Origin of the sequence: Micromonospora sp. C41, assembly GCF_018070485.1 — a bacterium.
Classification (GTDB): Bacteria; Actinomycetota; Actinomycetes; order Mycobacteriales; family Micromonosporaceae; genus Micromonospora; species Micromonospora chalcea.
On sequence record NZ_JAGPXP010000001.1, the window covers coordinates 574,439 to 689,384 of the forward strand.

The following is a 114,946-nucleotide window of genomic DNA, read 5'->3' on the forward strand; positions in this document are numbered from 1 at the left end:
GAGGACTCGCTCGCATACAGCAACGGCACGCTCAGCAACGGCACCCAGAACGGCAACGGCGACCGCAACGGCTTCAAGCTCGGCGGTGAGGACATCGCCGTCAACCACACCGTGCGGCGCACCATCGCGTACCGCAACGGCAAGCACGGCTTCACGTACAACCGGAACCCGGGCACCATGACGATCTCGAACAATCTGAGCATCGACAGCACCGAACGGAACTTCTCGTTCGACGCCGGCACCTCGGTCTACCGGAACAACACCTCCTGCCGCTTCGTCGGCAGCGGATCGAACGACAGGACCGTCGGGAACGTGGACGGCTCGAACCAGTTCTGGTCCGGCTCCAACGGTTCCCGCTGCGCCACGTACTCCGGTGCCCTGGCCTGGTCCTTCGCCGGCGACGGCCGCCTCACGGTGACCCTAGGCGGCCGCCAGGTCTCGCTCTGACCCCGGCGCCCCACCGGGTTGATCATGAGGTTGGCGGCCGGATCGGAGATCGACAACGCCGTCAACCTCATGATCGACCGGGTGAAGGGATGGTGGGAGAGGAGATCGGGCCGAAGGACCGGCTTGACAGGATGATCGAGTCTTAGGTTAGCCTAACCTGCGTGACGAGCGAAGCAGTGCGGGCCGACGGCCTGACGGGCAGTGAGCTGCGGCTGGGCTACCACGGCAAGACGGTGGTGCACGACGCCGCCATCACGCTGCGCCCCGCGGCGGTGACCGCGCTGGTCGGCCCGAACGGCAGCGGCAAGTCGACGCTGCTGCGCGGGCTGGCCCGCCTGCACCCGCTGGAACACGGCGAGGTCGTGCTCGCCGACGGCACCCCGGCCCGGGCGCTGTCCCCCCGGGACTTCGCCCGCCGGGTCACGCTGCTGGCGCAGAGCCGCCCCACCCCGAGCGGGGTCACGGTGCGGGACGTGGTCGGCTACGGCCGGCACCCCTACCGGCAGCGGTGGCGCGCCGGCGACCCCGACGGGCCCGCCGCGATCGACCGGGCCATGACCGTGACAGGTGTCGACGGCATGGCCGGCCGGCCGGTCGACGAGCTGTCCGGCGGCGAGCTGCAACGCGTCTGGCTGGCCACCTGCCTGGCCCAGGACACCGCGATCCTGCTGCTGGACGAGCCCACCACGTTCCTGGACCTGCGCTACCAGGTGGAGATCCTCGACCTGATGCGCGACCTCGCCGACACCGCCGGCGTCGCCGTCGGCGTGGTGCTGCACGACCTCAACCAGGCCGCCGCCGTCGCCGACCAGGTCGTGCTCCTGCACGAGGGCCGGGTCCGCGGCACCGGCACGCCGCACGAGGTGTTCACCGAGGCGGCGCTCACCGAGGCGTACGGCATCCGCGTCGAGGTGATCGTCGACCCGGTCACCAACCTGCTCTCCACACGTCCCGTCGGCCGGCACACGACCCGTATCCCCGCCTGACCGATCCCTGCACACAGAAGAGAAACCGATGCTGCGTACCCGCCTGACCCTGCTCGCCGCCGCCGCGGCGAGCGCGCTGCTGATCGCCGGCTGCGGCACCACCGAGGAGCCCGCCGCCGCACCGTCCTCCTCCGACGCCGCGCCCACCGGCCCGGTCACCGTCACCGACAGCCGGGGCAAGACCATCACGCTCAAGAGCCCCGCCACCAAGGTCGTCGGCCTGGAGTGGGGCGAGGTCGAGATGCTCGTCGGCCTCGGCGTGATGCCGGTCGGCGTGGCCGACCCCAAGGGGTACGCCACCTGGGTGACCGCCGCCCCGCTCGACCCGAGCGTCAAGGACGTCGGCACCCGGGGTGAGCCGAGCGTCGACTCCATCGTCGCCCTCCAGCCGGACCTCGTGGTGATGGAGGCCGAGCGCGGCTCCGCCGTCGTCACCCAGCTGGAGAAGTACGTCCCGGTGCTGGTCACCAAGGGCAGCGACGCCTCCGACAACATCGGCCGGATGCGCTCGGACCTGAAGATGATCGCCACCGCGACCGGGCGCACCGCGCAGGCGGACAAGCTGCTCGCCGACTTCGACGCCGCGCTCGCCGACGGCAAGAAGAAGATCGCCGACGCCGGTGCGGCCGGCAAGCAGTTCGCGATCGCCGACGGCTGGAAGGAAGGCAGCACCGTCTCGATCCGGATGTTCGGCGAGGGCGCGCTCGTCTCCCAGCTAGGCATCCAGCTCGGCCTCAAGAACGCCTGGACCGGCAAGACCGACGAGATGTGGGGCCTGGGCCAGACCGACGTCGAGGGCATGACCGTCCTCAAGAGCCAGGACCTGCACTTCTTCTACAACGCCTCGGACGGCACCGACGTGTTCGCCGACGGCCTCGCCGGCAACGCGATCTGGCGTTCCCTGCCGTTCGTCCAGCAGAACAAGCTGCACAAGATGCCCAACGGCATCTGGACCTTCGGCGGCACGCTCTCCGCCAAGCAGTACATCGACGAGCTGGTCAAGGTCTACACGGCTTGAGCGCGATGACCGCCCCCGCCCCACCGGGGCCGGCCACCCGGCCGGCCCCGGCCGGGCCGCCGCCCGCCCGGCGCAGCCGGGTCGCCGGCGCGTTCGCCCTCGCCGCCGCGCTGCTCGTCGCGATCACCGCGGTGCACCTCACCCAGGGCACCTCCTCGGTCGGGGCGCTGGACCTGCTCCGGCTGCTCACCGGCGGCGACGACGAGACCGCCCGGGTGCTCGTCGCCTCCCGCCTGCCCCGGCTGCTCACCGGCCTGGCCGTCGGCGTCGCGCTCGGCTTCGCCGGCGCGGCGTTGCAGTCGACCACCCGCAACCCGCTCGCCTCGCCGGACACGCTCGCCGTCAACGCGGGCGCGCACCTGGCGATCGTCTCCACCGCCGCGTTCGGGATCGCGCTGCCCGCGCTGCCCGCGGGCGGGCTGGCGTTCTGCGGCGGACTCGCCGCCGCCTCCCTGGTCATGCTGCTCTCGGCCGGCGGCCAGGCCGCCACCACCCGGCTCATCCTCGCCGGCTCGGCCACCGCGATGGCGCTGTCCTCGCTGACCATGCTGCTCATGCTGCTGTTCGAGCAGGCCACCATCGGCCTGTTCGCCTGGGGCAACGGCTCGCTCGTGCAGGGCGACCTGGTCGCGTTCACCCAGCTCGCCCCCGTGATCGCTGTCGCCGCACTGGTGCTCGTGGCACTCGGGCACCGGCTGGACCTGCTCGCCCTCGGCGACGACACCGCCACCGTGCTCGGGCTCAACGTGCGTCGTACCCGGCTCACGGTCGTGCTGCTGGCGGTGCTGCTCTCCGCCGCGGCGGTCACCCTGGCCGGCCCGATCGGCTTCGTCGGTCTCGGCGCGCCGGTGATCGTCCGGCTGCTCGGCAAGTGGGTGCCCGAGGTGCACCGGCACCGCGTCCTGATGCCGCTGTCCGGCATCGTCGGCGTGGTCATCGTGCTCGGCTCCGACGTGCTGCTGCGCGCCGTGCTCGGCGGCCAGGCCGGTGTCGACGTGCCGACCGGCGTGGTGACCACGCTCTTCGGCGCGGTGCTGCTGGTCTGGCTGGCCCGCCGCCACCGCGACGCCGGACCGACCCGGCAGGCGCCGGGCGGCCACGCCGCCGTGCGCTCCCGCGGCTTCGTCGCCGCCGTCGTCGCGGTCTGCGCGGTCGTCGTCACCGCCGCGCTGGTGCTCGGCATGCTCGCCGGTGACACCTGGGTGCTGCTGGGCGACATCGTCAACTGGGTGCAGGGCCGCACCGGACCGGCGTACACCTTCGTGCTGGACGCCCGCTGGCCGCGCGTCGCCGCGGCGCTGCTGGCCGGCGCCGCGCTGGCCCTGGCCGGCACCACAGTGCAGGCGGTCTGCCGCAACCCGCTGGCCGAGCCGGGCATCCTCGGCATCACCGGCGGTGCCGGCATCGGCGCGGTGTCGCTGCTGACGTTCGCGCCGATGGCCGGCGTGCTCGCCCTGTCCGGCGCCGCCGGTCTCGGCGCGGTCGTCGCGTTCGCGCTGGTCTACGGCCTGGCCCGGCGGCGGGGACTCAACTCCGACCGGCTGGTGCTGATCGGGTTCGCGGTCTGGCAGGGCGGCACGGCGATCATTACGTTCATCGTGGTGTCCTCCGACCCGTGGAACACCGGCAAGGCGCTGACCTGGCTGTCCGGCTCCACCTACGGGCGCACCGCCCCGCAGGTGCTGCCGGTGGCGATCGCGCTGCTGGTCGCGCTGCCGGTGGTCGCCGCCGTGCGCCGCGAGCTGGACCTGCTCGCGCTCGACGACGACACGCCCCGGGTGCTCGGCGTCCGGCTGGAACGCGCCCGGCTGGTCGCGCTCGGCCTGGCGGCGCTGCTCACCGCCACCGCCGTGTCGGCGGTCGGCGTGATCGGCTTCGTCGGCCTGGTCGCGCCGCACGCGGCCCGGGCGCTCGTCGGCGGGCGGCACACCCGCGTCCTGCCGGTCGCGGTGCTGCTCGGCGCCACCCTGGTCAGCCTCGCCGACACGCTCGGCCGCAGCGTCATCGCCCCCGCCCAGGTCCCCGCCGGTCTGGTCACCGCCATGATCGGCACCCCGTACTTCGTCTGGCTGCTGTGGCGTTCCCGCGCCGCCGCGGCCGCCCGTTGACCCGTTCGCCGACGAACCACCCCCCGCACGTGAGAGGAATGACGCATGACCAGCACCCTGGCCGTCGCGCCCTGGCGAGTCTTCACCGTCGAGGTCCGCGCGCTACGCCGGCTCGGCCCGTCGTTCCTGCGCGTGACGCTCACCGGCCCGGACCTGGACCGGTTCGCCGACAACGGGTACGACCAGCGGATCAAGCTGGCCCTGCCACCGGTCGACGGCGCGTCGGGGGAGCTGCCCGACGGGCCGGACTGGTTCCCGCGGTGGCGTGAGCTGCCGGACGCGCTGCGCAGCCCGATCCGCACCTACACGGTCCGCGCGGTCCGGCCGGAGGCGTACGAGGTGGACGTGGACATGGCGCTGCACGGCGACGGCGGCCCGGCCACCCGCTGGGCCCGGCGGGCCCGCCTCGGCGACCGGATCGCCGTGGTCGGCCCGGACGCCGGCTGGGACGGCCCGCACGGCGGTGTCGAGTTCCAGCCGCCCGCCGGGGCGACGCTGCTGCTGGCCGGCGACGAGACCGCAGCGCCGGCGATCTGCGCGATCCTGGAGCGGCTGCCCGCCGACGCGCGCGGGCACGCGCTGGTGGAGGTGCCGGAGACCGGCGACGAGCTGCCCTGCCGGCCCCCGGCCGGCGTCACGGTGACCTGGCTGCCCCGCGACGGCGCCCCGCACGGCAGCCGGCTCACCCCGGCCGTGACGAGCCTGGCCGGCCGGCTGGTGCCGGTACCTGTCGCGGCGGGCGCCGCACCGCTGGCCGAGGTGGACGTGGACCGGGACATCCTCTGGGAGGTGCCGGAGCGGCCCGACGGCGCGGCGCTCTACGCCTGGCTGGCCGGGGAGGCGGCGGTGATCCGCGGCCTGCGGCGGCACCTGGTCACCGAGCGGGGCATGGACCGGCGCGCGGTGGCGTTCATGGGCTACTGGCGGGCCGGTCGCGCGGAGAACTGATCGTCTCGCGGGAGCGGGCCGGCGCACGACGCGCCGGCCCGCTTCGTCATCCGCGCGGCGCGTACGGGGCGAGCGGGTTGACCAGCGTGCCGGCGAACTGCAACGCGGCCGACGGGTCGGACAGGTCCACCATCTGCTGGTTGTTACGCAACTGGAGCCGGTTGAGGCAGGACAGCGTGAACTCCGGCGCGAACAGGTCGTGCCGGCGCATCCGGTCGGCCAGGTGCGGCACCGTGGCGGCGTAGTCGGCGGCACACGCGGCGACGGTGCGCCAGAACTCGGCCTGGTCGAGCACGCCCCGGGTGTGCAGGGTGGCGCTGAGGTGCCGCAGGAAGCAGTCGAAGACGTCGGTGAAGATGGACAGGATCTTCTCGTCCTCGGGTACGGCGGCCCGGATCCGCCGGACCCGCTCCGGCAGGTCCGCGTCCGGGTCCATCACCACGATCTCCTCGGCGATGTCCTTGAACACGACCCGCTCGACGACGCCGTCGCGCAGCACCAGGATGACGTTCTCGCCGTGCGGCATGAACGCCAGGTCGTGGGCGTACAGGCTGTGCAGCAGCGGCACCAGGTAGGCGTCCAGGTAGCGGCGCAGCCAGTCGGCCGGGGCCAGCCCGGACTCGTCGATCAGCGCCGCGGCCAGCGACCGGCCGTCGCGGTCCAGGTGCAGCAGCGAGGCCATGGTGGCCAGCCGCCGCCCGGGTTCCAGCCCGGGCACCGGGCTCTCCCGCCACAGCGCCGCCAGCATCTTCCGGTACGGCGAATAGCGATCGGTGGCCGCCTCGTACTGCCGGTGCCGGTAACCGATCGCGGCGCGCTCCCGGATGATCGACAGGCCGGTGCGCTTGAGCACCGGGTCGCCCTCGATCAGCCCGGCCAGCCAGTCGTTGATCGCCGGCGTCGCCTCCATGTACGCGGCGGACAGCCCGCGCATGAAGCCCATGTTCAGCACCGACAGCGCGGTCTTCACGTAGTGCTTCGCCGGGTCGCTGACGTTGAAGAAGGTGCGGATGGACTGCTGCGCCAGGTATTCGTCCGGCCCTTCGCCGAGGCAGACCAGCCGGCGCGCGGCCACCTCACCGGCGAACGTGACGGCGAGCTTGTTCCACCACTGCCACGGGTGCACGGGGACGAACAGGTAGTCGGCCGGGTCCAGGCCCAGCCCGGTGAGCGTGCCGGTGAACCCGGCCAGCGTCGCCTCGCCCAGCTCGGCCCGCATCAGCGTGTCGTAGTCCAGGTCGTCGGCGCAGGTGAACGTGGTGTGGTCGCGGTGCGCGGCGAGCCAGAGCAGCCGTACCGGCGCGGCGGCCTCCGGGGCGTACGCGCGGTACTCGTGCACGCCGAAGCCGAGGCGGCCGTTGTTGGCCACGAAGCAGGGGTGGCCCTCGGTCATGCCGGTCTCGATCGCCTGGAACCCGGCGGCGGCCAGCTCGGCGGCGCTCACCGCGGGCTTGGCCAGCTTGTACGCGGTTCCGGCCAGCGTGGAGGTGATCTCCTCCAGGTAGACCGGCAGGATCGCGTCGGTGAGGCCGAGCGCGCCGCGCAGCTCCACGCACAGATCCACGGCGTCCGGCGGCAGGTCCGCGCCGTCGCGGCGGCGCACGATGCTGTCCGCGTCGACCTCCCAGTGGTCCAGCGCCAGCCGCCGCGCGGCGAACCGGTACTCGACGGCGGCGTCGTCGCTGCGGACCAGCCACTGCCCGGGGCCGGTGGGCTCGGGGGTGATCAGGCGCTCGTGGGCGAACTCGGCGAGCGCCTTGCGCACCAGCAGCCGGTTGGCGGTCGCCCACGCCTCGGGGGTCAGGTGGTCCACTGCTGCGCTGGCGTTCACGCCGGTGCCCCTTCCTCGCCTGCGGGCGCGCCGGTGGCGGCCCGGAACTGGTCCCGGGTGCAGACGCTGAGCAGCGCCTCCTTCTCGGGCTTGCGGATCGGGCCGACGACGGTGAAGCCGACGGCCGCGTTGAGCGCGTGCACCGCCGTGTTGCGCACGTCGGGTTCCACCACCACGCGGCGGGTCGCCGGGTCGGCGAACAGCCAGGCCATCACCGTGGTGATGACGGCGCGGGTGAAGCCGTGCACCGGCGTGTCGGCGGGTGCGCAGAGGAAGTGCATGCCCACGTCGCCGGGCTCCGGGTCGTACAGGCCGACCAGCTCGACGTGCGCCGGGTCGTACCGTTCGGCCAGGAACGCCGGGGTGCCGCGCCACGACCCGAGGTACGCGTCGTGGTGCGGGTGGTCGGCGATGCGCCGGTACTCGGCGGCGACGGCGGCCACGTCGGCGTCCTGCATCAGCCAGAACGCGGACTTGGGATGGGTGACCCAGCGGTGCAGCAGCGCGGCGTCGGCGTCCGGGTCCAGCGGGCGCAGCGTGAACTCGCCCAGCGCGTCGTCGACGCGGGTGAACGCGCTCACGCCGGCGCTCCGAACTCCTGGAACGCGATGCTCTTCTCCACCGGGTAGTGCTCGCGGCCGGTCATCTCCCGGATCAGCCACGAGTTGCGGTACGGACCCATGCCCAGGTCCGGCGAGGTGATGCTGTGCGTGTGCGTGCCCCCGTTCTGCAGGAACACCCGGCGGCCGGTGTGGTCGACGCTGTAGTTGCGGGCCACGTCGAAGCGGCCGTGCGCGTCGAAGCGCAGCCGGTCGCGTACCGGCGCGAGGAACTCCGGCACCCGGTAGTGGTAGCCGGTGGCCAGCACCAGTCCTGCGGTGTCCAGCGTGAACGCGCGGTCCTGCTCGGTGTGGCGCAGCCCGAGCCGGTAGCGGCCGTCGGCGTACGCCGCCTCGACCAGTTCGGTGTTCGTCAGCAGGCGGGTGGGCGCCGGTCCGTGCAGGCTCTTGGCGTACAGCAGGTCGTAGATGTCGTTGATCAGGTCGGCGTTGATGCCCTTGAACAGCGGCTTCTGCGCGGCCTCCAGCGCGTAGCGGGTCGGCTCGGGCAGCGCGTGGAAGTAGTCCACGTAGTCCGGCGAGGTCATCTCCAGCGTGAGCTTGGTGTACTCCAGCGGGAAGAACCGGGGCGAGCGGGTCACCCAGGTGAGCTGGTAGCCGTACGTGTCGATGTCGCCGAGCAGGTCGTGGTAGATCTCGGCGGCGCTCTGGCCGCTGCCGACGATGGTGATGCTGTCCTTGGCCCGCAGCGCCTCCCGGTGTTCCAGGTAGCGCGAGTTGTGGATCAGGTCACCGCCCAGCCCGGCGCAGGCCGGCGGCAGGTACGGCGGGGTGCCGGTGCCGAGCACGAGGTGCCGGGCCCGGTGGGTGACCGGCCCGTCCGGCGTGTCGGCGCGCACCACGTACCGGTCGTCGGTCGCGTCGTACTCGACGGCGGTGACGGCGTGCCGGAAGCGCAGGTTCGGCAGCTTGGCGGCGGCCCAGCGGCAGTAGTCGTTGTACTCGGCGCGCAGCGGGAAGAAGCTCTCCCGGATGTAGAACGGGTAGAGCCGCCCGGTCTCCTTCAGGTAGCTCAGGAACGAGTACGGCGAGGTGGGGTCCGCGAGCGTGACCAGGTCGGCGATGAACGGCGTCTGGAGCCGGGTCGATTCGAGCAGCATGCCGGGATGCCAGTCGAAGCTGTCGCGGGCCTCCAGGAACAGCCCGTCGAGGTCGTCGATCGGCGCGGTGAGGCAGGCCAGGCCGAGGTTGTAGGGGCCCAGCCCGACGGCGATGAAGTCGTGGGTCGACATGGGGTTCTCGTTCTCCTCGACGGGGGTCAGCCGACCGGGCAGGACAGCTCGGCGGCAGCGGTCCGGGCGTACCAGGCGGCGTGGTCGGCGATGAGGTCCAGCACGTGGGCGATGTCGTCCACTGTGGTCTCGGGGTTGAGCAGCGTGAGCTTCAGGTGGTGCGCGCCGTCGACCTTGGTGCCGGCGACCAGGGCGGCGCCGGAGGCGGCCAGCGCGTCGCGGGCGTGCAGGTTGGCCTCGTCGGCCAGGTCGGGGGCGAGGCCGGACGGCCGGTAGCGGAAGACCACTGTGCTCAGCTGCGACGGTGCGGCCACCTCGAAGCGCGGGTCGGCGTCGAGCCGCTGCCACGCCTGCGCCGCGAGGTCGACGACCTGGTCGAACAGCTCGCCGACCGCGTCCGGCCCCATGATCCGCAGGGTCAGCCAGAGCTTGCAGGCGTCGAACCGCCGCGTCGTCTGGATGCTCTTGTCGACCTGGTTCGGGATGCCCTGCTCGACGGCGCGGGCCGGGTTGAGGTAGTCGGCGTGCCAGGTGGCGTGGCGCAGCGCCCGGCCGTCGCGCACCAGCAGCGCGCTGGAGCTGACCGGCTGGAAGAACGACTTGTGGTAGTCGACTGTCACCGAGGTGGCCCGCTCGATGCCGTCGAGCAGGTGGCGGCGGGTGGGGGAGACGAGCAGCCCGCAGCCGTACGCGGCGTCGACGTGCATCCAGACGCCCGCGTCGGCGCAGATGTCGGCGATCTCGGGCAGCGGGTCGATGCTGCCGAAGTCGGTGGTGCCGGCGGTGGCGACCACTGCCATCACCACCTGACCGTCGCGGTGGCAGTTGTCGATAGTGCGGGCCAGCTCGTCGGCGCGCATCCGGCGGGCCGCGTCGGTGGGTACGGTGAGCACCGCGTCGGCGGCGAGGCCGAGCAGCTTGGCGGCCTTCTGCACGCTGAAGTGCCCGGCCGCGGAGGTGATGACGCGCAGCCGGGACAGCACCTGCGGCCGGTCCGGCCGGGTGGCCGCGCCACCCACCGCCCGGCGGTACGCCTCCTCCCGGGCCAGCAGCATGGCCTGGAGGTTCGACTGGGTGCCGCCGCTGGTGAACACCCCGTCGGCGGTCGGACCCAGCCCGATCCGCCCGGCCGTCCACTCGATCAGGCGCCGCTCCATCAGGGTGGCTCCGGTGCTCTGGTCCCAGGTGTCCAGTGAGGAGTTCACCGCGCTGAGCACCGCCTCGCCGAGCAGCGCCGGGATGACCACCGGGCAGTTGAGGTGGGCGAGGTAGCGCGGGTGGTGGAACCACACCGCGTCGCGTAGCCACACGTCGTGCAGCTCGTCCAGGGCGGCGTCGGTGTCGCCGAGCGGCCGGTCGAGGTCGATGCCGCCGATGAGCGGCGCCAGCTGGTCGGGCGTGACGCCGGTGAACGGCGTGTCCACCTCGCCGACCCGCCGGGCGACCCGGTCGACGCCGCGCGCCAGCACGTCCCGGTACCGCGCGAGCGAGCCGGCGTTGAACAGGTGGTCGCGGGCCGTGGCGGCGGCGCGGCCGGTGTCGGTGGGCGCGGCGCCGGTCGGGCTCCCGATCGAACTCATGCGACTTCCCAGCGGTCGTACGGACAGGACGTGCGGCCACAGCCGCGGCGATCAGGTTAGGTTAGGCTCGCCTAACTAGCAAGCGCGACTCGGTGCGCTTTGTCCTGGAACTACCGCCGGTTGGCGCCTGCCGCGTGTCGCGGTAAGGTCGCCCTCGGTTAGGGGAGGTTATCCTAAGTTGACTGTGGAACGGAACCGCCGCCCGGCGCGCCGAGGCGGGCCGAGACGGTGACGCGCGTCGATCGCGATCAGTGGGGCGTGCCGCAACTGTGGGCCGGTGACGCCGACGCGCTGGCCCGTCTGCAGGGGCGTGTCGCCGCGACCGACCGGGCGTGGCAGATCAGCGTCGAACGATGGCGTGCCGAGGGCCGCCTGGCCGCCCACGTCGGACCGTCCGAGCTGGCGTGGGACCGGTTCGCCCGCCGCGTACGGCTGGACGACACCGCCCGGCGCTGCTACGAACGGCTGGACCCGGACACCCGGCGATGGGTCGAGGCGTACGTGGACGGGGTCAACGCCGGACTCGCCGAGGGCGCCGCCGCCGCGCCCGAGTTCACCGCCACCGGCGCCGCGCCCGAACCCTGGCGCCCCTGGTCGCCGCTCGGCGTGTTCCTCGTCCAGCACGTGCTGTTCTCCACCTTCCCGAACAAGCTCTGGCACGCGCACGTGGCCCGCACGCTCGGCCCCGATGCGGCCGGACTGTTCGCCGTGGAAGGACCCGCGTCGTCGGGCAGCAACGCCTGGGCGCTGCCCGCCGACCCGGCCACCGGGCGCGGCCCGCTGATCGCCGGCGACCCGCACCGGCTGCTCGAACTGCCCGGCGTCTACCAGCAGGTCCGGCTGGCCTGCCCGGAGTTCGACGTGGTCGGCCTCGCCTTCCCCGGCGTGCCGGGCCTGCCGCACTTCGGCCACACCGGCCACGTGGCCTGGGCCGTCACCAACGCGATGGCCGACTACCAGGACCTCTACCGCGAGCGGCTGCGCCGCGACGGCGACCGGGTGCTGGCGCGCGACGCCGACGGCTGGACCCCGGTCGCGCGTCACGTCGAGGAGATCGAGGTCCGCGGCGGCGACCCGGAGACGGTCGAGGTGATCGAGACGCCCCGCGGCCCGGTGATCGACCACGACCGGGTCACCGGCGAGGCCATCGCGCTGCGCGCCCCGAGCCGGGTGGAGGCCCGGCTCGGCTTCGAGGCGCTGCTGCCGCTGCTGCGCGCCCGGCGCGCCGCCGACGTCGCCGACGCGCTGCGCCACTGGGTCGAGCCGGTCAACAGCGTGCTCACCGCCGACACCGAGGGCGGCGTCCGCCGTCTGGTCGCCGGCCTGGTCCCGGTACGCGACGAACGGTGCCGCCGGGAGCCGGTGCCGGCCTGGGAGCCGGCCTACCGGTGGCGGGGCGACTACGTGCCGCCGGTGGACGAGCCGGTCGACGGCGTGGCGGTGTGCGCCAACGACCGCCGCGACGACGTCGCAGCGCACGGTGTCGACTTCGCCCCGCCGCACCGGGCGCGCCGGATCCGCGCGCTGCTCGCCGACGGCGCCGAGGCGTCCACAGTGCACACCGACGACCGGCTCCCGGCCGGCCCGCTGTACCGGCTGCTCGACCGGCTCGACCCGGGCCGGCTCGACGAACCCGCCCGCGCGCTGCTGCGGCGGCTGCGCCGATGGGACCGGGCGATGGCGGGCGGGTCGGCCGAGGCGGGCGCGTACGCGGCCTGGCGGGCGGCGCTGGCCCGGCGGCTGCGCGTACACCCGGGGTTGCGTGCGCTCGACGAGCCGTGCGGGTTCGACGAGCTGTTCGCCCCCTGGACCGACCCGGCGGCGCGGATCGGCCTGGCGCTGGACCACCTCGCGGCCGGGTTCGACCTCGCGGAACCGGCGGCCGAGGCGCTGGCCGAGGTGGCCGCCGGCCCGCCGCCCGGTGAGTGGGGCAGCCGGCACCTGCTGCACCCGGTGCACCTGGGCGTCGCCCCTGCGGTCACCGACGCGGTGACCGCGATGCGGGAGCGGGTGGCGCTGGCCGGTGACACCGACTGCGTGCTGGCCACCTCCAGCGTGCCGGGCGTCTCCGACGCCTGCTGGCGCGGCCCGGTGGCCCGCTACGTGTGGGACCTGACCGACCGGGCGGCCAGCCGCTGGATCGTCCCGTTCGGCGCGTCCGGGCGCCCCGGCGATCCGCACTTCGCCGACCAGCTGACCCACTGGGCCGCCGGGACGCTGATCCCGGTGCCCGCCGGCCCACTGACGGGAGACGAGACGACGTGATCCACCTGGAGTCGATTTCCGGCCTCGGCGCGCTGGCGCTGGAGCCGCTCCGCCCCGAGCGGGACGCCGGCCTGCTGCACGGCTGGGTGATCCGGCCCCGCAACCGGTTCTGGGGCATGGGCTCGCACACCGTCGACCAGGTACGCGACATCTACGCGTTCGTCGACGGGCTGGAGACCCACCACGCGTACCTGATCCGGCTCGACGGCGAGCCGATCGGGCTGTTCCAGACGTACCAGCCGGAGGCGGACCCGGTCGGCGAGCGTTACCCGGTGCAGCCCGGCGACGTGGGGATGCACCTGCTGCTCGACCCGCCCCGGCGGTACCCGCGCGGCGTGACCGGCGCGGTCTTCCCGGCCCTGATGCGGTTCCTGCTGCGTGACCCGGCCGCGCGTCGCGTGGTGGCCGAGCCGGACGTGCGCAACGACGCCATGCTGCGCCGCCTGCGCATCGAGGGCTTCACGTTCGGCCCCGACATCGACATGCCGGACAAGCGGGCGAGGCTGGCGTTCCTCACCCGGGAGCGGTTCGAGGCGGAGCACCCGCCCGCGTGAAGCCATGCCCGCGTCACGGCTCGGCGGCGCGCAGCCGCCCGGCCAGGTCCCGCACCGTCTCGGCGTACGCCGGGTCGTCCTCCGACGGGAGGTGACCCTTGATCGGCGGGGGGACGCTGTCCCAGGGCGGGGCGACCAGGCTCTCCGGATCCCGGAGGCGACGGTCCACAGTTGCCTCCGGGCCGGTGACGCGGGCCGGCTCGTCCGGGCGGTGCGGGGAGAAGATCCATCCGCCCAGCGCGTCGGTGTCCCGCCACAGGTTGCGCCAGCGCCAGCCGATCCGGCCGCCGATCCCGCGCAGCATCTCGCCGCCGACGTAGGCGGGGAACAGGCGGGCGTAGAGCCGGCGCAGCGGCGAGCTGTAGGTGAGCAGGGCGACCCGCGCGCTGACCTCCGCCGGTAGCTGCAGGACGGTCGCGGCGACGAGCACCGAGCCGTGGCTGTAGCCGGACAGCAGCACCCCGTTGCCGCTGTGCACCAGGTACGTGATGCGCCGGGCCAGCTCCGGCACGGCCCGCTCGGCGTAGCAGGGCGGTGCGAACGGGTGTGCCGCCCGGGGCCAGAACGTGGCCAGGTCGAAGAGCACGCCGACGTGGTGCCGGAACCCGGGACTGCGGTAGGCGAAGATCCCGGCGAGGATGAGGGCCAGCACCGCCGCCGAGATCGCCACCCCGCCCACCTCGATGCCGAACATGACCAGCTCCGCCGGGACGTGCGTGCGGTGCTCCAGCGTCTCGCCCGGATCGGGACGGACCAGCGCCATCGCGGTGGTCGCCGCGCCCAGTCCGGCCATGACGGCGAACAGCACCGCCAGCGGCACCAGCAGGTCGGTGAACCGGGCCCGCACGATCATCGTCCGGACCTGCCGCAGCCGGGGCGCCGCCTCGGCCGGCGGCGACGGGAAGTCCCGCTCGACGATCGCCCCGGCGGCCCGCATCCGGCCGCGCCGGGACACCAGCGCCACCACTGCCGCGACCACCAGGGTGACCAGCAGCGCGCGGAAGAAGCCGTAGATCGCCCAGGTGTACGCGTGCGCCGGGCCCGGTATGTCGTCCGCCGGGGACACGCCCCGGTCCAGCAGGTCGGCGGTGCGCTGGACCAGCTCGGCGGAGTACGCCACCGCGAGCCCGCCCGCCGCCGCGGCTACCACGAGCGCCCCGAGCCCGTTCGGCGGCTGGTGGCCGCGGACTCGTAGGCGGTGCCAGATCAGCACCGCGGCCAGGCCGCCGAGCAGTACCGCGTGCGTGACCAGCAGCCAGGTCAGGATCGAGCCGTAGCCGGGCAGCCCGCCGCCGGCACGCCAGCGGGCCGGGGCGAACAGCAGATACCCGGCCACCACGACGGTGAGCCCGATCGCGGTGCCGCGCAGCACCCGGGCGACCCGGTCACGTCGCGGGTCGGTGGGCGCCCGGTCGACGAGCGGCGGCACGCAGACCAGGACCAGGCAGGCGAGCAGCACCGCGCCGGTGACCGCCAGCAGCACCGCCACCGTGGGCGGGACGCCCTGCGCGGCCCGGGCGGCGAGGAGACAGCCGTCGAGGGTGGCGAAGGCCGCCGCGATGTGGATCGAACGCAGCCGGCCCATCAGCGGCTCGGTGTCCCACTGGCCGATCGTGCTCAGCGGAGGCCCGGCCGTCGCCCGCTCCGGCGCCCGGAACGCGGTGAACGAGCGTCCCGGCCGCCGGGAGACCCACCAGACCAGGCTCACCGCGGCCGCCGGGACCAGCGCCAGCACCACCAGCCGCAGCCCGACCGGCCGCCCGCCCATCCAGGACAGCCACTCCCGGTCGGCGACGCACGCCGGGACGGACAGGCACTGCCAGGCCACCAGGTCCAGCGCGACCCCGGCCCCGGCGAGCACGTACAACGCGGTCAGGCTCAACCCCAGCACCCGGCACAGCGCCCGCACCACCGCGCCGCCGACGGCGTCCCCCGGCCGCATCCACACGGCCACGTTGAGCAGCATGAAGGGCATCAGGAACAGCAGCGAGAGGGTACGCAGCGCGGTGCCGGACGGCAGGTCGTTCCACTGGTACGCCTCCAGCGTCACTCCGCTCGCGCCGCGCCCGTCGGCCAGGTCCGGACGGGGACGGTAAAAGCCGGCGCTGCGGTCGCCCGCGACCTGCCGGACCAGCGGCCGGCCCAGCACCTCGGCGGCCCCGCCCGCGGAGACCCCGTGCACCCGCAGCTCCACCACCTCGCCCGGGGGGGCCTGCGCCCGCCCTGGTCCAGCCGTCATCGACCCTCCGCGACGTCCCGGCCGCCCACGCCGCCTGGCACGGCCCGCCCTCGGGTGGCGCAGCGTCCTACCCCGCCGGGCGGCGGGCAAACGCCCGCGCACCTGCCTCGGGCGGCCGTTCGAAGCCGTGCCGTCCGGGTAACCGCCGAAGGTCCGCCGAGGAAGGGGTCCCGCATGACCGGTGCTTCGCGTGACGACCTTGCCGTGGCGACCCGGCTGCCGCCGATCGACGTCCGCCGGTGGGTGAACTCCGCGCCGCTGACGCCGGAGGAGCTGCGCGGGCGCGTGGTTCTGGTCGACGTCTGGGAGTACACCTGCGTGAACTGGATCCGCACCGCCCGTACGTGCGGGCGTGGCACCGCGACTACCGGGATCTGGGGCTCACGGTGATCGGCGCGCACGCTGGCCGACCGCTGGGTCGGCGTCTCCGCGCGTACGTCTTCACGTTCGGTCCCTGACCCGACCCGAGGAGGACAACCCGTGGCCGTCAAGACCCTGACGCCGACGCGTACCGGCGCCGACATCCGCGAGTTCCGCGTCGACGTGCCGGAGGCGGACCTGCAGGACCTGCGGAAACGGCTCGCGGCCACCCGGTGGCCAGAGCGCCAGACGGTGGACGACCAGTCCCAGGGTGTGCCGCTGGAGACCAGCCAGGCGCTGGCCCGGTACTGGGCGACCGAGTACGACTGGCGCAAGGTCGAGGCGCGGCTCAACGACCTGCCGAACTTCGTCACCGAGATCGACGGCCTGGACATCCACTTCATCCACGTCCGGTCCCGGCACGACGACGCGCTGCCGCTGATCGTCACTCACGGGTGGCCGGGATCGGTGATCGAGCAGCTGAAGATCATCGGCCCGCTCACCGACCCGACCGCGCACGGCGGCCGCGCCTCGGACGCGTTCCACCTGGTGATCCCGTCGATGCCCGGCTACGGCTTCTCCGGCAAGCCGGACGGGCCCGGCTGGGACCCGCAGCACATCGCCCGCGCCTGGACCGAGCTGATGCGGCGGCTGGGCTACACCCGGTTCGTGGCCCAGGGCGGCGACTGGGGCGCGCTGATCACCGACATGCTCGGCGTGCAGGCGCCGCCGGAGCTGGCCGGCATCCACACGAACATGCCGTGCGTGGTGCCGCCGGACATCGACGCGCTGCTGCAACGCGGCATCACCGGCGTGAACAACCCCCTCGCGGAGCTGCCGGCCGGGCTCTCGGACGAGGAGCGGGCCGCCTGCGAGCGGATCGACTTCTTCTGGAAGCACTCCGCGTACGCGCTGATCATGACGACCCGCCCGGAGACGCTGACGGCGCTCGCCGACTCGCCGGCCGGGCTGGCGACGTTCATGCTCGACCACGACGCAGCCAGCCTGGATCTGATCTGCGCCGCCTTCGCCGGCTGGCCCGGCGGCCTGAGCCGCGACGACATCCTGGACAACGTCACGCTCTACTGGCTGACCAACACCGGCGTGTCCTCGGCCCGGCTGTACGCGCAGAACGCGCTGTCGTTCTTCGCCGCGAAGGGCGTCCGGGTGCCGGCCGCGGTGAGCCAGTTCCCGGACGAGATCCTGCTCGCGCCGCGCAGCTGGGCGGAGCGGGCGTACCCGAACCTGATCCACTACAACCAGCTGGACCGGGGTGGGCACTTCGCCGCCTGGGAGCAGCCGGAGTTGTTCGCGCAGGAGATGCGGGCGGCCTTCCGCTCGCTGCGCTGACTGCCGGGACGGATGCGGCCGGGTGGGATGTCCACCCGGCCGCGTCCGCGGATTCAGACCTCGGTCAGCCGGACCGCGTCGGCGATGACCAGGCCGGCGGCGGAGCTCCACCGGCTGACCGCCACCCGGTTGGCGTCCCCGGCCGGCAGCGTGAACGTGCCGAGTGAGCGCCACTGCCCGCCGGTCGCCCGCTGGTCGACGGTGACCGTCCGGTTGCCGGTGGTGGTGGCGACGATGTACGGCGTGGCCGCGTTGTAGCCCGCGTTCGCCGGCCACCACGCGTCGACCCGGTAGTTGCCGGTACGGGGGACGTTGAACTTGTACCAGGCGGCGTCGCTCGCGGCGACCGGGTCCGCGTACCGGTAGTCGGCGCCGTAGCGCTGCCCGGAGTAGGTCGAGGTGCCCCAGTTGGCGCTGGCGGTGAACCGGCCCGCGGTGGCGTTGTCCACCGTCGACGTCCAGCCGGTGCCGCCGCCGGCCATCTTGGCGGCCACGTCGGCGCGCATCGTGTTCAGGTCGATGAAGGACGGGTCGATCTTGCCGGTGGTGCTGGTCTCCCGGTGCCCCCGGGCGTAGCTGGAGTCCCGGCCGAGCCGCTTGAGCACGGCGGCGGTGGCCGCGATGCTCGCGTTGTACTGGGCGGTGGTCATCCGCTGGTCGACGCCGTTGTAGTCGATCTCCCAGCCGATCATCAGGGTGTTGCCGTCGCCGGCCGGGATCGGGCCGCTGCCGCCGCTGGTGCCGGCGTGGTTGCACCGGCCGGCCGAGATCACGTGGAACACGCCGTGGTAGTCCACGAGCGCCTGGCAGAGCGGGCCGGGCAGGTCGGAGCGGCCGTTGATGCAGATGTTCAGCGCCGGGTGCGGGTTGGTGGCGCTGGACGTGGCGGCGGTGTGGTGCCAGAGCACGCCGATCGGGTCGAACGAGCCGGAGCGCATCCGGTTGAGCCAGTCGCCCTCGACCACCACCTGCACGCCGGCGGCCCGCAGCACGTCAACGAGCCAGGGAATGGTGGCCATCACTGCTCCCGGAGCAGGTCGGCGAGGCACTCGGCCTTCGGCGCGGCGTGCGCCGTACCGGGACGGACGGCCACCACGAGGGCGGCGGCCGCCAGGGCGGGTACGCCGAGCAGACCTCGGCGTCGCAGACGGGGGGATCGTGACGTGGGCATGGCGCTCCTCGGGTGACGGCGCAGTATCGATCGACGCTCGTGAGTGTGGGAACGCTATCCCGGCGTCGGGCGCTCTGTCGATACCCTTCAATGATCGTTTCCATTGTGAAAACTTTCGCCACCGCCATCTGTCGTCGTTCGTCGATGCGTGGTAGAAATCCTGCCCAAGTCTCGCCGTCGAGCGAGGAATCCTTCACAGGAGGGGCGCCGATGAGAGCGTTCGTCACGGCCCTGACACTTCTCGCTGTGGCCGCGGCCGCGGCCCCGGCCACCGCGGCCGCCCCGGCCGAGGCCGCCGCCACTGTCGCCGCGGTCGGCCCGCAGCCCGGCACGTTCACCGGCAAGGGCTTCGACACGTGCACCGCGCCGTCGCAGGCCGCGATGGACGCCTGGCTGACCGCCTCGCCGTACCGCGCGGTCGGCGTCTACATCAGCGGCGCCAGCCGCACGTGCGCCCAGCCCAACCTGACCGCGACCTGGGTCGCCGACCAGACCCGCAAGGGCTGGCGGCTGATCCCGATCGAGCTGGGCTACCAGGCGCCGTGCGGCACCCGTACGCCGAAGATGTCCGCCGACCCGGCCACCGCCCGCGGGCAGGGCCGGACCGCGGCGGACAGCGCGGCCGCCGCCGCGACGGCGCTCGGCATCGGCGCGGGCAGCACGCTCTACAACGACATCGAGCAGTACCCGTCGAACGCGAGCTGCCGGGCCGCCGTGCTCTCCTTCCTCTCCGGCTGGGTCGAGCGGCTGCACACGCGCGGCTACCTCGCCGGCATGTACTCCAGCGGATCCTCCGGCATCACCGACGTCTGCAACGCCTACGACGACACCCGGTACCTGCGCCTGGACCAGATCTGGATCGCCTGGTGGAACGGCGTCGCGGACACCGACGGGGGCACGTACTGCGCCGACGACCGCTACGCCGACCAGCAGCGCCTGCACCAGTACGCCGGGGACGTCACCGAGACGTGGGGCGGCGTGACCATGAAGATCGACCGCAACTACCTGGACGTACGGGCCGGCACCCCGCCCGCGTCGTGGAGCGTCACGGTCGACAACGCCACGTCGGGCGGGTTCAGCGCGGGCGCGGCCTGGGGCGCCTCCGCGTACTCCGGGCAGCGCCACGGCGCCGACTACCGCTTCGCCACGCCGGTGGCGGCCAGCGACGTGGCCTGGTTCCGGGCGAGCCTGCCGGCGACCGGCGCCTACGAGGTGTCGGTGTGGTACCCGGCCGACCCCGGCTACAACGACCGCACCCCGTACCTGGTCGCCACCACGACCGGCAACCGGTCGGTGGCGGTCGACCAGCGCACCGGCGGCGGACGCTGGGTCTCGCTCGGCGTGTTCACGCTCGCCGCCGGCGCCGGGGACAAGGTCGGGGTGAGCCGCTGGAGCGCCGGGACCGGGTACGTGGTCGCCGACGCGGTCCGTATCACCCGGCTGTGAACCCGCGGGCCGTGAGCCGGTTCCGCCTCGGCGGGGCCGGCTCACGGCGTCCGGGTCAGCTCAGGTGCGCCAGCAGGGCGGTGGCCATGCCCTGCTCACCGCGGGCGTTCGGGTGGAACGGCGCGGCCGAGTTCTGCGGCACCAGCCCCTCCACCCAGCGGGTGCCGCTGCTCTTGCACGCGTCCCGGCCGATCGACGGGGTGTAGACGTCGGCGTAGCTGGCCCCGCCCGCCGCCGCGGTGTCGGCGAGCATCGTGTTGAGCGCCTTCTGGACGCCGCGCAGGTACGGCACGTCCTGGTAGGCGATCGGCACCACCGGCCAGCAGCCGTACCCGCTGTCGGGCAGGATCGCCGGATAGCCGAGCACCACCACGCGCGCGTTCGGCGCGGCCTGGCGGACCGCCCGCAGCACGGCCGTCACCTTCGGCGCGGCGGCGGCGATCCGGGCCCGCAACTGGTCGGTGCCGCCCGCGGTGAACCGGTCCTTGCAGGGCGACCCGAGCGGGCTGCTCACGCTCGCCTCGGCGCAGTCGCCGATGATGCCGGAGAAGCCGATGTCGTTGCCGCCGATCTGGACCGTGACCAGCGCCGTGCTGGCGGTGACCGCGTTGACCTGCGGTGGCAGCGCGATGCCCAGCGCGCCGTCGCCGCCGTACAGGATGTCCTCGGTGGTGGCCCCGGAGCAGCTCACGTCGGTGAACGACGACGAACCGGCGGACGCCGCGACCAGGGACGGGTAGTTGCGGTTGGAGCGCAGGCAGTTCAGGTCGACCTGGGTGGGCACGAGCGGGGCGGAGGTGTAGGAGTCGCCGAGCGCCACGTACCGCCCGGTGGGCGCGGCGGCGACGGCGGGCGCGGTGGCCGCGAGCAGCACGCCGGCGGTGGCGGCGGCGACCGCGGCGAGTCTGGTGGCGGTCCGCATCAGCGGCAGGCGGGGACGGTTCATGGGGCCCTCCCGGAGGGGTCCTGGTGGTGGTGCTGGGATTCTGTCCACGCCTGTGGCGCACGTCAATATAGACAGGGCTCACTAAAGCGTGTCCCGGGATGTGGTCCGGCACTGCCTGGTGGAGGGTTGCCGACGCGGCCTCAGGTGTTGTGTGCGTCACACTTTTCGGCGTCCCCGGAGTCGGGTGCCGGGAGCCCGTAGACGGGTCGATTCGTTGCGGCGCAACGCTCCCCGGCACTGTCACTCCTGGTGGGTGGACCGGGGCCGGATTCGCGGAGGCACGCACCGGAGCCACCCCGGCACGGCTGGTGAGCGACCGATCGAACGTCGGCGATCCCGGATTTGCGGCCGTCATTACGCTGCGAAGTGGTTGATCGCCGGAACCACGGACGACAGGTGGAAGAACCTCAGATGAGTGACAATCACCCTCCCTACGGAGGCTATCCGGACCCGAACGCCGGAGCGTGGGGCAACCAGCCCGACCCGAACGCCCCGTACGGCGCGCAGCCGGCCTCCGGCGCGCCCTACGGCTCGCCGCCGGCGTCAGGTGCCCCCTACGGTTCGCAGCCGGCGTCGGGCGCGCCCTACGGCGCCCAGCCGGCCTCCGGCGCACCGTACGGCGCCCAGCCCGCTTCCGGCGCGCCCTACGGATCGCAGCCGGCCTCCGGCGCGCCGTACGGGGCGCCGCAGCCCGCGGTGTCGTACCCGGGGCAGGCCGGCTTCCCGCCGCCGGCCGCGCCCTACGCGCCCGGCACGCCCCAGGGCGGCGGCGGCAAGAGCAAGGGGCTGATCGTCGGCCTCGCCGCCGGTGCGGTGACGCTGACGCTGCTCTGCTGCGGCGGCGGGCTCGCCTACGTCGCCTTCAACGGCGACGAGGAGGACCCGAAGCCGGTCGCCTCCGGCAGCGCCACCCCCGGGCCGGACGGCAGTCCGTCCGCGACCCCCAGCGCTGACGGGCCGGAGTCGCCCGGGCCGGACGGTCCCACCAACAACGACGCGATCACCGCGCGGTACGCCAGCGAGATGTCGGCGGTCTGCGACGGGGGGCCGATCCTCAACGCCGCCCCGTACACCGCGCCGGCGGGCTCGAAGGCGTACGTCTTCTCCAACTCCCCGGACCGGCCGACGTTCTGGTCGCAGAAGACGATCAGCTCGGCCAAGCCGTACTACGCCAAGTCGGCGGACTTCGCCACCGTGTCCGTCATCGGCTGCCTCAAGATGGTCGAGGGCAGCGAGGGCACGCCGAAGAAGTGCCAGTACAAGAACAGCGAGGACAAGGTCGTCACCGTCGACTACATCTCCTCGCGGTACACGCTGACGTTCCACGCCGCCAAGACCGCCGAGAAGGTCGGTGACGGCGGCACGGTGAACGCTCCGGCCGCCCGCTGCCCGAGCTTCATCTCCTACAACAAGGTGACGATGAAGTCGTACGCGACGCCGGACAGCGGCACCATCGAGGCCGCGCTGGACCGCTTCCTCAAGTGAGGAGACCCGGATCGGGGTGTGCGCGTCGGCTGACCCGCACACCCCGATCCGGCTGCCGGCGGGTCAGGTGGCCGGCAACGGGCGGCCGTGCGCGTCCACACACTCGCGGGCGAAGAGCCGCAGCAGCTCCGGCAGGTGGAAGTGCTGGCCCGGATCGTCCGAGTCGACGGGCAGCAGCAGATTGTGCTGGACCAGGTGCTCCACCATCCGGTTGGCCTGCTGCCGGGGCAGGCGCAGGATCTCCACCGCGCTGGCCGGGGTGATGAACGAGCCGGCGCGGGCCAGCGCGCGCAGCGCCCGGCGGGCGTCGACGTCCAGCGCCTGGTAGCTGACCGAGAGGCTGTCGCGCACCGAGATGTCCCCGACGGCCAGCTCGGACAGCCGGTTCTCCTCGTCCTCCAGGTGCGCGGCGAAGCCGGGCAGGGCGACGTCGGGCTGGGTGACGAGCCGGCTGCCGACGATCCGCAGCGCCAGTGGCAACAGGTCGCAGGCCGCGGCGATCCGGCCGAACACCTCCGGTTGCTCACGTACCCGGCGCTCACCGGCGATCGTGGCCAGCAGTTCCACCGCGTCGGCGCGGTCGAGCGCGCCGAGCGTCAACCGCCAGCCGACGTCCAGGTCCAGCAGGCGCTGCCGGCTGTTGATCAGCACCAGGCTGCGGCCCGCGCCGGGCAGCAGCGGGCGCACCTGCTGCGCGCAGTGGACGTCGTCGATGATGAGCAGCAGCCGTCGGCCGGCGAGCGCGCACCGCAGCGCGGCGGAACGCTCCCGGATGTCCTCGGACACGTCGGCCAGCGGTACACCCAGCTCGACGAGCAGCTCCCTGATCAGTTCGCCGCTGCCGCGGGGTGTCTCGTCGCTGCTGTCGAAGCTGACGAAGAGCTGACCGTCGGGAAAGAGGTCGGCCAGGTCGTACCCGCTGGACACCGAGAACGACGACTTGCCGACGCCCGGCGCGCCGGACACGAGCACGACCCCGGCGTGCTCGTCGGCGCCGGCCGGGTCGGCGATCCCCTCGGCGATGGTGCGGAGCTGGCTGGCCGTGGTGTCCCGGCCGACCAGGGACGGCGGCTTCATCGGCAGGGCCTGCGGGCTCGGCGGCGGGCCGGGCGGCGCCGCGGGCCCGGCGCCGAGGGCCGCCGGCCAGCCGGACGGTGGTCGGACCTCGGCGGAGTCCCCGTCCAGCGCGGCCTGGAGGGCGCCCTGGAGGGTGGGACCGGGGTCGACGCCGAGCTCGTCGACGATGCCGCGCCGGGCCTGCTGGTACACGGCCAGCGCCTCGGCCACACGCCCCTCCAGCGTCAGCGCGGTCACCAGCTGCGCCTGCCGGCGTTCGTCGAGCGGCTCCTCGGCCACCATCCGGCGCAGCGACGGGATGACCCGGGCCGGTTGCCGCAGTCGCAGGCGCAGGTCGAACAGCTCGGTCGTGATCTCCCGGTGCTGCTCCCGCAGCGCCGTGACGGTCGCGCCCAGGTCGGTGCCCGGATCCGCCAGGTCCTCCAGCGGGGGCCCGCCCCACAGCTCGACCGCCTGGTCGAACAGCTCGGCGGCGACCTCCGGCCGGTCCCCCCGCGCGGCCCGGCGGGCGTCGTCGGTGAGACGCCGGAACCGCAGCAGGTCCAGCTCGTCCTCGTCGACCCGCAGGTGGTAGCCGGCGCCGTCGTGGACCAGCCGGTCGGCCGAGTCGCCGCCGCGGTCCAGCGCCTGCCGCAGCCGGTGTACGTACGTCCGCAGGTTGCGTACCGCCGACGCGGGCGGCGCGTCCGGCCACAGGCCGTCGACCAGCCGGGAGGTGGCGACCGTGCGCCCCGGGCTCAGCAGCAGCACGGCGAGCAGAAGGCGGGGCTTGGTGCCGGTGAGCGTGATCGGGTGATCGTCCACGTGAAGGGCCAGCGGGCCGAGGACACTGAACCGCATCGATGTATTCCCCCGCTCCGCAGGACCGTCCACAGTGTGGTGCACGGCTGGAATTCCCACCTTCGGCTGGGGAATACCTCGATCCCAGATGGTGCAAGTTGTCACCGATCGGTGTGTATCTCGTGACCCCGGGTGAGTTGCGCCGTCGCCCGGTGCGCCGCGTCGAGCACCGCCACCGCGTCCGCCACCCCGGCGCCCGCCGACCGGCCCGCGCGGACCAGCTCGGCGAAGTCCTCCGCCTGGCAGGCCAGGGCCGCGTACATGGTGGCGTCCCCGTCGGCCGGGTCGAGGAAGGCCAGCCGCTCGTGGTCCCGGGTGCCGAACACCTCCACCGTCGCCATGTCGCCGCCCCGGTGGTGCCGGCCGAGCGAGACCAGCGCGGTACCGCCGCCGGACAGGCCGAGCAGCGCCTGCGCGCTGTCCACGTCCCGGCCGCGTACCGCCGGGTCGGTGACCGGACCGGCGGGCTGCGCGGCGACCCGGTCGATCTCCTGCCCGGTCAGCCACCGGATCTGGTCGAACTCGTGCACGCCCATGTCCACGAAGATCCCGCCGCTGCCGGTGCGGAACGCCGCCGCCGGCGGCTCGCCGTCCCACTGCGACGCGGCCACGAACAGGACCTCGCCGAGCGCGCCGCCGGCGATCCGCTCGCGCAGCCGGCGCAGCTGCGGGACGAACCGCCGCCAGTAGGCGACCTGGAACGGGATCCCGGCGGCGGCGGCCACCCGCCCCGCCTGCGCGGCCCCGGCCGGGTCGAGCCCGGCCGGCTTCTCGCACAGCACCGGCAGCCCGGCCTCGGCGGCGGCCGCGACCAGCTCGCCGTGCCGGCCGGTGGGCGCGGTCACCAGGAGACCGTCCGGCGTGGCGTCCGCGAGCAGGTCCGCCACGCTCGGGTACGCGGGCAGCCCGGCCGCGGCGACCTCCGCCCGTGCCGCCGGAACCGGGTCGACCACGTGCCGGATCCGGACCGTCCGGTGGGCGGCCAGGGCCCGCAGGTGGTGGCGGCCCATCCGGCCCGCCCCCACAAGTGCCAGCCGGAACTCATCGCTGCCGGTCATCGTCGGTTCCCTTCTTCTCGTCGGCGTCGTCCGTACGGTCGGGGCTCAGCCAGCCGGCCAGCGCGGCCACGACGGCCGGCGCGCCGGTGGCCAGGACCACCATCCCGTCGTGGCGCCACCGCCGGGTCACCCCACCGGCGGCCTCGACCAGCGCGGTGCCGGCCGCGACGTCCCACGGCGCGGGGTCGAAGCTGACGAACGCGTCCAGTTCCCCCCGGGCCACCGCCGCCAGGTCGCAGACCGTGGAGCCGGAGTTGCGCAGGTCCGCGACGAGGGGCGCGACGCCGACGAGCGACTGGTACGCCCGCCGCCGCGGGCCGGGCGCGTTCGGCACCGCGAACGCCACCAGGGCGTGCCCCGGCGCGGCCTCCCGGTCGACGGTGACCGGGACGTCGCCGTCGAGCGCGCCGTCGCCGTCGAGCACCAGGCAGGCGCCGGTTGCCGGTTGCAGGATGGTGGCGGCGACCACCTGGCCGTCGCCGTCGTCACAGCCGATCGCCACCGCGATGCTCACCGCGTAGCGGCTCGCCCCGTGGCTGAAGTTCAGCGTGCCGTCGAGCGGGTCGACGATCCAGCGCAGGCCGGAGCAGCCGGCGCTGAGCCCGGACTCCTCGGCCAGGACGGCGTCCTGCGGCCGGTCGCGGGCGAGCAGGTCGAGGATGGCCCGTTCGCTGGCGTGGTCGGCGGTGGTCACCGGGTCCTGTGCCGCCCCGCCCTTGTGCATGGTCCGGAAACCCTGGCTCCGTGCCTCGCGGATCGCGTCCGCCCCGGCCCGCGCGGCGCGCAGGCTCAGGTGGCGCAGGTCGCCGGGAGCGGCGCCGATGCTCATCGCGCCACCTGCGCTTCCGCCGGTGCGGCGACCCGCGCGTAGTGGCCGTCCACGAACAGCAGCGGTGGGGTCGGCCGGAGCAGGCCGGCGGAGCGGACCGCGCCGATCAGCACGGCGTGGTCACCGGCCGGGTCGGCGGAGACGGCCTCGCAGCCGAAGTACGCCACCCCGTCGGTCAGGCGCGGGCAGCCGGTCGCCCGCTCCGCGTCGTAGGTGACACCGGTGAAGCCGTCGGCGCCGCTGGGCCGTCCCCGGCTGGCGAACCAGGCCGCCTCCGCGCGCTGGTCGTCGGCGAGCACCGTCACCGCGAAACGCCCGGTACGCCGGACCGCGCCGAGCAGCCGGCAGTCCCGCCGCAGGCAGACCAGCAGCATCCGGGGCGACAGCGACACGGTGGTGAAGGAGTTGACCGTCATGCCCACCGGGCCGTCGGGTCCGACGGCCGTCGCCACCGCCACTCCGGTGGCGAACCGCCCGGCCACCGAACGGAACGCCCCTTCCTGCTCGTGTCCGTCTCCTGTCCCGGTCATCGTCGTTCTCCTCTCGTCGCGCTGCCGACCAGGTCGGCGGTCCGGCGCCGGTCGGTCTTGCCGTTGGCGTTCGTGGGAAGCGCGGCCACGTGGTGGATCCGGGCCGGCACCATGTAGCCGGGCAGCCGGTCCGCGCACCGGCGGGTCAACTCGGCGGTGATCCCGGCGGCGCCGGTGTAGACGGCGCGCAGGGCGACGTCGGCGCCCGCGCCGAACGCCAGCACCACCGCGTCCTGCACCCCCGGGTGGCCGCGCAGAACCATTTCGATCTCGCCGAGTTCGATCCGGTAGCCGCGCAGCTTCACCTGGTCGTCCAGGCGGCCGTGGTGCACGAGCGTGCCGTGCTCGCGGCGGACCCGGTCCCCGGTGCGGTAGTACCGGCGACCGGCGTACGTGACGAACCGGTCCTCGTCGTCGGCCGGGTCGAGGTAGCCGTCGAACCGCTGCGGCCCGTGCACGCACAGCTCGCCGTCGTCACCGCCGACGGTGCCGTCCTCGCCGCGCAGGATCGCGTCGAGCCCGGGGTGCGCGTCGCCGATCGGCACGGTGCCGTTCGAGGTGGCCGGCCAGTCCGCCGGATCCGCCGGCAGCCGGTGACCGGTGCAGGTCACGGTCAGCTCGGTGGGACCGTAGAGGTTCTCCACCACGCTGCCCGGCGCCGCCGCCGCCCACGCCCGCGCCTGCTCCAGCGTCAGCGCCTCGCCGGCGAAGAGGCTGTGCCGCAGGCCCGGCATGGCGCCGGGGGAGAGCATCCGCATCCGGCGGGCCAGCGAGACCACCGAGGGCACCGAGAACCAGTGCGTGATCCGTCGTTCGTTGACGAACCGCACCGGCGTCAGCACCTCGTCGGGCTGCGGCACCACGAGCGTGGCGCCGCCGCCCCAGGCGACGAACATGTCGAAGACGGACGGGTCGAAGGTCAGGTCGAAGGTCTGCGACAGCCGGTCGCCCGGGCCGACCGGGTAGCGGTCCCGGCAGCACGTGAGGAACGCGTCGACGTTGCGGTGCCGGATCGGCACGCCCTTGGGCCGCCCGGTCGAGCCGGAGGTGAACAGCAGGTACGCCACCTCGTCCGGCGCCACCGGGGCGGCCGGCGGCGGGACGCCCGGCGCGCCGTCGAGGCGTACCGTCACGGCGTCGCCCGCGACCTGCGCCGCCGTCGCGGCGCCGGCGTCGTCGACCACCAGCGCGTCCACCCCCGCGTCCCGGCACAGCCGGGCGGTGCGGGCCGGTGGGAAGGCCGGGTTGAGCGGCACCACCACCGCTCCGGCGCGCAGCGCGGCCAGATAACCGGCGTACGCGGGCAGGCTGCGGGCGGCCAGCAGGCCGACCGCGCGCGGGCGTCGGCCCACCTCGGTGTGGATCCGGCCGGCGAGGCCGTCGGCGAGGTCGCGCAGCCGGCGGTAGGTCACCGGCTCCCCGCCGACCTCCAGCGCGACCGCCTCCGGCACCCGTGCCGCGGTTCGCTCGAACCACTGGTAGAGACTCACGGCGTTGCTCCCTTCGCTGTGCTGTCGTCGATCGGCGTCCCGCCGCCACCGGGCGCGGGACGCCCTCAGGTCACCGCGCCGGCCAGCTCGTCGGCGTGGTCGGCGATGCCGGCGAGCATCGCTCCGGTTGCTCCACCGGCGATGCCGAACATGGCCGCCTCGGTGCGCAGCTGCGCCTCCCCGCCGTCGCGGAACGCGTCCGCGCCGCGCAGGCGCACCGCCTCGGCGGCGACCCGGTCCACGGTCTCGGCGGCGCTGACCTTGAGCAGCATCCCGGTGACCGCGGACGGGACGGCCGCCGGCGCGTCCAGCAGCGGCGCGCACAGCGCGTCGAGCTGGTGCGTGGCGACCAGGCACCGGGCGTACCGCTCGCGGACGGCCGGGCGGTCCCACAGCGTGCCCGCCCCGGCCGGCCGGCGCCGCAGCCAGTCGCGCAGGCCCGCCAGCATCCGGTGGCACATGGCCCGGGCCCACAGCGCCCCGGCGACCCGTTCGACGCCGACCTGCCGAGCGAACCCGGCCAGCGCCCGGCCGGGGCGGCCCAGCACGGCGTCCGGGGCCAGCGCCACGCCGGCGAAGCGCAGGTGGCCCACGCCGGACCCGGCGAACGCCCGGCCGGCGGATCCGACTGTCACGCCGGGCGCGTCGGCCGGCGCCAGCACCCAGCAGAAGCTGGTGAAGTGCCGCGCCTCGCGGTGTCGGGCCAGCACCAGCGCCGCGTCGCAGCTCGTCGCGTTGGTGATCCAGTCCTTGCCACCGTCCAGGACGGCGCCGTCGTCGCCCAGCTTCACCCGGGTCGTGGCGTCGAGCAGGTCCGATCCGGACCCGGCGGCGTCGGTGACGGCCAGCGCCACCACCGTCTCGCCGCGCAGCATCCCGCGTCGCGCGCGCTCGGCCGGGCCGGTCGCGCCGGCCAGCAGCGGCAGCACCGTGGCGACCTGGACGCAGACCGACAGCGTCACGCCGAGCGGGCACCGGGCGTCCAGCTCGGTGAGCAGGGCCGACAGCCGTCGGGGGTCGGGCTGGACGCCGTCGGCGTAGAGCGCCTCGATGGTCCCGGCGGCGCCCAGCGCGCGCCACACCGCACCCGGGTCGGTGGGGTCCACGCCGGACAGCGCGGCGCCCACCGGGGCGGCGTGGTCCCCGGTCGGCGTCGGTGTCGGTGTCGGCTCAGGCAAGACGCACCCCCGGGTCACGCAGTGACAGCGCCCCGTTCGCCAGGCGCAGCCGGTCGTTCGCGTAGTTCAGCGAGGCCGAGCGCAGATCCCGGAACGTGCGCTCCAGCGCCAGCGGCGAGTCGGTCAGGTAGCCGTGGCGCAGCCCCGCCAGCTCGACCAGTTCGTGCGCGGCGGCGAAGGACTCCTCGGCCGCGCGGATCTTCAGCGTGTTGAGCAGCAGTTGCACCGGCGCCGCCGACATGTCCGGCGCGTCGGTGACCACCGAGACGGTGTGCCGCAGCAGCGCGTGCGCCGCGTCCAGCCGGGCCCGGATCCCGGCCAGCCGCAGCAGCACCAGCTCGGAGGAGGGGGCGAACTGCCGCCGTCCCGCCTCGCTGCGGGCGTGCCGCAGCACCCGGGCGTACGCGCCGGCCGCCGCCCCGATCCAGGCCGCCGCCCAGCCGACGTGCGCCAGCGGCGCGAAGACAGTGGTGGCGATCTCCCGGAACCCGCCGTGTTCGCCGATCACCTGCCACTGCGGCACCGCGCCGCGCAGCCGCATCGGGACGCTGTGCGTGGCCCGCATGCCCAGCGGGCGCCACCCGCCGGTGACCTCGACCTCCACCTGGTCCCGGTCGGCGTAGACCAGGTCCACCTGGGCCGCCGAGCCGGCGCCCGGGGCGCGGGTGGTGATCAGGAAGGCGTCCGCGTACGGGCCGCCGGTGACGATCGGGGCCTGCCGGTCGACGCGCAGCATCTCGCCGTCGTGCTCCAGCGCCGACTCGGCGGTCAGCAGGTGACCGCCCTTGCCGGCCTCGGTGGTGACCGAGCCGAGATACCGCTCGCCCCGGGCCACCGACGGCAGCACCTCGGCGCGCAGCTTCTCCCCGCCGTACGCGGTGATCGCGGCGACCTGCTGGCAGTGCATGGCGAAGACCATCGCCACCGACATGTCCACCCGGCCCAGTGCCAGCGTGACGTCGACCAGATCCGGCAGGGTCCCGCCGGCGCCGCCCTCGGCGACCGGGACCAGCAGCCCCAGCAGCCCGGTACGGCGCATGGCGGCCAGCGCCTCGGTGGGGAAGGCTGCGGTCTCGTCGGCCTCCCGGGCGTGCTCCGCCGCGATCTCGGCGACGGTCTCGACGGCCGGGGCGTACCCGGCGACGGCCGTCATCGGGAACCACCACCGACCGGTGTGCGCAGCTCCTCGACCACGCCCCACAGCCCGCCAGCGGTGGCGAACGTGGAGTCGACCAGCTTGTCGTCGGGCACGGCGACCCCGAACGTCTCCTCGATGGCGAACAGCAGCTCGATCTCGCGCATGGAGTCCAGGCCCAGGTCGCGCAGCCGGGCGTCCTCGGTGATCTCCTCCTTGCCGGCGAACTTGAGGAACGGCCGGAGCAGCTCGGTGAATTCGGTGTTCATGACGTCACCTTTCTTCTCGTGGTTCGTCAGTGGCTCCCGGCGCGTCGACCGGGTGCCGTGTCAGGGTCAGCCGGGACGTCTCGACGACGCGGTCGCCGTCGCAGACGACCTCGACCGGCGCCGGGTGGCCGAGGAAGGCCAGCAGGCTCGCCGAGAGCCCGTACGCCCCGACGTTCGGCACGGCGAGCACGTCGCCGGGCCGTACGTCGGGCAGGCTCGCGGCTCGGGCCCAGGTGTCCAGCGGCGTGCACAGCGGCCCGGCGACGATCGCGGCCTCCAGTGGCGCGCCGTCGCGGTCGTCAGCGGCGTGCAGGGCGGGCACGAGCGGCGGCAGCCGGCGCAGGCCGGACATCCCGCCGAGGTGGTTGATGCCGGACTCCAGCACCACCACCGGCGTGCCCTGCGACCGCTTGACGTCCAGCACCCGGGTCAGCAGCGTGCCGGCGGTGGCGGTGAGGAACCGTCCCGACTCGAAGGCCACCGCGGGCGCGCCGTCGCGCCAGCCGGGGAAGAGCCCGTCCAGGGCCGGGCCGACCCGGTCGGCGAGGCCGGTCAGGTCCGCGTTGTGGCCGGGCCGGGCGAACGGCGCGCCGAAGCCGCCGCCGAGGTCGAGCAGGGTCAGGTCGATGCCGAGCAGGTCCCGCAACCGCCGGGCGGTACGCGCCGCGGCGGTGAACTGGGACACCAGCGCGTCCACCGAGTCGACGTTGCTGCCGGTGTAGAGGTGGAACCCGCGTACCGGGGCCGACGGGCGGGAGCGGAACCGGTGCGGTTCCCGCTCGATCCAGTCGGCGTCGGCGCCGAACTGGGACGCGACGCCGGTCATGGTGAGCCCCTGACCCGGGTTGGGCACCCGGTCGTTGACCCGCAGCAGGCAGCGCAGTTCGACGCCGTGCGCGGCGGCGATCCGGTCGGCCTGGTCCAGGCCCTCGGGAGAGTCGACGGAGAACCAGCGGACCCCGGCACGCACCGCCTCGGTCACCTCGGCGTCGCGCTTGCCCGGTCCGGTGTAGAGCATGCGGTCACCCGGCACGCCGGCCCGCAGCGCCGCGGCCAGCTCGCCCGGCGAGCAGATCTCCGCGTCGCAGCCGGCGGTGTGCAGCGCCGCGACCAGTGCCGGGTGCGGGTTGGCCTTGAGCGAGTAGAACAGCCGGCTCGGCGCGGGCAGCGCTGCGACCAGGGCGGCGTGGCTGGCGCGTACCCGGGCCAGGTCGTAGCGGTAGGCCGGGGTGTCGAAGGGCAGGTCAGCCATTGTGCTCACCCGCCAGCCGGGCCAGCGCCCGCCGGTCCACCTTGCCGTTGCCGGTGAGCGGCAGGTCGGGCAGCACGACGCAGCGCGCCGGCACCTTCATCTCCTCCAGCTGCTCCCGTAGCCGGCGCAGCACGTCGGCGGGGGTGAGCGCGGCCACCACGAACAGCGTCGCGCCGTCGTGGCCGTCGGCCGGCGGCAGCACCCCGGCCGCGGCCACGCCGTCGACCCGGTACGCCGCGGCCTCCACCTCGGTGGCGCTGACCCGGGTGCCCTTCTCCTTGTAGACGTCGTCGCGCCGGCCGGCGAAGTGGACGTACCCGTCGTCGTCCACGTGGCCGTGGTCGCCGGTGTGCAGCTGCGGGAAGAGCCCGTGTACGCGGCGGAACCGCTGGGCGGTCAGCTCGGGCCGCCGCCAGTAGCCGGCCATCACGTGCGGGCCGCGTACCACCAGCTCGCCGGGAACGCCCGGTGGTTGACGCCGCCCCTCGGCGTCCACTGTGAAGATCTCGGTGCCGGGCAGCGCCCGCCCGCAGGCGCCGGGCCGGCGCAGGTCGGCGTCCGGCGGCATGATCGCCGCGCGTTTGCACTCGGTGAGGCCGAACATGAGCTGGACGCTCAGGCCGGGCAGCAGCCGGCGCAGGCCGGCCAGCACCTCCGGGGGCATGGCGGCGCCGGTGTTGGTGAGCAGGCGCAGCGGCGGGCGCGGCGCGCCCGCCCGGCCGAGCAGCCGCAGCAGGTTGATCGCCAGCGACGGCACGCAGGGCAGCACCGTGGCGCCGGACTCGACCAGGTTCACCAGCAGGCGGCCACCGGTCTCCGCGCTGTCGCCCAGGCGCAGCCGGGCGCCGGCGACGGTGCTGAGGAAGATCTGGTAGAGGCCGTAGTCGAACGACGGCGGCAGCAGGACGTGCACCACGTCGTCGGGCCGGTAGCGCAGCTCCGACTGGATCGCCCGGACGGCGAACGTGACCTGGGCGTGCGTGGAGACCACGGCCTTCGGCATGCCGGTGCTGCCGGAGGTGTAGATCAGGCAGACCGGGTCGACGGCGAGCGGGGCCGGGCCGGTGGGCGCGTCGCCGATCGCCGTGGCGGACGCGGCGTGCCGCGCCTCGGCCGCGCCTCGCACCGGGACGCCGCGGGCGCGGGACAGGCCGGTCAGGACCGGGTCGTCGGTGAGGACCAGGACCGGTTCGGCGTCGTCCAGCACGTGGGCGAGGGCGACCTCGGGGGCCGGCGTCCGGAGAACGACGAAGACCGCGCCGGTACGGGCGACCGCGTACAGCAGCGCCGGCAGCGTCGCGTCGGCGGGCAGCGCCACCAGCACCCGGTCGCCGCGCCGGACGCCCTGCCCGCGCAGCCAGCCGGCCAGGCGCAGACTGTCGGCCCGCACCTGACGGTACGTGCGCTCGACGGTCCCGTCCCCGGCGGCGGGCGCGTCGGGGCGCGCGCCGGCGGTGCGGTCCAGCAGGTCGTGCAGCAGTTCGGCACTCATCGGGCACCTCCGGTGGCGGCGCCGAACATGGCGCACAGGGAGCCGACGTCGCGCAGGTCGGCCGCGGAGAGCGCGGTGGCCGGAACCTCGACGCCGAGCCGCCGCTCGACCCGGTCGATGACGTCCACCAGCCGGAACGAGTCGAAGCCGGGAAGCTCCCGGAGCACGTCGGTGGTGCGCAGCGTCGAGCCGTCCAGGTCCAGGGTTTCGCCGAGCGCGCCGAGCACCGCGGCGCGTACGCCCTCCCCACCTGCCGCCTCCGGCGCGGGCGGCACGGCGTCGTAGCCGGGCGTGGCGGCCGGTTCGGCGATCGACTCCAGCGCGGCGAGATGGTCGGAGATCAGCGCGCCGAGCGCGTCCACCAGCTCCGGCGCGGCCGGCCGGCCCGCCTGGGCCCGCCGCAGCGCCACGTAGCTGCGCGTGGCGAGCTGCTGCCAGCGGGCTGCCTGCCCGGCCAGCGCGGCGACGGCCTCGGGCCGGACCTCGGCCAGCCAGCGCTCGTGCAGGTCGCGTGCGCGCGCCAGCAGCCAGACGTCGAGCACGAAGCGGTGCAGCCCGGCCACGGTGTCCAGGGCGGCGCCGGTGCGGTCCAGGTAGCGGGCGATCTCCGGGCGGGCCCGGCGAGCCCGGGCGGCGTTGCCGGCGAGCATGGCGGGCACGTCGATCTCCGGCGCCGGGTGTGCCGTCACCGCCAGCGTGTGCGCGCCCCCGGCCAGCGCCGCGTCGAACGCGGCGGTGGGCAGCCGCCACACGCCGGGCCGCGCGGGGCCCCAGGCGGTGTCGTTGTGGTACGCGTCGACCACTGTTACCTGATCCGGTCCGGCCTCGGTGACGAGGAAGCTGTGCCGCATGTGCTCGTGCCCGTGGTAGGGACACCACGGCAGGTCGTACGCGTCGGCGGTGACGTAGAGCGGCTGGCCGGGCGCGCACAGCCGGCGGACCTGCGGGCCGTCGAGCTGCATCCACCGGCCCTCGACGCGCAGGCCCAGCAGGTCGACCGCTTCGGCGGCCCGGTCGTCCGAGGTCGCCTCGACGGAGATCAGAGCGTCCTGATCCCGGGTGCGGAACCCGTACCGGGCGCCGAGGGCGAGATGGCTGCCGGACCCGTTCGCGTAGTCGGCGAGCAGAGCGAAGCTCGTCTGGAGACAGTCCAGCGCGGTCGCGTGCAGACCGGTCAGGATCGGCGTCCACACCGGATCCGTGCTCGGCCGGTCCGGCGCGTTCGGGACGTGTGGGGACATGGGAGGCTCCTCGATGCGGATACGTGGGGCGGGGCCGCCGGCGCGGGAGTCGCCGCGCCGGCGGCCGGTACGAAGGTCAGCTGTCGCCGCGGCCGTCCAGCCCGTTGGCCCAGCTGGCGAGCGCCTGCGCCTGCTCGGCCAGCGCGTGCTCGTCGGTGCCGATCGGGTCCTTGAAGAAGAACCCCAGCTCCTCGATCGGGCCGACGTGCCCGGCGCGGTGCGCCGCGGCGGTCAGCCGGGCCAGGTCGAGCACCAGCGGGGCGGCCAGCGTGGAGTCCACCCCGCTCCAGGTGAGCTGCATGGACATCCGGACGCCGAGGAAGCCCTCGAACGAGACGTGGTCCCAGGCGGTCTTGTGGTCGCCGAGGTCCGGCACGTTGTCGATGTGCAGCGGGGCGGTGACGTCCTCACCGAGCAGCGCGGGCAGCACGCCCGACTTCGAGCTGAGCTTGCTGCGGGCGTTGCGCGGGTCCTCCAGCGTCGCGCCGTCACCGCCGCCGAGCAGGTTTACCCCGGCCCAGGAGAGCACGTGCAGGGCGCGGCTGGTGAACATCGGCGCCAGGGCGGTACGCAGCAGCGTCTCCCCGGTCTTGCCGTCGGAGCCGGCGAACGGCACCCGCTCCCGCTGCGCCAGCATCTCCAGCGCGGGAAGCCGGGCGCCGGTGGACGGGGTGAAGTCGACGAAGCCGCAGCCGGCCCGGAACGCCGCGTACGCGACCACCGAGCTGGCCGGCAGCGCCTTGTCGTCCGGGTCGGCCAGGGCGCGGGTCAGCGCGTCCAGGTCGTCGTGCTCGGGCCGGTGGTCGGCCGGCGGCTCGGTGGAGGACACGTTGATGACGACGACCCGGGACAGCCCGTGGCGGGCGCGGAACTCCTCGATGTCGCCGGCCAGCCGGTCGACCACCTCGGCCAGCGGTCCGGTCTCGGTACGCGCGTCGTAGCCGGTGCGCAGGTTCTGCTCGACCTCGGGCAGGCTGCCCCGCACGGCGGCCAGCACCGGCGCCGGGATGACACCGGAGTCGACGAGCGACTCGGCCTTCTTCTCCAGCGGCGTGTCGACGATGTCGTGCCCGCCGACCACCAGGTCGGTCCAGCTCACCAGCGGCGCGTCGCGCAGCATGCCGGTGTCGGTGACGCAGCCGGTCGAGTCGGCCATGCCGGCGCGCAGCGCCAGCAGACCGGTGATCGCCGTGGTGGCGACCGAACCGCGGGCGCCGTTGAGCCACACGCCGACGGGTGCGTCCGTTTCGGGGGACGGGGCGTGCGAGGTCTCGCGTTGGGTGACGGTCACGGGAAGACTCCTTCTCTGGGTGCGCCGGGACGGCGCGGTTCAGCGGGTGAGCACCTTGGTGACGGCGGCGGCGATGTCCTCCATGTCCTGTTCGGTGCCGAGGAAGGTGCTGTGGTGTGTCTGGACGGTGTGTGCGGCGAGCCACTCGGTGTTGGGGTACGTGCGCTCCCGGTGGATCGCCGCGAAGCGTTCGGCCAGCGGCGCGAGCAGCGGCTTCGTCCACGGCTGCAGCAGCCGGCTGCGGTGCAGCGGCTCGTCGGTGCAGTAGAACCGCCGGCCCAGCTCGGCGGTGAGCGCGGCGGCCACGGCGGCGTTGTCCAGGCCGGCCGGCAGCTCGTCGAAGACGATCGTGCCCTCGTAGATCGAGATGCGGGTCTGCCCGGGCGCCGGTTGCAGCAGCCGTACGCCGTCGACACCGTCCAGCAGGTCGCCGAGCAGCCGGTAGTTGTGGTTGCGCACGTCGTGCTGGCCGTCCAGGACGGCCAGTTGCGCGCAGGCCACGGCGGCGGAGAACTCGCTCAGGCAGAAGTTGGCGCCCTGCACACCGGCGCTCTCCTCCAGGTCCAGTTCGCCGGCCGGCGTCCGGTCGCCCCGGTAGCGGCGCGAATCGGCCCGCAGCTCCTCGAGCACCGGCGCGAGCGTGTCGTCGTCGGTGACCACGGCCCCGCCCTCACCGCAGGTGAGGACCTTGCCGTGCTGGAAGCTGAAGCAGCCGAGCCGGCCGAGCGAGCCGGCCTGGCGGCCCTGCCAGGTGGCGCCGTGGGCCTGCGCGCAGTCCTCCACGACGGAGATGCCGCGCGGCCGGGTGACCGCGTCGAGCGCCGGCACGTCGGCCATGTTGGAGGCCCAGTGCACGGCGACCACGGCCCGCGGGTCCACGGACAGGTCGAGGTCGTCCGGCCCGACGCAGCCGGTGTCCCGGTCGACGTCGACGAGCACTGGGACCAGGCCGGCGCGCAGCGCGGCGGTCGCGGAGGCGGTCCAGGTCAGCGCCGGTACGAGCACCGTCTCGCCGTAGCCGAGGCCGAGTGACTCCAGGGCCACCACCAGGGCACTGGACCCGTGGTCGACCGGCACGCAGTGGCGGGTGCCGACGTAGCGGGCGAAATCGGCGGCGAAACGTCGCTCGAACAGGACGGTGTCGCCGACGGACGGGCTGCTGATCGCCCACCGGCCGCCGGTCAGCACCGCGGACAGGTTGGCGGCGGCATCCGGCGCGGGGGTCGGCCAGCGTGGCCATGGGCGGTCCGGCGGGCGGACCGGCCGGCCGCCGTCCACGGCGAGCCGCCGGTCGATGGGGATGGAGGTCGTCATGCCTTCGACCTTGATGGCCATCGATACATCAGCGGTACATGTGCGATGGCCGCAACGGCCGGCGCTGTGTATCGGCGCTGTACCCCGGTGGTCGAACCTCGGGGCATGAGCCGATCCGCATCGCCCGTGGGCGAACCGACCGAACCCCGCGCCGTCACGCGCGGCGTCTCCGTGGTCATCCCGGTCAAGGACCGGGTGGCGGAGATGCGCCGCCAGCTCCGCAGTCTGCGCGACGCCGCCCCGAACTGCCCCGAGCCGGTGGAGGTGGTGGTCGTCGACGACTCGGCGCCCGCCGCGGCCGCCGCCCACCGGGCGGCCTGCGCCGAGTACGGCGCCCGCTACGTGCGCGGGCCCCGGCACGTCGGGGCCAAACGGAACCTGGGCGTCCGGCACGCCCGCCACGACCTGGTGCTGTTCACCGACTCCGACTGCCGGGTGCCGGCCGACCTGATCACCCGGTACGCGGTCCGGCTGCGCGCCTCCGGCGAGGAGGTCGCCGGCGTCACCGGCCCGGTGATCGTCGAGCCCGGCGACAGCGCGTTCTTCCGCGTGATGCGCCGCTCCTACCTGCTGCTCGGCGACCTGACCCGGCCGCTGCACTACGAGCGCGTGTCCTGGGGCGCCGGCGCGAACATGGCCGTCAAGCGCGCCGTCTTCGAGGCGGTCGGCGGGTTCCCGGAGGACTCCCCGATGCCGCTGGGCGGGGAGGACCTGCACCTCGGGCTGCTCCTCACCGACGCCGGCTACGTGCTGCTCACCGACCCGGACGGCGTGGTCACCCACGACACCGGCGTCGCCGACACCTTCCGCGCGGTCGCCTACCGGTTCACCACGTACGGGCGCTCCGAGCAGTGGCTCTGCCTGGCCCACCCGCACCGGCGCCGGTTCGTGCTCAACACCGCCAGCACGCTCGCCGTGACCGCGCTGGCCGGGCTGCTGACCGCCCGGCGCAGCGGGGGACGCAGCCTGCTCGCGGTGCCGGCCGTCGCGGCCGCCGTGATCGCCGCGAAGACGCCCGGCCGGCTCGGCGGCGACCGGGGACCACGCGCGGTGGCCGAGTCGGCGGCCTGCGCGGCGATCGAGACGCTCTTCGACGGGGCCGCGTTCGTCACCTCGCTGCGGCTCGGCCGTCCCGACCTGCTCTTCACCGGCTTCCGCGCGCCGGACGAGGCGGACTACCAGCCGGACGAGACGGACCACCGGCCGGTCGCGCCGGTGCTGGCGGCCTGACGGGGGGAGTGGCAGTGCCGACGACGTACCCGCTGGCCCCCGGCCAGCAGATGATGTGGGAGTTCATGACCGCGCTCGACCCGGCCCGTCCCGGCGCCTCACGGCTCGTGGTGGTGGAGTTCCGCCGGTTGCGCGGCACGCTGCGGGTCGACGTGCTGCGGCAGGCGATGCAGGATGTGGTGGACCGGCACGACGCGCTGCGGATGCGGTTCGACCGCATCGGCGTGCAGCCCGAGGTGCGGATCCTGCCGCACGTGGAGTCGCCGCTGGAGTACGTCGACCTGTCCGGACTGCCGCCGGCCGAGCAGCAGGCCCGCGTCGAGCAGATCGCGTACGCGCACCGCAACGACGCGTTCGACCCCGGCCGGGCGCCGCTGTGGCGGGCCGCGCTGGTCCGGCTCTCCGCGACCGAGCACGTGCTCGCGCTCTGCTTCTTCCACATGGTCTCCGACGGCTGGTCGTGCCGCGTCGTGGTGGAGGACCTGTGCCACGCGTACACGGCCCGGCTCGGCGCGGCCGACCCGCAGCCGCCGCTGGGCGTGGACCCGGCCGCGCTCGCCGCGCTCCAGGAGGCGGAGCAGTCCGGCAACGGTGTCGACGCCGCCGCCCGGGCCGCGTACTGGCGGGACCGGCTGCGGCCGGTGGAGCCGTACCAGCTGTTCCCGGCGGCGCCGCCGGCGCCGGACGTCGCGCTCAGCGCCGAGGTGGCCACCCGCTTCGCGTTCCCGCCCGAGATCACCGCGCGGCTGCGCCCGGCCGCACGGCGGGCCCGCACCAGCCCGTACGTGCTGCTGCTCGCCGCGTACCTGGTGCTGCTGTCGCGGCGGGCCGGCCGGTCCCGGGTGGTGCTGGGCACCACCACGCTGGGCCGGGAGAGCCCGCTGTCCCGGCAGCTCGTCGGGCAGTTCACCAACAACGTCTACCTGCCGGTCGACGTCGCGCCGGACGCGCCGATGAGCGCTGTGGTCGGCGCCGCGCACGCCTCGCTGGCCGGGGCCGTCGCGCACGCCACCGCGTACCACCGGCTGGCCCGGGCGGTCCGTCCCGGCTTCGCGGCGATCCGCCCCTGGCCGGACAACCACCTGTTCGACGCCTGGTTCCAGTCCGCCGCGTCGGCGTCGCCGGTGCTGCACTGCCCGGACCTGCGGGTGGAGCCGGTCGACATCACCGCCCGGGCCGCGCCCGGCACGCCGCCGCCCGTGGTCGCCGCGGACGTGCCGCCCGAATGTCTGCCCGTCTGGGTCAAGCGGGGTTCACCGATCGTCGTGGTGGACGACGACCGGGCCGGCGGCGTGGTGATCCGCAACCGGGGTGTCTTCGGCGACGACCTGGTACGCGGGCTGATCGACGACTACGTCGCGGTGGTCTCGGCGCTCGTCACCGACCCCGGCACCACACCGGAACGGGTACGCCTTCCTGACGGTGCGTGCTTCCTCGACCACGCGATCGGGTAGGAGTTCCGACGGACCGATCCCAGAGAGGTACGACGACCATGACGGACACCTCGACGAACCAGCACACGACGGAGCAGCCCGCGCCGCCGGTGCCCCGCTCGGCCGTACGGGCCCGCTGGTCGGTGGCGCTGCTCTTCGTCATCATGGGCCTGGCCATCGGCGGGTGGTCGGCCCGCGTGCCGGAGGTGCGGGACGCGGTAGGGGTCGGCAACACCGGCTGGGGCCTGGCGAACATCGCCACGAACGCGGGGGAGCTGGTCTCCCTGGTCGTGGTGGCGGTGCTGATCAGCCGGATCAACACCCGCCGGCTGGCGCTGGCCGGGGCCGCGCTGATCCTGCTCAACGCGCCGCTGCTGGCCGCGTCCACCACTGTGGTGGCGCTGGTCGGCGGCCTCGCGGTCTGGGGCTTCGCGGCGAACCTGCTGGCCACGCCGATGAACGCCCAGTCGGTCGAGGTGCAGAAGCGGTACGGGCGGCCCATCCTGTCCACGTTCCACGCGGGCTTCAGCATCGGCATGCTGGTCGGCGGCCTCTGCGGCACCGGGGCCGCGGCGATCGGGATGTCGCCGTCGGCGCAGATGGCCGTCACCAGTGTCCTGCTGGGCGCGCTGCTGATCGGCACGCACCGCTGGCTGCCCGACACGCCCCGCCAGGAGACCAAGGACGGCGAGGCGCGGCGCCGGCTGCGTGACCGGTTCACCCCGCAACTGCTGCTGCTCGCGGTGATCGCCTTCCTCGCCTCGTTCATCGAGATGGCCGGCGCCCAGTGGAGCGCGCTGTACGCGACCGAGGTGGCCGGCGCCACGGCGGTGCTCGCCGCGGCCACGTACACCTGTCTCTCGCTGGCCGCGACCGTCGCCCGGCTGTTCGGCGACCGGCTGGCCGGCCGGGTCGGGCGGATCCGCTTCGTCCGGCTGTCCGCGCTGGTCGCGACAGCCGGCGTGGCGCTGCCGGTGGCGTACCCCCATCCGGCGGCGGTGATGGCCGGGTTCGGACTGCTCGGGTTCGGCCTGGCGTGCGTGACCCCGACGGTGCTCGGCTTCGCCGGTGAGCAGCCGGGCCTCACGTCCGGCGAGGGCGTCTCCGTGGTGGCGATGGGCCAGTGGCCGGGCGCGCTGCTCGCGGCGCCGGTGATCGGCCTGCTCGCCGGCGCGCTGGACCTGCGTACCGCGTTCGTGGTGGTGGCCGTGCTGGCGCTCGCCGTGGTGGCGTTGATCGGGCGGGTCCGGGCGGCGGCGCTGCCCGGCGAGAGCCCGGCCCCGCCCCGGCCGTGACGGCCGGGGCGGGGGCGGCGGTCAGAAGTCGTCGTCGAACGTGACGCTGCCGGTCACCCCGACCTGGTACGCCGACACCCGCCGCTCGAAGAAGTTCGACAGCTCCTGCACGTCCTGCAACTCCATGAACGCGAACGGGTTGGCGCTGCCGTACATCGGGGCGATGCCGAGCACTGCCAGGCGCCGGTCGGCCACGTGCTGGAGGTACTCGCGCATGTCGGCCAGCGACATCCCCGGCACGCCCTGGCCCAGCAGGTCCGCGGCGAAGCTCACCTCGCACTCCACCGCCTCGGCCAGCATCTCCTTCACCTGCTTCTCCATCTCGGCGTCGAACAGGTCCGGTTCCTCGGCGCGTACGGTCTCCACCACGTCGAACGCGAACGCCATGTGCATGGACTCGTCCCGGAACACCCAGTTGGTGCCGGAGGCCAGCCCGTTGAGCAGGCCCCGGGACCGCAGGAAGTAGACGTAGGCGAACGCGCCGTAGAAGAACAGGCCCTCGATGCACGCGGCGAAGCAGATCAGGTTGAGCAGGAACGCCCGCCGGTCGTCGCGGGTCCGCAGTTCCCGCAGCTCGAAGATCGAGTCGATCCACCGGAAGCAGAACTCGGCCTTGCGGGCGATCGACGGGATGTTCTCCACCGCGGCGAACGCGGCGAACCGTTCCTTCTCGTCCGGCACGTACGTGTCGAGCAGGTTCAGGTAGAACTGGACGTGCACCGCCTCCTCGAACAGCTGCCGGGACAGGTAGAGCCGGCCCTCGGGCGAGTTGACGTGCTGGTAGAGGTTGAGCACCAGGTTGTTGGCGACGATCGTGTCGCCGGTGGCGAAGAACGCCACCAGCCGCGACACCAGGTGCCGTTCGGCGGGGGACAGCTTCGCCAGGTCGGCGAGGTCCGAGTGCAGGTCCACCTCCTCGACCGTCCAGGTGTTCCTGATCGCGTCCTTGAACCGGTCGAAGAAGCGCGGGTAGCGCATCGGCCGCAGGGTCAGGTCCATGCCGGGGTCGAGCAGCATGTGCCGGGTCGGTGCGGTGGTGGTCACTGGCATGCCTCGCAGCTCTCGGGGTTCTCCAGGGAACAGGCCAGCGCCTCGTCGTCGCTCACGGCGGAGACCACGCCGGGCACCGGGGCGGGCACCGGGGCGACGGTGGCCTGCTGGATGCGGGTGGCGGGACGGGAACGCAGGTAGTAGGTGGTCTTCAGCCCGGCCTTCCAGGCGTACAGGTACATCGAGGACAGCTTGCCGATGGTCGGCGCGCTCAGGAACAGGTTCAGCGACTGGGACTGGTCGACGAACGGCGCCCGCGCGGCGGCCAGGTCGATCAGCGCCCGCTGCGGCAGCTCCCAGGCGGTGCGGAACAGCTCCCGCACCGGCGCGGGCAGCTCGGTGATGTCCTGCACCGAGCCCTCGGCCCGCTTGATCCGGTCGCGGACCTGCGGCGTCCACAGCCCGCGCGCCTTCAGCTCCCGCACCAGGTACGTGTTGACCTGGAGGAACTCCCCGGACATCGTCTCGCGCTTGAACAGGTTGGACACCTGCGGCTCGACGCACTCGTAGCAGCCGGCGATGGAGGCGATGGTGGCGGTCGGTGCGATCGCCACCAGCAGCGAGTTGCGCAGCCCGCCTGCGGCGATCCGCTCACGCAGCGCCGCCCACCGTCCGGCCTGCGCCGGCTCCGCGCCCCACAGGTCCGGGTGCAGGTCACCCTTCGCGGCCCGGGTCTGCGGGTACGCCGGATGCGGCCCGAACCGCTCGGCCAGCCCGGCGGAGGTCTCCAGCGCGGTCAGCAAAATCTCCTCCTGCACGCGGGTGGACAGCTCCTTCGCCTCGGGGGAGTCGAACGGCAGGCGCAGCGTGAAGAACGCGTCCTGCAACCCCATCAGGCCGAGCCCGACCGGCCGCCAGCGCGGGTTCGACGCAGCCGCCTGCTCGGCCGGGTAGTAGTTGATGTCGATCACCCGGTCGAGGAACACCACAGCGGTGCGGACCGTGGCGCGCAGCCGCTCCCAGTCCACCCCGTCGGCGGTGACGTGGGCACCGAGGTTCACCGAGCCGAGGTTGCACACCGCCGTCTCGGCGTCGTCGTTCACCTCCAGGATCTCGGTGCACAGGTTGGACAGGTGGATCACGTTGCCCGGCTCACCGGTCTGGTTGGACAGCCGGTTCGCGGCGTCCTTGAACGTCATCCAGCCGTTGCCGGTCTGCGCGAGCGTGCGCATCATCCGCCCGTACAGGTCCCGGGCCCGTACCGTGCGGACCGCGTTCTTCTCCGCCGCCCGGTACGCGGCGTCGAACGCCTCCCCGTACAGGTCGGGCAGCTCCGGGGCGTCCGACGGATCGACGAGCGACCACTCGCCGTCGGCCTCGACCCGGCGCATGAACTCGTCCGGGATCCAGTTGGCCAGGTTGAGGTTGTGCGTACGCCGGGACTCCTCGCCGGTGTTGTCCCGCAGCTCCAGGAACTCCTCCACGTCCGGGTGCCACGGCTCCAGGTAGACGCAGGCCGCGCCCTTGCGCCGGCCACCCTGGTTGACCGCGGCCACCCCGGCGTCGAGCGTCTTGAGGAACGGCACGATGCCGTTGGACCGGCCGTTCGTGCCCCGGATCAGCGCGCCCCGGCCGCGCACCCGCGACCAGGCGATGCCGATGCCGCCGGAGAACTTCGACAGCTTCGCCACCTGGTGGTAGCGCTCGTAGATCGAGTCCAGCTCGTCGCGCGGCGAGTCGACCAGGAAGCACGACGACATCTGGGTGTGCCGGGTGCCGGAGTTGAACAGCGTGGGGGAGCTGGGCAGATAGGCCAGGCTGGACATCAGCCGGTAGAAGCCGACCGCCTCGCCCGGGGTGCGGGACAGCCCGCAGGCCACCCGTAGCAGCCAGTACTGCGGCGTCTCCACCACCAGCCGCGACTGCGGGTGCCGCAGCAGGTAGCGGTCGGCCACGGTACGCAGTCCGAAGTACTCGAACCGCCTGTCGCCGTCCGGGTCCACGGCGTCGTCGAGCTTGCGGGCGTGCCGGGCGACGAATGCGGCCGTCTCGTCGCCGATCAGCCCCAGCCCGTGCGCGTACGCGATCGACTGGCTGAAGCTCGCCACGCCCTGACCGCGGACCTCCTTGTCCACGTACGCGGCCAGCAGCCTTGCCGCCAGCTTCGAGTACTGCGGCTCCTCGCCGATCAGCTCCGCCGCGGTCTGGATCGACAGCCGGTCCAGCTCGGCGGTGGTCGCCCCGTCGTAGAGCCCGCTGATCGTCTTGGTGGCCACCCGCAGCGGGTCCACCTCGTCCAGGTCGGCGACCCAGCGTTCGACCGCCCGGACGATCTTGCCGACGTCCACCGGCTCGGTGTCGCCGTCCCGTTTGCGTACCCGCATCGCCGGCCGGCGGGCCTCGGACCCGCCGCCGGTGGCCGGCGGGCTTTCCTGCACGACAGTCATGACCTCTCCTCGCTGTCACCGTCTGGAGACGGCGGGAGACGCCAACGGGCACGGCGCGGCCGGCCCGGCTGCTGGCGTCGGTCGTCCCGCGCGACCTCCGGCCGCCGTACGCGGAGGCGCACGGCGCGCTGGCAGGTCTTCGGACTCGCGGGCCCGACCGGGGTCGCCGGTCGCCTACCGGCCGTCGCTTCCCAGGCCGGTGGCCCAGTGCTGTTGACGGCTGTCGTTCCCACTCACCGCTGCGGGGCAGTCCCGGATTTCCACCGGGTTCCCTCTTGCCTCGGCCCCGCCCCGGAGGGCTCGGCCGAACCAGCTGCGGCACCACCATATATGGCGGTGGGGGCGGTTGGGCAACACCAGATGTCGTGTCGGGCGTGTCGCATGGATCTCACTGTCCACAGTGCCTACCCCCGATGCCGGCGCTCGCCGCCGGGCGCGATACTCGGCGTATGGGGAATACCGGACGCCGCTGGGCGTGGGTGGCGGTCCTGCTCGTCGGCGTCGGGCTTCACCTGCTGGTGCTGGAGACACTGTCCGGCACCGGCACCGTCACGTTCGTGCCGGCGCTGATCGTGCTCGGCGCGTGCGTCGCGCCCGCCACGTTCCTGGCCTTCGCCCAGGGGCGGCCGGCCCGCCGCCCGGTCCCCGGCTCCGTCGTCGGCGTCGCCGCGCTTCTCGGCGGCGTGGTCGGCGTGGTCGCCGCCGGCTGGCTGGAGTACGGCACGCTGCACCGCCTCGGCGTCCTGCCGATGGCGCTCGTCGGCCTGGCCGAGGAGACCGCGAAGCTGATCGTGCCGGCCGGCATCCTGCTGCTGTGGCGGCGGCACCGGTCACCGGCGCAGGGCCTGGTGATCGGCGTGGCCTCCGGCGCCGGGTTCGCCGCGCTGGAGACCATGGGGTACGCGTTCGCCGCGTTCGTCGGGTCGGAGGGCAACCTCGGCGCCGTCGAGCGGACGCTGCTGGTTCGCGGTCTCACCGCGCCCGCCGCGCACCTGGCCTGGACCGGGCTGACCGCCGCCGCGTTGTTCACGTTCGCCGCCGCGCCCGGTGGCCGGAGACTGGCGGCGTTCCTGCTCACCTTCGCCGCCGCCGTCACGCTGCACACCTGCTGGGACACGTTCGGCACGCAGCCCGCGTACGTGTTCATCGGCGGTGTGTCGCTGGGCTGGGTGCTGCTGCGCCTGCACCTGGACCGCGAGCGGCCCGCCGCCCCGCCCCGGGCGCCGGAGCGTGATCCTCACCAGCTCGCCGAGGTGGCGGGGTCGGAGCCCTCCTGATGCCGCCATCTCGGCGAGCTGGAGTCGAGCAAGCGTCAGCCGGCGGCCAGCCGGACACCGAGCGCGACGAAGGCGACAGCGCAGAGCCGGTCGACCCGCCGCGACCAGCGGCTGTCGCCCCAGCGGCGGGCGAACCGCCCGGCGCCCACGCCGAGAGCCAGGTCCACGGTGAGCTGCACCGCGACGAACAGCGCGCCGAGCAGCACCAGCTGTGCCGCCACCGGGCCCGCGTCGGGCCGGACGAACTGCGGCAGGAACGCCACGCTGAACAGGATCATCTTCGGGTTGAGCAGGTTCGTGAGCAGCCCGCGCCGGAACGCCCGCCCGGCGCCGCCGCCGTCCGCCCCGTCCGCCGCGACGCCGGGCCGGCCCGTGCCGCGCAGCGCCCGCAGGCCCAGCACGATCAGGTACGCCGCACCGGCCCACCGGATCGCGGTGAACAGCACCGGGGACGCGGCGATCACGGTGGCGAGTCCGGCCACCACGGCGGCGACGTGCACCGCCTCTCCGGCCGCGACCCCGAGCGCCGCCACCGCCCCGGCCCGCGCGCCGTACCGGGTGGCGTTGGCGAGCACGAACATCATGTCCGGCCCGGGGGTGAGCATGAGCACCACGATCGCGGCCAGGTATCCCGCGAGCGTGGCCGCCGACAGTCCGAGCACGCCTCAGCCCTCCTCGGCGCCGTCGAGCAGCGCCCGGCGCAGCGCCAGCCGGTGTTCGCGCCGGATCTGCGCCTCCCGGTAGCGCCGCCGGTCACCGTCGGTGCCGGGCAGCAGCGGCGGCACCGGCCGGGGCTGGCCCTCGTCGTCCACGGCCACCATCACCAGGTGCGCGGTTGCCACGTCCACCGGCGGCACTGCGCGGTCCCAGCGGTCCGCGCTGACCTTCACGGCCACCTCCATCGAGCTGCGGCCGGCCCAGGTGATCCGGGCGTCCACGTGCACCACGTCACCGACGCGGACAGCGCGCAGGAAGGCTGTCTCGTCGATGGCGGCGGTGACGGCCGGTCCGTCGGAGTGGCGGGCGGCGACCACCCCGGCGACCGAGTCGATCAGGTTGAGGATCCGGCCGCCGTGCACCGTGCCCATCAGGTTGGTGTGGTGCTGGTCCATGATCTGCGACAGGGTCAGGTGCGACGCCGACGGTGGTCGGCCGGTGAGGGTGATGGCATCGGTCACGGTGCGGTTCCGTCCTCGCAGAAGCGGACCGCCGACCGGACGGGGGAGTTGCACGTCGAGGCACGCCGACGGCTCCCGCCCGGCGTGTCACCCGCCCGACCCACCCGCGAGGTCGACGGCAGCGCGCACCGGTGGTACGCGCGACGCGGGCAGGTCTTCGGACTCGCGGGCCCGACCGGGGTCGCCGGTCGCCTACCGGCCGTCGCTTCCCAGGCCGGTGGCCCAGTGCTGTTGACGGCTGTCGTTCCCACTCACCGCTGCGGGGCAGTCCCGGACTTCCACCGGGTTCCCTCTTACGACACCCGGCCGTCGCCGACCGGGTGAACCAGCGCTCCCGGCAGCCTAACCCAGCCCCGACCCGCCCTCGCCGCGACCCGCGTTCCGCCCTTCGGCGCCCTGCCCCCGGCCGTCCCACAGGCACGCAGGCTCCGGCACACCCGGTGCCGCCCCGCATGCGCAGTCCGCATGGCGGGATGTCTCTCCCGCTCATCAGGAAGCCGGGCGGACCCGCGTCAGCGGGCGACGGGTCAGGAGGCGCGGCGGCGTCGAAGCAGTAGCGTGGTCACGCCGGCTGCCGCCACCGCGGCCACCGCTCCGCCGGCCAGCAGGCCCACCGGCAGACCGTCGTCGGCGTCGGCCGAAGCGTCGGCGCTCGCCGGAGAGGCGTCCGCGCCTGCCGCAGCGCCCGCCGAGACGTCCGCGGAGGCGGCCGGCGAGGGAGTGGCCGGGGACGGGGCGGCCGCCGGGGGAGCGGCCGGGTCGGCGACGGTGAAGCGGTACGAGCCCTGGACCGGGTGGCCGTCGCGGGAGACCACGCGGTAGGCGACGGTGTAGGTGCCGTTGGCCAGCGGCTCCTCGATCGTCACCGTGCCCGTCGCGCCGTCCACGGCGGGCGCGCTCGCGGGCACCTGACGGTCGGTGGCGTCGCGCAGCGTGATGGTGGTGAAGGCCGGGTTGAGCCGCTGCAGGAACCGCAGCGTCACTTGCGTCGGCGCGGTGGTGAGCCGGGCGTCGCGGGCCGGCGTGGCCTCCTGCAGCGAGTTGTGCGCCGCCGCGGGCGTGGCCGGGACCAGCAGCAGCGCCGCGGTGAACAGCGCGGCGAGGAGTGCGGAGACGGTACGGGTACGCATGACGCGCCTTCCTGGTCGTGGTCAGCGTCGTGGTCAGCCGAGCAGTTGCTGGCCGATCCAGCCGCCCTCGGGGCAGCCGGGCGGTACGGCGAACACGGCGGAGCCGATCGGGGTGGTCCACTCGTTGAGCAGGTCCCGTTCGGCCAGCCGCCGCTGGATGGGCAGGAACTGCCGGGCGATGTCGGCCTGGTACGCGGCGAAGACGAGCCCGCTGTCCGCGTGTCCCTCGGCGGTCGGCGCGCCGTCGTAGTTGTAGGGCCGGCGCAGGATCTTCTGCCGGTCGTCGGTGACGCGGGCCCGGGTCAGGTGCGAGAAGTCCGGGATCACGGTGAGCCCGTCCGGTCCGAGCGCGGCGAAGTCGGGCTCGTCGTGCTCCGCCTCGCCGGTCAGCGGCGCGCCGGTGTCGAGGCGCCGGCCCACCGCGAGTTCCCGGTCGGCGCGGCCGAGCAGGTCCCACGTCTCCAGGTTCATGCTGATCCGGCGCACCACCAGGGTGGTGGAGTCGCGGAGCCAGTCCGGCCCGTCGGTCACCCAGACGGCGGTGTCCGCCGACACGCCGGGCTTCGGGTTGGCGGTGCCGTCGAGCTGGCCGAACAGGTTGCGCTGGGTGCGTCCGGGCTCGGCGCCGGCGGCCCGGCGGAAGCCCTGCTGCACCCAGCGGACGGTGGCGAACGGGCGGCTGTCCTTGGTCAGGACCCGTTGGGCGTGCGCGACGGTGAGCGGGTCGTCGGCGCAGATCTGCAGCAGCAGGTCGCCGCCGGACCAGCGGGGCTGCAACCGGTCGATCCGGAACGCCGGCAGGTCGGCCACCGACGTGGGGCGGCGGTCGTCGAGCCCGGCGGCGGCGTAGAGCCCGGGGCCGAAGCCGAACGTGACTGTCAGCCGGGCCGGCAGCAGGCCCAGTTCCGGCTCGGTGTCGGCCAGCGCCGGGCGACCCTGGGTGAGCCGGGCGGCGTCGTCGGAGAGCAGTCGCAGCATCCGCCCGAGCGCGGCCCGGTCTGTGTCCGGGCGCAGCGTGAACGCGACGAACGCGGCGTGCGCCTGGGGCTCGGTGGTGACACCGGACTGGCGCGCGCCGTGGAACGGCTCGACAGCGCTGCCGACCTGGGCCACCGGGACGGCGTCGTCGGGGCGTACCCCGTGGGAACGGAGGGCGGCGAGGGCACCCGCGCCGGCCAGCGCGCCCCCGGCGGCCGCCGCGCCGCCGGTGAGCAGGCCGCGCCGGCTGACCCGGCGCGCGGGCGCGCCGGTTCCGGTCATGACGCGGGGCTCGCGCCGTGTCCGGGCGCGTACGTCTCCTGGGCGCCGGTGAACGGCTTGGCCACCGCGGTGAACGTCTGGGTGCGCCCGTCGGCGAAGGTGAGCGTGACGTCGAGCTGGTCGCCGGGGCGCACCGGGCGGGTCAGGTCCATCAGCATGAGATGGTCGCCGCCGGGCTCCAGCGCGGCCTGGGCTCCGGCGGCGACCACGACGCCGCCCTGCTTCTGCCGCATCGCCATCTTCCCGTCGGTCATGGCCATCTCGTGGATCTCGGCCCGGGACACGTCGGTGGTCACCCCGGTGATCGTGACGTCGGCGTCGCCGTCGTTGACGAGCGTGGCGAACGCGGCGGTCATGCCCTTGTCGGCGGCCTTCACCCACGGGTCGCGGATCGTCAGCACACCCGCCGTTGCGCTCGCCGGGGCCGAGGCGGGCGCCGACGCCGACGGCGCGGTTGTGGGCGTGGCGTCGGCGGAGCCGCAGGCGGCGACGGACGCGGCCAGGACGGCGGCGCCGATCAGGGCCGCCGTGCGTGGGAAGCGTCGGCTGGTGGTGCTGGGCATGCGGTCGTCCCCTCGAAGATCCGGTGTTCGTACCGTTGGTCGGGGCGGCGCCGCGGATAGTTCCGGCCCGGGGAGTCGGTCGCGTCACATGCCGGCCGGGCTCACCGCGACCGGGGACCGGGGAGCGCCCGGAAGGCATAATGGTTCCGGGTGTCACGTGGCGCGCCGGGCGCGGCCGTGGCCGGAGAGGGCGCCCGGACGAGGGAGGCGGACGGTGACGGCGACGACCGGGGCGACCCGCAACACCCGGCAGCGCGCCGAGGTGCTGGCGCTGCTGCGGGAGCTGGACGGCTTCCACAGCGCGCAGCAGTTGCACCAGATGCTCGTGCAGCGGCAGGCGAAGGTGGGTCTGACCACCGTCTACCGGACGTTGCAGCTGCTCGTCGACAACGGCGAGATCGACTCGGCGCGGCTGCCCGGCGGCGAGCACCTCTACCGGCGGTGCAGCCAGAGCCGCCATCACCACCACCTGGTCTGCCGCCGCTGCGGCCGTGCGGTGGAGGTGGCCGGCCCGGCCGTGGAGCGGTGGGCCGACCAGGTCGCCGCGCAGCACGGTTTCACCGACGTCGGGCACACCCTGGAGATCTTCGGCACCTGCGACCGCTGCGCCGCCTGAGCCACCGCCGCGGGCGGGCGGTGACCCGCCCGCGCCGGACCGCCGGTCAGCAGTTGCGCAGCGCCGGTGACTGGTTCAGCAACTGGCCGCGGCTGGAGGTGAACCGGCGGTACGCCTCGGAGCCGGCCGCGCCGGGGCGGAAGGCGGCCACCCGGTGGCAGTTCTGGAACGCCAGCGTGATCCCGAAGTGCCGCTCCAGGCCGGCGCGGATCGCGTCGCTGGCCATCGCGCGCAGCAGTTGCCCGCGCTCGGCGTCGCCGGGCGGCGGTACGACGTTGTCGGCGAACTCGGCGTCGGTCGCGGCCAGGTCGGCGGCGACCCGGCTGACCGTCTCCCAGGCGTACGGCAGGGAGTCGCGGACACAGGCGACGAACGCCTCCTCGTCGACGGGACCGGTCTCGGCGGCGTGCAGCAGGGCGGGCGGAACGGTGAGCGACATGGGTCCTCCGGCAGCTCTAACGAACACGGTTTCCATTACCATCTGAGCACACCACGTCACCAGACGACCGTCAAGGACCGGCGCACGCGAAACGGCGGACGGACCCGAAGGCCCGTCCGCCGTGTGACGTCGCGGAACGTGTCAGCGCAGGTGCGCCTCGATCGCCTCGATGACCCGGGGCCGCAGCTCGGCGGCGCGGATCACCGCGTCGACCGAGCCGACCTCGACCGCCCGCTGGATGCTGTGCACCCGGTCGAACTCGGCGGCCACCTCGCCCAGCTTCTCCGCCCGCACCGACCCGCGCAGCTCGTCCAGCTCCGCGCTGAGCGTGGCCCGCTCGGTACCGGTGGCGGACGCCACCCGGCCCTCCAGCTCGCGTACCCGGGAATCGGCCGCGGTGCGGGCGGCGACCTCACCGGCGAACACCACGGCGGCGGCCGGCGCGCCACCGAGCACCGAGGCGAACGACCCCTCGATCGCCAGCACCGTCATGTCCGGGTTGAGCGCCTTGGAGAAGACCACGAACGCGCCGCCGTGATAGCGCGAGATCACGCAGAACACGATCGGGCCGCGGAAGTTGACGATCGCCCGGCCGATCTCCGCGCCGTACTCCAGCTGGAGCTTGCGCATCGACTCGGGTGAGCCGTCGAAGCCGGACAGGTTCGCCAGCACGACCAGCGGCCGGTTGCCGCTGGCCGCGTTGATCGCCCGCGCGGCCTTCTTCGAGGAGCGCGGGAACAGCGTGCCCGCGGTGTAGGTGTCCGGGCCGTCGGTGGGCGGGAAGCCGTGCCGGGGCACCGACCGCGACTCGATGCCGAGCAGGCACACCGGGATGCCGCCCAGGTGCACGTCCTGCACCACAGCGGTCTCCGCGTCGGCCATGCCCGCCCACCGCTCCAGCACCGGATGGTCCTGGTCGGCGAGGGCCCGCATGACGGTACGGATGTCGAACGGCTTCTTGCGGTCCGGGTTCGCGGTGGCGGAGAAGATCTCGCCCACCGTGGCGAAGTCGCTGCCGGCCACCGCGTGCGGGTAGCCGCAGATGTCCCGGTCCACCGGGTCCATGGTGACGGCCCGGCGCGGCGCGTGCTCGCCCGGCACGACGTACGTGTGGTCGTAGTGCGCCATCAGCACGTCCCGCGCGCCCGGCAGGTCCGGCGCCCAGTACTGCGCCTGCCCGTTCGGGCCCATCACCCGGTCGTAGCCGCCGATGCCGAAGTTGTCCTCGGCGGACACGCCGCCGGAGAAGTCCAGCGACTGCTTGCCGGTGAGCACCATCGCTGAGTCGGGCGTCATGACCAGCACGCCCTTGGTGTGCATGAGCATCGTCGCCTCGGCGTTCCAGTACGGCTGGGCGCCGACGTTGATGCCCGCGACCACGATGTTGATCTCGCCGCCGTCCTGGGTGAACTCGACGATCCGCTTCAGCGCCGCGGCCACCCAGTCCATGTTCTCGGTGCCGGAGGTCATCGAGATCCGGGCGCCGGCGCTCAGCGCGTACCACTCCAGCGGCACGCCCATCCGCTGCGCCAGGTCCAGCGCGGCGATCACCCGCCGGCACTCCGGCTCGGACAGCGCGCCCAGCGACTTGGTCGGATCGCCGAGCAGCACCACCCGGGTCACGCCCTGCGGGTGGCGGGGCGTCGGCGTGGTGACCACGCCGGCCACGATCGCCGCGCTGTTGCGGCCCTTGGGCCGGTCCACCGGCACCAACTGGTGGTCCGCGTCCAGGTCGTGCTCGACGAAGTCGCCCAGCAGCCCGGTCAGCTCGTACGGGTAGACGGTGTTGCGGCTGGCCGCCCGCAGCACCTTCAGCCGGTACTCGTCCAGCGGCTCGACCGGCTCGCTCGGCGGCTCACCCACGTCGAGCCGGGCGTGCCCGGTGACGTCGAAGGTGATCCGCACGCCGACCTTGGTCAGCTCGCCGGTACGGCGGTCGCGCTGGCGCGCGATGAACAGGATCTCCTCCAGCTCCGCGCCCACGGTGGTGGGGCGTACCCGGCCGGCGATCAGCTCCATCTCCTCGCGGGTCAGCTCGCTGGGCGGCCACACGTAGATGACGATCCGGTTGGTCGGGAACCGCGACTTCGACGGCCGCCGCGACTGCGCCCGGCGGATCGAGTCGATGCAGGCCGCCACCGTGTCCTCGGTGGTGGGCAGCGACACCAGGCGGCCGTCCTGCTCCCGCAGCCCGGTCAGGTCGCGTACCTGCGCGAACGCGACCAGCCGCTGGTCGGACGGGTTCTGCCGGGCCACCGCCTGGAACAGGTAGACCTCCTCGTCCAGCGACGGCAGGCGGGTCAGGTCGAACTCGCGCAGCCGCTCCAGCTGCATCCGCTGCGCGATGTGCGGGTGCAGGCCGCGGATCAGGCGCTCCTCGGCCATCCCGTCCTCGCCGGGCCGGAACGTGAAGTGGTGGTGCATCACCGCTCCGCCGCGCCCGGCGACGGTGGTGGTGATCCGGCGTACCGCCGCCGGCAGCGGGTGCGCGTTCAGCACGTCGAGCAGCGCGGCGGCGGTGGCGTCGAAGTCCTCGGGCTGGTTCTCCCAGGACAGGTAGACGTCCGCGTCGACGGCGTCGCGCTCGCCGGCCACCTCGGCCAGTCCGCGCAGCGCGTCGCCGAGCGCGTCGAACCGCACCGCCGCCGACACGACGCTCGAACCGTCCCGCCCGGCCACCACGAACGTGCAGCCACCGGTGGCCCGGGTGGTGACCTCGGTGAGCGCCTTGTTGCCGTAGTAGCGGCGGGTCAGCACCTCCAGCATCGTCGCGTTGTCCAGGTCGTCGCGGACCAGGCGCTGGCCGAGCAGCCGGACCAGCGGCTCGGTGCTGCGTACCATCTCGGCGACCCGGTCGGCGCGGTCCGGCGCGTCCGGGTGCGTGTCGAGGTGCCGCAGGTGCGCGCGGACCCGCGCGTAGACCCGGGCCCGGTTGCGGCGCAGCAGCGGCTGGGCGAACCAGGCGAACACCACGCCCCGCGCCAGGTCGGCGACGACCGGGAAGCGGACCTGGGTGGCCGCGACGAGACGCTCCAGGGTGAGGCCGGCGGGCTCGCGCAGCGCCTCGTCCGGCGGCGGCTCGCGCAGCCACGAGCGCAGCAGCGCGGCGATCACCGTGGCGTCCGCGGCGGCCCGCTGCAGGGCCAGGAAGATCCGGAAGACCGCGGCCTCCAGCTCGGGGGAGCGGTCCAGCTCGGTGACGCCGTAGTGGGCGAGCGCCTTGGCGAGGCGGGCCCGGAACGAGTCCGGGGAACCGGCCCGCTCGACGTCGAGACTCTGCAGGTAGGTGTGGAAGTACTCGCGGGCGCTGTGCACGTGCCCGGCCGGCCCGTCGTCGCCGGGACGGTTGCGGCTCAGCTCGGCCAGGTCGGCGAAGACGCCGACCAGTTCCAGCTCCTCGGCCAGCGGCCGGTGCCCGGCCTCGGTGGCCGCCCGGCGCGCGTCCAGGTAGTCGTCGAGCACCCGGCGCTCGTCGTGCGGGTCGACGTCGTAGCCGAGCAGCAGCGCGCACAGGTCCTCCTGGCCGCGCTCGGCCCGGGACCGCGCCGGCACGTCCGCCGCAGGCGCCGGCAGGTCCAGCTCGACAGCGGGACCGGCCGGGCCGTCGGCGGCCTCGGCGCCTTCCTCCGCGAGCGGCTCCAGACGCAGCAGCGGCGCACCCGCCTCCACCTGGGTGCCGACCTGAACCGACGACTCCTTGAGGCGGGCCCGGAACGGCGCGCGCAGCACCGTCTCCATCTTCATCGCCTCCAGCACCAGCACCGGCGCGCCGGCCTCGACCTCCGCGCCGACCGCAAGTGGCGTGGCGACCACCAGCGCCGGCATGGGGGAGCGCACCACGCCGCCCTCGTCGCGGCTGATCCGGTGCGTCACGCCGTCGACCTCGACCAGGTGCACCGGGCCGTGGGTGTCGGTGAGCAGGCGGAACCGGGCGCCGTTGACGGCGATCTGGCCGGTGTGCCGGTCGAAGCGGTCCAGCTCGACGTCGGCAGTGCGCACGTCGCCACCGGCCTCGACACCGACCCGGAACCGGTGCGCGCCGACCCGGGCCACCCGCATCCGGTAGGTCACGCCGCGCAGCTTCAGGTCCAGCGGCCGGCCGCTGCGGTGCTGCACCTGCGGGCGTCCACCCGCCGCTGTGGACAGCAACCGCTGCCGCTCGGCGGTCTCGTCCTCCTCGTACGCCTCGATCGCGGCGGCGGCGAGCGCGACGGCGGAGTGCCGGTGCGCGACCAGGCGGCCCTCGCCGCGTACCCGGTCGATCCAGCCGGTGTCCGCGCTGGCGTCGATCACCTCGGGCTGGTCGAGCAGGTCGAGCACGAAGCTCTTGTTCGTCGCGCCGCCGGCGATGACCACTGTGGTGTTCGCCATCGCCCGGCGCAGGCGGCCCAGCGCCTCGTCCCGGTCCCGGCCGTACGCAATGATCTTGGCGATCATGGAGTCGAAGTCGGCCGGGATGGTGTCGCCCTCGCTGACGCCGGTGTCGACCCGGATGCCCGGCCCGGCGGGCAGGTCCAGCCGGGTGATCCGGCCGGGGGAGGGCGCGAAGTCGCGGTCCGGGTCCTCGGCGTTGAGCCGCGCCTCGATCGCGTGCCCGCGCTCGACCGGCGGCTCGCCGGTGAGCCGGCCGCCACCGGCCACGTGCAACTGCGCCTTGACCAGGTCGAACCCGGTGGTCGCCTCGGTGATCGGGTGCTCGACCTGAAGGCGCGTGTTGACCTCCAGGAAGGCGAACAGCCGGTCGCCCGGGTGGTAGAGGAACTCGACAGTGGCCGCGCCCCGGTAGCCGACCGCCACCGCCAGGCGCTCCGCCGACGCCTTCAGCTCCGCCGCCTGCTCCGGGGCGAGCACCGGCGACGCGGACTCCTCGATCACCTTCTGGTTGCGCCGCTGCACCGAGCAGTCCCGTACCCCGAGCGCCCACGCGGTGCCCTGGCCGTCGGCGATCACCTGCACCTCGACGTGCCGGGCGCCGGTGACCAGGCGCTCCAGGAACACCACGCCGCTGCCGAACGCCCGCGCCGCCTCCTGGCTGGTGCGCTCGTAGGCGTCGGCCAGCTCGGCGTCGCTGCGGATCACCCGGATGCCGCGCCCGCCGCCACCCGCCGTGGCCTTCAGCATCAGCGGGTAGCCGATGTCGGCCGCCGCGCGCAGCGCGTCCTCCAGGCTCTCCACCGCGCCGCGGCTCCACGGCGCGACCGGCACGCCGACCTCCTCGGCGATCAGCTTCGCGCCGATCTTGTCGCCGAGCTTGCGCATGGCGTCCGGGCTCGGCCCGACGAACGTCACGCCGATCTTCTCGCACAGCTCGGCGAACGCCGGGTCCTCGGCCACGAAACCCCAGCCGACCCAGGCGGCGTCCGCGCCGGTCTCCACCAGCGCGCGTTCCAGCGCCTTCAGGTCCAGGTACGGGCGGGCGGACGCGGGGCCCAGGTCGTAGGCGACGTCCGCCTCGCGGACGAAGGTGGCGGTACGGTCGACGTCGGTGTACAGCGCGACGGTCTCGATCCGGCTGCCGGTCTCCGCGGCCAGTTCCCGGACCGCGTGGATGAGCCGCATCGCGGACTCACCACGGTTGACGATGGCGACACGGGTGAACACGTGACCGTCCCCTTCGATAGAACCACGGTGGCGCGCCGGGTGGCGACGATGCCCCCGGCTTGCCTCACCCTTCCGCCTGCGCGCGTACGGCGCCATGTCGTAACGGCCGAAGCCTGAGCGGGAGCCGTTGTAGGAACCGAACAAAACTTTTTAGCCAGCCACTCACTACCCGCCGGTACGCGCTACGGCGCCGGACCCGTGCGGGTCCGGCGCCGTGACGTGCGTGCGGGGCTCAGCCCGGAATGTCCCGGGGGTCGCGCTCGCGGGGGTACGTGTTCTTCTCGCCGATGGTGCCGTCCTGCTTCTTGATCACGTGCTCGGCGCCGCGCTCGACCGCCATCTCCCGGCCGGCCGCCTCCGCCTCCGCCTTGGTGTCGTGGCGGCTGCTCGCGCGCTCGTTGCCCTCCGGGCGGTTCTTCCACTGCCCGTCCTGCTGGTAGGTGTCGATGTCGCCCTTCGCCATGCCGTCAGCTCCCTCGATCGCGTGTCCGATGACAAATGTCTGCCCATGCGAGGGGAGTGCTAATCCTGGCGGCCCGGATCCGTGCCTCACGCCGTGGCGTGCAGGCCCTGCCAGGCGCCGTAGCCGCCGAGCAGATCGGACACGTCGGCGTGACCGGCGTTGCGCAGCAGGCTGGCGGCGACCGAGGAGCGGTAGCCGCCGGCGCAGTGCACGACGATCGGGCGCCCCACGGGCACCTCGCCGAGGCGGTGGGTCAGCTCGGCCAGCGGAATGTGCCGGGAACCGTCCACCGCGCCCTGCTCCCGCTCGCCGGCGTTGCGGACGTCCAGCACCACCGGCGCGTCCGGGCCGTCGAGGGCGTCGCGCAGTTCGGTGGCGGTGATCCGGCTGGCCCGGGTCATCTCGGTGACCATCTCCAGGAAGGCGTTGTCGGGTTCGCGGAGGTAGCCGATCACGTGGTCGAAGCCGATCCGGGCCAGGCGGACGACGATCTCCTCCTCCCGGTCCTGCGGGGTCACCACGAGCACCGGCCGGTCGGGTGCGACGACGCTGCCGGCGGTCTCGGCGAACCTGCCGTCGGCCGGGACGTTGAGCGCGCCGCGCAGGTGCCCGGCGGCGTACTCCTGCGGGTCGCGGGCGTCGACCACGACGGCGCCGTCGGCCCGGGCGGCCAGGAACTCGGCCGGGGGGAGCGGGCGGGCCGGCCGGGCGTGGTCGAACAGCTCCCGCGCCTTGCGGTTGAGCACCGCGTCGAAGGCGAAGTAGCCGGGCGCGGCGGGCTGACCGCCGGTGACCAGGGCGAGGAAGCGCTCCTGGCTCATCGGGGCGCAGGCGTAGTTGGTGCGGCGTTGCTCGCCGATGGTGGACTGCCGTTCGGTGGACAGGTTCTTGCCGCAGGCCGAGCCGGCGCCGTGGGCGGGAAAGACGCGTACCTCGTCGGGCAGGCCCATCAGCTTGCGCTGCACGCTGTCGTAGAGCATCCGGCCGAGTTCCTCGGCGGTCACGCCGAACGAGGCGAGCAGGTCGGGGCGGCCGACGTCGCCGATGAACAGCGCGTCGCCGGTCAGCGCGCCGTACGGGACCGCGTCGTCGGCGCGCTCGTAGACCAGGATGCTGATCGACTCGGGTGTGTGTCCCGGGGTCTCCATGATCTCCAGGGTCACGTCGCCGAGGCTGATCCGTTCGCCGTCGGTGAGCTTGCGGCTCGGGTACTCGGTCTCGGCCCGGTGCCCGTAGCCGATCCACGCGCCGGTCGCGGCGGCCACCTCGAGGTGCCCGGCGAGGAAGTCGGCGTGGAAGTGGGTGTTGATGACGCCCTCGATCGTCAGGCCGTGCGCCTTGGCGTCGGTGAGGTACTCGTCGATGTCCCGGCGGGGGTCGACGAGCACGGCCCGGCCGGTGCGGTCGTCGGCGATCAGGTACGAGGCCTGGGACAGGCAGTCGAGGTAGTACTGGGTGAACAACATGAGCCGCACTCCTTCGCGCAGTGATGTCGGGCGATACGACAACTGTAGCGCATACCCCGGGGGGTATATTCCGAGGCGGCTGCCGCCCGGAAGTATTTGCCGGAACGGCAAGGTTCCTTGCTGCCCGATGGCCCCCGGCGCACGATGGTGGGGCCCGGGCGGCCCGACGCCCGGCGGCGAGGAGGCGGACATGACGGGGCACCACCACGAGCACCCGGCGGCGGACACCGACCCGGCCCGGTTCTGGGACGAGCGATACGGCCAGCGGGACCGGATCTGGAGCGGCCGGGTCAACCCGGTGCTGGCTGAGGTGGCCGGCGCGCTGCCCCCGGGCACCGTGCTCGACCTGGGCTCCGGTGAGGGCGGCGACGCGGTGTGGCTGGCGTCGCGGGGCTGGCGGGTCACCGCCGTGGACATCTCGTCGGTCGCGCTGGACCGCCTCGCGGTGGAGGCCGAACGGGCCGGCGTGGCAGACCGGATCACCACCGTCCGGCACGACCTCACCCAGGGCTTCCCGCCCGGCCGGTACGACCTGGTGTCCGCGCAGTTCTTCCAGTCGCCGCTGGTCCTGCCCCGGGAGAAGGTGCTGCCCCCGGCGGCCGAGGCGGTCGCTCCCGGCGGCCGGCTGCTCGTCGTCGAGCACGGCGCGCCGCCGCCCTGGGCCGGGCCCGACACCGGCCACCACCGGTTCGCCGAACCGGAGGAGATCCTGGCCGCGATGAGCCTCGACCCGGACGGCTGGGACACCGAGCGGCTGGGCGCGGCGCGCCGTACCGCCACCGGCCCGGACGGGCAGACCGGCGAGCTGATCGACCACGTGGTGCTGGTGCGGCGCCACTGACCCCGGTCAGGCCCGCGCGGGCGGCCGGGTCAGCACCAGCACCAGCAGCCCGGCCGCGCACAGCGCGGTGCTCATGCCGTACGCCCACCGGTAGCCGACCTGCGCGGAGAGCCCGAGCAGCGGCCCGGCGAGCATCGCGCCGATCGGAAACGTGTTGGTGAACAGCGTGGTGGCCCGGCCCGGCTCGCCCGGCAGCAGATCCTGCACGTAGGCGATCCCGACACCGGACACCGCGGCGATGAACAGCGCGTTCGCCGGCTGCGCGAACAGCAGGAACGGCACGCTCGGCGCCAGCGCGGCGGCCGCGTAGTAGGCGACCCCGCAGCCGCCGCCGACCAGGATCAGCGGCCGCAGCCGGACCCGCGCGGTCAGCGCGCCCAGCCCGAGGATCAGCGGGATCTCCAGCGCCGCGCACAGGCCCAGCACCAGCCCGGCGCGGGAGGGGTCGTCGTGCAGTTCGGTGTCGATGAACAGCGGCATCGCCTGCACACCGACCGTCAGCGGGCACTGGAGCAGCACGAACGTGAGCGCCGTCAGCGCCAGCCGCAGCCGGGACGCGCCGCGCGGGCCGGGCGTGGCGCCGTCCGGATCGGCCGCGACCGGCCGCGCCGGCAGCGGCAGCTCCTCCAGCCGGAACGCGGCCACCAGCGCGGCCAGCGCGTACATGACGGCGGCCATGCCGTAGACCAGGCGGAAGCCGCCGACGTCGAGCAGCACCGCGGCCAGCGCCGGCCCGGCCACCCAGGCGACCGAGAACACGGTACGCATGAGGCTGACGCCGAACGCCGCCCGCGCCGGATCGTCCCTGTCGAACAGCGCCCGGGTGTACGCGAACGACTGCGGGAACAGCGAGTTCGCCAGCGCGGTGGCGGTCGCGGTCAACCCCAGCAGGATCCAGTAGTCCCGGACGTACGCGGTCAGGCCCGCGCCCAGCACGCCGGCCAGCGCGGCGCCGACCAGCAGCGCGCGCCGGATCGGCAGGCGGTCCGACAGCCGGCCGATCAGCGCGGAGGCGACCACCCCGGACAGCGGCGCGACGACCAGGAACACGGTCACCCGTAACGGACTGGCGTGGACCTCCCGGTCGAGGAACAGCGACAGGAACGGCAGCACCACGGCGGTGGACAGACCGACGGTCAGGAAGACCACACCCAGCGGGAGCAGCCGGAATCGGCCGGCGCGCACCGCCGGCCTCGTGTCCACAGCCATGCGGCGGACTGTACGCCGCGGCGGCGCGGCGGCCGACCGGGTTTCCGCGGCCCGGACGGTCCCGGCGCTCAGCCGGCCGGGCGGGGCGGTACGCCGGCCCGGTCGCAGGCCTCCCGGTACATGCGCACCACCTCCCGGCGGATCTGCGCCCGTTCGGTGAGCCGGTGGGCGAACGGGACGCGCACCGGAACCTCCGTGCCGCCGACGGTGACGGCGAAGTCGATGCCGTCGGCGTCCAGGCCGGTGGTGCGGGCCGCGGTGGCGTCCGGCCGGCCGCCGAGCGTACGGCAGATCAGCAGCGCGTCCCCGGCGTGGTCGTCGTTCATGTGCCGGCTGACGGCGGCGACCACCTCCGGCGGGAAACCGGCGCTCACGCGGCGCCCTCCCGGCTGCCCGCCGCCACCAGGCGACCCAGGTCGGTGAAGACCGCGATGTTGTGCTCGTACGCCACCAGCACCTCGTCGCGCAGCGCCGCCCGGCCGGTCTCGTCCAGCGCGAGCGCGTCCAGCCTCGCCCGGTAGGCGTCCTTGTACGACTTCGGATCGGTGATCCGCGGGAAGCGGTAGAACGACGCCCCGGCCTCGCCGGTCACCCCGTAGTACCGGGCCACGCAGCGCCCGATGTGCCGCCCGCCGGACAGGTCGCCGAGATAGCGGATGTAGTGGTGCGCGATGAACCGCTCGGGCGATCCGGCGCAGGCCGAGGTGATCCGCGCGGCGTACGCGACAGCGGCCGGGATCGGCTCCATCACCTCGCGCCAGCGCGGGCCGAGCAGGAACCGCAGGTCGGCGGCGAGCGCGGGCAGCCGGGTCAGCGCGTCGTCGACGAACGGGCCGGCCAGCGGGTCCTCGCGCATCGTCTCCGCGACGCCCTCCAGCGCCGCGTAGATGCCGTGGTGCGCGACGACGAGCGCGGTGTAGCCGGCCACGTCGAGCTCACCGGCGGTGAGCGCGGAGACGTACCGCTGGGACTCGGCGCTCTGGTGCGCGTCGCGGGTCTCGGCGCGCAGCCGGGCCGCGAACGTCTGTGTATCCATCTGCTATCTCTCCTCGTCGGCTGACGGTCTTGCGGGCCGGCCGCGTCGGGGCACGATCAGCGGCAGCCCGTCACGCGGGTGGGGGACGACGTCGATGTCGTACCGGTAGACCCCGCTGAGCAGCGGGGCGGTGAGCACGTCGCGCGGCGCCCCGGCGGCGCGGACGCGTCCGTCGCCGAGCAGGGTCACGGTGTCCGCGTACGCCCCGGTCAGCGTCAGGTCGTGCAGCACCACGACCACGGCGTCCCCGGCGCGGGCCCGCTCCCGGGCGATGTGCATGACCAGTTCCTGGTGCCGCAGGTCGAGCGCGGCGGTCGGCTCGTCGAGCAGCAGCGTGGTGGCCCGCTGCGCCAGGACCCGAGCCAGCGCGGCGCGGGCCTGCTCGCCGCCGGACAGCGCGGGGTACGGCCGGGCCGCGAAGCGGGCGACGTCGCAGCGTTCGAGCACGTCGGCGACGACGGCGTCGTCCTGGTCCCGCTCCGGCCGCCCGGCCCACGGCGCCCGGCCCATCCGCACCACCTCCCCGACCGTGAACGGGAAGCTGAGCGTGTTGCGCTGGGCGAGGACGGCCCGGCGCCAGGCCAGCTCCACCGGGCTCCACGACTCGCGGGGCAGCCCGTCGACCTCGATCCGGCCGGCGGCGGCCGGCACGTCACCGCTGATCGCGCCGAGCAGCGTCGACTTCCCGGCGCCGTTCGGCCCGACCAGGGCGTGCACCTCGCCGGCGCGTACCCGAAGGTCGATCCCGTCGAGCACGGTCCGGCCGGCGCGTTCGACGCGCAGCCCGGCCACCCGGATCCGGACGTGCCCGGCGGGCGCCGGGCGCGGCGGACGGGCGGCGGCGAACCGGCGCGGTGTACGCGGAAGGCTCATCCCCAGCCTCCGGCCCGGTCGCGGGTGCGGCGCAGCAGCCAGAAGAACGCCGGGCCGCCGATGACCGCGGTGAGCACGCCGAGGGGCAGCTCCTGGTGTTCGACGAGGGTACGCGCCGCGAGGTCGGCGCCGATCACCACGACGGCCCCGCCGAGCGCGCTGGCGACCAGCAGCACCCGGTGGCCCGGTCCGGCGACCATCCGGATCAGGTGCGGCACGACCAGTCCGACGAAGCTGATGATGCCGGTGAACGCGACAGCGGCGGCGCCGAGCAGCGCGGTGACGACGATCAGCCGCAGCCGCAGGCGTTCGGTGTTCACGCCGAGGTGCCGGGCGGCGGGTTCGCCGAGCGCGAGCAGGTCGAGCCGGCGCGCGTCGGCGCAGGCGACGGCGAGGCCGACGAGCAGGCACGGCGCGGCGAGACCGACGGCCGTCCAACTGGCCTGGGCGAGGCTGCCGAGGTTCCAGAACGCGATGGCCTGCACGCCGGACTGGTCGGTGACGAACATGAGCAGCCCGATCACCGAGCCGGCGACCGCGTTGACCGCGACGCCGGTCAGCACCAGCGTCACCACCTCGGTCCGGCCGCCGGAGCGGGCCAGCGCGTACACCAGGTAGGTGGTGGCGAGGCCGCCGGCGAAGGCGGCGAGCGGCACGGTCCATCCGCCCAGGACGGTGACGCCGGTGACGATGGCCAGGGCGGCGCCGACGGCGGCGCCGGCCGACACCCCGATGACGCCGGGCTCGGCGAGCGGGTTGCCGAAGACGCCCTGCATGACCGCGCCGGCGCAGCCGAGGGCGGCGCCGACGACGGCCGCCAGCAGCACCCGGGGGAAGCGGACGATCCAGAGCGCGTTTTCGCCCTGCGCCGCCGACGGCAGCGGACCGAGGTCCAGCCCGAGGCGGTGCAGCACGGAGCCGAGCACCTCGGCGGGGGAGATCGCCACCTGGCCGCGCCCGGCGGCCAGCAGGGCGACGAGCACGAGGGCGGCGCCGAGCCCGGCCACCAGGACGGCGCCCCGCCGGCCGGGCGACCGGGGCGCGCCGGTGACTGGCGCCGGGGCGACGGGTGCGGGCCGCTTCCTTAGCGTGGTCACGACGGGTCCTCGCACGAGTAGACGGCGCGGGCCAGGGCCTGGACGACCCGGCCGGAGCGGACGCCGAAGGTGAGCAGCGTGCCGTCGGCCATGTCGACGACGCGCCGGTTCGCCCCGGCCGGCGTCTGCGCCACGCCGGGCAGCTTCACCAGACCGTCGACGCCGCCGACGGAGGCGAGCCCGGCGCTCATCACCAGGATCACGTCGGGCGCGGCGTTGATGAGGCCCTCGCTGGTCAGCGGACGGAACTTGGACAGCCCGGCGGCGCTGCCGGCGTCGACGCCGCCGATCGCCTCGATCATCGCGTCGGACCCGGCGCCCCGGCCGCCGATCAGGTAGACCCCGGCGGTGCCGCGCAGGTAGAGGAACGCGATCCGTGGCGCGCGGCCCGCCGGGGCGGTACGCCGGGCCTCGGCGATCTCGCTCCGCACGCGGGTCACCAGCCGTTCTCCGGCCTCGGGCACGCCGAGCGCCGCCGCGATCGCGCGGATGTGCGCCGGTACGCCGTCGAGCGTCGGCTCGGCAGGTACCCGCACGACCGGGATGCCGGCGGCGCGGAGCTGGCGCAGCACCTCGGGCGGCCCGACGCCGTCGTCGACGAGCACGACGCTGGGGTCGAGGTCGAGCACCGCCTCGGCGGAGAGGTCGTGCCCGCCCGGGGTGACCACCGGCAGGTGCGCGGCGGCGGGGAACGTGGTCGAGGTGTCCCGCCCGATGACGTTGCCGCCCAGGCCGAGGCCGAAGACGATCTCGGCGATCGAGCCGTGCAGGTTCACCGGGAGGATGCGGCTGACGTCGTCGACGGTCACCGTCGTGCCGTCGCCGGAGCGTACGGTGGCCGGCAGCGCGGGCGTGGGCGTCGGGCGGACCGGCTCGACGTCGGCGTCGTCCACTGTCGCGGTGACCGGGCCGCAGCCGGCGGCGGACGGCGTGCCCGATCGGCCCGGCGCGGCGCAGCCGGTCGCCGCCAGGGTCACCGCGAGCAGCGCGACGAGTGGTCCCCGGCCCGGTCGCCGGTGCGGGCGGCTCACCGGCCGGCACCGCGACGGCGCCGCCAACGGCCGAGGCCGAGCAGGACGACCAGGGCCAGCGCGGCGGCCACCACCCCGACGGTCCATCCGCGTCCGGCCCCGGAGGTGTCGCTGACCCGCGTGACGTGGAGGTCGGAGGCCGCGGCCTGCGACGGCGCCCCGGCCCCGGGCGCGGCGCCCGTCACCCCTGCCGCCCCCGCTGCGGCCGGCGGGTTGCCGGAGGCGGCCGGGGCCGGCGCGTCCTGTCCGGTGGTGGTCCGGGGCGTGGCGGCGGGCGTGGTCGCCTTCGGCGCCGGGCCGGCCTTCGGCGGGGCGCTCGTGGCGCCGGCGGCGAACGTGACCGGCACCCGTACGTCCTGGGACCGGTCGGAGGCCCGGGTGTGGTCGGCGCGGGTGACGACCGCGCACCGCCGGACGGTGCAGTCGACGTCGCCGATGGTGGGGGTCACCTTGACCGTCACGGAGAAGGAGCCGCCGGGGCCGTACGGCTCGGGCAGGCCCTCGGCGTAGGCGGGCGGGTTCGACGAGATCCACTGCGAGGCGCCGAGGCTGCCGGTGGTGTCGGCGCCGCCGCCGCACGGGGTCGCCGCCACGCCCGGTCCGTTGTCGACGCAGTACGCGACGTAGATGCCCTTGTCGACGTCGTAGCCGCGCCCGGAGACGGACACGGTGGCGCCGGAGCGGCTCAGGCCGGTGCTCGGGGTGACGGTGAGCTTCTGGCCGCCGCTGCCGGTGGCGGTGCCGGCGTGGGCCGGCGCGGGCGTGGCGACGACGGCGGCGGTGAGCAGAACGGTGGTCCAGATGGTGCGGCGCCGTGCTCGCATCGGGCTCCTCACACGACAGGTCCGGCCGGACGTGCCGGCCGAGCGGTTACTTAGGTTTGGCTAACCTAAGTGGCGAACGCGCAGGTGGCAAGGGGTCCGTTCGGCTGAAGATCTTGGGACGCTTCGTGGATCACCCGATCATCTTAGGTTTGCCTAACCTAATGCCTTCGCTTCCCCTCCCGAGAGGAACAGCATGTTCAGATCCAGAGCCGGAGCCCTCCGGTCGATGCGCTGGGCGGCGGTGCTCGCCGTCGGCGTGTCGAGTGCGCTCGTGGGCACCGGACCCGCCTCGGCGGCCGAGGCCGAGATCGCCAGCGGCAGCCTGACCTGGGGTTTCAAGGCCAGCTTCCGCAACTACGTCAAGGCCGGCAACGGGGACCCGCCGATCGCTGTCAGCAACGGCGCCACCGTCAACGCCGACGGCACGTTCACGTTCCCGTCGACCGGCGGCACGCACGACGCCGCCACCGGTACGACGAACGCCACGTACGGCGGCACCGTGGTGTTCTCGTACCCGGCGCACCTGCTGACCATCACGCTGGCCAACCCGACTGTCGCCGTCTCCGGCGGCACCGCCTCGCTGAAGGCGGACGTCGACCTGGCCACCACGATGACCGAGCCGGTCTCGGTGAAGCAGGCCACCATCGCCACCCTCACCGGCGCTCCCGCCACCAGCGGGAACACGGTGACCGGCAGCAACCTCGCCGCGGCGCTCACCAGCGTGGGAGCCGGCGCGTTCAACGGCTTCTACGCCGCCGGTGAGGCGCTGGACCCGGTGTCGTTCACGTTCACCACGGCAGGCGGCACCGCGCCCGCGACCCCGGCGGTGACCGTCGACCCGGCCCAGGGCCTCGACCCCGCCGGCGCGACTGTCACCGTACGCGGCACCGGCTTCGACCCGGACTTCAACAACGGGGCCGGCATCTACGTCTCGTTCGGACCGAAGGTCGACGAGCACTGGGCCAACGCCAGCGTCCTCCAGGTCACCAAGTGGGTCAACAAGACCAACGAGCCGACCGACGCCCGGGACCGGATGGCCGCCGACGGCAGCTTCACCACGACGCTGCCGATCAGCGCCGTCTACACCGACCGCAACGGCGACGAGGTGGACTGCACCGAGGTGCAGTGCTACGTCATCACCTTCGCCGCCCGCGGCTCGGCCGACCGCCGCCAGGACACGTTCACGCCGATCACCTTCACCCGTACCGGCGCGGGTGGGAACTCGGCCCAGCAGCGGATCACCAGCACGGTGACCGGCGGCCCGCTCAGCCTGAGCGTGGCCGGCGCGAACGTCGCCCTGCCGCCGGTCGGCAAGGGCGAGTACGCCCGGGCGCCGCTGAACACCGCCACGGTGGCCGACCTGCGCGGTGCCGGCACCGGCTGGAGCCTGGTCGGACAGGTCTCCGACTTCACCTCCGCCGCCGGTGGCGTCATCGCCGGGAACTACCTCGGCTGGGCGCCGACCGCGAACGTGGTGGACGACCCGCTGGGCGGAACCACCGGCGCCGTCACCCCGGGTGCGGTGGCCGCTCCCGGCGCCGGTCTCGGCGAGGCCCGAGCGTTGTGCACGGCCGGCGCCGGGACAAGCAACGGCGTCTTCGCCTGCGGCGCCGAGCTCAACCTCGGTGTGCCGGCGTCCGCCGCGGCGGGCGACTACGTCGCCACGCTCACCCTGACCCTCTCCTGATTCACCGACCGGGTCGGCCCTGGTGGGGCGCGGGCACGTCGCCCGTGCCCCACCAGCGGCGTCTGCCCGGCGACCACCTCGCAGCGGAGCACGGCATGCCCCTCCTCACGCCCACCACCCGCATCCCGGCCGCCCGGATCGGCGCCGCGCTCGCCGCCGTGCTGCTCGCGGTGCTGCTCGGGTCACCGTCGCGCGGCGAGGCGGCCCCCCGGCCGGCGCCGCCCGCCGACCCCGGCGCCGCCCGCTGGGCGGTCCAGCCGTCCGGGCCCGGCGGGCCGACCGGGCGCAACTACTTCACCTACGACCTGGCGCCGGGCGCCACGATCACCGACCACGTCGGGGTGACCAACCTCGGTGACCGGCCGCTCACCTTCGCGGTGTACGGCACCGACGCGTACACCACCACCGACGGCGCCTTCGCGCTGCTGCCCTCCGACCGGGCCGCCACCGACGTCGGCGCCTGGATCGGCGTCGAGCGGCGGAACTGGACCGTCCAGCCCGGCCGGCGCGCGGACATCCCGTTCCGCCTCACCGTGCCGCGCGACGCCACGCCGGGCGACCACACCGGTGGCGTGATCGCCGCGGTCGCCCAGGACGGCGTCACCGCCGACGGGCAGCGGGTCCGCCTCGACCAGCGGATCGCCGCCCGGGTCTACCTCCGCGTGGCCGGCGAGGTCCGCCCCGCCGTGACCGTCGAAACGGTACGCGTCGACTACGACACCCCGCTCAACCCGATCGGACGCGCCGACCTCACGGTCACCTACCGGATCCGCAACAGCGGCAACGTCCGCGTCGGCGGCACCGGCGCGGTGGTCGTCGACGGCCCGGGTGGCTGGACGCTGTCCCGGACCAGCCCGGTCGACCTGCCGGAGCTGCTGCCCGGCGCCGAGTTCACCGTCACCGAGCGGGTCACCGGGGTGCCGCCCGCGCTGCGGCTGACCGCGACAGTGGACCTCGCACCCACCACCGTCGACACCGCGCTGCCCCCGGTGCGGCGCACCGCGAGCGTGTGGGCGCCGCCCTGGCTGCTGATCGCCGCTCCGGCGGCCGCGGGAGCCTGGCTCCTCCACCTGCGCCGTCGTCGACGCCGCCCCACCTCGGCCGCGCCCTCCACCACGCCCGGGCCGGCGCCGGTGTCCGAGCCTCCGGCGACGGTTGCACCCGCCGGGCCGGCGTCGGTGTCCGAGCCCTCGGCCGCTCCCGGCGGGCCGGCGGATGCGTCCCGGGCCCCCGTCGCGGGACCGGCCGAACCCCCGGCGGGCGGCACGGCGGCCGGTGCCCGGTGACCCCGGTCCTGCCGGCCGCCGCCGCGATCCTCGCGCTGGCCGTGCCGGTCCCGGCACCGCCGTCCACGCCGGACGGCGCCGCCGTCTCCGCCCCGCCCGCGCCGTCGTCCACTGCGGCCTCCGCGCCGCCGCGGCCCGCTGTCGTCGTGCCGTCCGGCCCGCTGACTGTCGGGCAGCGGGTCACCGTCACGCTGCGCGGCTGGCCGGCCGGCCCGGTCCACCTCACGGTCTGCGGTAACGACGCCCGCCGGGGCGCGCTCGACTGCGCCAACGAGCAGGCCACCACCGTCCAGGTGCCGGCGGGCACGACGGCGGCGCCGATCGCGCTGGCGGCGCCGCCGGTCGCCTGTCCCTGTGTGCTGCGGGCCGCCGACCTGAGCGGCGCCGCGCAGGTCACCGCCGCCCTGCCGCTGAGCGGCGTGACCGCCGCCCCGGCGCCCGCGCCGGCCGCCACGCCGCGACTGCACCTCGACGAGCTGCGCGTCGCCGGCCGCCGCCCGCTACGGGAATGGTTCGGGCTGCCCGAGACGCTCACCGTACGCGTCGCGCTGCGCAACCCCGGCCCGGCCGACGTGGTCGACCCGCCGTTCACGCTGCTGCTCGGCCGGCCCGGACGGGCGCACACCATCGTCGCCGCCCCGCCCCTGGGCACCATCGGCGCCGGGCAGGTCCGGACGTACGAGATCCCGGTGCCGGTGGACGTCGCCGTGCTCGGGGCACACGAACTCCACGGCCGCGTCGACCTGCCGGAACGGCCGGTCGCCTTCGTGGTCGAGACCAGCCGCCACCCCTGGGGACTGCTCGGCGCGGCGGCGGTCCTGGTGGTGGCGCCGATCGTGCTCCGCCCGCGCCCGCCGCGCCGCCGGGGGCGGCACCGCACCGGCGAGGGAACCGGCTAGCCGACGGCGGTGGGGGAGGGCGGCGCGCTGCCGCCCTGCGGCGCCTCGGCGGTCATCAGCCGCACGATCTCCGCCCGGTCCGCTGCCGACGGCATCCCCCACTCCGGCCGGTAGCCGAACGCCCGGTCCAGCGGGATCGACGAGGTGCGGCCGTCGAGGATCTCCACCGCGTCGGTGCCGATCAGCCCGGGATGCTCGACGCCGCACGCCTCGGCCACCTTGACCAGGTCGCGGCGCAGCGTACGGATGTAGTTCGCGGCCCGCACCGACTTGCGGGCCGGGTCCAGACCCCGGGCCAGCCACGCGTTCTGCGTGGCGACGCCGGTCGGGCAGGTGTCGGTGTGGCACTTCTGCGCCTGGATGCAGCCGATCGCCAGCATCGCCTCCCGCCCGACGTTGACCATGTCGGCGCCGAGCGCGAACGCCACCACGGCGTTGTCGGGCAGGCCGAGCTTGCCGGCGCCGACGAACACCACCTTCTCGTGCAGGTCGCGTTCGGCGAACGTGCGGTAGACCCGGGAGAAGCCCTGCTGGAACGGCAGCGAGACCGAGTCGCTGAAGATCAGCGGCGCGGCCCCGGTGCCGCCCTCGCCCCCGTCGACGGTCACGAAGTCCACGCCGCGCCCGGTGTCGCGCATCAGCGTGGCCAGATCCTCCCAGAACCCGAGGTCGCCGACGGCGGACTTGATGCCGACCGGCAGACCGGTCTCGGCGGCGAGCAGCTCCACCCAGTCGAGCAGGCTGTCGCAGTCGGAGAACTCGGCGTGCCGGGACGGGCTGACGCAGTCCTGACCGGCCGGGACGCCCCGGGTGGCGGCGATCTCGGCGGAGACCTTCGCCGCCGGCAGCAGGCCGCCGAGGCTCGGCTTGGCGCCCTGGCTGAGCTTGATCTCCAGCGCGCGTACCGGCGCCGACGCCACCAGGTCCTTGAGCCGCGGCAGGCTGAACCGGCCCTGCTCGTCGCGGCAGCCGAAGTACGCGGTGCCGAGCTGGAAGACCAGCTCACCGCCCATGCGGTGGTACGGCGACAGCCCGCCCTCGCCGGTGTTCTGCAGACAGCCGGCCAGCGCCGCGCCCCGGTTGAGCGCCTCCACCGCGTTGGCGGACAGCGAGCCGAAGCTCATGCCGGAGACGTTCACCACCGACTCGGGGCGGAACGCCCGCGCCCGGCCGCGCGCCGCGCCGAGCACCTTGGCGCAGGGCAGCGTCACGTCGTGCCCGGCGGTCGGGGCCGACGGCGGCACCGCCCGGCCGAACGTGCGGTGCTTGATGATCGGATAGCCGGAGGTGTGCTCGATGTCGTTGTCGGTGCCGAACCCGAAGTAGTTGTTCTCCTGCTTGGCCGAGGCGTACACCCAGCGTCGCTGGTCGCGGGTGAAGGGCCGCTCCTCGTCGTTGCCGGCCACGATGTACTGCCGCAGCTCCGGTCCGATCGACTCGATCAGGTACCGGGCCCGGCCCAGCACCGGGAAGTTGCGGCGCAGCGCGTGGTCGCGTTGCAGCAGGTCCCGCGCCGCCAGCGCGGCGACGGCGGCGACGGCTGCGGGTACGGCTCTTCTCGCCCAGCTCATCCCGCCACTCTTTCCGGCACGGTCACCGGTCAAACGCCTGATGGAACCCGGCCGCCCCGGGCGGTGTCATGGAAGCGGACCGACGGCGGAGGCTGCCCTGGACGACGACGACCTCGTCACCCGCGTACGCGCCGGCGACCGGGAGGCGTACGACGCCCTGGTCGCCCGGCACACCGCGTCCGCGTACCGGACGGCGGTGCTGCTGGGCGCCGGTCCGGACGCCGAGGACGTGGTCCAGGAGGCGTTCGTGAAGGCGTACCGGAAACTGTCCCGCTACCGGGCCGAGGCGTCGTTCCGGTCCTGGCTGCTCGCGATCGTCGCCAACGAGACCCGGAACCTGCACCGGACGCGCAGCCGGCGCGACGGGCTGACGCTGCGCGCGGCGGCGGCGGAACCGGTCGTGGCCGGCGGCGCCGACGACGGGCTCGACGCGGTGCTGGCGGCCGAGCGCCGGGCCGCGCTGGTCGGAGCGCTGCGGCTGCTGCCGGTACGCGACCGCGAGGCGATCGTCTGCCGCTACCTGCTGGACCTCGGCGAGGACGAGACGGCCACGGTGCTGGGGCTGCCCCGGGGCACCGTGAAGTCGCGGACCCACCGGGCGCTGGCGAAGCTGCGTGCCCTGCTGGACCGGGAGGTGGCGCACCGTGGATGACCTGGAGCGCGAGCTGCGTGACCTGACCGGCTGGCTGGAGCCGGCGCGGACGCCCGACGTCACCGCGCGGGTCCGCGCCCGGCTCGACGCGCCCGCGCCGCGCCGCCGCCGGCGGTACGTGCTGGCCACCGTGCTCGCCGCGCTGCTCGTGGTGGCGCTGCCGCCGGGCCGCGCCGCGCTCGCCGACGCGGTGACCGGGCTGCTGCGGTTCTCCGGCGTCGTCATCGACTCCGCGCCCGCCCCGCCGCCGACCGGCACGCCCTCGCCACTGCCCGCGCAGCGGCACGTCGCCCTCGCCGAGGCGCAACGCCAGGTCCGCTTCCCGATCCGGGTGCCGTCCCGCCTGGGCGCGCCGGAACGGGTGCTGGTGGCCGACCCGGACGGCGCCGGCGGCCACCGGGTGGTCAGCCTGCTCTACCGGGGCGGCACGGTACGGCTGGACGCCTTCGACGGCTCGCTCGACATCGTGTTCCACAAGCGGTCCCTCGGCGCGGACGTGACGCTCACCCAGGTCGGTGGCGAGTTCGCGATCTGGGTCGGCGGTCCGCACGCGCTGGCGTACGTGGACCGGTCGGGCACGGAACGGGTCGCCACCGCGCGGTTGTCCGCGGCCACGCTCATCTGGGAGCAGGGCGGGCTGAGTTACCGGCTGGAGGGCGACCTCACCCGTGAGCAGGCGCTGGACGTCGCGGCCTCGCTCCGGTGAGCGACGGGAACCCGGCGGCCCCGGCCGGTGTCCTGTTGACGAGAGCCGTCGACGGGGAGGCCGCGATGTTCGTTGCGAGAAGAGTCCTGCTGGTGCCGGTCCTGCTGCTGGCCGGGTGCTCCGGTCCGGCCACGGTCCCGGCCGGAGCGCCGGTGACCTCGGCGCCGGCGGCCACCGAGCCGGCCGCGCCGGCGGCCTGCGCCGAACGGGTGGAGACCGGCCGGCTGCCGGACTGGGCGGACGCCGGGTTCACCGGCGACACCCGGATGCGGCACGTCTTCGGCGCCCGGGGCGACATCGTGGCGATCCTGTTCGCGTACCCGCTCGTGCACGCCCGGGGCGACGGTGCGAACAACAAGATCCTCTGGGTGGCGCGTCCCGAGGAAGGCCGCTCCGAGCCGGCGCCGCGGACGCCTCTGGTGATCACCGCGACCCGGGACGGGACGGGCGCCCCGGTCGTCCGCGAGGTGGACGGCGGGCCCGGGCCGTCCATCGTCGACCTGCCGGCCGCCGGGTGCTGGCGGCTGCGGCTGGACTGGTCCGGCCGCACCGACACGATGGATCTGGTCTACCGGCCGGGACCCGGCTGACCGGCATGGCCGCCGCCGGCGCGGGTAACGCTGCGTCATGGCGAAGTACACCGAGCCGGAACTGCGCGAGCGCCTCAAGGCCGAGATCCGCGCCTCCGACAAGGGCGGACGGCCGGGGCAGTGGTCGGCCCGCAAGTCGCAGCTGCTGACGAACGAGTACAAGAAGGCCGGCGGGGGATTCGAGGGACCGAAGGACGCACGGCAGCGCTCGCTGCAGCGCTGGGGCGGCGAGAAGTGGCAGACCCGCAGCGGTGACACGCGCGCCCGCAACGGCGGCGAGACCCGTCGTTACCTGCCCGAACAGGCGTGGAAGGAGCTGTCGGAGGAGCAGCGGCGCGACACCGACACGCGCAAGCGCCGCGCGTCGCGCTCCGGCCGCCAGTACGTGCCGAACACCGGCCCGGCGAAGCGGGCCCGCCGGGACGCCACCGCCGCGGAGCAGATGACCGAGCTGCCGGTGACCGAGGCGGTCAAGCTCGTGCGCGACCTCGACACCCGTCAGCTCGACGCGGCGCTGCGCCGGGAACGGCGTGGCAAGGCCCGCAAGACGCTCATCGGACGGCTGGAGTCGGAACTGGGCCGCCGCCGGGCGGCGTGAGCGTGATCCCGTGGCGTACCGCGACGCAGGGGCCGGCCCGAAGGCCGGCCCCTGCGCGCGACAGTCAGCGGCGCGGGTGCTGCGGGATGCGCGGCAGCACGTAGGGCGGACCGGAGAACATCAGGTCTGCCTTGAGCTCGTGGTAGGCGAGCTTGGGCTGGTAGTTCTCGTCGTACACGGTGGCCAGGCCCTCCGGCGGGTCGGAGAACGCGCCGGGCACCCAGGAGTGCTTGTCGGTGAAGCCCCAGAGCGTGAACGACAGGCAGTGCCGCTCGGCCAGGCACGCCTGCATCAGCACGCTGAAGCCCGCCGCGGACGCCTGCAGGCGCGGGTTGATCTCGGCGGAGTCGCCGGCCTCCACCCCGTCGGTGATCTGGCTGCGCACGTCCACCTCGGTGAGCGCCGTGGCCAGCCCGAGCCCGGCGAACTTGCGCAGGGCCGCGACCACCTGGAGCGTGCTGAAGTTGCCGTACTGGGTGCCCAGGTGGCCCTGCGCGCCCACGCCGTCGATCGGCACGCCCTTGGCCCGCAGGTCACGGACCATGTTGTAGACGAACTGCGTCTTGTCGTCGGCCGGGTTGCCGGAGCCGAACGCCTCGATGTTGTAGTCGTTGTAGAACAGCAGCGCCTTCGGGTCGGCGGCGCGGGCCCAGCGGAACGCGTCGGCGAGGTAGCCGGGCCCGAGGTTCTGCGCCCAGAACCCCTTGTAGTGCAGGGTGGACGGGGTGTCCCAGGGGTCGCTGACCGCCTCGTTCACCACGTCCCACTGCCAGATCTTGCCCTTGAAGTGGGTGACCACCGCGGTGATGTGGTTGCGCAGGATCTGGCGCAGCTCGGCCTTGCTGATCGAGCCGTCCGCGACGCCGCTGGTCAGCCACGCCGGCAGCTGGTTGTGCCAGACCAGCACGTGGCCCCGGACCCGCTGGTTGTTCTTGCGGGCGAACTCGATCAGCTCGTCGGCCGGACCCCAGTTGTAGGTGCCGCGGGTGGGCTCCAGGCTCTCCCACTTCATCACGTTCTCGGCGGTGACGGTGGAGAACTCGGACGCGGCCAGCTCGCGGTACCGCGGCTCGGCGGCGTCGTTGAGGGCCGCCATGTCCACTGCGGTGCCCACGTACAGGCCGTGGCGCTTGGCCAGCTCGCGCAGGCTCTGCGCGGCCGGGTCGTACGGGCGTCCCGCCGTCGCGGGGACGACGTTGAGGGCGGTGGCGGTCACGACGGCGACCGCGCCGGCGGCGAGCCAGCGTCTCAGCTTCATCTCGTTCCTTCCGGGCAGGTGCGCTCGGCCCGAGGGCCGGCGGTGGCGGTGCCGGGGCCGCCGCGACGTGGAACGGAGCGGCGGGTGCCCGGGCGGGCGGTGCGGCTTCCGAAACTTCCGGGGCGTCTTCCGGAAGTAGCCCGAAACCTTACGGACCTCGATAGCCGCCCGTCAATCGCCGTTCGGGTAGGAGCGGGGCGTATCAGCGCAGGGGCGCGCAGGAGGCCCGCACGACCAGCTCGGTGGGGAGCTGGATGTGGGTCTCCCGCTCGGCGCCGGCGATCAGGTCGATCAGCAGGCGCAGTGACTCGGCGCCCATGCGTTGCAGCGGCTGCCGGATCGTGGTGAGCGGCGGGTCGACCAGCGCCGACTCGGGGATGTTGTCGAAGCCGATGACCGACAGGTCGTCCGGTACGCGCAGGCCGAGGTCGCGGGCGACGTCCACGGTGGAGATGGCGGAGAGGTCGTTGCCGGCGAAGATCGCGGTCGGCCGGTCGGGGAGGGCGAGCAGTTCGGCGGCCGTGCTGGCGGCGCTCTCGGTGCGGAAGCCGCCCACCCGCACCAGCCGCTCGTCCACCGGCGTGCCCGCGTCGGCCATCGCCTTGCGGAACCCGGCCTCGCGCAGGCGGGCCGACTCGAGGTCGGGGCGGCCGCTGATGTGCGCGATCCGGCGGTGCCCGAGCGACAGCAGGTAGTCGGTGGCCAGCACCGCGCCGGCGAAGTTGTCGGAGTCGACAGTGGGCAGGCCGGACGGGCCGGTGTGCGGGTCGACGGCCACCACGTGGAAACCGTGCTTGGTCTCGACCACCGTCGGCGTCACGATCACCGCGCCGTCGATGAGCGTGCCGGACAGGCGTGCCAGCGAGCGCCGCTCCCACCCTATGGCCGCGCCCTTGCCGTCCCCGCTGGAGTAGGCGAGCAGTTGGTAGCCGCTGCCGGCGACCTCGCGGGAGGCGCCCTTGAGCAGCTCGGTGGAGAACGGCTCGAACTCGGCGACCAGGATGCCCAGCACGTTCGTCCGGTGGCTGCGCAGGCTCTGCGCCCCCAGGCTGGCCTCGTATCCGAGTTCGTGGATGACCTGCTGGACGCGCTCGACGGTGGCCTGTGCGACGCCGTACCGACCATTGACAACCTTCGATACGGTTGCCACCGAGACGCCGGCTGTGCGGGCCACGTCTGACATCTTGACGCGCTGCGGGAACACCACGCCGACGATGATAGAGGGCCTTCCCAGGGTGATCGAAGACGTTTTCGAAAACGTTATCGATACCGATTGACTTCACGTTACGGCCCTGTAAAACTCCCCGGCAGGTAACCCGACTAAGTGGTCGAGGAGACATCTATGGCGATGAAGCGCCGTGCTGGCGCCGTCCTGGCACTGTTTGTGACAAGCGCTCTGCTGGCCTCCGCGTGCAGTGGAGGTGGCGACGACGACAAGGCCGCCGAGAGCGAGCTGTACAAGAACCCGGTGACGCTGACCTGGTGGCACAACGCCTCGCAGGACGGGCCCGGCAAGACGTACTGGGAGAAGGTCGCCAAGGACTTCTCCGCGGCCCACCCGACCGTCAAGATCGAGATCGAGGCGATCGAGACGAACCAGCTCCAGCGCACCCGGCTGCCCGCCGCGCTGCTGAGCAACGACCCGCCGGACATCTTCCAGGCGTGGGGTGGCGGCGAGATGCGCGAGCAGGTCGAGGCCGACTACCTCAAGGACATCACCGACCAGGTGAAGAGCGAGGTCGCCGACATCGGCAGCGCCTCCGAGATCTGGCAGGTGGAGGGCAAGCAGTACGGCCTGCCGTTCCGGATGGGCATCGAAGGCGTCTGGTACAACAAGGACATGTTCGCGAAGGCGGGCATCACGGCGCCGCCGACCACCTTCGAGGAACTCAACGCCGCGGTCACCAAGCTCAAGGCCATCAACGTCATCCCGATCGCCCTGGGCGCCGGAGACAAGTGGCCGGCCGCGCACTGGTGGTACAACTTCGCGCTGCGGGCCTGCTCGGTCGACACGCTGAAGAAGGCGACCAAGGACCGGACCTTCGACGACCCGTGTTTCGTCAAGGCCGGCCAGGACCTGAAGAGCTTCATCGACACCAAGCCGTTCCAGAACAACTTCATCGCCACGCCGGGCCAGAACGACCCGACCAGCGCCAACGGTCTGCTCGCCAACGGCAAGGCCGCGATGGAACTGATGGGCGACTGGAACCGTGGCACCCTGGACACCGTCGCCACGGACAAGGCGGCCCTGGGCAAGTTCCTGGGCTGGTTCCCGGTGCCGGCGATCTCCGGCTCCGCCGGTGACCCGAAGGCGGCCCTCGGCGGCGGCGACGGCTTCGCCTGCTCGAAGAACGCCCCGGCCGAGTGCGTCGAGTTCCTCAAGTACATCGTCAGCCCCGAGGTGCAGAAGGGCTACGCCGCCACCGGCACCGGCCTGCCGGTCGCCAAGGGCGCTGCCGACGGCGTCACCGACCCGGCGCTGAAGTCCATCCTGGAGGCCACCTCCTCGGCCACCTACGTGCAGCTCTGGCTGGACACGGCCTTCGGCAGCACCGTCGGCACCGCGATGAACGACGCGATCGTCGCGATCTTCGCCGGCAACGGGACACCTGAGAAGGTCGTCTCGGCCATGAAGGCGGCCGCAAGCAAGTGACGTCCGCATCGCAGACCCGTACGCCCGCCGACGGCGCTCTCGCGCCGCCGGCGGGCCTCCGGCCCGGCGCACGAGCCGCCTCACGCCGCGCCGAGACCCGCCGCAAGTGGTACGAGATCGTCGGCCTGACGACGCCGGCGGTCCTCATCTACGTGCTGTTCGTGCTGGTGCCGATGGGCTTCGCGTTCTACTACAGCCTGTTCCGCTGGCGCGGGGTCGGCCCGCCCACCGAGTACGTCGGCTTCCGTAACTACACGCTCGCGTTCCAGGACCCGATCTTCCTCGACGCGCTGCGCAACAACGCCATCATCGTCTTCGGGTCGCTGCTCATCCAGGGGCCCGTCGCGCTCGGCATCGCCCTGCTGCTCAACCGCCGCTTCCGCGGGCGCTCCGCGTTCCGCCTGCTGGTCTTCGTGCCGTACGTGCTCGCCGAGGTCACCGTCGGCATCATGTGGAAGCTGATCCTGACCGACGGCGGCACGCTCGACGCGCTGCTGCGGTCGGTCGGGCTGGGCGGGCTGGTGCAGGCGTGGCTGGCCGACCTCGACGTGGTCATCTGGACCCTGCTGTTCGTGCTCACCTGGAAGTACGTCGGCTTCGCCATCATCCTGCTGCTCGCCGGCCTGTCGAACGTGCCGCCCGAGCTGAACGAGGCCGCCGAGATCGACGGCGCGAGCTGGTGGCAGATCCAGCGTCACGTCACGTTGCCACTGCTCGGCCCGACCATCCGGATCTGGATGTTCCTGTCGATGATCGGCTCGTTGCAGGTCTTCGACATGGTCTGGGTGACCTCCGTGCCCGCGGTGCGGTCGCTCGGCGCCTCGGCCACCATGGCGACGTACATGGTGGACAACGGCTTCTTCGCCCGGCTGTGGGGCTACGGCAACGCGGTCGCCGTGATCCTGTTCGCCATCTCGTTCGTCGCGGCGCTGCTGTTCCAGCGGTTCCTGCTCAGCCGTGACATCGAGGGCGCCATCACCCGGAAGGGGAAGTGACAGTGGCCGTGAACTCCGTACCCGCCCCTTCGCCCGGGCGCCGTCCGGTGCAGTGGAGCTCGCCGCTGACGTACGCGATCGCGCTCGCGGTCGCGGCCGTGTCGATCGCCCCCGTCGTGTACGTCATCGTCGGTGGCTTCCGGACCACGCCGCAGATCGTGAACGACCCGGCCGGCCTGCCCGACCCGTGGGTCTGGGACAACTACTACCGGGTGCTCACGCAGAGCGACTTCTGGCGGCAGGCGTTCAACAGCGCGGTGATCGCTCTGGGCACCACGCTCGGCGTGGTGGTGCTCGGCATGGCCGCCGCGTTCGTGCTCGCCCGGTACTCGTTCCGGGGGCGTGAATGGCTCTACACGTTCTTCACGCTCGGTCTGCTCTTCCCGGCCGGCGCGGCGATCCTGCCGCTGTACCTCCTGCTGCGTGACCTGAGCCTGATCAACTCCTACTACGCGGTGATCCTTCCGCAGGTCGCCTTCTCGCTGCCGCTGACGATCGTCATCCTGCGGCCGTTCCTGTCGGCCATCCCGCGGGAGCTGGAGGACGCGGCCGCCATCGACGGCGCCGGCCGGCTCGGCTTCCTCTGGCGGATCGTGCTGCCGCTGTCGCGGCCCGCGATCGTCACCGTCGGTATCCTCGCGTTCGTGGCGAGCTGGAACGCGTTCCTCCTGCCGCTGCTCGTCCTCGGGGACGTCAACCTGCACACCCTGCCGCTGGGCGTGCAGAACTTCTCCAGCCAGTACACCACCGACACCGCGGGCGTCCTCGCCTTCACCTCACTGGCGATGCTGCCGGCGCTGCTGTTCTTCACCCTCGCGGAGAAGCAGATCGTGGGCGGGCTCCAGGGCGCGGTCAAGGGCTGAGCGGCAGCAGCACCAGCACAACCAATGGAAAGGCACACCATGACAGGGGTCCACGCGGTGGTGGACGGGCCGGTACCGGCCCAGGCAGATTCGGACCACGACCGGTCGGACGGGCACGACGCCGAGACGCGCGTACGGGAACTGCTCGCTCGCATGACGACCGAGGAGAAGATCGCGCAGCTCGTCGGGTTCTGGGAGAAGGAGGACGGTGAGGCGGTCGCGCCCCTGCAGGGCGAGTTCGCCGACAGCGGCCGGCTCGAAGACTTCGCCCGGCACGGGCTGGGTCACCTCACCCGTCCCTACGGCACCCGCCCGGTCGATTCCGCGGCCCGCGCGGCCTGGCTGTGGAAGTTCCAGCGGGACCTGGTGACCGGTACCCGGCTGGGCATCCCGGCCATCGTGCACGAGGAGTGCCTGACCGGCCTGTCGGCCTGGAAGGCGGCCACCTTCCCGACGCCGCTTGCCTGGGGCGCCGCGTTCGACCCCGAGCTGGTCACCGAGATGGCGGCGGCGATCGGGGCCTCGATGCGCGCGCTCGGCATCCACCAGGGACTGTCCCCGGTGCTGGACGTGATCCGGGACCCGCGCTGGGGCCGGGTCGACGAGTGCATCGCCGAGGATCCGTACCTCGTGGGCACCATCGGCACCTCGTACGTGCGGGGACTGCAGTCGCAGGGCGTGCTCGCGACGCTGAAGCACTTCGCCGGCTACTCCGCCTCGCGGGCCGGGCGCAACTTCGGCCCGGTGCACGCCGGTCCCCGGGAACTCGCCGACGTGCTGCTGCCGCCGTTCGAGATGGCGATCCGCGACGGCGACGCGCGCAGCGTCATGCACTCGTACGCCGAGATCGACGGCGTGCCGGTCGCCGCCGACCCGACCATGCTCACCGACCTGCTGCGGGACCGGTGGGGGTTCGACGGCACCGTGGTGGCCGACTACTACGGCGTCGCCTTCCTCAACCTGCTGCACCACGTCGCGGCCGACCACGCGGACGCGGCGGCGCAGGCGCTGGCCGCGGGCCTGGACATCGAGTTGCCTACCGGCGACGCCTTCCTGACGCTGACCGAGTCGGTGCGGGCCGGCACTGTCGACGAGGCGCTGGTCGACCGGGCGGTGTTGCGCGTGCTGCGCCAGAAGCAGGAACTCGGGCTGCTCGACGCCACGTTCGCCGACGAGCCGCCGGGTGCCGTGGACCTCGACTCGCCGGAGCACCGGTCGATCGCGCGCCGGCTCGCCGAGGAGTCGATCGTCCTGGTCGCCAACGAGGGCGTGCTGCCGCTGCCGGCGGGCCGCCGGGTGGCGGTGGTCGGCCCGAACGCCGACCGGCAGGGCGCGTTGTTCGGCTGCTATTCCTTCCTCAACCACGTGCTGGCCCATCACCCGGGCGTGGAGACCGGCTTCGAGGTGCCGACCGTCCTGGAGGCGGTGCGCGCCGAGTTCGGCGCCGACCGGGTCACCTTCGCGGCCGGCTGCGAGGTGGACTCGGCGGACCGGTCCGGCTTCGACGAGGCGGTCGCCGTCGCGTCCGCCGCCGACGTGGCGGTCCTCGTGGTCGGCGACCACGCCAGCCTGTTCGGCCGCGGCACGGTCGGGGAGGGCTGCGACCGGGACGACCTGGAGCTGCCCGGCGTGCAGCGCCAGCTCGTCGAGGCGGTGCTGGACACCGGCACCCCGGTCGTCCTGGTGCTGCTGACCGGCCGGCCGTACGCGCTGGGCTGGGCGCTGACCCGGTGCGCGGCGGTGCTGCAGACGTTCTTCCCGGGCGAGGAGGGCGCCGGGGCGATCGCGGGTGTGCTCTCCGGGCGGGTCAACCCGTCCGGCCGGCTGCCGGTCACCCTGCCCGGCTCGGCCGGCGCGCAGCCGTACTCGTACCTGCACCCGGAGCTGGGGGCGGGCACGAACGGCACCAACCTGCCGGCGACGCCGGTGGCGCCGTTCGGTCACGGGCTGTCCTACACCACGTTCGCGTACACCGACCTGACCGTGCCGGCCGAGGTGCCGGCCGACGGGGCGCTGCGGGTGTCGGTGCGGGTCACGAACACCGGCGCGGTCGCCGGTGACGACGTGGTGCAGCTCTACGGCCGGGACCTGGTCGCCTCGGTGACCCGGCCGGTGGCGCAGCTGCTCGGCTACCGGCGGGTGCGTCTGGAGCCGGGGGCCTCGGTCACCGTCGAGCTGAGCGTGCCGACCACGCGGCTGGCCTTCACCGACCGCACGCTCACCCGCGTGGTGGAGCCCGGGGAGGTCGACGTCTGGGTGGGTACGAGCGCCCGGCGCGACGTCCAGGCGCGGACCACGCTGACCGGCGACACCGTCGAGATCACCGCCGCCTCGCCCCGCTGGACGACCACCGACCTCCGCTGAGCCGGGTCCGCCGGTCGTCCACGGGGCGGACGGCGGACCCTTTCAGCCCATATTGGCGTTATGTCGATTTTGGCTCAGTAGGCTCCAGGATGTCAGCCAGCCCCGGCTGGATCCCGGTCGCCGGCACCCACAGGGATGCGTGAGTCACGATGATGGACGCGGACACCATGGTCCTGCCCCGGATCGGGGACGCCGCGGTCGAGGACCCCTGGGGCGAGGACCGTCCGCGCCGCTCCACCGCCCGCGCCGCGACCGCCGCCGTGACCCGGTGGCGGATCGCGGCGTGGCTGCTGCCCGCGGTCCTGACCGGCGCGCTCGGCGCGACCCGGATCGCGACAGCGGGTCCGAGCGCCGGGGAGTCGGCGGCCCGCCGGGCGGCGACGTCGCCCTGGCAGGGGATCGGGCTCACCGGCGACGACATCGCGCTCGGGCCGTACCACCTGCTCCTGCGCGGCTGGGCGGAGCTGTTCGGCGCGACGGACCTCGCGCTGCGCGTACCGTCGCTGCTGGCCATGGTCGGGGCCGCGGCGCTCGTCGGCGCGCTCGCCACCCGGATCGCCACGCCCGCCGCCGGCCTGCTGGCCGGCCTGATCTTCGCGGCGCTGCCGACCTCGATCCGGTACGCGCAGCAGGCACAGCCGTACGCCCTGGCGGTGTTCGCCGCCGTGCTCGCCACCTGGCTGCTGGCGTCCGCGCTCGACCGGCCGCGCCCGCGGCGGCTCGTGCCCTATTCGGGCGCGGTGCTGCTGCTCGGTCTGTGCCAGCCGGTGGCGTTGCTGCTGCTCGCCGCGCACGGCTGGGTCGTGCTGGCGTTCCGCCGCCGGGACACCGTCCGGTGGCTGGCCGCAGTGGCCGTCGGGCTGCTGCCGGTCGCCGCGCTGCTCGCCGTCGGCGTGCGTGGCGGCGGGCGCCTGGCGTCCGGCGCGTGGCCCGGCGCCGCCGTGCTGGCGGCCACGCCCGGAGAGCTGTTCGGCGTCGTCGCGCTCGGCGGCGTGCTGGCCGGGCTGGCCCTGTTCAGCCTCCCGCTGCGGTACCCGGCCGCGATCTGTACCGCCTGGGCGCTGGTGCCGGCGCTCGGGCTGCTGGCGCTGGCGCAGGCCGTGCCGGTCTGGTCGGCGGTGAACCTGCTGTTCACGGTGCCGGCCTGGGCGGTGCTCGGCGGGGTCGCCCTGGCCCGGGCGCGTGCGGCCGGCGCGCTCGCCGTGCTGGCTCTCGTGGCGCTGCTGGCGGCGGCGGCCCAGCTTCCCGCCTGAACGTCGACGAACGGGCGACGTCTGCCTGATTCGCCCTTTTTGTGGTTGATTGTCGGCTTAGCATTCGGTCGGCTCCTGAGCCTGCAGACCATGGGGGAAACGTGGCCGTCGCCGCCGATACACGCCCGTCCCGCGCCACGACGGCCGGGCCGCCGGGCGGCCGCCCGATCGCGCCCGTCCCGCCCGGGACGCCGGCCGATCCGGACCGCCGGCAGCGCAACGTCCGCGCCCGCCTGGCGTACGCCCGGTGCGGCGCCGTCGCCGGTCCGCTGCGCCCGCCGCGCGGCCCGGACGCGGCGGTCGAGTTCCGCCCCACCGCCTCGGTGGCCGCGCGGGTCGTGCTGACGCTGCTGGTGCTCGTCAACAGCGCCGCCGGGCTCGTCTTCGTCGGCTGGCTGCTGCTGCCCCAGCACGTGCCCGGCCCCGGCGTGGTCGGGCTCGGCGGGTGGCAGACCGCCGCCGCCCGGCTCGCGTTCTGCGTCGTCGTCGGCGTCGAACTGATCCGCCTGGCGCAGAACGTGGTGGTCTGGGTCTTCGCCTTCCACGCCCGGGACCCGGTGCCGGTCGACCCGCCGGTCGGCCTGCGGGTCGCGCTGCTCACCACCATCGTGCCGAGCAAGGAGCCGCTGGACGTCGCGGAGCGTACGCTGCGCCGGCTCCGGGAGATCGTCTACTGCGGGCACGTCGACGTGTGGATCCTCGACGAGGGCGACGACCCGGCGGTCCGGGCGATGGCCGCGCGGCTGGGCGTACGCCACTTCACCCGCAAGGGCCGGCCCGAGTACAACCGGCCCGGCGGCGAGTTCCGGGCCCGGACCAAGTCCGGCAACCACAACGCCTGGCGGGCCGAGCACGAGCACCGCTACGACGTGGTCGCGAACGTCGACCCGGACCACGTGCCGCTGCCGAACTTCCTGGAACGCACGCTCGGCTACTTCCGCGACCCGGATGTGGCGTTCGTGGTGACGCCCCAGGTGTACGGCAACATGCACCAGAACTTCGTCGCCCACGGCGCCTCCGTGCAGCAGTACCTCTACAACGGCCTGATCGCCCGCGGCGGCAACGGCCTGGACGCGCCGCTGCTCACCGGCACCGGGCACCTCTACCGCCCGGCGGCCTGGCGGACCATCGGCGGCTACCAGGACTCGATCATCGAGGACCACCTCACCAGCATCCGCGTGCACGCCGCCGTCAACCCGGCCACCGGCCGCCGCTGGAAGGGCGTCTACACCCCGGACGTGGTGGCGCTCGGCGAGGGGCCGACGTCCTGGGCGGACTACTTCAACCAGCAGAAGCGCTGGGCCGCCGGGATCTGCGAGATCCTGCTCCGCCGCGAGATGCGTACGCCGCGCGACCTGCCGTCGCGCCGTCGCTGGCAGTACCGCCTGCTCCAGTTCTACTACCCGAGCGTCGCGGTGAGCCTGCTGCTGGGCAACGCCGCCACCGCGCTCTACCTGCTGACCGGCGTCGACGCGGGCCGGCTCGACCCGCAGGTGTGGGCGACGCTGTGGGGCGCCACCGTCGGCACCTGGTTCCTGCTCTGGCTCTGGCTGCGGCGCTTCAACATCGCCCCGCACGAACGCGAGGAGGTGGGCATGGCCGGCATGGCGCTCGCCCTGTTCGCCGGGCCGGTCTACGTGGCCGCGGCGGCCGGCGCGCTGCTGCGCCGCCGGCTCGGCTTCGTGGTGACCGCCAAGGGGGCGCTGCGCACTGTGGAGTCCCTGCGCACGTTCCGGCTGCATCTGTGCTGGGCGCTGGCGGCGGCCGGGCTGCTCGCGGCGAGCTTCGCGCTCGGCCACGACTATCCGCTGCTGCGGATCTGGCCGGCGCTGACGCTGCTGACCGGGCTCGCGCCACCGCTGATCGCCTGGGTGGAGGGCCTGCGGGACCGCCGGCGCCGGTCGGCGGAGGCGGCGTGGAAGCAGCCGACGGCTGAGGGCGGTGTCCCGTGCTGAGGCCGACCGCGCCCCGGGTGGGCCTCGCGCTGGCCGGGTTGCTGCTGCTCGCGTACGCCTTCGTGGTGGCGCCCGGAGCGTGGCGCGACCCGGGCACGGGCGCATCGGCGCACGGGCGCGTCCCGGCGACGCCGCAGGCGAGCGCCGGCGCGCCGGGCGGCGGCCTGTTCCCCCCGGCCGGGCAGGCGTTCTTCGGGGTGATGACCGACAAGGGACCGCACGACTTCGCGCCGGTCGACCGGTTCGTCGAGGCGGCCGGGCGGGCGCCGCAGGTGATGCTCTTCGGCGCCGACTGGGCGTCGGCCGAGTTCGACCGGAGCCTGTTCGACCGGATCGCCGAGCGGGGCATGATGCCCATGCTCGGCTGGGAGCCGTGGGACCACACGGTCGACCTGGCGGCCCGGCGCACCGGCCTGGCGGTCCGGCAGATCGACCGGCTCCGGGCCACCCAGCCGGACTACCGGCTGGACCGGATCGCGCGCGGCGACTTCGACGCCTACCTGCGGTCCTGGGCCGAGGGGGTCCGGTCGCTCGGCTACCCGGTCGCGATCCGCTTCGCGCACGAGATGAACGGCGACTGGTATCCGTGGTGCGAGCGGGCCAACGGCAACCGCCCCGGCGACTACGTGCGGGCCTGGCGGCACGTGCACGACCTCTTCGCCCGGGCCGGCGCCACGAACGTCACCTGGGTGTGGAGCCCGAACGCCCGCTGGGACAAGACGACAGCCGGGCTGACCGGGCTCTACCCGGGTGACGACTACGTCGACTGGGTCGGCGTCACCGGCTACTACGGCACCGGCGCGTTCACCAAGACGTACTGGTCGTTCGACCAGATCTTCGGCCCGACCATCGCCGAGATCCGCAAGGTCACCCGCAGGCCGCTGGTGGTCACCGAGACCGGCGCCGCCGACACCGCCGGACGCAAGGCCCGGTGGATCCGGGAGACGTTCGGCTCCCTGCCCCGGTACCCGGACCTGATCGGGCTGATCTGGTTCGAGGTGGACAAGGAGCAGGACTGGCGTATCGCCGGGTCACCCGCAGCGGCGACCGCGTTCGCCGAGGCGGTGGGCGGCGCGCGCTACGACGTGACCTGGTCGGCGACATCGAGGCCGCGCGCCGGGCCCTGACCCACCCTCCATGTCGGACGGTGCCGCTACTCTCCACGATCATGGATGAGAGAGAGCAGTTCCGGCGGGCGGCGATCGCGCAGGGCGTGCCCGAGGGCGAGGTGGCCCGCTTCGCGGAGCTGATCCGGTTCCGGATCCACGCCTGGCGGCGTGAGGACGGCGTGCACGCCGGGCGGCGGGGCGGGCGGCCGCGGCTGCCGGTGGGCGTGCCGTGGCCCACGTGCCCGGAGGGCTCTCCGTTGCCGTTCCTGCTCCGGCTCGACTGCGCGGCGCTGCCCCGGGTGCCCGACCTCGCCCTGCCGGCCGACGGCACGCTGCTGTTCTTCCTCGACCAGGAGGGCGCACAGGACGTCTGCGGCATCGAGAACGAGAAGGCGTACGCGCGGGTCGTGTACGTCCCGGCCGGCGCCGAGACGGTGGACGGTGTGGACGTCCTACCCGCCGGGACCGACCTGGGCCGTTTCCTCGCCCCCGAGCACGAGATGTACGCCGGGCTCCAGGCGGAACTGCCGGACTGGCTGGACCGCTCGGAGGAGTGGCTGTGCGACACCCAGATCAAGCTGCTGCGCGACCTGCCGCACCGCAAGGAGATGGGCGCGCTGCTCGAGCAGCTCTGGCCGGAGCGGGACGGGTGGATTCAGCACGACGTCTTCGTCGGCGGCTACACCATCTCGGCGCAGGATCCGCCCGAGACGTTCATGACGGACCGGGAGCGGATGCAGCAGGCGAGCTCCCTGCCCCGCGCGGAGCGGCTGGTGGCTCAGTACGAGGAAGAACAGCGGGTGGTGCGCGAGTGGGTGCCGCTGGCCCAGTTCGGCGTACCGGACGAGGAGTACGTCAACGCGCGGTTCCTGATCCGCCACGACGACCTCGCCGCCGGTCGGTTCGACAGGGTGCTGTCCTTCTGCGAGTTCACCGAGTGACAGCCGGGCCGGTTCAGCGTGCGGACCGCCCGCAGTGCCGCCTCCACGTCCTGCCCGCCGCCCGCGCGGACCGGTGATTTCGCCGATGCGCGCCGCGCCGAAGGCATCGATGCTGACCCATGTCGATGTAATTCCGGCGCAAGGAGTGACCGACGTGCCCACCACCATCCGTTCCCGTACCCCCGTCCGTGCCCTGGCCCGGTTCGCCGTGGCGGCGCTGCTCGCCACCGGCGGCGCGCTCGCCGCCCCGGTCGCGGCGAGCGCCGCCAGCCCCTACGAGCGCGGCCCGGCGCCCACCAGCGCCATCCTGGAGGCCAGCCGCGGCCCGTTCGCCACCTCGTCGATCAACGTCTCCTCGCTGAGCGTGACCGGCTTCGGCGGCGGCGTCATCTACTACCCGACCAGCACCGCCGAGGGCACCTTCGGCGCGGTCGCCATCTCGCCCGGCTACACCGCCTCCTGGTCCAGCCTGAGCTGGCTCGGCCCGCGGATCGCCTCACACGGCTTCGTGGTGATCGGCATCGAGACCAACACCCGGCTGGACCAGCCGGCCAGCCGGGGCCGGCAGCTCCTGGCCGCGCTGGACTACCTGACCGAGCGCAGCTCGGTCCGCGGCCGGATCGACTCGTCCCGGCTCGCGGTGGCCGGTCACTCGATGGGCGGCGGCGGCAGCCTGGAGGCCGCGGCGGCCCGGCCGTCGCTGCAGGCCGCCGTTCCGCTGGCGCCGTGGAACCTGGACAAGACCTGGTCCGATGTACGGGTGCCGACGCTCATCATCGGCGGCGAGACCGACAGCGTCGCGCCGGTGGCGACCCACTCGATCCCGTTCTACAACAGCATCCCGGCGTCCTCGGAGAAGGCGTACCTGGAGCTGGACGGCGCGAGCCACTTCTTCCCGCAGACGACGAACACGCCGACGGCGAAGCAGATGGTGGCCTGGCTGAAGCGGTTCGTCGACGACGACACCCGCTACGAGCAGTTCCTCTGCCCCGGCCCGAGCGGGTCGGCGATCCAGGAGTACCGCAACACCTGCCCCAGCGCCTGAGCCCGTCCGCTGCCGGGGTGGTCGTCGCGACGACCACCCCGGCAGCATGTCCGCCTCTTTTCCGACGGGTTGCCCATCTGTGACACTGCATGCATGCTTTCTGCATCGACAGTGCATATTGCTCTGCGGGGCCGGGACGACGAGTGCGACGCGATCCGCCGGCTCCTCGACCGGGACTCCGGCGGCGCGCTGCTGTTCCACGGGCCGCCCGGCGCCGGCCGCAGCGCCCTGCTGGCGTACGCCCGCCGGTGGGCGACGGGACGCACGGTGCTCACCGGCGCCGGCCTGGCCGACGAGTCGACGCTGCCCTACGCCGGGCTGCACCGCCTGCTCGACCCGGTGCTGGACGCGGACACCGCGCTGCCGGTGCGGCAGCGCCGGCTGCTGCGCCGCGTGCTCGGCGGCGACGGCTGCCCGGCCGACCAGCGGCTGGCCCTCGCCGCGGCGGTCCGCTCCCTGCTCGCCGCCGTGGCCGCGGACCGGCCGCTGCTGTGCACGGTGGACGACCTCGACATCGGCGACCGGCAGAGCGCCTGGACGCTCGCCGTCGTGGCGCGCCGGCTGCGCCGGCTGCCGGTGGCGGTGCTGCTGACCGCCACCGCCCCGGCCACTGTCGACGGCGTGCCGGCGCACCGGTTGCGCCCGCTGGACGCCGACGAGTGCCACGCGATGCTCACCGACCGGGGGCACCGGCCGTCCGCGCCGGTGGCCGCCGCGCTGGCCACGCTCAGCGGCGGCAGCCCAGCGGCGCTGACCGACCTGGCCGGCAGCCTCACCCCGGCCCAGTGGCGGGGCGAGGCGCCGTTGCCCGGCACGCCGCCGGTGGACGGCGCGCTCGCCGCCGCGTACCGGGCCCGCCTGGACCGGCTGCCGGCGCCGACCCGGCGGATGGTGCTGCTCGCCGCGCTCGACCACGCCGCCGACCCGGGCACGCTGGTACGCGCCGCCTGGTCCGCCGGTCTGACCGTGGAAGCGCTCGCCCCCGCCGAGGCGGCCGGGCTGCTGCGGACCGGGCCCGGCGGGGTGACGTTCCCGCACCCGCTCGCCCGCACGATGATCGCCGCCGTCGCGCCGCTGGCCGACCTGCGCGCGGCGCACCTGCTGCTGGCCGGCACGCTCGCCGGCGGCCCGCTGGGCCGCGCGCTGCGCCACGCCACCGCCCCCGACTGCCCGGCCGACGTGCTCGCCGCCGAACTGACGGCGGCGGTGGACGGGGCGTCCGACCGCGCCGCCGCGGCCGCCGCGCTGCGCCGCGCCGCCGAGCTGACCGCCGATCCCGGGCGGGCCGCCGAACTGACGGTGGCGGCGGCCCGCTGCGCCTGGACCGCCGGCGACCCGGACCAGGCCCGGGGGCTGCTACGGCACCTGACCGCCGCGCCGCCCGCACAGGACCGGGCCGACCTGCTCCGCGGCGAGATGCAGCTGCGCTGCGACGCGCCCGCCGCCGCGGTCGCCACGCTGCTGGCCGCCGCCGACGCGGTCGCGCCGGCCGACCGGCGCTCCGCCCTGCTCGCGCTGGTCCGCGCGGGCGAGGCCATCTGCGTCACCGGCGACCAGTTCCGCTACGCCGAGGTGGCCCGCCGCGCGGAGGCGCTGCGGCGGCCCGGCGACCCGCCCGACCTGGACCTGCTGGCCACCTTCGCGGTGGGCGTCGGGGCGACCCTGCGCGGCGACCACGCCCGTGGCGGTCCGGCGCTGCGCCGGGTCGTCGTCCTCGGCGGCCGGCTGTCCGGGCCCGCGCTCACCCCGGGCGCGCTGGTCTGCGCCGCCGCGGCGGCGCTGCTGGGGGCGGTGGACGGGCCCGCGCACCGGCTCGCCGGCCGGGCGGTCGACGTGGCCCGCTCGCGCGGCGAGCTGTCCCTGCTGCCCCGGGCGCTGGAGCTGCGCGCCGTCGCCGAGTACTGGCTGGGCCGGCACGAGGCGGCGGCGGAGACCGCCCGCGAGGGCGTGCGCGCCGCCCGCGACACCGGCCAGCACGCCTGCGCCCAGGTGCACCTCGGCATCCTCGCGGTGCTGGCCGCGGTACGCGCCGACCGGGCCGGCGCGCTGGCCCGGATCGCCGAGATCGGTGACGGGGCCGCGCCCGGGAGCCGGCCGGACGCGTACGCCAGGTGGGCGCTCGGTGTGCTGGACCTCATCGACGGCCGGTACGCCGACGCGGTCGCCCGGCTGTCCACGCTGGCCCGCACCGGCACCGGGCGGGGGCAGGTGCTGGTGCAGGTGATGGCCACGCCGTACCTGGTGGAGGCCGCCGCCCACGACGGCGGGCGCCCGGCCGCCGCGCTCGCCGTGTTCGACCACTGGGCCAGCAGCACGGCCAGCCCGTCGCGGCGGGCCCTGGCGGCGCGCTGCCGCGCGCTGCTCGCGCCCCGGGGCGGCCCGGAGGCCGAACGGGAGTTCCACGCGGCGCTGCGGCTGCACCCGGCCGACACCGACCGGTTCGAGCGCGCCCGCACCGAACTGCTGTTCGGCCGCGAGCTGCGCCGCCGGCGCCGCCCCCGCGACGCCCGGGCCCACCTGCACCGGGCGCGGGAGACGTTCACAGTGCTCGGCGCGACCGTCTGGGCCGACCGGGCGGGCGAGGAGCTGCGCGCGGCGGGGGAGTCGGTCGGGCCGGCGCCGAACGGCCCGGAGCAGTTGCTGACCGGGCAGCAGCTGCACATCGCCCGGTTGGTCGCGCAGGGGGCGACCAACCGGGAGATCGCCACCCGGATGTCGCTGTCCACCCGGACCGTCGACCACCACCTGCGCAACGTGTTCCACCGGCTGGGTGTGCGCTCCCGCACCGAACTGGCCCGCCTGCTGGCCTGACCACCGGCCGCGCCGCGCCGGGCCGCGCCGCGACCGTCGTCGGGCCGGGCCGCAGGCACGTCGCTCCGCGCCGGCCCCGCGACCGGCACGGTGTACGCCGTGACCGTGCACACCCGCCACACCTCCCCACCCCCGGTCGCGGAGAGTCACGGGAGTGTCCGGCGGGGCGTGCGCACATGGCCGCCTTTGCTCTGCAGCCGCGTACGCATCGATCACTGACAGTGCTCGTTCGGGATCTTGCCGAAATCGGGCTGACCGTCCGGGCCGCAGGTCAGTGCAGTGATGCGCCGATGGCTGCAGAGCAAAGGCGGCCGAAAGGCCTGCCTGCCCGACCTCGACGCTCTCACGCTCGGTGAGGTCTACGCAGAGTGAGGCAGGTGGGGAATCCGTCTGCCGGCTGCGCCGGTCGCACGGCATCAGCACGCTCCCGACCGTCGTGCGCGCCGTCCCGGCGGCGTCACCGGGGCCGGACCTCCGGCGGGTCGACGGTGACGAGGTGGTGACGCGGGCTGCGGCAGGGTCGCGGCACGACGACGGCACGGTTCGAGGGGGCTGCATGATCAGGACGATGCTCCGGCTGCGCGCGCGCCCCGGGTGCGAGCCCGCCGTCGGGCCCGCGTTCGAGACCGTGGCGGGACAGCTCGGCGCGCTGGCCGGCAACCTGCGGCACGAGCTGCTGCGCGACGCCCTCGACCCGCGCGGCTTCGTCGTCGTCACCGAATGGGCCGACGAGGCGGCGCTGCGCGCGTACCGGCGCGGGCCGGTGGCGGCCCGCCTGGCCGGCCTGCTCCAGCCGCTGACCGAGCCGGCCGACGGCCCCGAGTACCCGCTGCTGCGCGAGACCGGGGACGGCGAGGGCCCGGTCTACGTGGACGTCGAGCTGACCGTGCCGCGCGACCGCCTCGCCGAGTTCCACCGGGGCTACCCCGAGGTGGTACGGCGGATGACCGCGATACCCGGCTACCGCCGCGAGCAGCTGCTGCGCGAACCCGGCTCGGACATCCACCACATCTTCGCCGAGTGGGACGGCGCCGCGCCGTTCCTCGCCTGGATCAGCGACCCGGCCCACGCCTCCGCGCAGGCCGGACCGATCGCACCGTTCCTTCTCGACATCCGGCGCCGCCTGTTCCACGTCGTGCCCGACGCGGACGGCAGCAGTCACCCCACCACGGGCTGGGAGGCCGACGTGCACAGGACAACAGACGTACTCGTCGTCGGGGCGGGGCCCACCGGGCTGACCGCCGCCGTCGAACTGGCCCGGCGGGGCATCGACTGCCTGGTGATCGACAAGCAGGCCACCCCGCCCGGCCACGCCGACAAGGCGATCGGCGTGCACTGCCGCACCATGGAGATCTGGGAGGAGCAGGGCGTCGTCCGGGAGGCCATGGACGCCGGCATCTGGCTCACCGGCAACATGGTGTTCGTCAACGGCGCGCAGACCCACCGGATGAGCTGGGAGCTGCCCGGCCTGCCGTACGCCCACCTCGGCCTGCCGCAGTACGAGACCGAGCGCATCCTCACCGACCGGCTCGCCGCCCTCGGGGTGCGCCCGCGGCGCGGCGCCGAACTCGCCGACCTCACCCAGGACGTCGACGGCGTGACCGCCACCGTCCGCACCGCCGACGGCGGCACCGAGACGGTACGCGCCCGGTACGTCGTCGGCGCCGACGGCGCGCACAGCCGCGTCCGGGAGCGGCTCGGGCTCACCTTCACCGGCGGGCTCGGCCGGTTCCCGCAACTGTTCATGCTGGTCGACGTCGACGTGAACTGGGACATGCCGGACGGGCACCTGCTGCGGTTCCTGCACATGACCGACGGGCAGATGGACGGGATGCTGGTCTGCGTACCGCTGCGCGGCGAGCACCGCTACCGCATAGCCACCCTCGCCCCGCCCCGGTTCTTCGCCCAGACCGGCGGACGCGACGCCCCGCCCGGGTTCAGCGAGGAACTCGACGAGCCCACCATCGAAGACGTGCAGGCCGCGCTGGACCGCCTCGCGCCACCCGGCACCCGGGCGAGCAACCTGCGCTGGTCGTCGGTGTTCCGGATCAGCCACGGCATCGTCGACCGCTACCGCGACGGCCGGATCTTCGTCGCCGGGGACGCCGCCCACCTGCACCCCCCGGCCGGCGGCCAGGGCATGAACACCGGCATCCAGGACGCCTGGAACCTGGCCTGGAAACTCGCGCTCGCGGTACGCGGGCTCGCCGCGCCCGGCCTGCTGGACAGCTACGAGACCGAGCGGCGGCCGGAGGGCGAGGAGATCGTCGGCCGGGCGGTACGGATGGCCGGCACCGAGGAGGTGGACCGCGCCGACCTGGAACGGCAGTTCCTCCAGGAGATGTCCATGCTGCTCAGTTACGCCGGCAGCCCGCTGGTCGGGGAGACCGTCGCCGACCCGGCCGCGCTCGGCGACGCGCCCCGCCCCGGCGACATCGCGCCCGACGTCGACGGGCTGCGCCGCCGCGGCGTCGGCCACCCGCTGCGCCTGCGTGACCTGACCCGGGGCACCCGGCACACGCTGCTGCTCTACGCCGACCGCACGGCCGGCGCGGAGGAACTCGCCGCGTTCACCGGCCTGTGCGCCGACGCGCGGCGGCTCGCCGGCGGGGAACTCGACGCGTACCTGCTGCTCGACCCGGACGCCGACGAACCGCGACTGCTGGACCCGCCGGTGGTGCGCGACGCCGAGCGCCGCTTCCGCGCCGGGTACGGGCTGGACGGCACCGGCCTGTACCTGATCCGCCCGGACGGGCACGTCGGGTTCCGGGGCGCGCCGGTCGACCCGGACGCGCTGCGCAAGCACCTGCACCTGGTGTTCGGGAGCGCGCGGTGAGCCGGGTCCGGACCGTGCTGGCGATGCGGACCCGGGAGGGGTGCGCGGAGCGCTTCGAGGCCGAATGGCTCAGCGCCGCCGAACAGATCCGCACCCTGGACGGCTGCCTGCACCAGGACCTGGTCCGTGACGCCGACGACCCGCGCAGCTACCTGGTCATCAGCGACTGGGCCGACCGCGAGCGGCTGGACGCGTTCGGCCGCAGCGAGCAGCGCGACCGGCTGCTGCGCGTCATCCGGGAGCTGCGCGAGTCCGCGGACCGGCACACCTACCAGGTGCTGCACAGCGTGGCCGGCGAGCCGGGGGAGGGGCGATGACCGACGACGTGATGCCGGCGAGCGAGCTGTACACCGACTCGTTCGCTGCCGACCCGTACCCCGCGCTGGCGCGGCTGCGCGCCGAGCGGCCGGTCTGCCCGGTCGGCTCGCCGCGCTTCGACTCCTGGCTGATCACCCGCTTCGACGACGCGCGCACCGCGCTGACCGACCCGCGCCTGTCCAAGGACCTGTACGGCCCGGACCAGCACTACCTGAAGATCTTCGGCCCGAACTCCGAGGGCCTGAACCGCAACATGCTCAACTCCGACCCGCCGGAGCACACCCGGCTGCGTCGCGTGGTGTCGCAGGCGTTCGCGCCGCGGCGGATCGAGGCGCTGCGCCCCCGGGTGGCGTCGATCGTCGACCAGCTGATCGACAAGATGGCGCCGCACGGCGAGGCGGACCTGATGCACGAGTTCGCCATCCCGCTGCCGATGACTGTCATCTGCGAACTGCTCGGCGTGCCGCCGGCCGACCACGACCGGGTGCTCGACTGGACCCAGGTCATCCGCACCTCCGGCTCCACCAGCCGGCCGCCGGCGCAGGAACGGGCCGCGGTGCAGGAGGCCCAGTTGCGGCTGCACCACTACCTGGCCGGGCTGGTCCGGGCTAAACGCGACGACCCGGCCGACGACATCATCGCCGCGTTGATCCGGGCGGTCGACCAGGACGGGACGCTGTCCGAGGCGGAACTGGTCACCACCACGTTCCTGCTGCTGTTCGCCGGGCACCAGACCACCGCCGACTTCCTCGGCAACGCGGTGCTGGCGCTGCTCACCCACCCCGAGCAGATGGAACTGCTGCGCGCCACGCCGCGCCTGCTGCCGGCCGCGATCGAGGAACTGCTTCGGTTCGACGGGCCGCTGCCCGTGGCCAGCCCGCGCATCGCCACCGAGGACGTCGACTACCAGGGCGTACGCATCCCGCGCGGCGCGATCGTCGGAGTCGCGATCAACGCGGCCAACCACGACCCGGCGCACTTCGCCGACCCGGACCGGCTGGACCTGCGCCGCGTCCGGGGCCCGCACCTCGGGTTCGGGCACGGCGTCCACTACTGCCTGGGCGTCTCGCTGGCCCGGATGGAGGCCGAACTCGCGCTCGGCGCGCTGCTGCGCCGGCTGCCCGGACTGCGCCTGGGCGTGCCGCTCGCGCAGGTGCGCCGGCTCCCCGCCGCCTCGCCGTTCCGCGGCCTGCTGGAACTGCCTGTCACCTTCACCGCCTGACGGCGCCGCCGCCTCGCGCCGCCGCCCCCGTCGCAATCATCAAGGAGCAGTCATGGTCTTCCGCAACGTGATCGTCTGTCACATGGTCCCCGGCAGCGAGCAGATCGTCGGCGACGTGTTCGGCCACTACGACCAGGCCACCCGGCCGCAGGACCTGGGCGTCATCGGCCGGTACCTGCTGTCCCACCACGACCTCTACCTGCACGTGATCGAGCGGGAGCAGGACCCGCGGATCTCCGGGCAGACGCGCGGGCTGCCCGCCTTCCAGAAGATCGCCGAGGAGATCGGCCCGTACGTGACCCCGTACCCGCGCTACTGGAAGAACCCGTCGGACTCGGTGGCGAAGGAGTTCTACCACTGGGCGCCCGAGGGCGAGCCGCCCGCCGACACCACGCTCACCGTCATCGTCGGGCGGATCAAGCCCGGCGCCGAGCCGGACGTGGCGCGGGTCTTCGCCGAGTCCGACGCCGGGTCGCTCCCGGCCGACCTCGGGGTCACCGGCCGCTGGCTCTACTCGATCGACGACGTCTACGTGCACCTGCTGGAACAGGAGACGTCAACGGCCGAGGCCACCCGCGACCGGCACGGCGACAAGCCCGCCTTCGGCAAGGTGATGCAGGACCTCGGCCCGTACATCGAGCCGTACCGGCCGGAGAAGTGGCAGGGCCCGCAGGACTCCCTGGCCACCGTCTTCTACCGCTGGCAGGCCCAGGACTGAGCACGCCTCCGCGCACCCGCCCTCCGGGTGGCGGGAGCGCGGAAACGCCGCCCCCGCGACCGGCCGTACGCCAGGCTGGTGCGGGGGTGCCGGGTGCCGACGAAGGAGATCGTCCAGCACGTCGGGGCGCTGCTGGACCTGGCCGGGGTGCTGGTGATCGCGGTCGGCGTCGCGGTCGCCACAGTCGTGTTCGCGGTGCGCTGCGCCCGGACCCGGCAGGTGGTGGCGCACTACCGGGCGTACCGGCAGGGGGTCGGCCGGGCCATCCTGCTCGGCCTGGAGTTCCTGGTCGGCGGCGACATCATCCGGACCGTCGCGGTGTCGCCCACGTTCACCAGCGTCGGCGTGCTGGCGCTGATCGTGCTGGTCCGTACGTTCCTCAGCTTCTCCCTCGAGGTGGAGCTGGACGGCCGGTGGCCCTGGCAGGGCCGCCCTCCGGCGGACCGGCCGAGCGTCGGCGCCCGCCCCCAGCGCTGAACGCCCGTCACGTATTACCCCCAGGGGGTATGGTGGTCGGCGGAGGTGACGCCCGATGGAGCACTCACCCGCTCACCACGGCGACCACGGCACCGATCATGGCGGCGGCGCGCACGCCGGGCACGACCCGGAGCAGTTCCGCCGCCGGTTCTGGCTGAGCCTGGCGCTGACCCTGCCGATCGTCGCCACCAGTCACATGGTGATGGACTGGTTCGGCTACTCGATCGACCTTCCCGGCGTGCGCTGGGTCGGCCCGGTGCTCGGCACCGTGGTCTTCCTCTACGGCGGCTGGCCGTTCCTCACCGGCGGCCTGCGTGAGCTGCGCGAACGCAGCCCCGGCATGATGCTGCTGATCTCGATGGCGATAGTCGTCGCGTACCTCGCCTCGGCCGCCACCAGCATCGGCCTGTTCGACCTGGACTTCTGGTGGGAGCTGGCCGCGCTGGTCACCATCATGCTGCTCGGCCACTGGCAGGAGATGCGGGCGGTCGGGCAGGCACGCGGCGCGCTCGGCGCCCTCGCGGCGCTGCTGCCCGACGACGCCGAGCGCCTGGACGACGCCGGGCGGCCGCATCCGGTGCCGGTCGGCGAGCTGCGGGTGGGCGACCTGGTGCTGGTGCGCCCCGGCGGACGGGTGCCGGCCGACGGGCGGATCGTCGAGGGCGCCGCCGAACTGGACGAGTCGATGATCACCGGCGAGTCGCGGCCGGTGGCCCGCGCCGCCAGGGACCGGGTGGTCGCCGGCACCGTGGCCACCGACTCCACCCTCCGGGTACGCGTCGACGCGGTCGGCGCGGACACCGCGCTGGCCGGCATCGGGCGGCTCGTCGCCGAGGCGCAGGCCTCCGGCGGGCGCGCGCAGGTGCTCGCCGACCGGTTCGCCGCGCTGCTGTTCTACCTGGCGGCGTTCGCCGGCCTGGCGACGTTCGCGGTGTGGGCGCTGCTCGGCGACCCCGACCAGGCGGTGGTACGCACCGTGACGGTGCTGGTGATCGCCTGCCCGCACGCGCTCGGCCTGGCGATCCCGCTGGTGGTGGCGCTGTCCACAGCGCTGTCGGCCCGCGCCGGCATCCTGGTCAAGGACCGGCTCGCGCTGGAGCGGATGCGCACCGTCGACACCGTCCTGTTCGACAAGACCGGCACGCTCACCACCGGCCGGCACACGGTGACCGGAGTGGCCGCCACCGGCGGGCTGGACTCCACGGCCGCCCTGGCCCTGGCCGGCGCGGTGGAGGCCGACAGCGAGCACCCGCTGGCCCGCGCGCTCGTCGCCGCCGCCGACGCGCGGCCGACGTCCGACGCCGGGCCGACGTCTCCCGGGCCGAGGTCTCCGACCGGGTCCGACGCCGAGCCCGGCCCGGCGCGTCCGGTCGCGCGCGGCTTCCGGGCGCTGACCGGCCGGGGCGTGCGCGCCACCGTGGACGGCGTGGACTGGGCGGTCGGCGGACCGGCCCTGCTGCGCGAACTCGACGCCCCGGTGCCGGACGACCTGGCCCGGGCCGCGCAGGAGTGGTCGGGCCGGGGCGCCGCGGTGCTGCACCTGGTCCGCCTGCCCGAGGGCGGGCCGCCGGAGGTGACCGCCGCGTTCGGGCTGGAGGACCAGGTCCGCCCGGAGGCGCGGGCCGCCGTGGCCGAGCTGCGCGACCTCGGCGTACGCAAGATCGTGATGATCACCGGCGACGCGCGCCCGGTGGCCGAGGCGGTCGCCGCCGACCTCGGGTTCCGGCCCGGCGTCGACGAGGTCTTCGCCGAGGTGCTCCCGGCCGACAAGGACAAGGCGGTCGCCGAGCTGCGCGGTCGGGGACTGACGGTGGCCATGGTCGGCGACGGCGTGAACGACGCCCCGGCGCTCGCGCGCGCCGACGTCGGGCTGGCCATCGGCGCCGGCACCGACGTGGCGATCGAGTCCGCCGGGGTGGTGCTGGCCGGCTCCGACCCGCGCGGCGTCGGCGGCGTGATCCGGCTGTCCCGCGCGTCGTACCGGAAGATGCGGCAGAACCTGGCCTGGGCGGCCGGCTACAACGTGGTCGCGATCCCGCTGGCCGCCGGTGTCCTCGCCTGGGCCGGGGTCGCGCTCAGCCCGGCGCTGGGCGCAGTGCTGATGTCCGCCTCCACCATCGTGGTGGCGCTCAACGCCCAACTGCTGCGCCGGGTCCGGATCACCCCGGCCGACTGACCCGCAGTTCCGGTTCCCGAGCCGCCTTGAGGTTCGCGGATGCGAGCCATCATGCCCCTTCCAGCCCGCACCTGCGGGCCGCTAGGGTGAGCGCGTGACGGTGTTCCGGATCGGTGAGGCAGCCGAACTGCTCGGGGTCAGCGCGGACACGGTCCGCCGCTGGATCGACGCCGGCAAGCTGCCGGCCACCCGCGACGAGCACGGCCACCGGGTGCTCGACGGCGCCGACGTCGCAGCGTTCGTCCGCGCTCCCGGCCACCCCGAGCTGTCCTCGGCCCGCAACCGGCTGCGCGGCATCGTCACCGCCGTGGTCAAGGACACCGTGATGGCCCAGGTGGACATCCAGGCCGGGCCGTTCCGGGTGGTGTCGCTGATGAGCCGCGAGGCTGTCGACGACCTCGACCTCCAGGTCGGCGCCGTCGCCGTCGCCGTGATCAAGTCGACCACCGTCGTGGTCGAGCGAGCCACCCCCAGGGGAAGGACCAGCCCGTGACCGTACGGTGGATCCGCGCCGCCCTCGCCGGCGCGCTGGTGGCGGCGCTCGGCCTGACCGGCTGCGGCGACGCGGACGCCCCGGCCGGACCCGACGGCGCCGGCCCGGTGACGGTGTTCGCCGCCGCCTCGCTCACCGAGTCGTTCACCCGGCTCGGCAAGGACTACGAGGCCGCGCACCCGGGCCGTACCGTCCGGTTCAACTTCGGCGGCAGCTCCGGGCTGGCCACCCAGATCACCCAGGGCGCGCCCGCCGACGTGTTCGCCGCCGCGTCCCCGGCCACCATGAAGACGGTCACCGACGCCGGTGACGCCGCGGGCGAACCGGCCGTGCTGGTCCGCAACCAGCTCGTCGTGGCCGTACCCCGGGGTAACCCGGCCCGGGTCGGCGGCCTGGCCGACCTCGCCCGCCCCGGCGTCAAGGTGGCGCTCTGCGCCGAGCAGGTGCCCTGCGGCGCCGCCGCGCGCACCGCGCTCGACGCGGCCGGTGTGCGGCTCACGCCCGCCACGCTCGAACAGGACGTCAAGGGCGCGCTGGCCAAGCTGCGCCTCGGCGAGGTCGACGCCGCGCTGGTCTACCGCACCGACGTCCGCGCCGCTCCCGGGCTCGACGCCGTCGAGTTCCCGGAGTCCGCGCGCGCGGTGAACGACTACCCGATCGTGGTGCTGCGCGCCGCCGCCAATTCGGCCGGCGCCCGCGCCTTCGTCGACTTCGTCCGCTCCGACGCCGGGCTCGCCGTGCTCACCGCCGCCGGGTTCCAGGCGCCGCCCGGCGCATGAGCCGCACGGTACGCCGGCAGCGGGTGCCGGTCGCCCTGCTCGTGCCCGCCGGGCTGGGACTGGCCTTCCTCGTCCTGCCGCTGGCCGGTCTGCTGCTGCGAGCCCCCTGGACGACGCTGCCCGGGCGGCTGACCGAACCGGGTGTGCTCACCGCGCTGCGGCTGTCGCTGGTGACCGCCACCGTCGCCACGCTGCTCTGCGTGGCGCTCGGCGTACCCCTGGCGTGGCTGCTGGCCCGGGTGGAGTTCCCCGGGCGGCGGCTGGTCCGGGCGCTGGTCACGGTGCCGCTGGTGCTGCCGCCGGTGGTAGGCGGCGTGGCGCTGCTGCTGGTCTTCGGCCGGCGCGGGCTGATCGGCTCGTGGCTGGACGAGACGTTCGGCGTGACGCTGCCGTTCACCACCGCCGGGGTGGTGCTGGCCGAGGCGTTCGTGGCCATGCCGTTCCTGGTCATCGCCGTCGAGGGGGCGCTGCGCGGCGCCGACCCCCGGTACGAGGAGGCCGCCGCCACGCTCGGCGCCGGGCGGTTCACCACGTTCACCCGGGTCACGCTGCCGCTGGTCGCCCCGGGCGTGGCGGCCGGGGCGGTGCTCTGCTGGGCCCGCGCGCTCGGCGAGTTCGGCGCCACCATCACGTTCGCCGGCAACTATCCGGGCCGCACCCAGACCATGCCGCTGGCTGTCTACCTTGCGCTGGAGACCGACCTGCAGGCCGCGATCGTGCTGAGCCTGATTCTGCTCACCGTCTCCGTGGTCATCCTCGCCGCGCTGCGCGACAAGTGGGTCGGCAGCACATGACCGCGCTGCTGGACGCGCATCTGGTCGCCGAGCGGGACGGCTTCAGCCTCGACGTGCGGCTGCGCATCGCCGCCGGTGAGGTGGTGGCGCTGCTCGGCCCCAACGGCGCGGGCAAGACCACCGCGCTGCGGGTGCTCGCCGGGCTGCACCCGCTCACCGCCGGGCACCTCACGCTCGACGGCGCCGACCTGGACCGGCCGGACCGCCGGATGTGGACGCCGCCGGAACGGCGGCCGGTCGGCGTGGTGTTCCAGGACTACCTGCTGTTCCCGCACCTGAGCGCGCTGGACAACGTGGCGTTCGGGCCGCGCCGCCGGGGCGCCGACAAGCGGGCCGCCCGCGCCCGTGCCCAGGAGTGGCTGGACCGGGTCGGTCTCGGCGACCAGGCCCGGCGCCGGCCCCGGCAGCTCTCCGGCGGGCAGGCGCAGCGGGTCGCGCTGGCCCGCGCGCTCGCCGTCGACCCGGCCCTGCTGCTGCTCGACGAGCCCCTGGCCGCGCTCGACGCGCGGACCCGGCTGGACACCCGCGCCGAACTCCAGCGCCACCTCGGCGCGCATCCCGGCGCGACGCTGCTCGTCACCCACGACCCCCTCGACGCGCTGGTGCTCGCCGACCGGCTGGTCATCGTGGAGCACGGCCGGGTGGTGCAGGAGGGTGACGCCGCCACCGTCACGGCGCGGCCACGCACCGACTACGTGGCCCGGCTGGTCGGCCTGAACCTGCACCGCGGCCGCGCCGACGGGCACACGGTCACCGTCGGTGAGTTGGCACTCACCACCGCCGACACCGTCCACGGTGACGTGTTCGTCGCCTACCCGCCGGCCGCTGTGGCGCTGCACCCGTCCCGGCCCGAGGGCAGCCCGCGCAACGTGTGGGCGGCCACCGTCACCGGCGTGCAGCGCCACGGCGACAACCTGCGCGTGCAGCTGGCCGGCCCGGTCGAGGTGGCCGCCGACGTCACGCCCGCCGCCGCGGCCCACCTCGGGCTGATCCCCGGCCGGCCGGTCTGGGCGGCGGTCAAGGCAGCGGAGACGCGCGCCTATCCGGCGTGACAAACACCGCTGGTCGCGGCATGTGCGCAGGTGAGAGGTTTGATCTGCGCTCAACCGGTCACTGGGACGGTAGCGACGACGCAAAGGGGGACACGGTGCCCGACATGATCCGCAACAGGTCCAGTCAGGACGCCGACCTGCCACGGGGAGTCACCGACCCGTTGCTCTGGCGGGCCGCGTACGACGTGGCCGTCGCGCACCGGCCCGACGAGTCCGGCCGGTGCGAGAGCCTGCTGTGTGACGGTCAGGTCGCGCCGTGCGACGCGCTGACGGCGGCCCACCGGGCGATGGAGCTGGCCGGAGACCGGCACGCCGACCGGGCCGAGCCGGAAACGTGGCGTACGGAGCAGCGGCGGCGCGCCGCCTGAGCATCGGGTCGCGGGCGGTTCGAACCGTTGACGCCCCGCTTCCGTGTTTATGATCGACAACTCGGTCGGAATGCGGGGAAGAGGAGAGTTCGTGACGGTAGACGCCCAGGCGTTCTGGCTCCGCGCTCCCGGCGAGGGCGAGATCCGGCCGGTGCGCGTCGCCTCGCCCGGCCCGGGTGAGGTGCTGGTGCGTACCCGCTTCTCCGGCGTCAGCCGCGGCACCGAGACGATCGTGTTCACCGGCCGTGTCCCGGCCGACCAGCACGCCGCCATGCGCGCGCCGTTCCAGGAGGGCGACTTCCCCGCCCCGGTCAAGTACGGCTACCTCAGCGTCGGCACGGTCGAGGCCGGCGACGAGCGGCTGCTCGGCCGTACCGTCTTCTGCCTCTACCCGCACCAGAGCGCGTACGTGGTCCCGGCCGACGCCGTGACCGTCGTGCCGGACGGCGTGCCGGCGCAGCGCGCGGTGCTGGCCGGCACCGTGGAGACCGCGGTGAACGCGCTGTGGGACGCCGCGCCGCTGGTCGGCGACCGGGTCACGGTGATCGGCGGCGGGATGGTCGGCTGCGCGGTCACCGCGCTGCTGGCCCGCTTCCCCGGCGTCCGGGTCGAGCTGGTCGACGCCGACCCGGCCCGCGCCGACGTGGCCGCCGCGCTCGGCGCCGACTTCGCCGCGCCCGCCGACGCGGCCGGCGGTCGCGACCTGGTGGTGCACGCCAGCGCCACCGCCGACGGGCTGCAGCGCGGCCTGGAGCTGCTGCGTCCCGAGGGCACCGTGCTGGAGCTGAGCTGGTACGGCGACCGGCCGGTCACGCTCGCGCTCGGCGGCGCGTTCCACTCCCGACGGCTGCGCATCCGCAGCAGCCAGGTCGGCACGGTGTCGCCCCGGCGCGCCGACCGCAGCTACGCCGACCGGCTCGCCCTGGCCCTGGACCTGCTCGCCGACCCGGCGTTCGACGCGCTGCTCACCGGCCGGTCCCGCTTCGACGACCTGCCCGACGTGCTGGACCGGCTCGCATCGGGCCGTCTTCCGGCGCTGTGCCATCTCATCACCTACGGCGAGGAGTGAACGTGTTCAGCGTGACCGTCCGGGACCACATCATGGTCGCCCACAGCTTCCGCGGCGAGGTGTTCGGCCCGGCCCAGCGGCTGCACGGCGCGACGTTCGTCGTCGACGCCACGTTCCGCCGGCCGGAGCTGGACGACGACGGGATCGTGGTCGACATCGGGCTGGCCACCGAGCAGCTCAAGGCCGTGCTCGGCGAGCTGAACTACCGCAATCTCGACGACGAGTCCGCCTTCACCGGGGTGAACACCACCACCGAGGTGCTGGCCCGTACGGTGGCCGACCGGCTCGCCGACGCGGTGACGGTCGGCCGGCTGGGGGAGGGGGCGCGCGGCCTGACCGGGATCACCGTCACCCTGCACGAGTCACACATCGCCTGGGCGAGCTACGAGCGGTCGCTCTGACCGGATGAGCGTCGTCCACGTGGTGCTGCCGGGTGACATCGACGACCCGGCGGATCCCAGCGGCGGCAACGCCTACGACCGGCACGTCTGCCGTGGCCTGGCCGGACGCGGCTGGACGGTCCGGGAACACCAGGTGCCCGGCGGCTGGCCGCACCCGGGGCCACGCGAGCGCGCCGACCTGGCCGGACTGCTCGGCGGGCTCCCCGACGGCGCGACGGTGCTGCTCGACGGCCTGGTCGCCTCCACCGTGCCGGACGTGCTCGCCCCGCACGCCGCGCGGCTGCGCCTGGTGATCCTGGTGCACCTGCCGATCGAGGGAGAGACCGAGGCACGGGCGCTGGCGGCGGCCACCGCAGTGGTAGCCACCAGCGAGTGGACCCGCGGCCGGCTGCTCGACCGCTACCGGCTGCGCCCCGAACTGGTGACGGCCGCCCCACCCGGCGTCGACCCGGCGCCCGTCGCCCCCGGCACGCCCGGCGGTGGGCGGCTGCTCTGCGTCGCCGCCGTCACGGCGGTCAAGGGCCACGACGTGCTCGCCGCCGCGCTCGCCGAGGTGGCGGACCTGAACTGGACCTGCGACTGGGTGGGACCGCTGGAGCGGGACCGGCCCTTCGCCGACCGGATGCGCGGGCGGCTCGCCGCCGCCGGTCTGGGCGCCCGGGTCCGGCTCACCGGCCCCCGTACCGGGCCGGACCTGGCCGCCACCTACGCCGCCGCCGATCTGCTGGTTCAGCCCTCGCGACAGGAGACGTACGGGATGGTGGTCACCGAGGCGCTGGCCCGGGGCGTACCGGTGCTGGCCAGCGACACCGGCGGCCTGCCGGCCACGCTCGGGCACGCGCCCGGCGGCGAGCGGCCCGGCCTGCTGGTGCCACCGGACGATCCGGGCGCGACCGCCGCGGCGCTGCGCCGCTGGCTCACCGACCCCGGCCTGCGGGACCGGCTGCGCCGCGCCGCCCGGCAGCGGCGGGACACCCTCACCGGCTGGCCGGTCACAGTGGACCGGCTGGCGACGGCGCTGAAGGAGGCGACCGCGGCATGACCACCTCACTCCCGCCCGGCTTCGCGGACTGGCTGCGGCTGCGAGAGCCCGCCGACGCGGCGGCCCGCAGCGCCGAGCTGGCCGACGCGGTCCGCGACCGGATGCCCGCCGGCCGGCCGCTCGTCGTGCACGACCTGGGCAGCGGCACCGGCTCGATGGCCCGCTGGCTGGCGCCCCGGCTGCCCGGCCCGCAACACTGGGTGCTGCACGAACGCGACCGGGACCTGCTGGCGCTGGCCCGCTCGGCGCGGCTCACCGCCGCCGACGGGGCCGAGGTCACCGTGACGACGCTCGACTCGGACATCACCCGGCTGACCGCCGCCGACCTGGCCGGCGCGCACCTGGTCACCGCGTCCGCGCTGCTGGACATGCTCACCGCCGAGGAGGTCGGGCGGATGGCGGCGGCCTGCGCCGGGCACCCGACGCTGTTCGCGCTCACCGTCACCGGGCGGGCCGAGTTCACCCCGCCGCACCCGCTCGACGCCGAGCTGACCGCCGCGTTCAACGCCCACCAGCGGCGCACCGTCGACGGCCGGGCGCTGCTCGGGCCGGACGCCGTGGACGCCGCCGTGGCCGCGTTCTCCCGTCACGGCGTCGAGGTCGTGGTGCGCCCCACCCCGTGGCGGCTCGGCCCGGAGCAGGCGGAACTGGCCGCCGAATGGCTCACCGGCTGGGTCGCCGCAGCGGTCGAGGAACTACCGCATCTGTCCGGGCCCGCCGGGACGTATCAGAAGTGGCGGCTCGCCGAGGCCGCCGCCGGCCGGCTCGACGTGGTGCTGCACCACGCCGACCTGCTCGCCGGCTGAACCGTACCGGCTGCTGGCACGTGACAACCGGTGGGAACAAGGGAGGACCGTTTGTCACACGTCGCCGTCGCCGTTGCCGGACCCGTACCGGCTGTCACGCCCGCGCCGCCGCGCCGGGCCCGGACGCGCCGGACCTGGGTACGTCCGCTGCTCGGGCTCGCGGTGCTCGCCGTGCTCGTCGCGTCAGTGGGCACCGGTCCGTTCCTGGCCGGGCTGCGCCTGATCGACGCGCCGGCGCTGGCCGCCGCGCTCGGCATCGGCGTGATCACCACCGTCTGCTGCGCCTGGCGCTGGTCGCTTGTCGCCGGCGGGCTGGGCGTACGGCTGCCGATGCGCGCCGCGGTGGCGCACTGCTACCGGGCGATCTTCCTGAACTCGACGCTGCCCGGTGGCGTGCTCGGCGACGTGCACCGGGCGGTCCGGCACGGCCGCGACGCCGGGGACGTGGCCCGGGGCGTACGGGCGGTGGTCTGGGAGCGCACCGCCGGTCAGGTGGTGCAGGTGGTCATCGCGGTGGCGCTGCTCGCCGCGTTCCCGTCACCGGTGCGCCGGTACCTGCCGTGGCTGGCGGCCGGCCTGGCCGTGGTGGCGCTGGCGCTGGCGCTGGCCGCCCGCGCGGTGCCCCGCTCCGGGGCGTCCCGCTGGGCGCGGGCGGCCCGGACCGTGGTCGCCGACGTGCGCTCCGGCGTGCTGGGCCGCCGGACCTGGGCCGGTGTGGTGATCGCCTCGACGGTGGTGTTCGCCGGCCACCTGGCCACGTTCGTGGTGGCCGCCCGCACCGCCGGGACGGACGCCCCGCTGTCCCGCCTGCTGCCGTTGACGCTGCTCGCCCTGCTGGCCATGGCGGTGCCGCTCAACGTGGGCGGGTTCGGCCCGCGCGAGGGGGTCGCCGCGTGGGCGTTCGCCTCGGCCGGGCTGACCGCCGCGCAGGGTGTGGCGACCGGCACGGTGTACGGCGCGCTGGTGCTGGTGGCCAGCCTGCCCGGCGCCGCGGTGCTGCTGGCGCGGCGGATGCCCCGGCGGGAGCCCGGCAACTGTCGGTGATCCCGCCTACGGTGGGGGAGCGAGGTGTGCGTCGCCGGGTCCGCCCGGCGACCGGACGACAGGAGAACCATGGACGAAACCCTGCCCACCGCGACGGTCCGGACCCGCGTGACGGTCCCGCTACGGTTCCCCGACGGTTACGTGACGACCGCGCGCGTGCACACCTTCCATGGTCTCGTCGACGGGCGCGAGCACCTGGCGTTCGGGCTCGGTGAACACGTCGACGCCGACCCGCCGCTGGTCCGCCCGCACAGCGAGTGCCTCACCGGGGACGTGTTCGGCAGCCAGCGCTGCGACTGCGGGCCGCAGCTGCGCGAGGCGGTCGAGCGCATCGCCGAGGCCGGTGGCTACCTGCTCTACCTGCGGCAGGAGGGGCGGGGCATCGGCCTGTACGCCAAGCTCGACGCGTACGCGCTGCAGGACGACGGCCTCGACACGTACGAGGCGAACCTGGCGCTCGGGCGCGGCGCGGACGAGCGTGACTACACGGTGGCCGCGCAGATGCTCGGCGCGCTGGGCGTGGACCGGGTGGCCCTGCTCAGCAACAACCCGGACAAGGCGGCCCAGCTCGAACGGCTGGGCGTCACGGTGGCCGACCGGGTGTCCACCGGCGTGCACCTGTCGCCGGCGAACGCCGGTTACCTGGCGGCCAAGGTGACCCGCGCCGATCACGCCCTCGACCTGCCGTTCGTGCCGTGACCACCCGCCCGTACGTCCTGCTCAGCTGCGCGATGTCGATCGACGGATACATCGACGACGCGACCACCGACCGGCTGCTGCTGTCGAACGACGACGACCTGGACCGGGTCGACGCGACCCGGGCCGGGTGCGACGCGATCCTGGTGGGCGCGGCCACCGTACGCCGCGACGACCCCCGCCTGCTGGTGCGCAGCGAGCGGCGGCGCGCCGAGCGGGTGGCGCGCGGCCTGCCCCCGTCGCCGGTGAAGGTGACAGTCACCGGCAGCGGCGACCTCGACCCGGGGGCGCGCTTCTTCACCATGGGTGACGGGCTCAAGCTGGTGTACTGCCCGAGCGGAGTGGTGGACAAGGCCCGTGAGCAGGTCGGCGCCGTGTCCACGGTGGTCGACGCGGGCGATCCGGCCACCGCGGAGGCGGTGGTGGCCGACCTGGCCGGGCGCGGCGTGACGCGCCTGATGGTGGAGGGCGGCGGCTCGATGCACCGCCAGTTCCTCACCGCCGGCCTGGCCGACGAGCTGCACCTGGTGGTCGCCCCGTTCTTCGTGGGGGACCGTCGGGCGCCGCGCTTCGTCGGGGACGGCCGCTTCCCGTGGCACCCGGGCCGTCGGGCCCGGGTGGTCGAGGTGCGCCAGATCGGCGACGTGGTGCTCACCCGCTACGCGTTGTCCGACCGCTGCCCGGCCTGACCCGTCGTCCCGCCCGGTCCACCCTTGTGCAAGCTCACGGTCATGATTAGTTTGTTGACCATCCATACGAACTAATCCACTGCGCATCCCTTCCCGAAGGGGGACCGATGACCGCGCACCACCCCGACCCGGGCTCCTCCCGCCGTCGCTTCCTCGGCCTGGTCGGCCTCGGCGTGGCCGCCACCACCGCCGGCCCGCTGCTCGCCGGCTGCTCGGAGAAGCCGGCCGGCACCGGCGCCGCCCAGAACCTCGACGCCGTCTCCGGCCTGCTGCCCAACCACAAGGACCTGCCCGGCGGCATCAAGCCCGACATCGTCGGCACCCGGCCGGTGCCCGACGGCTACACCCGCTACCCGGCCAGCCTCGTCGACGCCGTCACCGACAAGCCCGGCACCAGTGGCAAGCAGGTCACCGCCATGACCCCCGCCTGGGGCCCGGCGCCGCCCGGCGTCGCGCAGAGCGCCTACCTCCAGGCCGTCAACGCCGAGCTGGGCACGCCCGTCAACTTCACCATCCAGGACGGCAACACGTACGCCGACAAGCTCAACGCGATGCTCGGCGCGCGCGACGTGCCGGACCTGCTGTGCGTACCGGGGTGGGAGGTGGAGAAGATCCCGCGCTTCGCCGAGGCCATCAAGGTGCTCTTCGAGGACCTGACCGACCACCTCAGCGGCGACGCCGCCGCCGCGTACCCGATGCTGGCGAGCTTCCCCACCGGGGCCTGGCGGCGCGCGGTCTGGAACGAGCGGCTCATGTCCGTGCCCAACCCCACCGACGGGCCGTTCCCGTGGGCGCTGTTCACCCGCAAGGACGTCCTCGACGCGCGCGGCCTGGCCGTGCCGGCGAACCTGGACGACCTGCTCGCCGTGGCCAAGCAGGTGACCGACCCGGCGCGCAAGGTGTGGGCGTTCAACGACGTCTTCGCCATGATCCAGATGTTCCACAAGGTGCCGGGTCACAAGGGCGGATGGCGGGTCAAGTCCGACGGCACCCCCGAGTTCAAGTACGAGACCCCGGAGTTCCGCCGCGCGCTGGAGGTGATGGCCAAGATCTACGCGGACGGCCTGGTCCACCCGGACATCGTGGCCAGCAGGGGCGCGGACGCCAAGCAGCTGTTCGCCAAGAACGGCGCGATCGTGTTCCTCCAGGACGGCGTCGGCTTCTGGCAGGGCGCCCAGGCCGAGCACCAGAAGACCAACCCCAAGCTGAACATCCAGCCGGTGCCGATCTTCTCCGCCACCGGCGGCGACCCGCTGGTCTGGGGCGACGACGAGCCGATTTCCTACACGTTCGTCAAGAAGGGCCTCGGCAAGGACCGGGTCCAGGAGCTGCTGCGGATCATCAACTGGTGCTCCGCGCCGCTGGGCAGCCAGGAGGCGCAGCTGCGGGACTTCGGCGTCGCGGGCAAGCACCACAACCCGTCGCCGAACGGGCCGGTCAAGACCGACCTGGCGTTCAAGGAGATCGCCAACCAGTACTTCTTCATCAGCGGCCGCAACCCCACCATCGGGCCGTTCCCGGACACCCCGCGCTTCGTGCCGGACGTGCTCGCGTACTCCAACGAGATGGTCAAGCACATGGAGCCCAACCCGTGGGCCGGGGTGAAGCTGGAGATGCCCGCCGCGTACAAGGCCAACCAGGTGCCCACCGAGGACAAGTTCACCGACGTGCTGCGCGGCCGCCGACCGCTGAGCGACGTGGACGCCATCGTCAAGGAGTGGAAGGCCGCCGGCGGCGAAGAGGCCCGGAAGCTGCTCGCCGGCGCGCTGCCCAAGGCGGGCCGATGAGCGAGCCGGCCGTCCTGGCCGGGCCCGAGCGGGCCCGGCCGGACGCCCCGGCCTCGCCCGGCCGACCGCCCGGCCGACCTCCCCGCCGCCGCCGGGTGCCGCTGCGCACCCGGCTGCGGCGGGACTGGCAGCTGCTCGCCATGGTGGCGCCCGGCTTCGGAATCCTGCTGGTCTTCAGCTACCTGCCGATCGCCGGCAACGTCATCGCGTTCCAGGACTACAACCCCTACCTGGGCGACAACCCGTGGCAGGCGTTCGTGCACAGCGACTGGATCGGCTTCGGCCAGTTCCAGCTGCTGTTCTCCGACCCGGCGTTCTGGGACGCGTTCCGCAACACGCTGGCGATCACCGCGTTCCAGCTCGTCTTCTTCTTCCCGCTGCCGATCCTGCTGGCCATCGCGCTGCACAACCTGCTGTCCAGCCGGCTGCGCGGGCTCATCCAGACCATCGTCTACCTGCCGCACTTCTTCAGCTGGGTGCTGGTGGTCACGTTCTTCGTGGCGATGCTCGGCGGCGCGGGGCTGCTCGCCCAGAGCGTGCGCGACGCCGGGATGCAGCCGTGGAACGTGATGACCAACCCGGACACGTTCATCGTGCTGGTCACCGTCGAGGCGGTGTGGAAGGACGTCGGCTGGGGCACCATCGTCTTCCTGGCCGCGCTGTCCACCATCGACCAGAACCTCTACGAGGCCGCCGCCGCCGACGGCGCCGGCCGGTGGCGGCGGCTGTGGCACATCACGCTGCCCGGCCTGCGACCGGTGATCGTGCTGCTGCTCATCCTGCGCCTGGGCGACGCGCTCTCGGTCGGCTTCGAGCAGTTCCTGCTGCAACGCGACGCCGTCGGCCGGCAGGCCGCCGAGGTGCTCGACACCTTCGTCTACCACTTCTCCATCGCCACCGGGAACTACGGGTACGGCGCCGCGGCCGGACTGTTCAAGGCCGTCATCGGGCTGGTGCTGATCCTGGCCGCCAACCGGGTGGCGCACATGCTCGGCGAACGAGGGATCTACTCCAAGTCATGACCACGCTGATCCGCCGGGTCGCCGGCGACCGATCCCGCCGGCCGGTGTGGCAGGAACCGCCCACCCCGGTCGGGCAGGGCCTCAAGGCCGTCGTGCTCACAGTGCTCGTGGCGGGCGTGCTGTTCCCGCTCTGGGTGATCCTGGTGACCAGCCTGTCCTCGCGGGAGACCATCGCGCGGGCCGGCGGCCTGGTGGTCGTGCCCCGGGGCATCGACACGTCCGCGTACGAGACGATCTTCGCCGGGGGCGCTGTCACCCGGGCCCTCTGGATCAGCACGCTCGTCACGGTGATCGGCACCGCCATCGCGCTGACGGTCACCGTGCTCGCCGCGTACGGGCTGTCCCGGCCGGGCTCGCTGGGGCACCGCTGGCTGCTGGCGTACTTCCTGATCCCGTTCCTGGTCTACCCGCCGCTGGTGCCCCGCTACCTGGTGGTCACCGGGCTCGGCCTGAAGGACACCATCTGGGCGCTGGTCCTGCCACCGGCGATCAGCGTGTTCAACCTGGTCGTGGTGCGCGGGTTCTTCCAGGGCATCCCGTCGGAACTGCTGGACAGCGCCCGCATCGACGGCGCGAGCGACTTCCGTACGCTCGCGCGCATCGTGCTGCCGCTGTCCCGCGCGGTCATCGCCGTGGTCGGCCTGTTCTACGCGGTCAGCTACTGGAACGTCTGGTTCGACGCGCTGCTGTTCATCGACCGCAACGACATGTACCCGATCCAGCGGGTGCTGCAGAGCTACCTGCTGGCCGGGCAGGCCCCGCACACCTCCGGCGGCAGCAGCGGGGTGACCATGCCACCGACCGAGGCGGTCAAGATGGCGGTGGTGGTGCTGACCGTCGCGCCGATCGTCGCCGTCTACCCGTTCATCCAGCGGCACTTCGTCAAGGGCGTGCTGATCGGCGCGGTGAAGGGCTGAGGCGGCCGCTCACAGAACCTGGGACAGGAAGCGTCGCAGCCGCGGGTGCTCCGGCGCCTCGAACACCGCCTCCGGCGGGCCGGACTCCAGCACCACGCCCGCGTCCATGAACGCCACCGTGTCGGCGACGCTGCGCGCGAACCCCATCTCGTGCGTCACCACGACCATCGTCATGCCGGCCGCAGCCAGGTCCGCCATCACCGCGAGCACGCCCTTGACCAGCTCCGGGTCCAGCGCGCTGGTCGCCTCGTCGAAGAGCATCACCTGCGGGCGCAGCGCCAGCGCCCGCGCGATCGCGACGCGCTGCTGCTGCCCGCCGGAGAGCTGCGCCGGCCGCGCGTCGGCCTTGCCGGCCAGGCCGACCAGGTCGAGCTGGGCGCGGGCGAGCGCCACCGCCTCGTCCTCGTCGAGCTTCTTCAGCTTGCGCAGCGCCAGCGTGATGTTGCGCAGCACGCTCAGGTGCGGGAAGAGGTTGAACTGCTGGAACACCATGCCGATGCGCTGGCGCAGCGCGTCCGGGTCGTCGCGCAGCACGCTGCGGCCGTCCAGCAGCACGTCGCCCCGGTCCGGCTCGATCAGCCGGTTGATGGTGCGCAGCAGCGTGGACTTGCCGGAGCCGGACGGGCCGATCACGCAGGCGGCGCCGCCGCGCGCCACGTCCAGGTCCGCGCCGCGCAGCACCCGGTGCGCGCCGAAGGCCAGGTGCACGTCGCGGACGGCCAGGCTGACCGAGGTGGTGGTGGTCATCGCGGGTCCTTTCCGGACGGGGTGAGGTCGACCGGCTCGGCATCCGGCTCCGGCTCGGGCGGCGCGGCCGGGCGGCCCTGCCGCAGCCGCCGGTCCAGCCAGTTCACCGCGTGGGTCAGCGGCACGGTCAGCAACAGGTAGAACAGCCCGGCCAGCAGCAGCGCGGACTGGTTGCCGGTGTTCGCGGCGTAGTCCTGCCCGATCCGGAACAGCTCCCGCTGGCTGGCCAGCAGGCCGAGGAAGTAGACCAGGCTGGAGTCCTTGATCAGCGAGATGAGCTGGTTGACCCAGGCGGGCAGCACCCGGCGCACGCCCTGCGGGATGATCACCAGGCGCATCGCCTCGCCCCAGGAGAAGCCGAGCGCCCGCGCGCCCTCCAGCTGGGCGGCCTCCACGCTCAGGATGCCGGCCCGGAAGATCTCGCCGAGGTAGGCGGCGGCGATCAGGGACAGCGCCAGCACGCCCAGGGGATAGGGGTTAGGGCCCCAGACCTGCATGCCCAGCGGCGCCAGGCCGACGCCGATGAGCAGGATGGTCGCCGCGGCCGGCAGGCCGCGGAACACGTCGGTGTAGATCCGCGCCGGCCACCGCAACCACCGGGTACGCGAGATGCCGGCGACGGCCAGCAGCATGCCCAGCACCGAGCCGAGCAGGGCGGCGGAGACCGCCAGGGTGAGCGTGTTCGGCAGCCCGACGGTCAGCATCTCCGGCAGCGCCTCGCGCATCGACTCCCAGTCGAAGAACGTCTCCCAGAGGGTGCTCAGTGGGTCCATGTCCGCTCCGTCCGCCCTGCTCGTGCTCGGTTACCGGCTCAGGAGGCGGCCGACGGCGCCGGCGCCGCCACCGACCCGCTGCCGGGCTTGAAGTCGGCCGGGATCGGCCGCCCCGGGTAGTACTCGGCCTGCAGGCGGCTCCAGGTGCCGTCCGCGATCACCTCGTCGAGGCCCTTGTTCAGCGCCTCGCGCAGCTTGTCGTTGCCCTTTGCCACGGCGAACGCGGTCGGGGTGGGGCTGAGCTGCTTCGCCGCGACCTTGATCTTGCCGTTGCTGTCGGCGGCGGACTTGTCGCCGATCTCCGCCGGGGCGATCCAGGCGTCCGCGGTGCCGGCCTTGAGCTGGTTGATCGCGCTGTTGTAGTCGGGCACGCGTACCGGGTCGAGGTTCTGCTTGGTGGCGTAGTCGTCCTGCACGGTGCCCTGCACCACCACCACGCGCTTGCCGGCGAGCTGGTCGAAGCCGGTGAGCGTGGATCCGGCCGGCACGTCCAGGCCGAAGTAGCCGAAGTCGTAGCCGTTGCCGAAGTCCACTGTCTTCTTGCGCGCCTCGGTGATCGTGATCGAGGAGCTGCCCACGTCGAACTTGCCGCTGTTGACCTGGGCGAGCAGGGCGGAGAAGTCGGTGCCGACGAACTCCACCTTCAGGTCGATCTTGGCGGCCACGGCCCGCAGCAGCTCGTTGTCGAAGCCGGTGAACTTGCCGTCCTTCAGGAAGACGTTCGGCGGGGCGTCGGTGAGCGTGCCGGCGCGGATCACGCCGGGCTGGAGCAGGCCGTACGGGTTGTCGGCCGCGTCGGTGTCGTCGCCGCCGCAGGCGGTGAGCGCGGTGACGGCGAGCAGGGCCGCCGCGCCGACGGCGGCGGCACGGGTCAGGACGGTACGGAAACGCACGATGTCTCTCCAGAGTGGACGGACGCGCGGAGGTGCGCGTCGGCGCCGGCCCGCCGGACAGACGACCGGGCCGGAGAAGGATGGATCGGAAAGAGGGGGGTGGCGTTCGCTCAGCGCGCGAGGCGACAGGCGTCGCTGCACACCCGCATCAGGTCGACGTGGCGGCGCTTGACCAGCGCGAAGCGGGCCGGGTACGCGGCGACGTCGCCGGAGGGGGTGGAGGGTGGTACGGACATCGGTCTCCCTGGTCTGGTGCTGACCTGGGTGCCAGGCCACGCTTGCACCGGCGGCTGCCGGTGCCTGGTCTTCACCCGGGGCACCCCACCGCGGAGGAGGGTTGCCGGCCAGCGAGCCGGGGCTTCGCGCTGGCGCTCATGACCTGCCCAGAAGGCTAGCAGCACCGCCGGGGCGGCCGTCCAGCGGTTATGACCACCCTCACGCGCGGCGCCTTACCGACGGGCCGGGACGACCGGCGCGTCCCGGCCGGTGCCGTGCCGCGACGGGCTGCGCTGCTCGTGGTAGTCCTGTTCCACGTTGACGGTCCAGACGTCGTGCTCCGCGCCGTGCGCGATGTTCTCCGCGGTCAGCATCGCGGTGAGCATCGAATGGTCGGCGTTGTTGTACCGGTGCATGCCGTTGCGCCCGACCGGGTGCACGTTCGGCACGTTCGCGGCCAGCCAGCCCCGGATGACGTCGACGTTGCGCTGGTA

102 protein-coding genes and 3 riboswitches (2 of these 105 cut by a window edge) are annotated in these 114,946 nt (G+C 74.2%); of the genes, 55 read left to right on the forward strand and 47 right to left on the reverse strand.

The genetic code is table 11. The features are described 5' to 3' along the window. The 5 genes from KBX43_RS01650 to KBX43_RS01670 all read left to right on the forward strand — a co-directional run. Positions 1–447: the 3' portion of a cellulose-binding domain-containing protein gene (locus KBX43_RS01650; RefSeq protein WP_210882552.1), read on the forward strand. The gene continues 1,170 nt to the left of window position 1, outside the view; the window shows 447 of its 1,617 coding nt (coding positions 1,171–1,617); its start codon lies beyond the left edge, outside the window; the stop codon is at positions 445–447. A gap of 176 nt (positions 448–623) precedes the next feature. After that, on the forward strand, positions 624–1,433 hold the full coding sequence (locus tag KBX43_RS01655) for an ABC transporter ATP-binding protein (protein ID WP_166456110.1): 810 nt from the start codon (positions 624–626) through the stop codon (positions 1,431–1,433). A gap of 28 nt (positions 1,434–1,461) precedes the next feature. Further along, positions 1,462–2,451 carry an iron-siderophore ABC transporter substrate-binding protein gene (locus KBX43_RS01660; RefSeq protein WP_043323338.1) on the forward strand — a complete coding sequence of 330 codons (990 nt, stop codon included), beginning with the start codon at positions 1,462–1,464 and terminating at the stop codon, positions 2,449–2,451. A gap of 5 nt (positions 2,452–2,456) precedes the next feature. Beyond that, the gene (locus tag KBX43_RS01665) at positions 2,457–4,559 is read left to right on the forward strand and encodes an iron ABC transporter permease (RefSeq protein ID WP_069088447.1); all 2,103 of its coding nucleotides are present in this window, start codon (positions 2,457–2,459) and stop codon (positions 4,557–4,559) included. Between the two features lie 45 nt (positions 4,560–4,604). Further along, positions 4,605–5,507, forward strand: a complete 903-nt coding sequence (locus tag KBX43_RS01670) for a siderophore-interacting protein (protein WP_043323340.1) — start codon at positions 4,605–4,607, stop codon at positions 5,505–5,507. A 46-nt stretch (positions 5,508–5,553) separates the two neighbouring features. On the opposite strand, the gene KBX43_RS01675 is transcribed toward KBX43_RS01670, so the two are convergent. From KBX43_RS01675 to KBX43_RS01690, 4 genes are read right to left on the reverse strand one after another with little or no spacing between them, the layout of a single operon-like run. Next, complete coding sequence (locus KBX43_RS01675) at positions 5,554–7,338, reverse strand: IucA/IucC family siderophore biosynthesis protein (RefSeq protein ID WP_064445629.1); 1,785 nt, start codon at positions 7,336–7,338, stop codon at positions 5,554–5,556. Next, complete coding sequence (locus KBX43_RS01680; RefSeq protein WP_113972947.1) at positions 7,335–7,919, reverse strand: GNAT family N-acetyltransferase; 585 nt, start codon at positions 7,917–7,919, stop codon at positions 7,335–7,337. The genes KBX43_RS01675 and KBX43_RS01680 overlap by 4 nt, the downstream gene beginning before the upstream one ends. After that, entirely contained in the window at positions 7,916–9,190 is a 1,275-nt protein-coding gene (locus KBX43_RS01685) for a lysine N(6)-hydroxylase/L-ornithine N(5)-oxygenase family protein (protein ID WP_210882560.1), read from the reverse strand. Before KBX43_RS01685 ends, KBX43_RS01680 begins: the two co-directional genes overlap by 4 nt. A 26-nt stretch (positions 9,191–9,216) precedes the next feature. Beyond that, a complete protein-coding gene (locus KBX43_RS01690; RefSeq protein WP_247677024.1) occupies positions 9,217–10,770 on the reverse strand; it encodes an aspartate aminotransferase family protein in 1,554 nt (517 codons plus the stop codon). A gap of 228 nt (positions 10,771–10,998) precedes the next feature. Here KBX43_RS01690 and KBX43_RS01695 point away from each other — a divergent pair, with 228 nt between their 5' ends. Both KBX43_RS01695 and KBX43_RS01700 read left to right on the forward strand, forming a co-directional pair. After that, complete coding sequence (locus KBX43_RS01695) at positions 10,999–13,035, forward strand: penicillin acylase family protein (protein ID WP_210882562.1); 2,037 nt, start codon at positions 10,999–11,001, stop codon at positions 13,033–13,035. Beyond that, positions 13,032–13,589: a GNAT family N-acetyltransferase gene (locus KBX43_RS01700; RefSeq protein WP_064445634.1), complete on the forward strand. Its 558-nt coding sequence runs from the start codon at positions 13,032–13,034 to the stop codon at positions 13,587–13,589. The genes KBX43_RS01695 and KBX43_RS01700 overlap by 4 nt, the downstream gene beginning before the upstream one ends. 13 nt (positions 13,590–13,602) lie before the next feature. Here KBX43_RS01700 and KBX43_RS01705 read toward each other — a convergent pair whose 3' ends face one another. After that, the gene (locus tag KBX43_RS01705) at positions 13,603–15,828 is read right to left on the reverse strand and encodes a hypothetical protein (RefSeq protein WP_210882564.1); all 2,226 of its coding nucleotides are present in this window, start codon (positions 15,826–15,828) and stop codon (positions 13,603–13,605) included. 174 nt (positions 15,829–16,002) lie between these two features. Between KBX43_RS01705 and KBX43_RS01710 the strand changes: the two genes are divergently transcribed. Both KBX43_RS01710 and KBX43_RS01715 read left to right on the forward strand, forming a co-directional pair. Further along, complete coding sequence (locus KBX43_RS01710; protein ID WP_247677025.1) at positions 16,003–16,218, forward strand: hypothetical protein; 216 nt, start codon at positions 16,003–16,005, stop codon at positions 16,216–16,218. Between the two features lie 90 nt (positions 16,219–16,308). After that, a complete protein-coding gene (locus KBX43_RS01715) occupies positions 16,309–17,538 on the forward strand; it encodes an epoxide hydrolase family protein (RefSeq protein ID WP_210882573.1) in 1,230 nt (409 codons plus the stop codon). Between the two features lie 53 nt (positions 17,539–17,591). Here the strand turns inward: KBX43_RS01715 and KBX43_RS01720 are convergent, their stop codons facing one another. Then, on the reverse strand, positions 17,592–18,557 hold the full coding sequence (locus KBX43_RS01720) for an N-acetylmuramoyl-L-alanine amidase (protein WP_030499177.1): 966 nt from the start codon (positions 18,555–18,557) through the stop codon (positions 17,592–17,594). Further along, positions 18,557–18,709: a hypothetical protein gene (locus tag KBX43_RS01725; RefSeq protein WP_166456009.1), complete on the reverse strand. Its 153-nt coding sequence runs from the start codon at positions 18,707–18,709 to the stop codon at positions 18,557–18,559. Before KBX43_RS01725 ends, KBX43_RS01720 begins: the two co-directional genes overlap by 1 nt. A gap of 210 nt (positions 18,710–18,919) precedes the next feature. Between KBX43_RS01725 and KBX43_RS01730 the strand changes: the two genes are divergently transcribed. Then, positions 18,920–20,155, forward strand: coding sequence for a glycoside hydrolase domain-containing protein (locus KBX43_RS01730; RefSeq protein ID WP_210882574.1), 1,236 nt, complete (start codon positions 18,920–18,922; stop codon positions 20,153–20,155). Between the two features lie 55 nt (positions 20,156–20,210). Here the strand turns inward: KBX43_RS01730 and KBX43_RS01735 are convergent, their stop codons facing one another. Then, complete coding sequence (locus KBX43_RS01735; RefSeq protein ID WP_043323357.1) at positions 20,211–21,101, reverse strand: SGNH/GDSL hydrolase family protein; 891 nt, start codon at positions 21,099–21,101, stop codon at positions 20,211–20,213. Between the two features lie 411 nt (positions 21,102–21,512). On the opposite strand from KBX43_RS01735, the gene KBX43_RS01740 reads away from it, so the two are divergent. After that, complete coding sequence (locus KBX43_RS01740) at positions 21,513–22,586, forward strand: hypothetical protein (protein WP_043323358.1); 1,074 nt, start codon at positions 21,513–21,515, stop codon at positions 22,584–22,586. A gap of 63 nt (positions 22,587–22,649) precedes the next feature. Here the strand turns inward: KBX43_RS01740 and KBX43_RS01745 are convergent, their stop codons facing one another. The 13 genes from KBX43_RS01745 to KBX43_RS01805 form a co-directional block, all read right to left on the reverse strand. Beyond that, positions 22,650–24,503 carry an AfsR/SARP family transcriptional regulator gene (locus tag KBX43_RS01745; RefSeq protein WP_069088456.1) on the reverse strand — a complete coding sequence of 618 codons (1,854 nt, stop codon included), beginning with the start codon at positions 24,501–24,503 and terminating at the stop codon, positions 22,650–22,652. A gap of 101 nt (positions 24,504–24,604) precedes the next feature. Continuing rightward, positions 24,605–25,561 (reverse strand): Gfo/Idh/MocA family protein, encoded by a 957-nt coding sequence (locus KBX43_RS01750; RefSeq protein ID WP_210882576.1) that lies wholly within the window; start codon positions 25,559–25,561, stop codon positions 24,605–24,607. After that, the gene (locus KBX43_RS01755) at positions 25,545–26,390 is read right to left on the reverse strand and encodes an inositol monophosphatase family protein (RefSeq protein WP_210882579.1); all 846 of its coding nucleotides are present in this window, start codon (positions 26,388–26,390) and stop codon (positions 25,545–25,547) included. Before KBX43_RS01755 ends, KBX43_RS01750 begins: the two co-directional genes overlap by 17 nt. Further along, complete coding sequence (locus KBX43_RS01760) at positions 26,387–26,920, reverse strand: flavin reductase family protein (RefSeq protein ID WP_043323361.1); 534 nt, start codon at positions 26,918–26,920, stop codon at positions 26,387–26,389. Before KBX43_RS01760 ends, KBX43_RS01755 begins: the two co-directional genes overlap by 4 nt. Then, a complete protein-coding gene (locus KBX43_RS01765; RefSeq protein ID WP_210882587.1) occupies positions 26,917–28,410 on the reverse strand; it encodes an amino acid adenylation domain-containing protein in 1,494 nt (497 codons plus the stop codon). The genes KBX43_RS01760 and KBX43_RS01765 overlap by 4 nt, the downstream gene beginning before the upstream one ends. Before the next feature lie 65 nt (positions 28,411–28,475). Then, the gene (locus KBX43_RS01770; RefSeq protein ID WP_247677026.1) at positions 28,476–29,588 is read right to left on the reverse strand and encodes an acyl-CoA dehydrogenase family protein; all 1,113 of its coding nucleotides are present in this window, start codon (positions 29,586–29,588) and stop codon (positions 28,476–28,478) included. Then, positions 29,581–30,741, reverse strand: a complete 1,161-nt coding sequence (locus KBX43_RS01775; RefSeq protein ID WP_210871665.1) for an acyl-CoA dehydrogenase family protein — start codon at positions 30,739–30,741, stop codon at positions 29,581–29,583. Before KBX43_RS01775 ends, KBX43_RS01770 begins: the two co-directional genes overlap by 8 nt. Further along, positions 30,738–30,992, reverse strand: coding sequence for a phosphopantetheine-binding protein (locus tag KBX43_RS01780; RefSeq protein WP_064445644.1), 255 nt, complete (start codon positions 30,990–30,992; stop codon positions 30,738–30,740). Before KBX43_RS01780 ends, KBX43_RS01775 begins: the two co-directional genes overlap by 4 nt. Before the next feature lie 4 nt (positions 30,993–30,996). Next, positions 30,997–32,244, reverse strand: a complete 1,248-nt coding sequence (locus KBX43_RS01785; RefSeq protein ID WP_210871663.1) for a type III PLP-dependent enzyme — start codon at positions 32,242–32,244, stop codon at positions 30,997–30,999. Continuing rightward, positions 32,237–33,736, reverse strand: coding sequence for a class I adenylate-forming enzyme family protein (locus tag KBX43_RS01790; protein WP_210882589.1), 1,500 nt, complete (start codon positions 33,734–33,736; stop codon positions 32,237–32,239). Before KBX43_RS01790 ends, KBX43_RS01785 begins: the two co-directional genes overlap by 8 nt. Continuing rightward, positions 33,733–34,977, reverse strand: coding sequence for an acyl carrier protein (locus tag KBX43_RS01795; RefSeq protein ID WP_210882591.1), 1,245 nt, complete (start codon positions 34,975–34,977; stop codon positions 33,733–33,735). The genes KBX43_RS01790 and KBX43_RS01795 overlap by 4 nt, the downstream gene beginning before the upstream one ends. A gap of 76 nt (positions 34,978–35,053) precedes the next feature. Continuing rightward, on the reverse strand, positions 35,054–36,268 hold the full coding sequence (locus KBX43_RS01800) for an inositol-3-phosphate synthase (RefSeq protein WP_051610915.1): 1,215 nt from the start codon (positions 36,266–36,268) through the stop codon (positions 35,054–35,056). Positions 36,269–36,307: 39 nt separating this feature from the next. Then, complete coding sequence (locus KBX43_RS01805; protein WP_247677027.1) at positions 36,308–37,582, reverse strand: DegT/DnrJ/EryC1/StrS family aminotransferase; 1,275 nt, start codon at positions 37,580–37,582, stop codon at positions 36,308–36,310. Positions 37,583–37,687: 105 nt separating this feature from the next. Here KBX43_RS01805 and KBX43_RS01810 point away from each other — a divergent pair, with 105 nt between their 5' ends. From KBX43_RS01810 to KBX43_RS01820, 3 genes are read left to right on the forward strand one after another with little or no spacing between them, the layout of a single operon-like run. Next, positions 37,688–38,812: a glycosyltransferase gene (locus tag KBX43_RS01810; protein ID WP_245254770.1), complete on the forward strand. Its 1,125-nt coding sequence runs from the start codon at positions 37,688–37,690 to the stop codon at positions 38,810–38,812. Between the two features lie 14 nt (positions 38,813–38,826). Next, positions 38,827–40,266 (forward strand): condensation domain-containing protein, encoded by a 1,440-nt coding sequence (locus tag KBX43_RS01815; RefSeq protein WP_209962289.1) that lies wholly within the window; start codon positions 38,827–38,829, stop codon positions 40,264–40,266. A gap of 38 nt (positions 40,267–40,304) precedes the next feature. After that, positions 40,305–41,540 (forward strand): MFS transporter, encoded by a 1,236-nt coding sequence (locus KBX43_RS01820; RefSeq protein WP_043323370.1) that lies wholly within the window; start codon positions 40,305–40,307, stop codon positions 41,538–41,540. A gap of 21 nt (positions 41,541–41,561) precedes the next feature. Here KBX43_RS01820 and KBX43_RS01825 read toward each other — a convergent pair whose 3' ends face one another. After that, on the reverse strand, positions 41,562–42,590 hold the full coding sequence (locus tag KBX43_RS01825; protein ID WP_043323372.1) for a ribonucleotide-diphosphate reductase subunit beta: 1,029 nt from the start codon (positions 42,588–42,590) through the stop codon (positions 41,562–41,564). Then, the gene (locus KBX43_RS01830) at positions 42,581–44,977 is read right to left on the reverse strand and encodes a ribonucleoside-diphosphate reductase subunit alpha (RefSeq protein ID WP_069088465.1); all 2,397 of its coding nucleotides are present in this window, start codon (positions 44,975–44,977) and stop codon (positions 42,581–42,583) included. Before KBX43_RS01830 ends, KBX43_RS01825 begins: the two co-directional genes overlap by 10 nt. Positions 44,978–45,089: 112 nt before the next feature. Further along, a riboswitch (cobalamin riboswitch) is annotated at positions 45,090–45,306 on the reverse strand. Positions 45,307–45,426: 120 nt separating this feature from the next. On the opposite strand from KBX43_RS01830, the gene KBX43_RS01835 reads away from it, so the two are divergent. Then, entirely contained in the window at positions 45,427–46,254 is an 828-nt protein-coding gene (locus tag KBX43_RS01835) for a PrsW family glutamic-type intramembrane protease (RefSeq protein WP_043323375.1), read from the forward strand. 35 nt (positions 46,255–46,289) lie between these two features. On the opposite strand, the gene KBX43_RS01840 is transcribed toward KBX43_RS01835, so the two are convergent. The 5 genes from KBX43_RS01840 to KBX43_RS01860 all read right to left on the reverse strand — a co-directional run bounded on the left by KBX43_RS01840 (position 46,290) and on the right by KBX43_RS01860 (position 50,385). Next, positions 46,290–46,916 (reverse strand): LysE family translocator, encoded by a 627-nt coding sequence (locus KBX43_RS01840; protein ID WP_030499184.1) that lies wholly within the window; start codon positions 46,914–46,916, stop codon positions 46,290–46,292. A gap of 3 nt (positions 46,917–46,919) precedes the next feature. Further along, complete coding sequence (locus tag KBX43_RS01845; RefSeq protein WP_030499185.1) at positions 46,920–47,432, reverse strand: acyl-CoA thioesterase; 513 nt, start codon at positions 47,430–47,432, stop codon at positions 46,920–46,922. Between the two features lie 130 nt (positions 47,433–47,562). Next, positions 47,563–47,764: riboswitch (cobalamin riboswitch) on the reverse strand. 195 nt (positions 47,765–47,959) lie between these two features. Next, a complete protein-coding gene (locus KBX43_RS01850; protein WP_210882595.1) occupies positions 47,960–48,562 on the reverse strand; it encodes a copper resistance CopC family protein in 603 nt (200 codons plus the stop codon). A 33-nt stretch (positions 48,563–48,595) separates the two neighbouring features. Further along, a complete protein-coding gene (locus tag KBX43_RS01855; RefSeq protein WP_104113446.1) occupies positions 48,596–49,822 on the reverse strand; it encodes a Dyp-type peroxidase in 1,227 nt (408 codons plus the stop codon). Beyond that, positions 49,819–50,385 carry a copper chaperone PCu(A)C gene (locus KBX43_RS01860; RefSeq protein ID WP_113972926.1) on the reverse strand — a complete coding sequence of 189 codons (567 nt, stop codon included), beginning with the start codon at positions 50,383–50,385 and terminating at the stop codon, positions 49,819–49,821. The genes KBX43_RS01855 and KBX43_RS01860 overlap by 4 nt, the downstream gene beginning before the upstream one ends. Before the next feature lie 214 nt (positions 50,386–50,599). Here KBX43_RS01860 and KBX43_RS01865 point away from each other — a divergent pair, with 214 nt between their 5' ends. After that, entirely contained in the window at positions 50,600–51,001 is a 402-nt protein-coding gene (locus tag KBX43_RS01865) for a Fur family transcriptional regulator (RefSeq protein ID WP_043323380.1), read from the forward strand. 46 nt (positions 51,002–51,047) lie between these two features. Here KBX43_RS01865 and KBX43_RS01870 read toward each other — a convergent pair whose 3' ends face one another. The 4 genes from KBX43_RS01870 to KBX43_RS01885 all read right to left on the reverse strand — a co-directional run bounded on the left by KBX43_RS01870 (position 51,048) and on the right by KBX43_RS01885 (position 58,970). After that, positions 51,048–51,440 (reverse strand): SCO5389 family protein, encoded by a 393-nt coding sequence (locus tag KBX43_RS01870; protein ID WP_043323383.1) that lies wholly within the window; start codon positions 51,438–51,440, stop codon positions 51,048–51,050. A 141-nt stretch (positions 51,441–51,581) separates the two neighbouring features. Next, positions 51,582–57,041, reverse strand: a complete 5,460-nt coding sequence (locus tag KBX43_RS01875) for a carboxyl transferase domain-containing protein (protein ID WP_210882597.1) — start codon at positions 57,039–57,041, stop codon at positions 51,582–51,584. 232 nt (positions 57,042–57,273) lie between these two features. Beyond that, positions 57,274–57,504 (reverse strand): DUF2188 domain-containing protein, encoded by a 231-nt coding sequence (locus tag KBX43_RS01880; protein WP_030499192.1) that lies wholly within the window; start codon positions 57,502–57,504, stop codon positions 57,274–57,276. Positions 57,505–57,590: 86 nt separating this feature from the next. Beyond that, positions 57,591–58,970: a rhodanese-like domain-containing protein gene (locus tag KBX43_RS01885; protein WP_210882599.1), complete on the reverse strand. Its 1,380-nt coding sequence runs from the start codon at positions 58,968–58,970 to the stop codon at positions 57,591–57,593. A 190-nt stretch (positions 58,971–59,160) separates the two neighbouring features. Between KBX43_RS01885 and KBX43_RS01890 the strand changes: the two genes are divergently transcribed. After that, positions 59,161–59,811 (forward strand): bifunctional 2-polyprenyl-6-hydroxyphenol methylase/3-demethylubiquinol 3-O-methyltransferase UbiG, encoded by a 651-nt coding sequence (locus tag KBX43_RS01890; RefSeq protein ID WP_064445657.1) that lies wholly within the window; start codon positions 59,161–59,163, stop codon positions 59,809–59,811. A 6-nt stretch (positions 59,812–59,817) separates the two neighbouring features. On the opposite strand, the gene KBX43_RS01895 is transcribed toward KBX43_RS01890, so the two are convergent. The 7 genes from KBX43_RS01895 to KBX43_RS01920 all read right to left on the reverse strand — a co-directional run bounded on the left by KBX43_RS01895 (position 59,818) and on the right by KBX43_RS01920 (position 65,881). Next, positions 59,818–61,020 (reverse strand): sugar efflux transporter, encoded by a 1,203-nt coding sequence (locus KBX43_RS01895; RefSeq protein WP_222948773.1) that lies wholly within the window; start codon positions 61,018–61,020, stop codon positions 59,818–59,820. A gap of 68 nt (positions 61,021–61,088) precedes the next feature. Next, on the reverse strand, positions 61,089–61,394 hold the full coding sequence (locus KBX43_RS01900) for a DUF2470 domain-containing protein (RefSeq protein ID WP_013286808.1): 306 nt from the start codon (positions 61,392–61,394) through the stop codon (positions 61,089–61,091). Further along, positions 61,391–62,056, reverse strand: coding sequence for a heme oxygenase (biliverdin-producing) (locus KBX43_RS31290; RefSeq protein ID WP_244206071.1), 666 nt, complete (start codon positions 62,054–62,056; stop codon positions 61,391–61,393). Before KBX43_RS31290 ends, KBX43_RS01900 begins: the two co-directional genes overlap by 4 nt. Positions 62,057–62,059: 3 nt before the next feature. After that, complete coding sequence (locus KBX43_RS31295; protein ID WP_244206070.1) at positions 62,060–62,929, reverse strand: heme ABC transporter ATP-binding protein; 870 nt, start codon at positions 62,927–62,929, stop codon at positions 62,060–62,062. Then, complete coding sequence (locus KBX43_RS01910; RefSeq protein WP_210882601.1) at positions 62,926–64,026, reverse strand: iron ABC transporter permease; 1,101 nt, start codon at positions 64,024–64,026, stop codon at positions 62,926–62,928. The genes KBX43_RS31295 and KBX43_RS01910 overlap by 4 nt, the downstream gene beginning before the upstream one ends. After that, entirely contained in the window at positions 64,023–65,057 is a 1,035-nt protein-coding gene (locus KBX43_RS01915; protein WP_307851449.1) for an ABC transporter substrate-binding protein, read from the reverse strand. Before KBX43_RS01915 ends, KBX43_RS01910 begins: the two co-directional genes overlap by 4 nt. Continuing rightward, complete coding sequence (locus KBX43_RS01920) at positions 65,054–65,881, reverse strand: neocarzinostatin apoprotein domain-containing protein (RefSeq protein ID WP_064445663.1); 828 nt, start codon at positions 65,879–65,881, stop codon at positions 65,054–65,056. The genes KBX43_RS01915 and KBX43_RS01920 overlap by 4 nt, the downstream gene beginning before the upstream one ends. 193 nt (positions 65,882–66,074) lie before the next feature. Between KBX43_RS01920 and KBX43_RS01925 the strand changes: the two genes are divergently transcribed. From KBX43_RS01925 to KBX43_RS01935, 3 genes are all read left to right on the forward strand, one after another. Then, on the forward strand, positions 66,075–67,568 hold the full coding sequence (locus KBX43_RS01925) for an HtaA domain-containing protein (RefSeq protein ID WP_210882604.1): 1,494 nt from the start codon (positions 66,075–66,077) through the stop codon (positions 67,566–67,568). 95 nt (positions 67,569–67,663) lie between these two features. Continuing rightward, positions 67,664–68,854, forward strand: coding sequence for a WxL protein peptidoglycan domain-containing protein (locus tag KBX43_RS01930; RefSeq protein WP_210882606.1), 1,191 nt, complete (start codon positions 67,664–67,666; stop codon positions 68,852–68,854). Next, complete coding sequence (locus KBX43_RS01935) at positions 68,851–69,753, forward strand: hypothetical protein (protein ID WP_113972918.1); 903 nt, start codon at positions 68,851–68,853, stop codon at positions 69,751–69,753. The genes KBX43_RS01930 and KBX43_RS01935 overlap by 4 nt, the downstream gene beginning before the upstream one ends. On the opposite strand, the gene KBX43_RS01940 is transcribed toward KBX43_RS01935, so the two are convergent. Continuing rightward, positions 69,750–71,324, reverse strand: coding sequence for an FMN-binding glutamate synthase family protein (locus KBX43_RS01940; RefSeq protein WP_064445667.1), 1,575 nt, complete (start codon positions 71,322–71,324; stop codon positions 69,750–69,752). The genes KBX43_RS01935 and KBX43_RS01940 overlap by 4 nt on opposite strands. A gap of 40 nt (positions 71,325–71,364) precedes the next feature. On the opposite strand from KBX43_RS01940, the gene KBX43_RS01945 reads away from it, so the two are divergent. From KBX43_RS01945 to KBX43_RS01960, 4 genes are read left to right on the forward strand one after another with little or no spacing between them, the layout of a single operon-like run. Further along, on the forward strand, positions 71,365–71,976 hold the full coding sequence (locus KBX43_RS01945) for an RNA polymerase sigma factor (RefSeq protein ID WP_069088477.1): 612 nt from the start codon (positions 71,365–71,367) through the stop codon (positions 71,974–71,976). Further along, positions 71,969–72,682 carry a hypothetical protein gene (locus KBX43_RS01950; protein ID WP_064445669.1) on the forward strand — a complete coding sequence of 238 codons (714 nt, stop codon included), beginning with the start codon at positions 71,969–71,971 and terminating at the stop codon, positions 72,680–72,682. The genes KBX43_RS01945 and KBX43_RS01950 overlap by 8 nt, the downstream gene beginning before the upstream one ends. Next, positions 72,679–73,272: a hypothetical protein gene (locus KBX43_RS01955; protein ID WP_281605969.1), complete on the forward strand. Its 594-nt coding sequence runs from the start codon at positions 72,679–72,681 to the stop codon at positions 73,270–73,272. Before KBX43_RS01950 ends, KBX43_RS01955 begins: the two co-directional genes overlap by 4 nt. Before the next feature lie 37 nt (positions 73,273–73,309). Beyond that, positions 73,310–73,870 carry a DUF5872 domain-containing protein gene (locus KBX43_RS01960; RefSeq protein ID WP_043323404.1) on the forward strand — a complete coding sequence of 187 codons (561 nt, stop codon included), beginning with the start codon at positions 73,310–73,312 and terminating at the stop codon, positions 73,868–73,870. 64 nt (positions 73,871–73,934) lie between these two features. Here the strand turns inward: KBX43_RS01960 and KBX43_RS01965 are convergent, their stop codons facing one another. Further along, positions 73,935–75,128 (reverse strand): endo-1,4-beta-xylanase, encoded by a 1,194-nt coding sequence (locus tag KBX43_RS01965; RefSeq protein ID WP_043323406.1) that lies wholly within the window; start codon positions 75,126–75,128, stop codon positions 73,935–73,937. Between the two features lie 202 nt (positions 75,129–75,330). Beyond that, a complete protein-coding gene (locus KBX43_RS01970) occupies positions 75,331–76,335 on the reverse strand; it encodes a LacI family DNA-binding transcriptional regulator (protein ID WP_113972916.1) in 1,005 nt (334 codons plus the stop codon). A 177-nt stretch (positions 76,336–76,512) separates the two neighbouring features. Between KBX43_RS01970 and KBX43_RS01975 the strand changes: the two genes are divergently transcribed. From KBX43_RS01975 to KBX43_RS02125, 31 genes are all read left to right on the forward strand, one after another. Continuing rightward, entirely contained in the window at positions 76,513–77,781 is a 1,269-nt protein-coding gene (locus tag KBX43_RS01975; protein WP_274478740.1) for an ABC transporter substrate-binding protein, read from the forward strand. Then, positions 77,778–78,776 carry a carbohydrate ABC transporter permease gene (locus KBX43_RS01980; protein WP_166455984.1) on the forward strand — a complete coding sequence of 333 codons (999 nt, stop codon included), beginning with the start codon at positions 77,778–77,780 and terminating at the stop codon, positions 78,774–78,776. The genes KBX43_RS01975 and KBX43_RS01980 overlap by 4 nt, the downstream gene beginning before the upstream one ends. Beyond that, positions 78,773–79,639: a carbohydrate ABC transporter permease gene (locus KBX43_RS01985; protein WP_043323413.1), complete on the forward strand. Its 867-nt coding sequence runs from the start codon at positions 78,773–78,775 to the stop codon at positions 79,637–79,639. Before KBX43_RS01980 ends, KBX43_RS01985 begins: the two co-directional genes overlap by 4 nt. A 39-nt stretch (positions 79,640–79,678) precedes the next feature. Continuing rightward, positions 79,679–82,003, forward strand: coding sequence for a glycoside hydrolase family 3 N-terminal domain-containing protein (locus KBX43_RS01990; protein WP_043323415.1), 2,325 nt, complete (start codon positions 79,679–79,681; stop codon positions 82,001–82,003). Positions 82,004–82,152: 149 nt separating this feature from the next. Further along, positions 82,153–83,256: a glycosyltransferase family 39 protein gene (locus tag KBX43_RS01995; RefSeq protein ID WP_210882614.1), complete on the forward strand. Its 1,104-nt coding sequence runs from the start codon at positions 82,153–82,155 to the stop codon at positions 83,254–83,256. Positions 83,257–83,357: 101 nt separating this feature from the next. Next, positions 83,358–85,211 carry a glycosyltransferase family 2 protein gene (locus KBX43_RS02000; RefSeq protein WP_210882627.1) on the forward strand — a complete coding sequence of 618 codons (1,854 nt, stop codon included), beginning with the start codon at positions 83,358–83,360 and terminating at the stop codon, positions 85,209–85,211. Continuing rightward, positions 85,205–86,338: a glycoside hydrolase family 26 protein gene (locus KBX43_RS02005; protein WP_064445672.1), complete on the forward strand. Its 1,134-nt coding sequence runs from the start codon at positions 85,205–85,207 to the stop codon at positions 86,336–86,338. The genes KBX43_RS02000 and KBX43_RS02005 overlap by 7 nt, the downstream gene beginning before the upstream one ends. Before the next feature lie 41 nt (positions 86,339–86,379). Beyond that, positions 86,380–87,261 (forward strand): DUF1963 domain-containing protein, encoded by an 882-nt coding sequence (locus KBX43_RS02010; protein WP_210882629.1) that lies wholly within the window; start codon positions 86,380–86,382, stop codon positions 87,259–87,261. Positions 87,262–87,415: 154 nt separating this feature from the next. Further along, positions 87,416–88,306, forward strand: a complete 891-nt coding sequence (locus KBX43_RS02015; RefSeq protein ID WP_043330042.1) for a lipase — start codon at positions 87,416–87,418, stop codon at positions 88,304–88,306. 93 nt (positions 88,307–88,399) lie between these two features. Continuing rightward, positions 88,400–91,117, forward strand: coding sequence for a LuxR family transcriptional regulator (locus tag KBX43_RS02020; RefSeq protein WP_210882631.1), 2,718 nt, complete (start codon positions 88,400–88,402; stop codon positions 91,115–91,117). 556 nt (positions 91,118–91,673) lie between these two features. After that, complete coding sequence (locus KBX43_RS02025; RefSeq protein WP_210882639.1) at positions 91,674–93,953, forward strand: FAD-dependent oxidoreductase; 2,280 nt, start codon at positions 91,674–91,676, stop codon at positions 93,951–93,953. Further along, positions 93,950–94,270 carry a putative quinol monooxygenase gene (locus tag KBX43_RS02030; protein WP_043323424.1) on the forward strand — a complete coding sequence of 107 codons (321 nt, stop codon included), beginning with the start codon at positions 93,950–93,952 and terminating at the stop codon, positions 94,268–94,270. The genes KBX43_RS02025 and KBX43_RS02030 overlap by 4 nt, the downstream gene beginning before the upstream one ends. Beyond that, on the forward strand, positions 94,267–95,493 hold the full coding sequence (locus KBX43_RS02035; RefSeq protein ID WP_043323426.1) for a cytochrome P450: 1,227 nt from the start codon (positions 94,267–94,269) through the stop codon (positions 95,491–95,493). The genes KBX43_RS02030 and KBX43_RS02035 overlap by 4 nt, the downstream gene beginning before the upstream one ends. Positions 95,494–95,545: 52 nt before the next feature. After that, complete coding sequence (locus KBX43_RS02040; RefSeq protein WP_064445675.1) at positions 95,546–96,211, forward strand: TcmI family type II polyketide cyclase; 666 nt, start codon at positions 95,546–95,548, stop codon at positions 96,209–96,211. 93 nt (positions 96,212–96,304) lie between these two features. Further along, positions 96,305–96,688 carry a DUF1622 domain-containing protein gene (locus tag KBX43_RS02045; protein ID WP_113972909.1) on the forward strand — a complete coding sequence of 128 codons (384 nt, stop codon included), beginning with the start codon at positions 96,305–96,307 and terminating at the stop codon, positions 96,686–96,688. 55 nt (positions 96,689–96,743) lie between these two features. Next, positions 96,744–98,864 carry a heavy metal translocating P-type ATPase gene (locus KBX43_RS02050; protein WP_210882645.1) on the forward strand — a complete coding sequence of 707 codons (2,121 nt, stop codon included), beginning with the start codon at positions 96,744–96,746 and terminating at the stop codon, positions 98,862–98,864. A gap of 94 nt (positions 98,865–98,958) precedes the next feature. Continuing rightward, the gene (locus KBX43_RS02055) at positions 98,959–99,357 is read left to right on the forward strand and encodes a molybdopterin-binding protein (RefSeq protein WP_043323433.1); all 399 of its coding nucleotides are present in this window, start codon (positions 98,959–98,961) and stop codon (positions 99,355–99,357) included. Next, the gene (gene modA, locus KBX43_RS02060) at positions 99,354–100,136 is read left to right on the forward strand and encodes a molybdate ABC transporter substrate-binding protein (RefSeq protein ID WP_104115392.1); all 783 of its coding nucleotides are present in this window, start codon (positions 99,354–99,356) and stop codon (positions 100,134–100,136) included. Before KBX43_RS02055 ends, modA begins: the two co-directional genes overlap by 4 nt. After that, positions 100,133–100,930: an ABC transporter permease gene (locus tag KBX43_RS02065; RefSeq protein ID WP_069088484.1), complete on the forward strand. Its 798-nt coding sequence runs from the start codon at positions 100,133–100,135 to the stop codon at positions 100,928–100,930. The genes modA and KBX43_RS02065 overlap by 4 nt, the downstream gene beginning before the upstream one ends. Next, positions 100,927–101,982, forward strand: a complete 1,056-nt coding sequence (locus KBX43_RS02070; protein ID WP_210882647.1) for an ABC transporter ATP-binding protein — start codon at positions 100,927–100,929, stop codon at positions 101,980–101,982. Before KBX43_RS02065 ends, KBX43_RS02070 begins: the two co-directional genes overlap by 4 nt. 104 nt (positions 101,983–102,086) lie before the next feature. Continuing rightward, on the forward strand, positions 102,087–102,350 hold the full coding sequence (locus tag KBX43_RS02075) for a hypothetical protein (protein WP_205796395.1): 264 nt from the start codon (positions 102,087–102,089) through the stop codon (positions 102,348–102,350). A 49-nt stretch (positions 102,351–102,399) separates the two neighbouring features. Then, entirely contained in the window at positions 102,400–103,419 is a 1,020-nt protein-coding gene (locus tag KBX43_RS02080) for a zinc-binding alcohol dehydrogenase (protein ID WP_374225971.1), read from the forward strand. A gap of 2 nt (positions 103,420–103,421) precedes the next feature. After that, positions 103,422–103,820: a 6-carboxytetrahydropterin synthase gene (locus KBX43_RS02085; RefSeq protein ID WP_210882651.1), complete on the forward strand. Its 399-nt coding sequence runs from the start codon at positions 103,422–103,424 to the stop codon at positions 103,818–103,820. Positions 103,821–103,824: 4 nt separating this feature from the next. Beyond that, positions 103,825–104,862 (forward strand): glycosyltransferase family 4 protein, encoded by a 1,038-nt coding sequence (locus KBX43_RS02090; RefSeq protein WP_210882653.1) that lies wholly within the window; start codon positions 103,825–103,827, stop codon positions 104,860–104,862. After that, positions 104,859–105,668, forward strand: coding sequence for a class I SAM-dependent methyltransferase (locus KBX43_RS02095; protein ID WP_210882655.1), 810 nt, complete (start codon positions 104,859–104,861; stop codon positions 105,666–105,668). Before KBX43_RS02090 ends, KBX43_RS02095 begins: the two co-directional genes overlap by 4 nt. A 147-nt stretch (positions 105,669–105,815) precedes the next feature. Beyond that, complete coding sequence (locus tag KBX43_RS02100) at positions 105,816–106,712, forward strand: lysylphosphatidylglycerol synthase transmembrane domain-containing protein (protein WP_231915483.1); 897 nt, start codon at positions 105,816–105,818, stop codon at positions 106,710–106,712. 69 nt (positions 106,713–106,781) lie between these two features. After that, positions 106,782–107,411, forward strand: a complete 630-nt coding sequence (ribA, locus tag KBX43_RS02105) for a GTP cyclohydrolase II (protein ID WP_030499246.1) — start codon at positions 106,782–106,784, stop codon at positions 107,409–107,411. Continuing rightward, positions 107,408–108,097, forward strand: a complete 690-nt coding sequence (locus KBX43_RS02110; RefSeq protein WP_043323447.1) for a RibD family protein — start codon at positions 107,408–107,410, stop codon at positions 108,095–108,097. Before ribA ends, KBX43_RS02110 begins: the two co-directional genes overlap by 4 nt. Before the next feature lie 107 nt (positions 108,098–108,204). Further along, a complete protein-coding gene (locus KBX43_RS02115; protein WP_210882657.1) occupies positions 108,205–109,884 on the forward strand; it encodes an extracellular solute-binding protein in 1,680 nt (559 codons plus the stop codon). Then, complete coding sequence (locus KBX43_RS02120) at positions 109,881–110,906, forward strand: sugar ABC transporter permease (protein WP_210882659.1); 1,026 nt, start codon at positions 109,881–109,883, stop codon at positions 110,904–110,906. The genes KBX43_RS02115 and KBX43_RS02120 overlap by 4 nt, the downstream gene beginning before the upstream one ends. Beyond that, positions 110,903–111,823: a carbohydrate ABC transporter permease gene (locus KBX43_RS02125; RefSeq protein ID WP_043323451.1), complete on the forward strand. Its 921-nt coding sequence runs from the start codon at positions 110,903–110,905 to the stop codon at positions 111,821–111,823. The genes KBX43_RS02120 and KBX43_RS02125 overlap by 4 nt, the downstream gene beginning before the upstream one ends. A 9-nt stretch (positions 111,824–111,832) precedes the next feature. Here KBX43_RS02125 and KBX43_RS02130 read toward each other — a convergent pair whose 3' ends face one another. The 5 genes from KBX43_RS02130 to KBX43_RS02145 all read right to left on the reverse strand — a co-directional run. Next, positions 111,833–112,570, reverse strand: coding sequence for an amino acid ABC transporter ATP-binding protein (locus tag KBX43_RS02130; RefSeq protein ID WP_064445684.1), 738 nt, complete (start codon positions 112,568–112,570; stop codon positions 111,833–111,835). Continuing rightward, the gene (locus tag KBX43_RS02135) at positions 112,567–113,343 is read right to left on the reverse strand and encodes an amino acid ABC transporter permease (RefSeq protein WP_069088490.1); all 777 of its coding nucleotides are present in this window, start codon (positions 113,341–113,343) and stop codon (positions 112,567–112,569) included. Before KBX43_RS02135 ends, KBX43_RS02130 begins: the two co-directional genes overlap by 4 nt. A gap of 38 nt (positions 113,344–113,381) precedes the next feature. Continuing rightward, the gene (locus tag KBX43_RS02140) at positions 113,382–114,236 is read right to left on the reverse strand and encodes an ABC transporter substrate-binding protein (protein WP_113972900.1); all 855 of its coding nucleotides are present in this window, start codon (positions 114,234–114,236) and stop codon (positions 113,382–113,384) included. Between the two features lie 110 nt (positions 114,237–114,346). Beyond that, positions 114,347–114,472 (reverse strand): hypothetical protein, encoded by a 126-nt coding sequence (locus KBX43_RS31790; protein WP_255358569.1) that lies wholly within the window; start codon positions 114,470–114,472, stop codon positions 114,347–114,349. Between the two features lie 33 nt (positions 114,473–114,505). After that, a riboswitch (SAM riboswitch) is annotated at positions 114,506–114,616 on the reverse strand. Positions 114,617–114,685: 69 nt separating this feature from the next. Continuing rightward, positions 114,686–114,946, reverse strand: the 3' end of a protein-coding gene (locus tag KBX43_RS02145; RefSeq protein ID WP_043323460.1) for an NAD(P)/FAD-dependent oxidoreductase. Its footprint extends 1,215 nt past the window's final position; the window shows 261 of its 1,476 coding nt (coding positions 1,216–1,476); its start codon lies beyond the right edge, outside the window — the gene reads right to left on this strand; its stop codon occupies positions 114,686–114,688.

Coding starts and splice junctions, on each gene's coding strand:
- KBX43_RS01660 (WP_043323338.1), top strand. CDS start 1,462: ATGCTGCGTACCCGCCTGACCCTGCTCGCCGCCGCCGCGGCGAGCGCG.
- KBX43_RS01665 (WP_069088447.1), top strand. CDS start 2,457: ATGACCGCCCCCGCCCCACCGGGGCCGGCCACCCGGCCGGCCCCGGCC.
- KBX43_RS01670 (WP_043323340.1), top strand. CDS start 4,605: ATGACCAGCACCCTGGCCGTCGCGCCCTGGCGAGTCTTCACCGTCGAG.
- KBX43_RS01685 (WP_210882560.1), bottom strand. CDS start 9,190: ATGTCGACCCACGACTTCATCGCCGTCGGGCTGGGCCCCTACAACCTC.
- KBX43_RS01690 (WP_247677024.1), bottom strand. CDS start 10,770: ATGAGTTCGATCGGGAGCCCGACCGGCGCCGCGCCCACCGACACCGGC.
- KBX43_RS01705 (WP_210882564.1), bottom strand. CDS start 15,828: ATGACGGCTGGACCAGGGCGGGCGCAGGCCCCCCCGGGCGAGGTGGTG.
- KBX43_RS01710 (WP_247677025.1), top strand. CDS start 16,003: ATGACCGGTGCTTCGCGTGACGACCTTGCCGTGGCGACCCGGCTGCCG.
- KBX43_RS01720 (WP_030499177.1), bottom strand. CDS start 18,557: ATGGCCACCATTCCCTGGCTCGTTGACGTGCTGCGGGCCGCCGGCGTG.
- KBX43_RS01725 (WP_166456009.1), bottom strand. CDS start 18,709: ATGCCCACGTCACGATCCCCCCGTCTGCGACGCCGAGGTCTGCTCGGC.
- KBX43_RS01730 (WP_210882574.1), top strand. CDS start 18,920: ATGAGAGCGTTCGTCACGGCCCTGACACTTCTCGCTGTGGCCGCGGCC.
- KBX43_RS01735 (WP_043323357.1), bottom strand. CDS start 21,101: ATGAACCGTCCCCGCCTGCCGCTGATGCGGACCGCCACCAGACTCGCC.
- KBX43_RS01740 (WP_043323358.1), top strand. CDS start 21,513: ATGAGTGACAATCACCCTCCCTACGGAGGCTATCCGGACCCGAACGCC.
- KBX43_RS01745 (WP_069088456.1), bottom strand. CDS start 24,503: ATGCGGTTCAGTGTCCTCGGCCCGCTGGCCCTTCACGTGGACGATCAC.
- KBX43_RS01750 (WP_210882576.1), bottom strand. CDS start 25,561: ATGACCGGCAGCGATGAGTTCCGGCTGGCACTTGTGGGGGCGGGCCGG.
- KBX43_RS01755 (WP_210882579.1), bottom strand. CDS start 26,390: ATGAGCATCGGCGCCGCTCCCGGCGACCTGCGCCACCTGAGCCTGCGC.
- KBX43_RS01760 (WP_043323361.1), bottom strand. CDS start 26,920: ATGACCGGGACAGGAGACGGACACGAGCAGGAAGGGGCGTTCCGTTCG.
- KBX43_RS01775 (WP_210871665.1), bottom strand. CDS start 30,741: ATGACGGCCGTCGCCGGGTACGCCCCGGCCGTCGAGACCGTCGCCGAG.
- KBX43_RS01780 (WP_064445644.1), bottom strand. CDS start 30,992: ATGAACACCGAATTCACCGAGCTGCTCCGGCCGTTCCTCAAGTTCGCC.
- KBX43_RS01785 (WP_210871663.1), bottom strand. CDS start 32,244: ATGGCTGACCTGCCCTTCGACACCCCGGCCTACCGCTACGACCTGGCC.
- KBX43_RS01790 (WP_210882589.1), bottom strand. CDS start 33,736: ATGAGTGCCGAACTGCTGCACGACCTGCTGGACCGCACCGCCGGCGCG.
- KBX43_RS01795 (WP_210882591.1), bottom strand. CDS start 34,977: ATGTCCCCACACGTCCCGAACGCGCCGGACCGGCCGAGCACGGATCCG.
- KBX43_RS01805 (WP_247677027.1), bottom strand. CDS start 37,582: ATGACGACCTCCATCCCCATCGACCGGCGGCTCGCCGTGGACGGCGGC.
- KBX43_RS01810 (WP_245254770.1), top strand. CDS start 37,688: ATGAGCCGATCCGCATCGCCCGTGGGCGAACCGACCGAACCCCGCGCC.
- KBX43_RS01820 (WP_043323370.1), top strand. CDS start 40,305: ATGACGGACACCTCGACGAACCAGCACACGACGGAGCAGCCCGCGCCG.
- KBX43_RS01825 (WP_043323372.1), bottom strand. CDS start 42,590: ATGCCAGTGACCACCACCGCACCGACCCGGCACATGCTGCTCGACCCC.
- KBX43_RS01830 (WP_069088465.1), bottom strand. CDS start 44,977: ATGACTGTCGTGCAGGAAAGCCCGCCGGCCACCGGCGGCGGGTCCGAG.
- KBX43_RS01835 (WP_043323375.1), top strand. CDS start 45,427: ATGGGGAATACCGGACGCCGCTGGGCGTGGGTGGCGGTCCTGCTCGTC.
- KBX43_RS01850 (WP_210882595.1), bottom strand. CDS start 48,562: ATGCGTACCCGTACCGTCTCCGCACTCCTCGCCGCGCTGTTCACCGCG.
- KBX43_RS01855 (WP_104113446.1), bottom strand. CDS start 49,822: ATGACCGGAACCGGCGCGCCCGCGCGCCGGGTCAGCCGGCGCGGCCTG.
- KBX43_RS01860 (WP_113972926.1), bottom strand. CDS start 50,385: ATGCCCAGCACCACCAGCCGACGCTTCCCACGCACGGCGGCCCTGATC.
- KBX43_RS01870 (WP_043323383.1), bottom strand. CDS start 51,440: ATGTCGCTCACCGTTCCGCCCGCCCTGCTGCACGCCGCCGAGACCGGT.
- KBX43_RS01880 (WP_030499192.1), bottom strand. CDS start 57,504: ATGGCGAAGGGCGACATCGACACCTACCAGCAGGACGGGCAGTGGAAG.
- KBX43_RS01885 (WP_210882599.1), bottom strand. CDS start 58,970: ATGTTGTTCACCCAGTACTACCTCGACTGCCTGTCCCAGGCCTCGTAC.
- KBX43_RS01890 (WP_064445657.1), top strand. CDS start 59,161: ATGACGGGGCACCACCACGAGCACCCGGCGGCGGACACCGACCCGGCC.
- KBX43_RS01895 (WP_222948773.1), bottom strand. CDS start 61,020: ATGGCTGTGGACACGAGGCCGGCGGTGCGCGCCGGCCGATTCCGGCTG.
- KBX43_RS31290 (WP_244206071.1), bottom strand. CDS start 62,056: ATGGATACACAGACGTTCGCGGCCCGGCTGCGCGCCGAGACCCGCGAC.
- KBX43_RS31295 (WP_244206070.1), bottom strand. CDS start 62,929: ATGAGCCTTCCGCGTACACCGCGCCGGTTCGCCGCCGCCCGTCCGCCG.
- KBX43_RS01920 (WP_064445663.1), bottom strand. CDS start 65,881: ATGCGAGCACGGCGCCGCACCATCTGGACCACCGTTCTGCTCACCGCC.
- KBX43_RS01925 (WP_210882604.1), top strand. CDS start 66,075: ATGTTCAGATCCAGAGCCGGAGCCCTCCGGTCGATGCGCTGGGCGGCG.
- KBX43_RS01930 (WP_210882606.1), top strand. CDS start 67,664: ATGCCCCTCCTCACGCCCACCACCCGCATCCCGGCCGCCCGGATCGGC.
- KBX43_RS01940 (WP_064445667.1), bottom strand. CDS start 71,324: ATGAGCTGGGCGAGAAGAGCCGTACCCGCAGCCGTCGCCGCCGTCGCC.
- KBX43_RS01945 (WP_069088477.1), top strand. CDS start 71,365: ATGGAACCCGGCCGCCCCGGGCGGTGTCATGGAAGCGGACCGACGGCG.
- KBX43_RS01960 (WP_043323404.1), top strand. CDS start 73,310: ATGGCGAAGTACACCGAGCCGGAACTGCGCGAGCGCCTCAAGGCCGAG.
- KBX43_RS01965 (WP_043323406.1), bottom strand. CDS start 75,128: ATGAAGCTGAGACGCTGGCTCGCCGCCGGCGCGGTCGCCGTCGTGACC.
- KBX43_RS01990 (WP_043323415.1), top strand. CDS start 79,679: ATGACAGGGGTCCACGCGGTGGTGGACGGGCCGGTACCGGCCCAGGCA.
- KBX43_RS01995 (WP_210882614.1), top strand. CDS start 82,153: ATGATGGACGCGGACACCATGGTCCTGCCCCGGATCGGGGACGCCGCG.
- KBX43_RS02010 (WP_210882629.1), top strand. CDS start 86,380: ATGGATGAGAGAGAGCAGTTCCGGCGGGCGGCGATCGCGCAGGGCGTG.
- KBX43_RS02020 (WP_210882631.1), top strand. CDS start 88,400: ATGCTTTCTGCATCGACAGTGCATATTGCTCTGCGGGGCCGGGACGAC.
- KBX43_RS02025 (WP_210882639.1), top strand. CDS start 91,674: ATGATCAGGACGATGCTCCGGCTGCGCGCGCGCCCCGGGTGCGAGCCC.
- KBX43_RS02035 (WP_043323426.1), top strand. CDS start 94,267: ATGACCGACGACGTGATGCCGGCGAGCGAGCTGTACACCGACTCGTTC.
- KBX43_RS02040 (WP_064445675.1), top strand. CDS start 95,546: ATGGTCTTCCGCAACGTGATCGTCTGTCACATGGTCCCCGGCAGCGAG.
- KBX43_RS02050 (WP_210882645.1), top strand. CDS start 96,744: ATGGAGCACTCACCCGCTCACCACGGCGACCACGGCACCGATCATGGC.
- KBX43_RS02065 (WP_069088484.1), top strand. CDS start 100,133: ATGAGCCGCACGGTACGCCGGCAGCGGGTGCCGGTCGCCCTGCTCGTG.
- KBX43_RS02070 (WP_210882647.1), top strand. CDS start 100,927: ATGACCGCGCTGCTGGACGCGCATCTGGTCGCCGAGCGGGACGGCTTC.
- KBX43_RS02075 (WP_205796395.1), top strand. CDS start 102,087: ATGATCCGCAACAGGTCCAGTCAGGACGCCGACCTGCCACGGGGAGTC.
- KBX43_RS02080 (WP_374225971.1), top strand. CDS start 102,400: ATGATCGACAACTCGGTCGGAATGCGGGGAAGAGGAGAGTTCGTGACG.
- KBX43_RS02090 (WP_210882653.1), top strand. CDS start 103,825: ATGAGCGTCGTCCACGTGGTGCTGCCGGGTGACATCGACGACCCGGCG.
- KBX43_RS02095 (WP_210882655.1), top strand. CDS start 104,859: ATGACCACCTCACTCCCGCCCGGCTTCGCGGACTGGCTGCGGCTGCGA.
- ribA (WP_030499246.1), top strand. CDS start 106,782: ATGGACGAAACCCTGCCCACCGCGACGGTCCGGACCCGCGTGACGGTC.
- KBX43_RS02115 (WP_210882657.1), top strand. CDS start 108,205: ATGACCGCGCACCACCCCGACCCGGGCTCCTCCCGCCGTCGCTTCCTC.
- KBX43_RS02120 (WP_210882659.1), top strand. CDS start 109,881: ATGAGCGAGCCGGCCGTCCTGGCCGGGCCCGAGCGGGCCCGGCCGGAC.
- KBX43_RS02125 (WP_043323451.1), top strand. CDS start 110,903: ATGACCACGCTGATCCGCCGGGTCGCCGGCGACCGATCCCGCCGGCCG.
- KBX43_RS02130 (WP_064445684.1), bottom strand. CDS start 112,570: ATGACCACCACCACCTCGGTCAGCCTGGCCGTCCGCGACGTGCACCTG.
- KBX43_RS02135 (WP_069088490.1), bottom strand. CDS start 113,343: ATGGACCCACTGAGCACCCTCTGGGAGACGTTCTTCGACTGGGAGTCG.
- KBX43_RS31790 (WP_255358569.1), bottom strand. CDS start 114,472: ATGTCCGTACCACCCTCCACCCCCTCCGGCGACGTCGCCGCGTACCCG.